Source organism: Streptomyces sp. NPDC046197, assembly GCF_040646295.1.
Taxonomy (GTDB): Bacteria; Actinomycetota; Actinomycetes; order Streptomycetales; family Streptomycetaceae; genus Streptomyces.
Genome location: NZ_JBEYZY010000007.1, coordinates 158,653 through 273,995, shown reverse-complemented (window position 1 = coordinate 273,995; position 115,343 = coordinate 158,653). Strand labels below are relative to the sequence as shown.

The window sequence follows — 115,343 nt, the reverse complement described above, 5'->3', positions numbered from 1 at the left end:
GCCACCGTGAGACCGCCGAGCGCCTGGCCGCCGCACTGCGCGCCGGCCAGAGCCCGGTCCTGCTCGGCGGCTCCGGTGTCTCCGGCGCCTACGCCCTCACCTTCGCCTGCGGCGAGGAGAACGTGTACATCCTGGCGGACCGGGTGATCGCCTCGCTGTAGCGGGCCGTCAGACGCCCGCGCGCTTCTGCGCCTCCTCCACCAGCCGCACCGCCTCCTCCACCTCGGCCTCGCTGTCCAGTACGAGCGCCAGATCGTGCGCGGCAACGGTGACCTGGTCCGCGACCGCGAACATCCCGGCGTCGGGCATCTCGCGGGGCACGGCCGCGGGGTCCTCCCTGAGCTGCGCCCGCCGGGCCATCTCCCGGGCCAGGCCCAGCGCCTCGCCCGCCGCGCTGCGTTGCAGCCGGCTCTGTGGAGCGGCCCGGAGACGGTCGGCGAAGTGATCCACTGCACGGGTCAGAGGTGTCGTGTCAACCACGCCCGCGAGATTACGCGTCGCAGCAGGACTGTTGCCAATACGCCAACACTCAGGCACGGTGACGTGAAGGACCGGCTTCATCGAATGCGTCCGGAGGCGCCGATGTCCCAAGTCTTCTCCGAAGAGACCCATCGCAATCTGCTCGCCCGTATCCCCCACTGCACCGGTCGTGAAGTCTCCGACTGGTTGCGCACCGTCGAAGAAGGCCCCGCTCTCCGCTTCGAGGAGAAGGTCAGCTGGCTCCGCGCCGAGCACAACCTCGCGTACGGCCACGCCAAGGCGATCATTCACGAGTACGACCTGAGGAGGGCCGCGCGCAAACTGCTCTAGGGCCTGTCCGGGGGATCAGGTCGGTGTGGAGCAGCGCTGACACGACGACGTGCTGATACGACGAAGGGCCCCGGGCCACGCGGCGGTAGCCGCATGAGCGCCCGGGGCCCTTTCGCGTGGGCGGGCCCTAGTCGTTCTGGTTGAGGATCGCGAGGATCCGCAGGAACTCCATGTAGATCCACACCAGCGTCAGCGTGAGGCCGAAGGCCGCGAGCCAGGCCTCCTCGCGCGGGGCACCGTAGGCGATGCCGTCCTCGACCTGCTTGAAGTCCAGGGCGAGGAAGCACGCGCCGAGGATGATGCCGACGACACCGAAGAAGATGCCGAGGCCACCGCTGCGGAAGCCGAGGCCGTCACCGCCGCCGAACACCGCGAACAGCAGGTTGACCGCCATCAGCAGCACGAAGCCGAGCGCGGCCGCCATCACGAAGCCGTAGAACCGGCGGTTGACGCGGATCCAGCCCGCCTTGTACGCCACCAGCACGGCGGCGCAGACCGCCATCGTGCCGATCACGGCCTGCATGGCCGCGCCACTGGCGATGCGGTTGTCGACGATGCTCGACAGGACGCCGAGGAAGACGCCCTCGAACGCGGCGTAGGTGAGGATCAGCGCGGGCGAGGCCTTGCGCTTGAAGGACTGCACGAAGCCCAGGACCATGGCGATCAGCGCGGCGCCGACCCCGAGGCCGTAGGACCGGCTGATGTGGGCGTTGTCGACCGGCAGCAGCGCCCAGGCGAGCGCCGCGGTGACGACCAGCACACCGAGTGTGGAGGCCGTGCGCACGACGACGTCGTCCATCGTCATCCGGCCGGTGGTGGCCGGGGCCTGCGGCGGCGCGCCGTACTGCAGGTCCTGCTGGGCGTAGGGGTTCTGAGCGTAAGGGTTCTGCGCGTAGGGGGTGCCGCTCGGCTGGGCATAGGGGTTGCCCTGCGCATACGGATTGCCCTGCGTGCCGACAGCGGGGCCCCCGGCCTGCGGCGCGGTGCCGAAGCCCGCGTAGCCGTTGTCGCGGCTGAACCCCCGTCGCGAGAAGACCGGGTTTCTGCTCCTCATCTCACTCCTCCGTGGCCGCACGGCGCAGCCTTGGCCTCAAGAGTAATGGAAAGGCAAAGGATCGATCCTAATACCTGCGGAGGATCTTTCCCTCGTCCTGCTGGCGAACACGCTACGCGGGCGGGTGATTCCCAGCCATGCGCGCCCCCATTCATGACCAACCTGCGACACGTCCGGAATCAGCCGGAGATCACCGGGCCCGGCACGCGGCCCGGACCGGGCCCGGCACACCGTCCGAGCCGGGTCCGTCACACCGCCCGGACCGGGTCCGTCACACGGTCCCGGCGCGAAAGCGGCCGGCCGCCGGGCCCGCGCGAGCAGAGGTCGCGGGCACGGCGGCCGACCAGGAGGGAGCGGCTTACGGCGCGGTCAGTGGCCCGGCCAGCCGTCCAGTTGGCGGTGCAGGGTCACCTCGGGCTGGGCGCCGCCCTTGGGGGCGTGCGCCGCCGCGTCGTGCAGGACGCCGGTTACCTCGGCGGCGAGACCGTCGACCTGCGACTTCAGGTCGGCGGCCGGGAGCGAGGACCGGGTCAGCTCGTCCAGCCGGCGATGGATGTCGGCGAGCTGCCGCCGGGCCGTGTCGTCGAGGGTGAACGGGGACGGCGTGGACACGACGAACTGGTAGGCCCCGGCGAGGGTCTGGCACCCGGTGCACTTCTTGTTCGCCGCGTCGCTGAGGTTCACCGCGTTCAGGTGCGTGTGCTCCCCGGCGATGGTGACGATCTGGAAGGACAGTGCCACCGAACGGCACGCGTCGTCGGCCGAGCATCCGGCGGAGACCGCGTTGGCCTGGTTGCGTACGGCGGCGGCGTTGACCGTGCCGAACTGGCGGACGGTGAACGAGTCCTCCGCCTGCGTGTGGTGCGCCCGGTCGGCATGAGTGAACACGTGGTCCGACGCTACGGCCGCGTGCGGCGCGGCGGTGGCGGCCTGGGCCGGCACCGCTGTGGCCACCCCGGCGACACCGGCGGCCAACAGGCCGATGCGTACGGCCCGTTGGGTGAACGGCCTGGTGGAGGAACGTGGTTTGCGATGGACGTTCATGGTTCTCCTGCGGTGGATAGAGAGGTACGTATGCGTGATCCGCGGGCAGTCGTGCGGCGGCGCGACCCGGCCCCGGCACCGGCCGGCGCTGACTCGCCGGCGCCTCTCAGGACGCCACCGGACTTGGTGACTCACTGACCGGCGGCGGCGTAGGACTCGCCGGCGGCGACACCGGCACGCTCTCCGACGGCGTGGGCGAGGGCTCCGGCGCGGGACCGCCCCCGCCAGGGGACGACGACGGCACGGGCGACCCGGCCGTGCCCTTGCTCGTCGGCCGCGAGGACACCGACGAACTCGGCTTCCCCGAGGCCGACGCCGACGCCCCGGCCGACGCCGACGCGCTGCTGGACGCGGCGCCCGAGGGACTGTGGCCCGGCCTCGCCGACCCGGCGGCGCCCGCCGGCCCGGACGGCGACACCGACGCCCCGCCCCGCGCACCGTCCGACGCCGGCCCGTCGGGCGTCGACGCGTGCCGTGGTCCCGGCTCCTGTGTCGACACCCCGGGCTGCAGGATCGGGGCGATCGGCGGCTTCTTCGGCAGCGGCTGCGGGGTCAGCCCGGACACCCACGCGTAGCTGAGCCCCGTCAGACCGGCCAGCGCGACCGCGCACAGCGCCACCCGCAGCACCGGCCGGCCCGCCGTGGACCGGTTCGCGGCCCGGAGGATGCGGCCGGCCAGTTTGACGGACAGATAGATCACGCCGGCCATCGGGCACAGCAACATGACGCAGCCGATCACCCCGACCAGGCCCTCGACGATGCGCCCGTCCACGAACGCCGCGCCGGTGCCGACCAGCTGCTCCGTGAGCGACCGGGTCATCGTGGCGATGATCCGCGGCAGGTTCCACAGCGCGTAGCCGAGCTCGCCGACGAGCAGGGGCACCATCGTCAGCACCCAGGTGGCGACGATGGCGCGCGCCGACTTCTTCAGCCCCGCGACCTCCCGGCGGGCCGTTTGTCCCTTGGCCCCCGGTACCAGGCTCAGCAGGATCGGCTTGATCTTGCCGTACAGGTCGGGCACCCCGGCGAGGTCGCCCAGGATGTAGTAGCCGTCCAGGCGGACGGCGGGCATCAGCTGCTCCAGGATCTCGAAGTGCCCGAGGTAGACCGTGGCCAGGAAGAACTGTGCCCCGGTGGCGAAGTACGCCCCGGCCATGGCCAGCATGAAGACGACGTTGAAGTACACGCCGCCCAGGTCGGTGCGCAGCCGCCCCGCGCGTCCGATCCGGTAGACGTCGGTGACGTCGGTGTACATCGACGGCCAGATGAGGAAGAGCCCGCAGCCGATGCATCCGGGGCGGGCGCCTCCGTACCGGCAGGCGGAGGCGTGGCCGAACTCGTGGAAGACGAGCGAGGCCACGGTGAGGACGAAGACGATGAGGATGAGGACCGGCTGGTCGAGCACCTCCAGTACGGGCTCGATCGCCCCGAAGAAGCCGAACAGCCAGACGTCCATGACGAGCGCCGAGACCAGCACGAGGACGACCACGGCCGGCCGGTGCAGCCAGGACAGGGCCCGGGCGATCTTCGCCGTACGGCGCTCGTTGAAGATCACCCGGTGGCCCTTGAGGGCCAGCAGCAGGTCGGAGCGCGGGGCGTCGACCTCCTCGCTCTCCTGGCCCTCCGGGACCGTCACGCCGAGCGGTTCGAGCTTGTTCTCGACGAGGTAGCGGACGTTGTCGCCGCTGACCTCCCGGCCGAACCGGGCGCTCACGCGGTGGGCGATGGTCTCGACGTCGCGGCTCCCGTCGATGGACGAGGCGACGAGGTACAGCAGCCGCGACAGCTGCACGACCTGCCCGTCCCCCCGACGGGCGATGTACTTGGGCTCGGTGAAACCGGAGCCCTGGTACTCGCCGTGCAGCTGCAACCCCGCGCTCAGCCGCGGCACCAGCGGCGACGGCGCCTCGATCACCGGCAGGCTGCCCGTCGCCACCTGCTCGTAGGTCACCGGCCAGCCGCCGGGTCCCGGGACCGGCCCCGTGTCGTACAGCGCCGCGGTCCCGTCTCCGAGCACCGTCATGTGGTCTCCCCCCACGTCCTTGCCAGTCCTCCCCCTCGCCCCACCCGCCCCGTTTCCCCCGGTGCTTCGGGGGCGGACCGCGTCGTGTCCCCCCGCGCGATCCGCCCCCGTGGCCGTCGTGGCGGCGGTGCCGCTACTGGTTGACGGTGATGCTCTGGACGGCCTGCGACTCGGCGGACGACCACGCGGAGTGGTCGTTCAGGGCCGCGGACTCGTTGTGCGCCGAGATGTTGGCGACGTGCTTGGTGACGTTGACCGTCTTGCCGAAGCTGAACTTCAGACGGCCGAGGGCCTCACGGCCCGGCAGCAGCTCCGCGGACTCGGTGTCCAGCTCGTGCATGTCCATGCTCATGACGGATGTCCTTTCGGGTGTTTCGGGTCTTCAGGGATGGGTTCGGCTGGAGGCGGGCGTTACTGCGAGACGCTGATGGTCTGGCCGGCACCGGAGTCGGCCACCGACCACGCGGAGTGGTCGTTCAGGGCCGCGGACTCGTTGTGCGCCGAGATGTTGGCGACGTGCTTGGTGACGTTGACCGTCTTGCCGAAGCTGAACTTCAGACGGCCGAGGGCCTCACGGCCCGGCAGCAGCTCCGCGGACTCGGCCTCAAGCTCGTGGGCGTCCATCATGATCGATTCCCCCTCAGGGATAGACATTTCCGGTCGGACCGAGTCAGGTTCCCCCCGGACTCTGTCCAACTTGGTCGGACGAGCTGTCCAACGAGATTGGACACTAGGGCCTCGCGCACCCCTCGCGCAACCCGTTCCGGGAATCCACCTCTCGGCCGTTCGGGCGGACGCCCGTAGAATCGGGCGCTACGTGCAGGGATTCCGTGGGTTCCGTCAGGCGGCGAGCAGGAAGTGACCATCAGTGGCCAACGCACTGCAGCAGTTGATCCGTGAGCGCCTCGACCACAAGGGCTGGTCCTACGGCGACGTGGCGCGCCGCGGCGACATCCCCCGCTCCACGGTCTATCACCTGGCCACCGCCGAGCGCGTGGTCCGCATGCCCCAGCCGGCCACCCTGGAGGGGCTGTCCAAGGGGCTGGAGCTGTCGTTGGACACGGTGCGCCGCGCCGCCGCCGAGGCCTGCGGCATCCACGTCTACGGTCCCGCTTCGGACCCGGCCGCCGACGGCGTGGTCCTCCGCTCCGCCGACCCCGAGGTCGACGTGCTCATCGCCAGTGTGCAGAAACTGTCGGCGGACGACCGCCGCCATGTGGCCGCGCTGGTGGAGTCGCTGCTGGACCGCTCCTCGCGGGAGAAGTGACCGGGCCGGCACCGCGGCGCGACCGTCCGGTGACACCGGATGGCCGAACTCCCGCCATCTCGGAAAAAGAATGCAGACGGCCCGAAAACCGTCGAGATCCGCCGCTAGTCTCTCGTCTGCCCGAGGCGCGAGAGCCGCACGACCCCGGGCTCCCAGGGGGAGATGTGTTGTTCGTGCATGGCGGACCGACCACGGCCGTGGTCCGAGGGCCCGCCGGAGAATCGGTCGTTCTGCTGTCCGGCGAGCTGCCCGAGGTACTCACCGACGAGGCGCTCGCCGAGCTCCTGGACCTGGCCGCCGCCATTTTGGACGCCGACGAACTGGTCCTGTTCCGCAAGTGCCTGGAGACGCTTCGCCGCAACGGCATGCGCGCGGGACGCCGGATCGAGGTCGACGGCGCCGTACTGACGCTCTACGAAGGCTGACCGCGCGAGGGAGGCAGAACGCAGGAATCCGACAGAACCGAACCGGCCGGGGCGCGGTGACCGAACGGTCCTCCGCGCCCCGGCCCGGCCGGACGCAACTCGCCGGACCGGCCCCCTGGGCCCAGGTCTCAGGTCTCAGGTCTGGCCGTTCTTGGCGATCAGCGCGTGGAATCCGTCGTGGAGGTAGTCGCCGTACGAGATGGGCGGGTTGAGCTCCCTGCCGCCGGTGCCCTCAGGGGCGAACGGCTCCAGCACGGTGTTCTGCCCGGCGTGGAGGAAGAACGGCAGGGACAGCCGCTCGGCGTTGACGAACTTCACGCGGTGGTTCGGCGCCGGGAAGTAGTCGTTCGTCAGGTACCCCATGTAGGTACCGCAGTTCACCAAGAAGTCGTCCCCGGACGTCGGCAGGTCCTGCCAGCCGTCCACCGTCTCGACCTGGAGGTTCTGCACCTCGGTCTGGAACAGCACGGTGATCGTCGACACGTCCAGGTGGTCCTCGAAGCTGAGCTTCGTGCCGTCCGGGCCCGTCTTGACCGGCGGGTAGTCCTCCAGGTACGGGTAGCGGATCAGCGACACGGCGGACAGGGTGTCGGCCTGCGAGTACCGGTCGTCGAAGAAGTCCTCGGGCTTGCCCAGGGCCAGTGCCATTCCCCGCATCAGCACCTTGGACAGCCCGAACACCTCCCAGTAGTACCGCTCGCAGAAGGACCGGAAGCCCGGGTGCCGCTCCTCGTCCGGCCAGATGTTCACCTCGTGCAGTGGTGTCCCGGACCGGATCATCGGGTGCTCCGCGCCGAACGACGGGTTCAGGTAGCACCAGGACTCGACGGCCTTCCTGCCCTTGACGGCCATGTAGTAGCCGTTGCGCACACGGGGGTTGTTGCTGTTGTACGCGTTGATCGCCAGGGCGTGCTTCTCCTCGTCGGTCATGGTCCGGTGGAACTCGTTGACCACGTCCTGCAGCAGCTGGACGTCGATGCCGTGACCTGCGGCGTAGAAGAAGCCGGACCCCCGGCACGCCTTGTTGATCTCCTGCGCGACACGCGTCTTGTCGTTCGCGTCGTCACCGAACAGCGGTGAGACGTCGATCGTCGGAACCTCTGCCGACGGCATCAGAATGGGCATGGCACCCTCCGTGGTTTTCGCGTGGACAGGCGGCCTGTTCATCGGGCATCCGGCAGCGACGCCGAGATGCGCTCGCACATGCCGGCGACCAGGCGCTCGTTGCGCACCCACGAGTGATGGGTCTCCCCGCGCAGCAGGTGGACCTCGATCGACTCGGCCGGCAGGAGCGTGTCCAGGCCGTTGTACGGCGACCGCTGATAGAACTCGAACAGGCGGCGCTGGTGGTCGTTGAGGACGATGTCGTTCGGCTCGCCCGCCTTGAACATCACCAGGTTCCCGATGCACGCGCCGAGCCGCTCCAGGTCCGTCCGGCCCGGCGTGTAGTGGTAGTTGATCGGATCGAGGATGTCCCGGACGCCGGGCAGCCCGATGGCGGCCGAGGCCTGCCGCACACCGAAGTACGAGTCGACGAGGAACAGGTTGTCGACCTTCTCGCCGGCCCGGGCCAGCTGCAACGACACCTCCAGGGCGAGCACCCCGCCGAAGCTCCAGCCGAGGAAGCTGTACGGCCCCGACGGCCGCAACTGCCGCACGTGCCGCAGGTAGTACTCGGCCAGTTCCTCGAAGCTTCCCATGGGCGAGTGCAGATGCACGTTGTTGAACAGCACGAGCCGGTGGCCGGGCAGCCGTTGGGCGATGTTGCTCAGATAGCTCTCCGCACCGCCCTCACCGGGCGGGAAGACGAAGAGGGTGCGCTCGGCGTTGTCCTCCTCGACGAGGATGTACGGCTCGAAGTCGTCCCCGGACGTCGTGCGCGGGGCCGCCTGCGCGGGACGCGCGCCGCCGCGCGACGCGGCCACGGTGTGCGCGGCCAACTGCTCCAGCCACGCCTTCAGTTCGCTCGTGAACCGCTGGGTTATGGACCGGTCCAGCCGGCTGTCGACCACCGTGACGAGACGGTCGCCGGTGCAGCGCATGGTGACGTCCACGGCGAACTGGTCCGCTCCGCGGTTGCGGCCGGAGACGTTGCTGCCCGCCGTGGCCGCCTCCAGCCGCCAGCCCGCGGCCCCGTCCGGTGCCTGCCGCTCCCCGTCGGAGAACCGCCCCAGATAGTTGAATGCGACCGGCGCGAGCGGCGCCCGCTCACCGCCGTACCGTCCGAAGAGCGCGCCGTAGCCCACGCCGTGGTGCGGGACCCGCCGGCAGGCCTGCCGGGTGCTGAGGACGCTGCTTCCCAGGTCCTGCGGGTCCACCGCGAGGGCCAGCGGGTACATCGTCGTGAACCATCCGACCGTGTCCCGTACGTCGGGCGCTCCCTCGAACCGTTCGCGGCCGTGTCCCTCGACCGTGACGTGGTTGGTCGCCCGGCCCGTGACGGACCGCAACGCCAGTCCGGTCGCCGTGAGCAGCAACTCGTTCATGGTGGTGTCGTACGCGAAGTGGGCCTCCGTGAGCAGGGTCCGGGTGTCCGACGGGCTCAGCGCGAACTCCTCACGGTGGGTCACCGTGCCGTCCCCGGCGGGTGCGAGCTCGCTCGGCGGCGCCGCCGCCAGGCCCCGGCCGATCTCCGCCCAGAGCCGCCGCTCGTCCTCGTCGGGGGCGTAGCGGCGCAGCGCCCGGGCCCACTGCCGGTAGCTGCCCGTCTTCTCCTCCAGCTCACCGCCGTGGTAGAGGATCTCCAGGTCCTGCGCGAGGATGTGCCAGCTGACGGTGTCCACGATCAGATGGTGCAGGGCGAACCAGACCCTCGCGCCGCCGTCGGCGAAACCGTGCAGGTAGGCCGCGCAGGCGGTCGGGCCGTGCGCCAGGTCGAAACCGCTCTGCCACTTCGCGAGGTGCCTGCCGACCTCCTCCTCCCCGAGGCCGCTCACGTCGAGTTCGTGCAGGACGACGCCCGGGTCGCCGTCCGCGTAGGTCTGGGTGACCTCTCCTGCACCGGCGTCGAACCCGGAGTACCGCAGCCGGAACGCGTCATGGTGGCCGGCCAGCCGTGCCAGGGCCCTACGCAGCCTCGCCACCTCCAGCGGCGGTGTCCTGACGGCGAAGTTGTGGTTCCACCAGGCGCGGTCCACCAGGGGCTTGGCGAAGAACCACTCCTGGACCGGCAGCAGCGGGCAGTCGCCGCGCAGCGAGCCCTGCTCGGGCTCCTCGTGCCGGTCCCCGTCCGAGCCGTGCTCGCCGGCCGGCCGGCTCAGCACGTTGTCGACCAGCTTCCGCACGGTGGGGAAGTCGAAGACGTCCTTGACGCCGACCTTGCGCCCGACCTCCCGCTGCACCCGGCTCGCCAGGTGCAGGGCCCCGATGCTGTCACCGCCGGAACGGAAGAAGTCGTCGTCGATGCCGACCGTGCCCCCGGGCAGCTGCGCGCTCCACAGCCGGCACAGCCGGGCCTCGGTACGGTTGCGCGGAGCCGCGTAGGGCGCCCGGCGCGCCGGGAGACCGGCCTGCGGCAGCGCCTTGGTGTCGAGTTTGCCGTTGACGGTCATCGGCAGCGGCCGGTCCATGCGCACCAGCAGCGACGGCACCATGCCGGGCATGAGCTTCGCCCTCAGGGTGGCGTGGATCTCCTCCTCGTCCGCCTCGCCGTCCGCCACGTAGTACCCGACCAGCCGCCTGCCGTCCGGCGAACGGTCGTCCGCCGCGGCGACGACGGCGCACTCGCGCACGCCCGGGCAGCCGGCCAGGACCGCCTCCACCTCACCGGGTTCGATCCGCAGGCCGTGGATCTTCACCTGAGCGTCGTTGCGCCCCAGGTACCGCAGCTCTCCGCCGGCGGTGCGCCGGACGAGGTCGCCGGTCCGGTAGAGCACCGGGTACCTGCCCTCACGGCGCTCGGCCTCGGTGCGGAACGGGTTCGGCAGGAACCGTTCGCTGGTGAGCTCCGGCCGGTTCAGGTATCCGTCCGTGACGCACTCGCCGGCCAGGTACAGCTCGCCGACCGCGCCGCGGGGCAGCGGCTTCATCGCGTCGCCGAGCACGTACAGCCGGGTGTTGCCGAGTGGCCGGCCGAGGTCGTTGCGGTGGCGCTCGCCGGGCCCGAAGCGCCGGACCGTGTTGTACACGGCGGTCTCCGTGGTGCCGTACGCGTTGACGATCGGGCCGGAGAACTCGCTGCGGATCTTCTCGAAGTGGCGCTCGTGGAACGCCTCGCCCGCGACGAGCACGCACCGCAGACGCGTCAGCCTGGACAGGTCGAACTGCTGGATCTGCGTGGGCGTGCCGCTCAGGTACGTCAGCTCGGCGTGGTTCGCGTAGTCGTAGAAGGCGTCGTCGTGGGCGGGTGAGTCCGGCGGCACGATGAGTGTGTGGCCGTTCAGTACCGACAGCGCCAACTGCTCGACGGAGAAGTCGAACACGTAGTTGGCCAGGAACAGGACGCCTTCGCGTGCGGTGCCGGGAGTCCCGAAGTGGCGTGCGCTCACCTCCTCCCGGAAGCTGTCCACGGCACGGTGCGGGACGAGTACCGCCTTGGGTGTACCGGTGGTGCCGGAGGTGTAGATGGCGTAGGCGAGGTCGGCGCTCGTGACCGCGGTGACGGGGTTCTCCGTGGACCGGTAGCCCATCGGCAGCCGGTCGACGGCCACCGTCGGCAGCTGGGCCGCGGCCTTCAGGGCGCGCAGGCGTTCACCGTGCGCCTCGTTGGTCACCACCAGGCGCGCCCCGGTGTCCTGGAGCATGAACGCGATCCGCTCGTCGGGACAGCCCGGGTCGATCGGCACATAGGCCGCGCCCGTCTTCCACACCGCCAGGATCGCGACGATCATCAGCTCGCTCTTGTCCACCACCAGAGCGACCAGGTCGTTGGGCCGCACCCGCACCACCGACCCGAGGTGGTGCGCCAGCTGGTTGGCCCGCTCGTTGAGCTGGCGGTACGTCAGCCGCGTGCCCCCGCACACCACCGCCACCTCCTCGGGCCGGGAGGCGGCCCGCTCCTCGAACACCTGGTGGAGCGTCCGGGACGGACGGGCCGACGTACCGGCCGCGGAGGGCGGCGGGGCGGCGGCGGTCTCGGCCTCTGCCTGGGCCTCGGCGTTCGCCGGCAGCTCCGCCCGGCCCGCCTCGTCGAGCCAGGTGACGTCCGCCACCCTCACCCGGTCCGCGGACGAGGAGAGCCGGGCGAACTCCGCCAGGACGTGCCGGAACGTGGCGATGAACCCGTCGGCGCTCGCGTCGTCGAAGAGGGACGCGGCATAGGTCAGGTTGCCGGTGAGTCCGCCGGAGGTCTCGGTCAGGGTGGCCGACAGGTCGAACTTGGTGGCCGTCCGGCCCCCGGCGTCCGGCCGGTGGTCGATCGGCGCCGGGCCCCGCTCCGGCGCCGTGGCGTCCCCGGCGCGGTCGGTGACGTTCTGCAGGGTGAAGTTGACCTGCAGGACCGGGTGACGGCTCGGGTCCTTCTCCAGGTCGAGCTCCTTGACGAGTTGCTCGAACGGCAGCTCCCCGTGCACCTGCGCCGCGACGACGTCCTCACCGACCGAGCGGACATGGTCCGTCAGTGTCGCCTCCCGGTCGACCCGGACGCGCAGCGCGAGCAGGTTCGCGAAGAACCCGATGGTCCGGTCGAACTCCGGACGCCCGCGGTTGGCGGTGGGGGTCCCCACGACGAAGTCGTCCTGACCGGTGTACACGTGCAGCACGAGGCACCACGCGCCCAGCAGCACGCTGTACAGGCTCACCCGTGCCGAGCGGGCCAGTGACCTGAGCGCCTCCGTGGTCGGCTCGTCCAGGCCGAACTCGATCTCCCGGCCGCGGTAGTCGAACCGCGCGGGGCGCGGGCGGTCCAGCGGCAGCCTGATCGTCTCGAACCCGGCCAGCGTCCGGGTCCAGAACTCCCTCAGCTCCGACAGCCGCCGGCCCGTCAGATACTGACGCTGCCACACCGCGAAGTCCGCGTACGTGCCGCGGCTGCCGCCGAGGTCCGCCTCGGGCACGCCGTGCAGCAGGGCCACCAGCTCCTGGCGGAACACGTTCCAGGACCAGCCGTCGAAGCAGGTGTGATGGAAGACGATGCCCAGGTGGAGGCCGTCGGTGTCCGTGGCGAGGTCGAACAGCTCGGCCCGGACGGGCAGTTCCTCGTGCAGGCGGAAGACGTGCTCGGCGCTCGCGACGAGCCGCTCGTCCAGCTCGGTGGTGCCGGCGACGACGTGCACCGCCGGGTCGAACATGGTCAGGGCCTCGTCCGGCGGCAGCGTGTACTGCCGCCGGACGCCGTCCTGGTCGGTCCGGAGCAGGGTGCGCAGCGCGGGATGGCGCCGTACCAGCGTGCGCAGGGCCTGGACGACCGTGTCCGGCGACACGGCGCCGGTCACCGGGAGCCGGAGGGCGAACGGGATGTTGTAGGCGGCGGTGCCGCCCTCGAACTCGTCGATGAACAGCAGGCGTTCCTGTGCCAGCGACACCGGGGGCCGTCCGGTCGCCGTACCGGCCCGTCCGGCCGCCTGCTCGGCGGGTTCGCCGTCCGCCCGTGCGGCCGTGTCCCGGATGTGCCGGGCCTGTGCCCCGAGGGTCGTGTGCTGGAGCACCGTGGAGACGCCGAGGCCGCGGCCGAAGCCGGTGGTGATGGCCTGCGCGAGCGCCATCGCGCGGATGCTGTCGCCGCCGAGGGCGAAGAAGTCGTCGTGCACGCCGATGCGGTCCGGCGGGACGCCGAGCACCGTGGACCAGATACCGCACAGCCTGACCTCGACGTCGTCGCAGGGGGCGGCGTACTCGGTGCTGTCGCCCGGCCCGAAGTCCGTCTCCGGGAGCCGCCGCACATCCAGCTTTCCGCTGGCGGTCACCGGGATGTCCGTGATGCGCAGGATGCGGGCGGGCACGATGGCCTCCGGCAGTCTGCCGCGCATCCACTGCTTCACGTCCTGCTCGTCGAGGTCCCGGTCGCTGATGCAGAACCCGGCCAGGTACTTCTGCGCCGACGCGAGACCCGTCCCCCGATGCTCGCGCGCGATCACCAGGGACCTGGTCACGCCGGGATACGACGACAGGACCGCCTCGACCTCGCCGAGTTCCACGCGCTGTCCGCGGATCTTGACCTGGAGGTCGGTGCGGCCCAGGCACTCCAGCTCTCCGTCGGGCAGCCACCGCACCAGGTCACCGGTCCTGTACAGGCGCGCGTTCTGCCCCGACGCCTTCTCCCGCCGGGTCTGGAACGGGTTGGCCACGAACCGCTCCGCCGTCAGCTCGTCCCGGCCCAGGTATCCGCGCGTGACGCCGACACCGCCGATGTAGAGCTCGCCCATGCCGCCGACCGGAACCCGCTTCATGGACTTGTTGAGCACATAGGCCGTGGTGTTCGCCACCGGGTGGCCGATGCTCTTGGTGGCCCGGCGCTCGTCCACCGCGTACAGCCGCTTGTGGCTGGTGATCGATATCTCGGTCGGGCCGTACCCGTTGATGATGGTGCCCTGGAAGGTGCCGCGGATCTTGTTGAACACCGGCTCGGTGAAGTCCTCGCCGATCGCGTCGATCCGGGTCAGGGAGGTCGTCGTCGAGTAGTCGTACAGAGACAGCACCGACGGCGTCCCGGACAGGTACGTGACCTGCTCGTCGTTGATGTACCGGTACAGGCGCTCGGCGTCCGTGCGCATGGTGTCGTCGAGCACCACCAGCTTCTGGCCGTTGAGCAGCGCGTCGGTCATCTGCTCGACGAAATGGTCGAAGACGTAGTTGGAGAACGACAGGAGCGCCTCCTCGCCCCGGCTCCTGTCCAGCGAGAACAGCTTCGCCAGGGACACCTGCAGGTTGACCACGCCCCGGTGCTCGACGAGTACGGCCTTGGGCCTGCCGGTGGTGCCGGAGGTGTAGATGGCGTAGGCGAGGTCGGTGCTGGTGACCGCGGTGACGGGGTTCCCGGTGGGCTGGTCGTCCAGGGGCAGCCGCTCGATGTTCAGCACCCGCGGCGCCGCCCCGGCCTTCAGGGCGCGCAGGCGTTCACCGTGCGCCTCGTTGGTCACCACCAGGCGCGCCCCGGTGTCCTGGAGCATGAACGCGATCCGCTCGTCGGGATAGCCCGGGTCGATCGGCACATAGGCCGCGCCCGTCTTCCACACCGCCAGGATCGCGACGATCATCAGCTCGCTCTTGTCCACCACCAGAGCGACCAGGTCGTTGGGCCGCACCCGCACCACCGACCCGAGGTGGTGCGCCAGCTGGTTGGCCCGCTCGTTGAGCTGGCGGTACGTCAGCCGCGTGCCGCGGTACACCACCGCGACCTCCTCCGGCCAGGCCGCGGCCCGCTCCTCGAACACCCCGTGCAGGGTCTTGTCGGCGGGGAACGCGGTTTCCGTAAGGTTCCAGGCGTCGAAGCGCTCGATCATCGCCGGCGACACGAACTCCAGGGCGTCGACGGGCCCTGCGACGTCCTTTGCCACCTGCGCGAACAGGCTCTGTGTCACGTCGAGCAGGGTGTCGATCGTCGTGTCGTCGAAGAGCTCCCCGGCGTACCACAGGGTGACTGTCAGCTCGTCGCCCTCCTCCCGTGCCACGACGGCCAGCGGGTAGTCGACCTTGTCGGCGTCGTACGCCTTCTCGAAGCTGAGCAGTTCGTCGTGGTCCTCGGCCTCCTCCAGGAGCCGCGGATAGTTCTCCAGCACCAGCAGGGTGTCGAACAACCGGCGCTTCATCCCGCCGGTCTCCAGCCGGCCCAGCTCCACCGTGCTCCTGCTGTTCATGGCGTTCACGGCGGACTGGATGTCGCCGATGGCCGCGCCGACGCTTCCGGCGGCCTGGGCGTCGTGGTCGACGACCAGGGGCAGGGTGTTGATGAACAGCCCCACCGAGTTCTCGATGTCGTCCACCTGAAGGTTGCGCCCGGACACGATCGTGCCCACCACCGTGGTGTTCCCGCCGCCCATGGCGTAGAGCACCTTGTGCCACACGAACTGCAGCACCGAGTGCAGGGTGACGGAGTGAGAGGCGCACATCGTCTTGAGGGCGGCGGTCAGCTCCGCGCCCAGGCGGAGCTTCTTCGTGCGGTGCTCGCGGACGTGGTCGTAGTCGCTCAGGTCGACCTGATAGCGGATCTCCTCCTTGAGCAGCCCGCCGAAGTCGCCGCGCTCGTCGATGTGTTCTATCTGCGCCAGCCAGTGGTCCACGTGGTCGTCGCGGTGTGCCTCCCAGTGCCGCTGGGCCGCCACGTACGCGGTGTCCACGGCCGGCTCGATCGCGGCGCCGCGGAGCAGGCACAGGTACATGCGGTGCACGTCGTCGTGCAGCACCGGCAGGCTCCAGCCGTCCAGGACGAGGTGGTGGCAGCTGAAGATCAGCGAGTACAGGTCGTCGCGCTGCCTGATCAGGTAGACCCGGAACAGCCGGCCCTCGGCCGGCTCGTACGGCTCGGTGCGGTCCCGCTCCTGCAGTTCCCTGATGCGGGCGTCCTGTGCCGTGGAGTCCGCCTCCTCGCTCAGGTCGACGTACCGCCAGTCGAAGGGCCCGTCGTCGGGCTCGATGATCTGCAGCGGCTCCTCGGCCCATTCGAAGCGCAGCCGCAGCGCCGGGTACTTGCGCCGGGCGTGCTGCCACGCCTCCTTCATCAGGTCGGGGCGGATGGGACATCGGTAGCGGTGCACCGACTGCATGACGTAGGCGTCGTCGCCGTTCCTGCGCTTCAGGGCGTGGTACAGCAGGCCCTGCTGCAGGCCGTTGGCGCGCAGCCGGAGAGGTCCGGCGGCCTCGTCCGGCGCGGGTTCGCCGGTGGCCTCTGCCTGCACCGGTTCGCCGGTGGCCGCGGCATCCGGCTGCGGCTGCTGCCCGCGCTGCCGGTCCAGGTGGTGCGCCAGCTCCCCCAGGGTGCGGTGGGTGAACACGTCCTCGACGCCGACGAAGACGCCCAGCCGCTGCCGCACTCGGGCGATGAGCAGGATGCAGGAGATGCTCTGGCCACCGAGGCGCAGGAAGTCGTCGCGGTCACCGATCCGGGCCGCGGGCACGCCGAGGACCTCGCTCCAGATCGCGCGGAGCTCCTCCAGGAGAGCGCCGGTGCCGCCGCCGGTGCCGCCTTCCGTCCCGTCTCCGGAGGGCGCGGAGGTCCGGCCCGGGCCGGCGAGGTCCACCTCGGGCAGTGCCCGCCAGTCCACCTTGCCGTTGACGTTGACCGGGATGGCGTCGAGCCGGACCATGCGGGCGGGGACCATGATGCGGATCAGCCGCTGTTCGAGGAAGGCCAGCAGGTCCTCCTCGGTCACCCGGGCCCCGGGCTCGGTCGTGTAGTACCCGACCAGATGGCGGTCGCCGGGGCCGCCGGCTCCTTCACGGGCCACCACCGTGCACTTGCGCACGCCCGGGAACTCGGTCGCCTGCGCCTCGATCTCGCCCGGTTCCACGCGGACGCCGTTCAGCTTGAGCTGGAAGTCGCTGCGGCCCAGGAACTCGACCTCGCCGGACGGCAGCACCCGGGCCAGGTCACCGGTCCGGTAGAGGCGGGCGTTGTGCCCCCGCGCCTTCTCCTGCTCCGTCTGGAACGGATTGGCGGTGAACCGCTCGGCGGTCAGGTCGTCGCGGTTGAGGTAGCCCGGAGCGACGCCGCATCCGCCGATGTACAGCTCGCCGATGGCGCCGATCGGCAGCTGCTTGAGGTTCTGGCTCAGCACGTACCACTTCACGTTCCGCAGCGGCCGGCCGATGCTCCTGTCCCTGCGCTCCGTCACGCCGGGCGGGAACTCCTTGACGGCGGTGACGAAGGCCGCCTCGGTGAAGGCGTACTCGTTGACGACCAGACCGGAGAAGCGCTCGCGGAGCCGGCGCAGCCCGGCCGCCGTCAGTTCCTCGCCGACCAGCAGCAGCCTCTTCAGACCGGCGCAGCGCCGCAGGTCGAAGTGGTGCAGCACCGATCCCGTGGCATTCAGGTATGTCACCCGGTGCCGCTCGAGGTGGGCGGGGAACCGGTCGGGGTCCAGCCTGATCTCCTCGGGGACGATGACCAGCGTCTGGGAGTTGATCAGCGCGATCAGGGTCTGCCTCAGGTGCGGTTCGAACACGTAGGAGGCGAAGAGCGCGACGCGCTCCGTGCCGGGCCGCCGCATGTCGTAGCGCTCGGACAGGTCGGTGATGCTGTTCACGACGCTGTCGTGGTACTTGGGAACGCCCTTGGGCACCCCGGTGGTGCCGGAGGTGTACGTGACGTAGGCGAGGTCCCTGCTGCCCAGGGACAGCCGCGGGGCCTGGCGCACCGCACGGCCGGCGGCGTCCTGCCGGGCGAGCACGGTTTCGATCTCGATGATGCGCACGCCGGCGTGCCGCGGGCCGAGGAGCTCGCGGAGCCGTGCCGCGTGGTGCCGGTTGGTGACGATGCGGGACAGGCCGGTGTCCCGGACCATGAAACGGACGCGCTCGGCCGGGTAGGCCGGATCGAAGGGGACGTAGGCCGCGCCGGCCTTCCAGATCCCGAGGGTGGCCACCACCCCCAGGTCGCTCTTGTCGAGGTACATCCCGACCAGTTCGCGCGGCCGGACACCCGGGTCGGTGCCGAGCAGCCCGTGAGCGAGCTGGTTGGCCCGTTCGTCGACCTCGCGATAGGTGAGCCGGGTGTCGCCGAAGACGACGGCCGTGCGGTCCGGCGAGCGCCGCACGGCGTCCTCGAACAGGTCGGTCAGCCGCTTGCCCTCCGGGAAGTCCCCGTCGGTGGCGTTCCACTTGTGCAGTTGCTCCCGCTGCTCCTCCGACACCAGCTCGATGCCGGCGACGCGTTGCGCGGGCCGGCCGACGAACTGGCCGAGCACTTCGCGTACGACGTCGAGCACGCCCGCGATCGTCCGGTCCTCGAACAGGTCTCCCGCATAGGCCAGGGTCCACCGCAGGCACCCCTCCGCCTCGACGTCCCGGACGACGACCAGGAGCGGGGACGACGGCAGGTCGGCCAGGGCCACGTCGTGGTCGGCGAGCACGAGCAGGGCGTCGAACAGACCGCGCTGGAGCACCTCGTCGGGACCCACGTACGCGTCCTTGCGGCGCATGGCCCGGTCGAGTTCCCGCACGGCCTCGCGGCAGGTGAGCCGGTCCTGCTCGACGTGGTCGACGACGACCGGAAGAACACCGGCCCGGCGCACACCGCCCGTTCCGGTGGCGTCGACCAGGGCGGCGACCGTACGGTTCCCGTGGCCGTAGGCCCGCATGACGCTGTGCAGCGCGGCCAGCGCGAAGGCGCCGACCGACACCTCGCCGTCGTCGCTCAGCGCGTTCTTCAGTGAGAGGTAGTCCGGCCCGTCGACGAGCATGTCCTGGCACCTGGTCGCCCGCACACCGGGGTCGTCGTCCCGCACGGCGATCTTGTTGCGCCACTCGTCCCTGAGGAGCATCTCCAGGTCGCAGCGCTCGCTCGACGCCTCGTCGATACGGGCGGACCAGTCGGCGGCAGTCGTGGGGTACTGAGCTGACTTCATACGTTGGCTCTCCGTCGTGCGGTATCTGTGCGACGCGGGGCGGTGGCGGGGCCGCCGCGGGGCCGCGAGGTCAGAGAACTTGTCGTTGGCCGGACCACCCGTCGTGCATCAGGTGGTGGGCGCCCGGACGCTGCGCGCCAGCGCCTCGAGAGCCTGGTCGATCTCGCTCTCGGTGATGGTCAGCGGCGGGCGGAAGCGCAGGCTGCGGTCGCCGCACGGCAGGGCGATGACGCGGTGCTCCCGGTACATCCGCCGCAGGACGGCGTCCCGGCTGCCTGCGTCCGGCAGGTCGATCGCGCACATCAGACCGCGGCCACGGGCGTTGCCCAGGACGGCGGGGTGCTCGGTGGCCAGCGCTTCGAGGCCGTCGCGGAGGTACTTGCCGCGCTGGACGACGGCGTCGAGGAGCTGCGTACGCTCCATCGTCTCCAGGATCCGGGTGGCGCGGACCATGTCGGCGAGGTTGCCGCCCCAGGTCGAGCTGATCCGGGAGGAGACGGCGAAGACGTGGTCCGGGACCTCGCCGATCCGGCCGCCGCCCATCACGCCGCAGACCTGGGTCTTCTTGCCGAACGCCACCAGGTCGGGCTGCAGGCCCAGTTGCTGGTACGCCCACGGGGTGCCGGTGATGCCGCCGCCGCTCTGGACCTCGTCGAGCACGAACAGGGCGTCGTTGTCGTGGCAGAGCCGCTGCATCGCCTGGAGGAAGCCGGCGCTCAGGTGGTTGTCCCCGCCCTCGCCCTGGATCGGCTCGGCGACGAAACAGGCGATCATCCCGTCCGCGGCGCGGAAGGCCGCCTCGGCGGCCCGTAGGGCGCGCTGCTCGGCCTCCCGGTTCGCCCGGGCGTGCTCGGCCAGCGGATGGCGCAGGGCGGGGGAAGGGATCCGGGGCCAGGTGAACTTGGGGAAGCGGGCGGTCTTCGCCGGCTCCGTGTTCGTCAGGGACATGGTGTAGCCGCTGCGCCCGTGGAAGGAACGTTCCAGGTGCAGCACCTGGAGTCCGTCGACGGCCCGCTCGCCGAGGCCCAGCTTCTGCGCCTTCCAGTCGAAGGCGGCCTTCAGCGCGTTCTCGACGGCCAGCGCTCCGCCGTCCACGAAGAACAGGTGCGGCAGCAGCGGGTCACCGAGCACGCGGGCGAAGGTACGGACGAATCTGGCGTACGGGACCGTGTACAGGTCCGGGTTCGACGGCTTGTTGACGGCTGCCGCGGCGAGCTCCCGCAAGAACTCGGGGTCATCGGCAATGCAGGGCGGATTGATCCCGAGCGGCGCCGAGGCAAAGAAGGAAAAGAGGTCCAGATACGCGTCCCCCGTGACGGCGTCGAGAAGCCGGGTGCCGGAACTTGCGGACAAATCGAGAACGATGTCGTAGCCGTCTGCAAGCAGGTGTCGCCGGAGCGTGCGATGCACGTCTCCGGGCTGAATTAATTCCGCTTCCGAACGGCCGGAGTCAGGGCAACGTCCCTGTTCACGCATGTGCGAATACTCCCGTAGCGCAGGATGAATTGCCATTGGTCAAAACGCTTCGAGCCATCGATACAGCGAACTGGAATTTTAGTCCCCCAACCCTAACCCGCACTCCTCTTAGGTGCCTCTTATAGCCCTCTTACAGTCCTCTCATAACCCTCTCAGGACTCTCTTCGAGGATTTTGCACAACGGCAGAAAATCGCCCCTTCGAGATCCCGCGACGGCTGCTATTGTGCTGTACATCGACCGAATTCCGGCGGGCCGACCAGTTTTTGAATTTGCGGGAGATCACGACATGGCCGTAGCCGACTGGGACGAGGCCCGCGGCCGCATGCTGCTCGACCCCACCGTCGTCAACCTCAACACCGGCTCCGCCGGACCGCTGCCGCGCGCCACCTTCGACCGCGTCACCGCACTGCGCGCCCATCTCGCCCGCGCGCCGATGGACTTCCTGCTGCGCGAGGTGCCCCCGCTGCTGTGGAAGGCGCGTGAGTCCCTGGCCGGCTTCCTGGGCGGGGACCCGCACCGCCTGGTACTCACCACCAATGTGACCGGGGCCGTCAACCTGGTGGCGTCCTCGCTGCACCTGGCCGCGCCGGGCGAGATCCTGCTGACCGACCACGAGTACCCGCCGATCCGCTGGTGCTGGGAACGGCTGGCCCGGCGGCAGGGCCTGACGATACGCACGTTCCGTCTGCCGGTCCTGCCCAGCGACCCCGCGGAGATCGTCGACGCCGCCGTAGCCGCCATGGGGCCACGGACCCGGCTGCTGTCCTTCAGTCACGTTCTGTCGACGACCGGACTGGTCCTGCCCGCCCGGGAGTTGTGCGCCGAGGCCCGTAGCCGCGGCATCGTCACGGTGATCGACGGCGCCCACGCGCCGGCGTTCATCGACCTGGACCTGGACGGCATCGGCTCGGACTTCTACGCGGGCAGCGGCCACAAGTGGCTCCTCGCTCCCACCGGCGTCGGGTTCCTGCACCTGGGACCACGGCACGCGCACACCCTGGAGCCGGCCCAGGTGAGCTGGGCGTACCAGCCCCCGCCCGGGAGCGGGCCGCCGGACGAGCGCGACCGGTTCGGCAGCACCCCCCGGCTGCGCAGGCTCGAATGCGAGGGGACGCGGGACATCTGTCCCTGGCTGGCGGTACCGGAGTCGATCGACTTCCAGGCACGCCTCGGACACCACAGGATCCGCGCCCGCCGACGCGAGCTGGCCGGCCACGCGCGCCGGCGTCTCACCGACGGGCTGGGACTGGATTCGGCCACGCCCGAGGCGGCGGACCTGTCCGGCGGCATGGTGGCGTTCCGCCTGCCCGGGACGACGAGCGGGGACGAGCTGCGCCGAGAGCTCTGGGAGCGCTTCCGCATCGAGACGTCGGTGGCCGGGCGGCCGGAACAGCCGCTGCTGCGGGTGTCGGCGAACTTCTACACCACCGAGGCCGAGATCGACCGGCTGGCGGGCGCGCTGGAGGAGCTGATGGCCGACCCGGCCCTCCTGAGCCCGTCGCCTTCCACCGCATCGCCGACCACCCGTTACGAGAGGAGCAGTGAGTGCTGATGGACACGACGGTCCCCACGTTCAGCCTGGCGGACCTTCAGGAGGGCCGCCGCCGGGAGGAGTTCGTGGTGTGCCTGGCGGAGAAGGGCGTCTTCCACCTGACCGACAGCGGCCTGACGGAAGCCGACCAGAAGTCGGCCAAGGACGTCGCCGTGGACTTCTTCCAGCACGGCACCGAGCAGCAGAAGCGGGCCGTGACCTCCACGGTTCCCACCGTGCGGCGCGGGTTCACCGGACTGGAGTCGGAGAGCACCGCGAAGATAACCAACACCGGCGCGTACACCGACTACTCGATGTGCTACTCGATGGGCACCTCGGACAACGTCTTCCCCACAGCGGGCTTCGAACGGATCTGGTCCCACTACTTCGACCGCATGTACCACGCCTCGCGGGAGGTGGCGCGCCAGGTCCTGAAGGCGACCGGGACCGAACCGGAGGGCGGGACCGAGGCGTTCGTCGACTGCGAACCCCTGCTCAGGTTCCGCTACTTCCCCGAGGTCCCCGAGCACCGCAGCGCCGAGGAGGAGCCGCTGCGGATGGCGCCGCACTACGACCTGTCGACGGTGACGCTGATCCAGCAGACCCCGTGCCCGAACGGCTTCGTGAGCCTGCAGTGCGAGGTCGGCGGCTCCTTCGTGGACCTCCCGGCCAGGCCGGACGCGGTGCTCGTCTTCTGCGGAGCCGTCGCGACCCTGGTGACCGGCGGCCGGGTGAAGGCCCCGCGGCACCACGTGGCGTCGCCGGGCCGGGACCGGATCGCGGGCAGCAGCCGCACCTCGAGCGTCTTCTTCCTGCGCCCCAACGCGGACTTCACCTTCTCGGTCCCGCTGGCCAGGCAGTGCGGGTTCGACATCGGCCTGGACGGCGACACCGCCACGTTCCAGGACTGGATCGGGGGCAACTACGTCAACATCCGCACGAAGACCGAGGCATAGGACGAGCGCACCATGGCGACAGCATCAGTCAGCAGCACCGACGACATCCGCGACAGGGCGCTTGCCGCTCTGGCGCACTGCGGAGCCGAACTCGCGGCGTTCAAGGGCGACGCCCTCGCCGCCCGGACACCGGTGACCGGGGACGACCTGTTCGGTCTGCGCGCCGACAGCCCGGCGGACGTCGACCGGGCCGTGGAGGCCGCCCGAACGGCGTTCCGCACCTGGCGGACCACCCCGGCACCGGTGCGCGGCGCGCTGGTCAAGCGGCTCGGCGAGCTCCTCGCCGAGCACCAGCACGACCTCGCCGACCTGGTCACCATCGAGGCCGGCAAGATCCGCTCCGAGGCGCTCGGCGAAGTACGGGAGATGATCGACATCTGCGACTTCGCGGTGGGCCTGTCCCGCCAGCTCTACGGGCGCACCATGCCCTCCGAGCGCCCAGGCCACCGGCTGATGGAGACCTGGCACCCGCTGGGCGTGGTCGGCGTGATCACCGCCTTCAACTTCCCCGTGGCCGTGTGGGCCTGGAACACCGCGGTGGCGCTGGTCTGCGGCGACACCGTGGTGTGGAAGCCGTCCGAGCTCACCCCGCTGACCGCGCTGGCCTGCTCCGCCCTCCTCGACCGCGCCGCCGCCGACACCGGCGCCCCGGCCCACCTGAACCAGGTCGTCCTCGGTGGGTACGGAACCGGAGAGCGGCTCGTCGACTCGCCGCACGTGCCACTGGTCAGCGCGACCGGCTCGACCCGGATGGGCCGCGCGGTGGGCCCCCGCCTGGCGGCCCGGTTCGCCCGCAGCATCCTCGAGCTGGGCGGCAACAACGCCGCCGTGGTGACCCCCTCGGCGGACCTCGATCTCACCGTCGGCGCGGCCGTGTTCGCCGCCGCGGGCACGGCGGGCCAGCGGTGCACCACACTGCGCCGGCTGATCGTGCACGAGGACGTCGCCGAAACCGTCGTCGAGCGGCTCACCAGGGCCTACCGCCGGCTCCCCGTCGGCGACCCCTTCCAGGACGGCACCCTGGTGGGGCCCCTGGTGAACGAGGCGTCGTACGCGAGGATGCGCGAGGGCCTGGACCGCGCGACGGCGGAGGGCGGCACCCTGGTCGTCGGTGGCGAGCGAGAGCTCACCACCGCCGCGCCGCGCGCCTCCTACGTCCGGCCCGCCCTCGTACGGATGCCCGCACAGACCGCCGTGGTACGCGAGGAGACCTTCGCGCCGGTTCTGTACGTCCTGACCTACCGGGACCTCGACGAGGCGATCCACCTGCACAACGACGTGCCCCAGGGGCTGTCGTCCGGGATCTTCACGAGCGACCAGAGCGAGGCGGAGCGGTTCCTGGCCGCCGACGGCGCGGACTGCGGCATCGTCAACGTCAACATCGGCACCTCGGGCGCGGAGATCGGCGGCGCGTTCGGCGGTGAGAAGGAGACCGGCGGCGGGCGCGAGTCCGGCTCGGACGCCTGGCGGGCCTACATGCGCCGCGCGACCAACACGGTGAACTACTCCGGACGGGTCGCACTGGCGCAGGGCGTGGACTTCTCCCAGTAGCCGGCCACCACAGGGGGTTCTCGGCCATGCACGGCAGATCCGCTGCCACAACGGCGCTCACCTTGGCCTGTACCGCGTATTTCCTGGTTCTGTTCGACGCCTCGGTGATGACCGTCGCGTTGCCGTCGATCCAGACCGGTCTCGGTTTCGCACCGGCGGGCCTGCAGTGGGTGGTCAGCAGCTACACACTGGCGTTCGCGGGACTGCTGATCCTGGGCGGGAGGCTGGCCGACCTCTACGGGCCCACGCGGGTCTTCCTCGGTGGTCTTGCCGTGTTCACCGCCTCCGGTCTGATCGGCGGGCTCGCGGCCGACCCGGCGATGCTGATCGCGGCGCGAGCGGCGCAGGGGGTCGGCGCGGCCGTGCTGGCCCCGCTCTCCCTCACCCTGCTGACCACCACGTTCGCCGAAGGTCCCCGGCGGACCCGGGCGTTGACGGCCTGGGCCGCGGTGGGCCTGACCGCTGGGGCGGCGGGCAATCTGTTCGGCGGTGTGCTGACGGAGTACCTGTCGTGGCGGTCGGTGCTGCTGGTCAACGTGCCGATCGGGGTTCCGGCGCTGCTGTTCGCCGCACGAATACGCATCCCCGGGGCCAACCCCGGGCGAAAGGCGCGGCTCGACCTGCCCGGCGCCGTCCTGGCCACGGCCGCGCTGACCCTGCTCACCCTCGGCGTCTGTGAGGCGCACATGCAGGGCTGGTCCGACCCGGACACGGCGCTGCCGCTCGCCGCCGGCGTGGGCGCCCTGGTCGCGTTCGTGGTCGTGGAGACCAGGGTCGCCGCACCGCTGATGCCACCGGGGCTGTTCCGGCTTCCCGGCATCGGCCGGGGCAACGTGGCGATGCTGCTGGCGGGGGCGAGCCAGGTCCCGACGTGGTACTTCCTGACCCTGACCATGCAGGACGTGCTCGGCTACAGCGCGGCGCAGGCGGGCGCGGGGTTCGTGCCCCACGCCGCGGTGATGCTTCTGGTCGGCCTGGGTCTGATCCCGCGGCTGATGCGGCGCGTGCAGGCCAGGGTTCTGATCGCCGCGGGCGCGCTCATCGCGGCGGTGGGCTACTGGTGGCAGAGCCACATCACGCCGGAGTCCGGCTATGTCACCGGCATCCTGGGCCCGGCCGTGGCCATCTCCTGCGGCGGCGGGCTGGTCAGCACCCCGCTGACCACCACCGTCACCTCGGGCGTCGGCGCCCAGGACGCCGGGGCGGCCTCCGGACTCCTGAACACCACCCGGCAGTTCGGCGGCGCGTTCGGCCTCGCCCTGGTGCTCACCCTCACCACGAGCGGCACCTCCGGCACGCCCGCCGCGCTCGCGGACGCCTACGGCAACGCGTTCCGGGCCATCGCCCTGATCATGGTCGCCCTCGCCGCGCTCACGCCCTTACTGCCCGCCCTGGGCGACGCGCGGGGCGCGGGTCCGGCGCTGCCGAACGAGCCACCGGCGGCCAGGACGGACCGGGCCTCCCTGTGACGCGCCGGGCCCGGGGCGGAACTTGGCCGATGGTCCGGACGAATGATTCCAACACGTGACCGACATGCGCCCGTGGCACTTTCGCCACGAGTACTTTTATGCGCGTCTGATCACCAGAATTCTCGGTTGTCAGTCCGGACGTGAAAAGAACAGCGTTGCGGCACAAGAAGGAGACACCAATGGCGGGCCGATCCCCCGAGGCACCAGTGCGGAACGACTCGCCGACGGAAGCCTGCGCAACGCTCACCGGACCGCCCGAGGGGGAGGCGACGGCGCCGGCCGGCACCGGGCAGAAGACCGCGGGCGGCACCGAGAAGACGCAGCCCACCGGCAAGGACGCCCCGCTCACCGCGAAGGAGAACCCGGGCACCACCGAGCCCGGGTCGGACCCCGTCGAGGACGACGGCGTCACCGCCGAGGAGGACTCGGACTCCGCCGAGGATTCGGACGAGGCCGACCGGGACGGCGAGGCCGACGAGGCCGACGAGGCCGACGAGGCCGACGAGGCCGACGAGGCCGACGGGAACTCGGTCGGCGCTGAGCAGGACTCGGGCGGGGACGAGGGGGCGGCTGCAGGGACCACCGCGGTTCAGGCCACCCCGCCTGCCACACCGGCCAAGCCGGATGGGGCGGCGAAGGCGACGGAGACCACAGAGCCCACCGAGTCGACCAAGCCCACCGAACCGGCCAAGCCCACCCAGCCGACCAAGCCCACCGAACCGGCCAAGCCCACCCAGCCGACCAAGCCCACCGAACCGGCCAAGTCGACTACGAAGCCCACCGAACCGGCCAAGTCGACTACGAAGCCCACCGAACCGGCCAAGGACTCCGAGTCGGCCGCACCGGCCCAGCCAGTCGAACTGACCAAGGCAGCCAAGCCGACCGAGAAAACCGAGCCGACCAAGCCGGCCGAGTCGGAGCCGACCACACCGCCCAAGCCCGCGGAGAAAACCGCGCCCACCGAGAAGACCGAGCCACCCAGGACGGAACCGCCCAGGACAGCCGGGCCCACCGAGACGGCCGAGCCCGGCGAGCTTGCCGAGGCCGTCCCGTCGGACGCGGTCGGTGAGGCCGCCCAGTCGGACACGGCCGGTGGGGCGGCGGTGGTGGCCGGGCTGGTCAGGGCGTGGGGGCGGCTCACCCCCGCGTTCAGGGTCGGCGTTTCGGCCGCGCTCGCGCTGTTCCTGGGGCTGGTCTTCGTGATCGTGCAGACACTGCGCCCGCTCCCCGAGCCGACGCTCGTCCGCGACCGGACCCCGGCCTCCTTCACCATCGAAGGCCGCAGGCTCTCCATCCCGTGGCCCAGGCAGGGACAGGCCGCCGTCAAGGTCGCCGGGTCGGACACGATCAGCACGTTCGGGCAGGAGACCCCTGTCCCCACGGCCAGCGTCGCCAAGATCATGACGGCGTACGTCATCCTCCACGAACACCCCCTCGGCAACGGCGAGCAGGGCCCGCTGATCAGGGTCGACGCCCGGGCCGTGCAGGACGGCAAGGCGGAGGACGAGTCGCGGATCGAGGGGCTCCAGGTGGGCCAGGCGTTCAGCGAGCTGGACATGCTGAAGATGCTGATGATCCCGTCCGGCAACAACATCGCCCGGCTGCTGGCCCGTTGGGACACCGGTTCCCAGGACCAGGCGGCCTTCGTCGGGAAGATGAACGACGCCGCCAGGTCCCTCGGCATGAAGAACACCACCTACACCGACCCCAGCGGCCTGGACAGAAACACCGTCAGCACCGCCGTCGACCAGCTCACGCTGGCCGAGGAGGTGATGAAGTCCGACGCCTTCCGCACGGTCGTCGCCCTGCCCGAGGCGGACATCCCCGGATACGGCCGCATCCAGAACAACAACGAGCCCCTGATCAACGCCGGGTTGAGCATCAGGGGCATCAAGACCGGCTCCAACACCCCGGCCGGCGGCACGCTGTCGTGGGCGGCCTACAAGACCGTGGACGGCAAGAACCGGCTGATCCTCGGCACGATGATGGACCAGCACGCCACCGGCGCGGACCCCAACGGGTCCAGCAGCCTCGTCCTGGTGCAGAGGAACAGCAAGCGGGTCATCGAGGCGGTACGCAACGCCCTGACCTCCGCCGTCGCGGTGCGCAGGGGCCAGGTCGTCGGCCACGTCACCGACGGCCTCGGCGACCGTACGCCGGTCGTGGCCACCGAGGACCTCACGGTGGTCGGCGTCCCCGGCCAGAAGCTGACCCTCACCTTCAGCGACGGCGGCAGGGGCATTCCCCGCGCGGCCAGGGGCGGGACCGTCGTCGGCGAGCTGTCCGTGGGCACGGGAGCAGAGGCGCGCAAGGTGCCGGTGGCCCTGCGGAGCGACCTCGCGGAGCCGTCGTTCGGATCGAGGCTGACCCGGTTCGGCTGAGAGCGGTCCGCGCCCGTGGCCGCCCTCGGCCGGGGCGGGGCGGTCAGCCGAGGTCGGCGACGGCCTGCCTGGTGGCCTCCGCGACCAGGGCCTCCTCGGGCGGCGTGCTGTACCCGGGCTTCTCGGACATGATGGCCAGCACGAGCGGGGCGCCGTGGGACGGCCACACGACGGCGATGTCGTTGGCCCTGCCGTAGTCGCCGGTCCCGGTCTTGTCCGCGACCGTCCACCCCTTGGGCACCCCGGCCCTGATGCGTTTGCCGCCGGTGGTGTTGTGCACGAGCCAGTCCTTGAGCAGGGCACGCTTGTCCGTGCCGAGCGCGTTGCCCAGCACGAGGGTGCGGTAGTCGGCGGCGATCGCCCGGGGGGTGGTGGTGTCGTTCGGGTCGTGCGGGGGGAACCGGTCCAGCTGGGGCCCGTAGTGGTCCATACGGCTGACGGTGTCGCCCAGCCGGCGCAGATAGGCCGTCAGCTGCGCCGGGCCGCCGATGTCCCGCATCAGCAGGTTGCCGGCCGTGCCGTCGCTGTAGCGGATGGCGGCGTCGCACAGTTCCCTGATGGTCAGGCCGGTGTCGATGTGGTCCTTGGCGATCGGCGAGATCGTGTTGACGTCGGCCTTGGTGTAGTGGACGCGCCGGTCCAGGTAGCCGAGGGGGTTGCGGCTGAGGACCGCCGCGACCGCGAGCGGCTTGAAGACGGAGCAGAACGCGAAGCGTTCGTTCGCACGGTAGGCCACGCTGGCGCCGGTGCCGGTCGCCAGCGCGTACACGCCCAGGCGGGCCCCGTGCCTGCGTTCGAGGGCCGCGTACGCCGAGGCGCCGGCGGAGCCGGTCGGGCTGCCGGCCGCCGCCCGGTCCGACACGGGTGCCGAGCGATCGCTTCGGCCGCATCCCGCCAGCGGCAGGAGGGCTGCTGCCGCCAGTAAGGAGCGGCGGGAAGGGCCGGGCTGCTCAAAGGACATGCGGTGGTGCCTGCTTTCGGGAGCCGTTTCATGCCGATCAAGGCGCTTGTCGTCGCATTTGTACGTGTCTGCGTCGCCCCAGTCCACCTGTGTCATCTCATCGTGTGACGCCGTCGGGCGCACATACGACGACGGCCCGTCCGTCCGTACCCGCGTTCGGCGGATACGGACGGACGGGCCGCTCGGTCCTTGGTTCCCTGCGCTCAGCCCTCTGTGCGCCGGTACCAGGTGTCGCCCACGACCATGTCGGCGATGCCCCGGGATTCGCAGTACAGCACGAGGTCGGACATACGGTTGATGAAGCCTTCGCCGTTGAAGTTCAGCGACGTGTTGCACAGCACGCCGACCCCTCGCCGGGCGGCGAAGGCCGTCAGCAACCGGTGCAGCTGGGGGTTGCCCGACTCCCGTACCGTCTGCACCCGGGCCGTGCCGTCCACATGGGTCACGGCGTGCAGTCCGCTGGACTTCCGGACATGCCGGAAGTACAGCATGTACGGGTCCTCGAAGTCCTCGTGGAACACCTTGCCGAGGTCCTCGATGCGGCAGCAGGGCGCGATGGGCCGGTAGTCCTCCCGCTGCTTGATGTCGTTGAGCCGGTCCCGCGTGCCCGCGCCGAACGCCTCGGCCAGCAGGGACCGGTTGCCCAGGGCCCGCGGGCCGATCTCCCACCTTCCCTGCACCCAGGCGACGACCCGGCCGTCGGACAGCGCCGTCACCAGGGCGTCGTGGTCGAGCCGCCGGGGCCGCCAGCGGGCGGGGTCGGGCCGGGTGTCGGTGACGAAGCCGAGCCCGCTGTAGACGCTCCAGTCGATGTGCGGATCCCCGGTGAACGTCGATACGGCGTCGATGGCGGTCCCGACCGCGGATCCGGAGTCGTTGGTGCACGGCGGGACGAAGACCGAGGAGAAGTGACCGAGTTCGTCCCACTGGCTGTTCCAGTCGCAGTTCAGCCCGCACCCTCCGGAGATGTACAGCGGGCTGCCGGCCGGCGTCTGTTCCCGGGCGACCTGGGCGAACGTCTGGAAGAGGCGCTCGGTCAGCAGTGCGGCCGCGGTCTTGCACTCGACGGACTCGACACCGGCGTTGTAGAGCACCGAGTCCCGGTACTCGTCCTTGGGCGCCGGGTACAGGGAGTCCTGTTTCAGGATCCGCTCCACGACGTGCCGGATGTCGGGACCCGCGTCCTCCGCGTTCCCGAAGGCCGCGAGCGCCATCAGCTTGCCGGCGTCGTTCAGGCGCGGCTTCGCCCCGGAGTCGGGGAAGGCCGGGTCGGCGAGTCCGAAGAGGAAGGAGTACCGCGCGCCCGGCGCCGTCATGACCGGTATCGTGCGGATGATCCGCTGGTCGGAACCGACGAGGTAGAAGGCGCCGACGTCCCCCTCCCAGACCAGTACCGTCCGCACGGGGCCTGCGTGCCTCGGCCCCATGCCCAGCGCCATGTAGATGTGCGACCGCTCGTGCGTCGAGGTGAAGAACCGGACCTCCTTGCCGAAGAAGCGGGAGGTGGTCACGGTGGGTTCGTGCGTGCCCTCGTACCCGGCTCCGGTGTACGCGATGCGGTGGGGGCGCAGGTCGCTCCAGCCGCCGAGCGCGACCACGTCCGGGACGGCGTCCAGCCGCTCGGCGATGTCCAGGATCGTCGTCGGCAGCAGCGGCGTGTACCGAGGGCGCGAGTCCTTCTCCGACTCCAGCGAGTAGAGCAGCCGCCGGTTGTCGATCGCGGCGACCGCGCCGTCGTGACCCGGCTTCAATGCAACGACGAGCATTCCTGTCCTTCCCACGCCTGGGACCGTCGTGGACGGTCGGGTTCGGTCCGATGCGCTGTTGGTCGGGGGTGGCGGCCGGCGGGGCGGCCAGGGCAACTCGGTCAGTGTGCCTAGGACTTGACCGCGTGCATCGTGACGTAGTTGGTCCCGATCCAGTCCCCGAAGGTCGCGGTGTCGGCGTCGAGGTCGACGTCGAGGCCGTACGTCCGGGCCTTGGGGACGGAGAACGTGAAGTCGGTGGAGGGGCGCAGGAAGAAGACGCTCGAGGTGCGGTCGCTGCCCTCCCGCTGCCCGGCGCCCGGCGACCTGACGTGGTGCCTGGGTGCGGGCACCGCCCCCTGGGTGACCACGGGCGCGATGGCGCCGCAGAGCACGACCACGGCATCGGGCACGGCCGGCAGGTCCACCAGCTCGCCGCCGACCTCCGCCTGCAGGCTCACGAAGCCGTTGGCACACGGGGTCTGGTGGATCAGGGTGATGACGGACAGGTCGTAGTGCGGCGCCATCCGCCGCGGCTCCCGTTCGGCGGCGCGGTGCTCGGGAACCTCCGGGAAGTACCGCAGCCGCAGCACGGGGTCGCAGTCCAGCAGCGTGTCCATGTCCTCGTCCCCTCCCTCGTACGTTCCGCTCGCGCGCAGAACGACCCGTGCGGTCTCCTGTGCGGCCGCGTAGAGGTGGCCGAAGTAGTCCGTCCAGACCTCCTCGAACCGCTGCGAGGGGAAGAGGTTGTCCGAGATCCCCATCGAGAAGGACATGGAGTAGTCCGTGTACGTGCCGGTCCGGGTCACCTGGGCGGTGCTCTCGGCCTCCAGCGCCGAGTAACCGCGGCGCATGGTCGGGATCTTCGTGGTGACGGCCTGCTTCTCCTGCGTGGTGCCGTGTGCGAAGAAGTCCATCGCCGTGTCGGTGGCCAGCCGGTGTTCCTCTTCCAGCACGCCGTAATCGGTGAGGTAGAAGACCCCCGTCTGCGTCACACACCTGCGGAACTCTTCTCGGTCGGCGCCCTTTTGCAGTTCGGCAAGGCTGAAAATCGGTACCGTCGTGTCCGCCATGTTCACCCTCTCGACTTCGGCGATCAGTGGTAGAAAAGCAGGGCCCGCAGTTCCAGGGAGGTTCGCAGATGTCCCGCGGCCGGCCCGGTCCGGTCGAAAAAGGCCGTGTGCGGGCAGAGGCCGGCCACGTCGCGCATTTCGCCTTCGGCTCCCGGCTCGCCGGCGAGCGCCAGGTCGCGGCTCGCACTGTCGTAACACTTGAAGAGTGTCGCTTCGTCGGGGGCGAGAGACCCCCAGTAGTACCAGCGGTGCCGGGGGTTGTGGCGCACCGAATAGTTCTCGCGGTCCCTGAGCCAGGTGGGGAAGTCCAGCCGCGTCGGGACCAGATCCGCCAAGGGATCCACCGACCGGTAGTCGCACAGGGCGAGGGGGAAGTTGCGAACGGGCTCGATCAGCGGTCGCCAGACGTTGACGATCTGGAACCTGCGGAAGGGGCGCCCTCGCCACCCGTGGTCCGCGGCTCGCGCCCGGGCGCTCGTCGGGCTCTGGTCGACGTGCACGCGCAGGTGCGGTGACTGGTGGGTGGGTTCCCGGGCCGCTTCGGTGTCCTCGCGCCGCACGGTGGCGTCGAAGAACTCGACCGTGTCGGCTCCGGTGAGGGACTCCAGCAACTCTGCCGTCTCCCGCCGGTACCGTTCGAGGGCCGGCAACGAGCCCTCGGCCAGGGCGCGTTGGTCCACGCAGGTGGGGACGGCGGCCTTCTCGAAGCCCATGTCGTCGAGTCTTGGCACCGTCGTGCTGTCGCGCAGGTCGGTGATGACCGTCTCGACGGGCACCTTGCGGAAGTTGAAGAGTATCTCGGGTGGCCGGGACACGGCGTCGATGCACCAGTCGTCGTCCGTGCCCGTGGGCGTGAACGGCGCGCTGTAGTACAGGAGACTCGACACGGTCGGCATGACACCCCTCTCCCTGGGCCGGGAACCCCTTACTGCTCCTTCTTCGGCGAGCGGCGGAAGACGCCGCGCTCGAGTTGCGGGCCGGCGTTGGCGTACACCATGTCCATGGTCAGCACGTCCCGGAACGCCGCGAGGTACTCGACCAGCAGCTTCGGGCTGTACCGGTGCCAGTACGGGATCATGTCCTCGATGACGAAGTAGTCGCCCTCTTCCAGGAGTTGGTCCACCGCCCATTTCATGATGTTGAACGTGTTGCTGTGGGCGTCGTCGATGAAGATCAGCGGATGGGCCGCGCCGCGAAGGGGTTCGAAGGTCTCCAGCGCGGCGCAGTCGGCCTCGTGCAGGGAGATGTTCGACCTCTCGGCGGGCGGGATCTGGCACCGGGACAGGTCCCTGTCGATCCCGATGACCTCACAGTCGATCCCCATGAGCCTGGTCAGGTCGCGGAACCAGACCAGCGAGCCGCCGCTGTACACACCCAGCTCGACGATCGTCCGGGGGCGCAGTTCCCACAGCAGGTCGTGGTAGGCCGCCTGGGTCTCCGGGTCCTTGAGCATGCGCAGACCCCGCCACTGGTAGCGGGCGAAATCCGGGAAACCGAGGTCGCGGGGCGCGTCCGCCCACTGGTCGAGCGGCCAGTCACGCGGTCGGCCGGTCAGCACCGGGGGGTGGTAGACCGGGTCTTCTCCCAGGCCCCGGAACATGTTCAGATCCAGGAAGTCCGCACGAGAGTAGTCGTCCACTCCACCCGCCTCCGCGTTAATTCCGAATTACCCGGCAGTCAAACTCAATTACCTGGCCTCAACGCTAACGCGAGTAACTCTTGATTTCCTCTTGAACCTCTCTCGTGGCCAATTCCGGGTGCGCCACCTGTTTTTCCGAGAATGAAAGGGCCGGAGCGCGCACGGGAAAAGCGCTCCGGCCCGGCCGTAAAAGATTGTTTCACGTCAGGTCATGCCGGGGTACCCACCCGGAGAAACTGTTCGTCCTGGCGCAGGATGGCCTGCATCACCTTGGTCATCCGCGCTCCCGGGTTGATTCCGATCTGCTCCCGCAGGATCTGCTTCGCCCGGTGGAACACCTGGATGGCGTCGGCCTGACGGCCCTCGGCGTAATACGCCTTCATGAGGCCGACGTACAGGTCCTCGCGGAAGGGATCGCGCGCCACGAGTTCCGACAGCCGGACGATCGCCTCGTTGTAGTTCCCGAGCCCGACGTCGATCAGGGCCCGCAGTTCGACCGCCGCGGTCCGCTCCGCGTCGAGGGCCTCCCCCTTGCGACGCAGCCGGCTGGAGGTGACACCGGCGAGGGCCGGACCCTTCCACAGGGCCAGCGCGGCATCGAGCCGGACGGAGGCTTCCCGGTGCTGTCCGCGCAGGTGCAGCTCCCGGACCCCACGCACCATGTCCCGGAACACGAACAGATCGATGGACTCCGGCGGCACCCTCAACTCGTAGCCGCAGTCGTGCGAACCGACGGCGTCGCGGGGAAGTCCCGCCTTCTGCAGGGCGGTACGGATCATCCAGGCCGAGGTCTGCAGCTGGCCCGAGACGGTCAGGGGCGGCTCGCCGTCCCATGACTCCTCGCTGATCGCTTCCTTGGAGATCGCCTGCCCGGGGCGCAGCGCCAGACAGGCGAGGAAACATCGCTGCCGGTGTCCGGATATGTGTATGGGTACGGAGTCCTTGACGAGAGTCACCGGGCCGAGAAGCCGGATCGTCACGTCGTTCCAGGTGTTCATCGGTTACCCCCTGTTGATGAACCACGCCCTCGCCCGAGAGGGATGGACATGGCATGGGTTGTTCTCGGTGCAGCTCCTTGTGCGTCGTCGCGCCTGTCAGTTCGCCGCCGGAGCCCTGACGGGAGCCCGGCGGTGTCGGTGGATGCGGTGCGAGCGGGGCGAATCCGGCGGCTCGGCCCAGCCGACCGGATGTCTCATCCCGTCAGGTTCTTCAGGAACTTGGCCGCGATGGGGCCCGCGTCGTGGCCTCCGGATCCGCCGTCCTCGAGCAGGACCGACCAGGCCAGATCGCGGTCGCCCTGGTAGCCGATCATCCAGGCGTGCGTCCGCGGCGGTTTCTCGGTGCCGAACTCCGCCGTGCCCGTCTTCGCGTGCGGCTCGCCGGGAAGGTCCTTCAGCGCCCAGCCGGCTCCGTAGGTGACCGTCGCGCGCATCATCTGCCGCAGATCGTCCACCACGCCCGTATCCAGCCGGGCCGGGGCCTGGTAGGGCTTCTTCACCGCGTCGGGCACCAGGACGGGCTGCTTGAAGACGCCCTCCTTGACCGTCGCCGCCATCGAGGCCATCACCAGCGGTGAGGCCTGCACCCTGGCCTGCCCGATGGTGGAGGCGGCCTTGTCGTTGTCACCGGTGGTCACCGGCACACTGCCGTCGTACGTCGAGGCGCCCACGTCCCAGGTGCCGCCGACACCGAACGCCTCGGCGGTGTCGTGCAGGGCCGAGGGCGGCAGCTTGGCACGGGAGTTGACGAAGAAGGTGTTGCACGAGTGGGCGAACGCGTCCCGGAAGGTCGACCCCGCCGGGAGCGTGAACTGGTTCTGGTTCTCGAAGCGCTGTCCGTTGACGTAGGCGAACTTCGGGCAGTCCGCCCGGTCCGCCGGCTTCATCCCCTGCTTCAGCAGGGCGGCCGCGGTCACCACCTTGAACGTCGAGCCCGGCGGATAGCGCCCCTCCAGGGCGCGGTTCATCCCCGACGGCACGTTCGCCGCCGCCAGGATGTGACCGTCGGAAGGGTCGATCGCGACGATCGCCGCGTTCTTCTTCAGCCCGGCCAGCGCCGCGGCGGCGGCCTCCTGCACCCGCGGATCGATCGTCGTCCGCACCGGCTTGCCCGCGCCGCCCGTGGCACCGGTGAGCTGCTTCACCACCCGGCCGTACTGGCGGTCCACGACCACCACCGACTTCGACGCGCCACCACCGCCGGCCAGCTGCTGGTCGTAGCGGGCCTGCAGACCCGACATCCCCTTTCCGGTCCGGGCGTCCACCATGCCCACCAGTGAGGCCGACTGCAGCTCATGGCCGTTCTTGTCGAGGATGGCGGCCCGGTCCCGCGACTTCAGGGCCAGCGTCTGTCCCGGAACCATCTGCGGGTGCACCGTCTCGGTGTGGAACTCGACTTTCCACCTGCCACCGGCGTCGACGACCTTCGCCTTCGAGTCCCACCCGTAGTCGCCCACCCCGGCGATGGCCATCCGCACGGTGAACGGGATGTCGACCTCGCCTTCCCCCTTCTTCTTCCCGTGCCCCGCGGTGAGCTCCGTCTTCGACGGCTTCAGGTTCGTCATCACGGACCCGATCAGCGACTGGGCCTTGTCCGGCGTGTCCGTCAGCAGGCCGGCCCCTTTCGCGTCACCCGACTGCCAGGCCGCCAGGAACCTGTCGAACTGCTTGGTCGCGTCGGCGACCTGCGGATCACCCGAGCCGCCGCCGAAAGACAGGCTGGAGTATCCCCAGTACCCGATCCCCACGGTCACGGCCAGTGCCACGACCGTCCCCACCATCACCCGGCCACGGGCACGGCGCCTGCGGCTCGGCGGGTATTGGCCCTGGCTGTCGGAATACGTCATGGGCCCCAGGTTATGCACCCCCGTCTTCCGCCGCTTGGTGGTGCGGGACGTTCAAGACACCCCGGAAGTGAAAGTGTGAGAGCCGGGGAGAAGGGCCGGGACCGGCGGGATCCATGGGCAAAGAGACACCAAAGGAACATTAAAGGTGCATCACACCATGCACTTGTCCAATGCTGCTGTGAATCGGTCACCCTCCCCGGAAAATTGGTCTAGACAACTGTAAGAAGTTCTCATGCCTCACCTTTCCCTGCGCGGTGAACTGGCCGAATCAAATCGATTCCGGTTGACCGGTCCGGAAATTCTTGGCAAATCAAGTCGGGCAACCGGTTTTTTCGGCGGGTAAATCCGAATGGCTCCCCCGGTACCGGAGGAGCCGATCCGGGGCCGGATTACTTGTGCAGGACCGCCTTCATCACGTTGCGCGCGATGGGAGCGGCCAGGCTGCCGCCGGAGATGTCCTCGCGCGAGATGTCCATGTTGGTGGGGTCGATGAACACGGCCACCGCCACCGCCTGGCCGTCGGGCTTCACGCCGTAGGAGACGAACCAGCCGTAGGGAACCAGTTTGCGCACGTCCACGCCCCGCTGCGCGGTGCCGGTCTTGCCACCCACGGTGACACCGTCGATGAGGGCCCTTTTGGCGCTGCCCTCCTTGGCGGTGAACTCCATCATCTCCCGGATCTTCTGGGCCGTGGTGCCGGAGACGGCCTGGCTCATGAGCCGGGGCTCGTTCTTCTTCAGGGTGGTCAGGTCGGGGGACCGCACCTCGTCGACGAGGTAGGGCTGCATCAGCTTGCCGCCGTTGACCATGGCCCCGGTCACCATGGCCATCTCCAGCGGAGTGCTGGTGAGGCTCCCCTGGCCCATGCCGGTCAGTGCGGTACCGGGCTTGTCCAGGTTGCCGGGGTACAGGCTGGCGGAGGCCCGCAGGTCGCCGAAGTCGGAGGAGTAGACGTCCTTGTTGAAGCCGAACTTCTCCGCCGTCTCGCGCATTCCGTCCGCACCCACCTTCACGGCGGCGTCGAGGAAGACGTTGTTGCAGGAGTACTGCATGGCCGTCTTCAGGGACGCCTTGTTGCACACGGCGTCCCCGGCCTCGCTGCTCACCTTGTTCGTCGACTGCGGCAGCTGGTACGGCGACACCGCGTCCGAGCGGGCGTCGACGTCCGTCACCACGCCGTGTTCCAGGGCGGCCGCCGCGGTGAGAATCTTGAACGTCGAGCCGGGCGGAAACGTTTCGCGCAGCGCGCGGTTGGCGAGCGGACGCCCCTTGTCGGTATCGAGGGCCTTGAACTTGTCGCCCTCCTTGAAGGAACTGCCGGCGAACGCCGAGGGGTCGTAGGACGGGGTCGAGACCAGGGCCAGGACCTTTCCGGTCCGGGGGTCGAGGGCGACGACCGAGCCGCGGGCGCCGAGCTTGGTGAGTCCGTCGTACCCGGCTTGCTGCGCCTTGGGGTCGATCGTCGTGATGACGTCGCCGCCCCGCCGTCCCTTTCCGGTGACGACATCCGAAAGGCGCTGGAACGCGAGCCGGTCGTCCTGGCCGCTGAGCACGCCGTCGTACGTCCTCTCCAGAAACGTCATGCCCATGGCCTGGGAGGCGTATCCGGTGACCGGCGCGTACATGGGGCCGTTCTTGTACGTGCGCTTGTACTTGAGGTCCGATCCGTCGGCCGCCACCGAGCCCGTGATCGCTGTGCCGCCCACGATGATGTCGCCGCGCGGCGTCGAGAACCGGTTGATCAGCACCCGGCGGTTCTTGTCGTTGGTGGCGAGGTCGTCGGCCTTCACGTACTGCAGCCAGTTGGCCCGTATCAACAGTGCGAGCGTCAGCAGCCCGCAGAAGATGGCTATGCGCCTCAGTGGCTTATTCACGCGGCGTCGCCTCCGGCATCCGGCGCCACGGCCGGCTGACGGTGTCTGGCGACCGGCTGCCTTTGCCGCAGAACTAATCGCGCGTGAACCGGAGAGGGAGTCGGAGTGTAAAGCACCATGGCGGCAACCCTAGTCGAGTACGCCACGGTGCCCGAGTTGGGCGCCTTCCCTGTCCGGAAATCTACGGTGACGCGATATCGGGCTACGCGGCGCCAACGGCGGTCGCCTAAGCTCCACTTCGCCGACGACTGCACACTCCAGTGAAAGACAACTCCCGAAGTCGCCGACGCATTTGCACTCGACCATGGCACCGCGGGGGGACAACGCGTGACCAACATTCCGGAGACGGGCCGGACGCGGCGCGTTCAGGTCCGGCTCGTCGTCATCCAGATACTCGTCCTCTCCCTGCTCGGCACCCTCGGCGGCCGGCTCTGGTACTTACAGATACGCCAGGGCTCCGAGTACGCCGAGGAAGCCTCCGGCAACCACGTCCAGCAGGTCGTGCAGCCCGCCGCCCGCGGCTCGATCCTGGACGCGCGCGGTGTGCCGCTCGCCGACAACGAGACCCGGCTCGTGGTCTCCGCCTCCCGCACCGACCTGCTGAAGATGAAGGACGACGGCAGGGCCGTCCTCACCAAGCTGGCCGGCGTCCTCGGCATGAGGCCCCGCGACGTGATGGACAAGGTCCGGTTGTGCGACGCCAGGACCCCGCAGCCGTGCTGGAACGGTTCTCCGTACCAGCCCATACCGATCACCGACAAGGTCACCCCGCGCCAGGCCCTGCAGATCCGCGAACGTGCCGAGGACTTCCCCGGGATCACCGCCGAGCCGGAGGCCGTGCGCCGCTACCCGGGCCCCGGCAAGGCCAACACCGCCCAGGTCCTCGGCTACCTCTCCCCCGTCACCGACAACGAGATCCAGCGGGCCAGGAACACCGCCTCCCCCTATCTGCGCTCCGACATGGTCGGCCGCTCCGGTCTGGAGCGCCAGTACGACAAGGTGCTGCGCGGCAAGGCCGGGGTGACCCGCTACGAGGTCGACAACCTCGGCCGCGTCATCGGCAAGGCGAAGAGCGAGGCGGGCGAGCCCGGTTCCAGCCTGGTCACCAGCATCGACGCCCGGGTGCAGCGGGTCGCCGAGTACCAGCTGAACGAGGCCATGAAGGCCGCCCGCACCCAGTGGGACCACAACACGAACGAGAACTACAAGGCGGACGCCGGTGCGGTCGTGGTGATGGAGGCCAGGACCGGCCGCATCGTCGCCATGGCGTCCAACCCGACGTACGACCCGAACGCGTGGGTCGGCGGCATCTCCGCCAAGGACTACAAGCAGCTCACCGGCAAGGACTCCGACTACCCGCTGCTGAACCGGGCGATACAGGGACTGGCCGCGCCCGGCTCGATCTTCAAGGTCGTCCCGACCACGGCCGCGGTCAACGCGGGTTACTCCTTCGACGGCAACTACGACTGCACCAGCTCGTACTCCATCGGCGGCCAGGTCTTCACGAACTTCGAGTCCAAGGGCTACGGCCCGATCTCACTGGGCCGCGCGCTGGAGGTCTCCTGCGACACCGTCTACTACCGTCTGGCCCACGAGGAGTGGCAGAAGGACGGTGGTCTGACGCCGGACAAGAAGGCCCAGGACTGGTTCTACCGGACCGCGCACCAGTTCGGCCTCGGCAAGGAGACCGGGATCGACCTGCCCAACGAGGTCTCCGGCCGGGTCCCCGACCGCCAGTGGAAGCAGAAGTACTGGGAGGCCAACAAGGACGCCTGGTGCCGGATGGGCAAGCAGGACGGCAGTTACGTGGAGAAGATCGCGTACGAGAACTGCCGCCAGGGCAACCGGATCCGCGCCGGTGACTCGGTCAACTACTCCATCGGCCAGGGCGACACCCTGGTGACCCCGGTCCAGATGGCCTCGATCTACGCGGCCATCTCCAACGGCGGCACCCTCTACACGCCGGCCGTCGGCAAGGCGGTCGTCAGCCCGGACGGCAAGCGGGTCACCGAGCTCAAGCCCAGGGCGCGCGGCAGGCTGCCCATGACGAAGAGGACCAGGGACGAGATCGACCAGGCCCTCGCGGGCGTCGTCACCCGCGGTTCGGCGGCCTGGCGGTTCGGCGGCTGGCCGCAGGACAGGATCCCGCTGCACGCCAAGACGGGCACCGCCGAGGTCTACGGCAAGCAGACCACGTCGTGGTTCGCCACGTACTCCAAGGACTACGCGGTCGTCATGACGATCTCGCAGGGCGGTACCGGCTCCGGTGCCTCCGCGCCCGCGGTCCGCGCCATCTACAACGCGCTGTACGGGGTCTCCGACAACGGCTCCATCGACCAGAAGAAGGCACTGCTGTACACCCCGCAGCAGAGCCTGCCGAAGATCAACCCGGACGGCACCGTCGCCGCCCCGAAGGTCGAGGCGTACCCGCCTGCCGAGCAGCAGTCGCCGGGCACGGAGCCGCCGGCCGGACAGACACCCGCCGGACAGACGCCCGCCCGACAGACACCCACCGGACAGACGCCCGCCGGGCAGGTGCCCGCCGCGGCGACGGGCAGACGCGACTGACACCGGTGCGGCGGGCGCTGCTCGTCGCACCGGCGCACCGCCGCCGTGACCGCGGCGCCTTCAGGACCGTGGGGAGAGCTCCGCGGTGACGTCCACCGCCCCCAGGTGCCGGGGGGCGAGGACGCGTGAGGCGGGGGCGGCCGCGGACAGCTCCTCGGCCGCCGTGCCGCGGACCGAGGCCGCGAGCAGGTGGGGCGCGCCGGTGAGGGAGGTGCGCATGTCGTCGTGGTGACAGGGCAGCAGCAGGGGCGGGTGCCCCGTGGTGTCGAGGAGACGTTCCACATAGCGGTGGACCGCGGAGTGCGAGCTCATCGGGACGGCGGCGACGTCCGGCCGGACACCGGCGAGTTCCCGTTCGACGAAGTTGCTCGCACCCATGAGGAGGATCCTCGGGCCGCCGTCGACGGACACCTGGTAGGCGAGGGTGTCGCCCTCGACCAGATCGCCGAGCACCGCGGGCCGCCGCCCGGGGCCGGCCCGGTGGCCGGGGGCGAAGGTGCCGTGGTCGGCCTGCCTGCTGTGCAGACTGCGGAAGACCTCCACCGTGTAGCCCTCGAACTGCAGGTACTCGCCGCCTCGGACCTCGATGACGTCCTCGACGCACCGAGGCGGCGCCCCCATCGCCGCGAGCAGGTGCCGTACCGTCTCGTCGCACACCGTGCGGACGCGGGCCTGCCGCCAGCCGTTCCGAGTCAACAGCTGCGGCACGTCGGTGACATGGTCGAAGTGGCCGTGGCTGACCAGGATCAGCTCCGGTGCCGGACCGGCGAGGTGCTGGGCCGCCACCCGCTCCACGGCGGCGCGGTCGGGCCGCAGCGGGAGCCGGGAGTCCAGGGCGCCGTTCGGGCCCGTGCAGGGCATACGGCTCAGGTACGGGTCGAAGAGGATGCTGCGGCGCCCGCCGATGACGATCTGCCAGCCGGCCACACCCAGCCAGCGCAGTTGCACGGAGGTGGTGTACGGGCCCGCCCGCCGGACCGTCGCCGCCGCGCCGCCGACTCCGGTGCCGGCCGCGGCCGTACCCGATGCCGCCAGGACTCCCTTGAGGACCGTTCGCCGCCCGGCCATGTTCCGCCCACACTCTCTTCGGCCACTTCAGGTGAGGCTGACGTTACGGCAGGTGACAGTGAGTGGGCTGTTTTTCGGTCGGCGTGGTGGGTCCTGGGTGTCCGGCGCGGTGCGCTCCGGCTGCCCGGACCGGTCCGGCAGGCCCCGTACGGCGAGACGGGCGGGGTACGGCCGCCGTCCACCCGCGGACATCGCGTCGGCGACGCGTCCGTGGGAGCGGCGGCCGCACCCCGCCCGGTCACCTCACCCGGCGAGCGGCGCGGAGAGGTTCAGGAGCTTCTCGTCCTGACGCAGTACGGCCTGCATCGCCTCGCGGAGTTTGACGCCGGGGTTGATCCCGATCTGCTCCCGCAGGATCTCCTTGGCCCGGTGGAAGACCTGGATGGCGTCGGCCTGGCGGCCCTCGGCGTAGTAGGCCTTCATCAGGCTGACGTACAGGTCCTCGCGCAGCGGGTCGTGGTCGACGAGTTCCGACAGCTGTGCGATGGCCTGGTTGTAGTGCCCGAGGCCGACGTCGATCAGGGCACGCAGTTCGACCGCCGCCGACCGCTCCTCCTCCAGGTTCTCCCCCTTGCGGCGCAGCCGGCTGGAGGTGACGTCGGCGAGCGCCGTCCCCGACCACAGGGCCAGTGCCGCGTCGAGCTGTTCCGACGCCTGCTCGTACAGTCCGCGCGCGTAGAGTTGACGGACGCCGCGCACCGCGTCCCGGAAGACGAACAGGTCGATGCGCTGCGGCGGCACCCTGAGCTCGTAGCCGCGGTCGTGCGAACCGAGTGCGTTGCGGGCCAGTCCCGCCTCCACCAGGGCCGTACGGATCATCCAGGCCGAGGTCTGCAGCTGCCCGGACACGGTCAGCGGTGGATCGCCGTCCCAGGAGTCCTCGATGATCTCGTCCTTGGAGATGACCTGGCCGGGTTTCAACGCCAGGGAGGCGAGGAACCGGCGCTGCCGCTGCCCGCGTACGAATATCGGATTGCCGTCTCTCAGCAGAGTCACCGGCCCGAGAAGCTGGATCGTCAAATCATTTCGACTGTTGATGACCGTTCCCCCTTTTGATGTGAATCAAGCCGTCGCCCGATGACCCGGCACGGTCGTGCCACGTGTGCCACTGCGACTGTCCAATTCATGACCGACCGGGCTGACGCCGGGACGGTGTGACGGAAGATCAGGAGGAATCGTCAGTCGAGGCGCCGCCCTGCGAGGGGGTGCGCGAGGCCGCCTGCATGGTTCGCACGCGACGGCTTCCCGGCCTTCCCCGTGGACGGCTATACGCCCTGAGGCACCTCTCCCTGTTCACGAATCCCCCGTTCTTGCTGACCAGTTGAGAATGTTGACGGCTTCAGCTGCTTGTCACGGGCCGAGATCCCCGAGGAACTCGGCCGGTTGTCCAGGCATGCTTGTGTGGCGGGATCTCGTTGTAGATCTCCGCCTCGTCGCCTTCACGCAGGAGCGGAATATCGAAATCCTCTTCCGCTCCCCTTTCGCCGCGCCCCGCCTCGCGCCGCGTCCGCGACGACCTCGCATTCGTCGCCGCCGTCCCGGTCGGCGACTCCCTGCCGTCCGGGGCGTGCATCGGCCGGCCGGCCCGTCCGGCGTCGCCGGCGGTCCGCCCGACGCGCATCCCGCCCAATCCCGGTGCGGCCGCGGCCACCTGGGGATTGTCCGAGGTGCCGCCGCCCGGGCCGGATCGTTCCCGGTCGCCCGTTCCCGCGGGCACGGCCGACGCAGCGGCCGCTCCGGCGATCGCCCGACCGGAGGGACGGCGTCTGCCGTACCTCGGGTGGCGACCGCGGCTCCCGGAGTGACTCATGCCGCCCAGATTAAGCACTTCCCCTCTCCTTCGGCTCCCCAGGCGAATCGTTCCGGTCAGAAAGAAGACGAATGGGACAGGCCGCGGAGAGAGCCGTGGGGCATCATTCGCCGCCGCCGACGCCGGATCTTCGGGCCCAGCTTTCCCCCGGAACCCAGCGACAACTGGCCGAAAGCGATCGAACCGACCCTCACAATGTGGTCTAGACCACAGAAGAAAACGGAGGCGAGGTATCCGCGGTTACGCAGCGAAGTGGCCGGAAGTCAGTCCTCCGTCGGCCGATATCACGGAATCACGCCGCTTCCGGACCACATTGTCCGGTGCTCCCGCAGCCACGGCTTCGTCGGCCGCACCCGCACCCGCGCCCTCGTGCTTTCCGGCCATCTCCGCTTCCTCTTTGCGCAGTCCCCGATATGCCCGGGAGAGGGGCGGGAGAGTGCGCCCGGCCAGGGTTGCTTGCCGAGAACCGTTCAATCGCCGACCGAGTCTGGAGACCACGCATGTCCCGTGTATCGACCGGCCCCAGCAGCAAGCCGACCGCCGCGCACGCCCTTCTGTCCCGGCTGCGTGACCACGGCGTGGAAAAGGTGTTCGGGGTAGTCGGCCGAGAGGCCGCGTCGATCCTCTTCGACGAGGTCGAGGGCATCGACTTCGTCCTCACCAGGCACGAGTTCACCGCCGGCGTCGCCGCCGATGTCCTCGCGCGCATCACCGGCCGACCGCAGGCGTGCTGGGCCACGCTCGGTCCGGGCATGACCAACCTCTCCACGGGCATCGCGACCTCGGTCCTGGACCGCTCGCCGGTCATCGCCCTGGCCGCCCAGTCGGAGTCCCACGACATCTTCCCCAACGACACCCACCAGTGCCTGGACCTGGTGAAGATCGCCGAGCCGATGACCAAGTACGCGGTCGAGCTGGAGCGGCCCAAGGAGATCACCGACCTCGTCGACTCGGCCGTCCTCAACGCGATGACCGAGCCCGTCGGCCCCTCCTTCATCTCCCTCCCGGTGGACCTGCTCGGCTCCTCCGAGGGCATCGACACCTCCGTGCCGAACCCGCCTGCGATCACCCCGGCCAAGCCGATCGGCGCGGTCGCGGACGGCTGGCAGGCGGCCGCCGACCAGGCCGCGACGCTCCTCGCCGAGGCCGAGCACCCGGTCCTGGTCGTCGGTGCCGCCGCGATCCGCTCCGGTGCCGTGGACGCCATCCGCGCCCTCGCCGAGCGCCTGAACATCCCCGTCATCACCACCTACATCGCCAAGGGCGTCCTCCCCCAGGACCACGAGCTCAACTACGGTGCCGTCACCGGCTACATGGACGGCATTCTCAACTTCCCCGCGCTGGAAACCCTGTTCGGCCCGGCCGACGTCATCCTCACCCTCGGCTACGACTACGCCGAGGACCTGCGGCCGTCGATGTGGCAGCGCGGGAGCGAGAAGAAGACCGTCCGGGTCTCCCCGACCTTCAACCCGGTCCCGCGCGTCTACCGGCCCACGGTCGACGTCGTCGCGGACGTGCTGGCGTTCGTCGAGCACCTGGACGCGGCGACGGCCTCCCTCGCGGCCAAGGAGCGGCACGACATCGCCCCGCTGCGCGCGCGCATCGCCGAGTTCCTCTCGGACCCGAAGTCCTACGAGGACGGCATGCGGGTGCACCAGGTCATCGACTCGATGAACACCGTCATGGCGGAGACCGCCGGCGACGGCAAAGGCACCATCGTCTCCGACATCGGCTTCTTCCGGCACTACGGCGTCCTGTTCGCCCGCGCCGACCAGCCGTTCGGCTTCCTCACCTCGGCCGGCTGCTCCAGCTTCGGCTACGGCATCCCCGCCGCCATGGGCGCCCAGATGGCCCGCCCGGACCAGCCGACCTTCCTGATCGCCGGAGACGGCGGCTTCCACTCCAACAGCGCCGACCTGGAGACCATCGCGCGACTGGGCCTGCCCATCGTGACGGTGGTCGTGAACAACGACACCAACGGCCTGATCGAGCTCTACCAGAACATCGGCCACCACCGCAGCCACGACCCCGCGGTGAAGTTCACCGGCGTCGACTTCGTCGCTCTCGCCGAGGCCAACGGCGTCGACGCGACCCGGGCGACCGACCGTCAGGAACTGCTGGCGGCCCTGCGCAAGGGTGCCGAGCTGGGCCGTCCCTTCCTGATCGAGGTCCCCATCGCGTACGACTTCCAGCCGGGCGGTTTCGGCGCCCTGAGCATCTGATCATGGCAGCTCAGGACCTTCCCGCCGCCTTCGGGTTCCTGGCCTCCGCCCGCACGGGCGGAGGCCGCCTCCCCGAGGCCGTCTTCGCCACCCGGGGCAGCCTCACCGGTGTCGACGCGCGGCTGCCCGGTCAGACGCTCACCGCGACCCTGGTGCACTCCCCGGAGTTCCCGCCCGACGCCGCGCAGGCGCGCGACACGGACATCGCCGTGCTGATCGCCGGTGAGCTCTACAACCGCGAGGAACTGCGCTCGGTCCTCGACTCGGAGCCCGACGGCGACGCCCGGCTGATCCTGGAACTGGTGCGCCGCTACGGCCCGCACGCCTTCCGGCTCCTCAACGGGCGCTTCGCGGCCGTCGTCAGCACCGGCGGCCACGCCCTCCTGGCCGCCGACCACGCGGGATCGGTGCCGCTGTACGTGTGCGTGGCACCGGGCGAGGTGCTGGCGGCCACCGAGGCCAAGGCGCTTGCCGGGCAGAGCGACCCGCGGGGTTTCCCGCTCGCGGGCGCCCGGCGCGTCCATGGGCTTCCGGGCGTGTACCAGGTTCCGGCGGGCGCCGTGATCGACGTCGACCTCGCCGCGGGCACGGCCGGGACCGAGCGCACCTGGGCGCCGCCCCTGGCCCGCCGGATCATGGAGGAGAGCGAGGCCGTCGCCGCGGTCCGGGCGGCCCTGGAGCGGGCCGTCACGGCCCGGATCACACCCGGCCGTACGCCACTGGTGGTGCTGTCCGGCGGCATCGACTCCTCCGGGGTCGCGGCCTGCGCGCACCGGGCGGCCGGAGCGCTGGAGTCGGTGTCCATGGGCACCGACACCTCCGACGAGTTCGCGCAGGCCCGTCTGGTGGCGGACCACCTCGGGGCGGGGCACCGGGAGATCACCGTTCCGACGGCCGATCTGCTGGCGCAGCTGCCGTACGCCGTGTGGGCCGCGGAGTCGCTGGACCCGCACATCATCGAGTACCTGCTCCCGCTCGTGGCGCTCTACCGCGCGCTCGGCGGCCCGGCCCGCCGGATCCTCACCGGGTACGGCGCGGACATCCCGCTCGCGGGCATGCACCGCGAGGACCGGCTGCCGAACCTGGACACCGCCGTGGCCTACGACATGGCGACCTTCGACGGGCTCAACGAGATGACCCCGGTGCTGTCCGCCCTGGGCGGCCACTGGACCACCCACCCGTACTGGGACCGCGAGGTGCTCGACCTGCTGGTGTCCTTGGAGGCCGGGCTCAAGCGCCGCTACGGGCGGGACAAGTGGGTCCTGCGCGCCGCGCTCGCCGACGTGCTGCCCGAAGCCACCGTCAAGCGGCCGAAGCTCGGCGTCCACGAGGGTTCGGGCACCACCTCGTCCTTCTCCCTCCTGCTCCAGGAGCAGGGCGTGGCCGAGCAGCACGTCGAGGCGGCGAAGACCCAGGTGGTGCGGGAGCTGTTCGACCTCACCGTGGTGGGCGGCCGCCGTCCCGCGGAGGTGAGCACCGACGAGGTGGTGCGGTCGGTGGCCGAGCGGGTCAGCAAGGACGCGGCATGAGCCCGCCGCCGGCGCGGCCCGCGGCCGGCCCGTCGGCCGCGCCGCCCGGCCGTCCTCGCCCGGGCCCGCCGGGCACGCCCCTGACCGCTGCCGACACCCAGGAGGGGGACAGAGACCGTGGAGCGCATTGACTCGCACGTTTCACCCCGCTATGCACAGATCCCCACCTTCATGCGCCTGCCGCACGACCGGGATCCCCGTGGCTACGACGTCGTGGTCATCGGTGCTCCCTACGACGGCGGCACGAGCTACCGGCCGGGGGCGCGGTTCGGCCCGCGGGCGATCCGCAACGAGTCCGGACTCATCCACGGGGTCGGCATCGACCGCGGTCCGGGCACCTTCGACCTGATCAACTGTGTCGACGCCGGGGACATCGATCTCACCCCGTTCGACATGAACATCGCCATCGACACCGCCCAGCGGCACCTGTCGGGTCTGCTGAAGGCCAACGCCGCCTTCCTGATGCTCGGCGGCGACCACTCGCTGACCGTGGCGGGACTGCGCGCGGTGGCCGAACAGCACGGCCCGCTCGCCGTGGTGCACCTCGATGCGCACTCCGACACCAACCCGGCGTTCTACGGCGGCCGTTACCACCACGGCACGCCCTTCCGGCACGGGATCGACGAGAAGCTGATCGACCCGGCCGCGATGGTCCAGATCGGCATCCGCGGGCACAACCCGAAGCCCGACTCGCTCGACTACGCGCGCGGTCACGGCGTCCGGGTGGTGACCGCCGACGAGTTCGGGGAGCTCGGGGTGCGCGGCACCGCCGACCTCATCCGGGAGCGGGTCGACCAGCGGCCCGTGTACGTCTCGGTCGACGTCGACGTGGTGGACCCGGCCTTCGCGCCCGGCACCGGCACGCCGGCGCCGGGCGGGCTCACCTCGCGCGAGGTGCTCTCCCTGCTGCGCTGCGTCGGAGACCTCAGGCCGGTCGGCTTCGACGTGATGGAGGTCTCTCCCCTCTACGACCACGCCGGGATCACCTCCGTCCTGGCCACCGAGATCGGCGCGGAGCTGCTCTACCAGTACGCCCGCGCTCATCGCACCCAGATGTGAAAAGGAGACATCGCCATGACTTCTCCGGTCCTCGACTGCACCCCGTACCGCGACCAGCTCCTCGCACTCGCGGCCGAGCTGCCCGACGTACCGCGCGCCGACCTGTACGGCTTCCTGGACAGGGCCAAGGGGCTGTCCGAGCGGCTGCCCGAGGAAGTGGCCGCCGCGCTGGACACCTTCAACTCCACCGGCAGCGACCACGGTTACCTGGTGCTGCGCGGCCTTCCGGTCGACGAGGACGAGCTGCCGGCCACCCCCACCTCGACGCCCGCCCCCGAGGACCGCCGGCGGCTGGTCATGGAGGCCATGCTCGCCCTGTTCGGCCGCCGGCTCGGACTGCACACGGGGTACCAGGAGCTGCGCTCGGGCACCGTCTACCACGACGTGTACCCGTCGCCCGGCGCCCACTACCTGTCGTCGGAGACCTCCGAGACCCTCCTCGAGTTCCACACGGAGATGGCGTACCACGTCCTGCAGCCGAACTACGTGATGCTCGCCTGCTCCCGCGCGGACCACGAGCACCGGGCCGAGACCCTGGTCGGGTCGGTCCGCAAGGCGCTGCCGCTGCTGGACGAGGAGACCCGCGCCCACCTGTTCGACCGCAAGATGCCGTGCTGCGTCGACGTGGCCTTCCGCGGCGGCGTCGACGACCCGGGCGCCATCGCCAACGTCAAGCCGCTGTACGGGGACGAGAAGGACCCGTACCTCGGCTACGACCGTGAGCTGCTGGCGCCCGAGGACCCGGCGGACAAGGAGGCCGTCGCCGCGCTGTCCAAGGCCCTGGACGACGTGACGGTGGGGGTCAAGCTGGTCCCGGGCGACGTGCTGATCATCGACAACTTCCGCACCACGCACGCCCGTACGCCGTTCACCCCGCGGTGGGACGGCAAGGACCGCTGGCTGCACCGCGTGTACATCCGCACCGACCGCAACGGCCAGCTCTCCGGCGGCGAGCGCGCGGGTGACGTGGTCTCGTTCTCTCCGCGCCGTTAGGACCTGTCCCGGCCGGCTCGCGCCAAGAGCCCCTCGTCCGCGCCCCCTCCCGGCTCCGGGAGGGGGCTGCGGGCCGTTCGGGGGACGTGGGGCGGTCGCCCTCCGCGTCCGGGGAGTGCGCCGAGCACAATGCATGAATATGCTGTCACATTGGAAATAATGCAGTCGTGCGGCGGCCGGGGCCGCCGCCTCCTCGTGCCCCCTTCCGTGAAGGAGACGATGACATGTCCGACTCCACTCCGCAGACACCGCAGGGGTTCGTCGTGCACACGGCGCCGGTCGGACTGGCCGACGACGGCCGAGACGACTTCACCGTGCTCGCCTCGACGGTTCCGGCCACGGTCAGCGCGGTGTTCACCCGCTCCCGGTTCATGGGGCCGAGCGTGCTGCTGAGCCGGGACGCCGCCGCCGACGGACGGGCCCGCGGCGTCGTGGTGCTGGCCCGCAACGCGAACGTGGCGACCGGGAAGGAGGGCGAGAGCAACGCCCGCGAGGTACGCGCGTCCGTCGCCCGCACCCTGGGTGTCGCCGAGGACGAACTGCTCATCGCCTCCACGGGGGTGATCGGCCGTCAGTACCCCATGCCGCAGATCCGTGAGCACCTCGGCACCCTGTCGTGGCCCTTCCCGGAGGGCGGCTTCGACCGTGCGGCCCGCGCCATCATGACCACCGACACCCGGCCCAAGGAGGTCCGGGTCCAGGTCGGCCGGGCGACGCTCGTGGGCATCGCCAAGGGCGTGGGCATGCTGGAGCCGGACATGGCGACGCTGCTGACGTTCTTCGCCACGGACGCCCGGCTCGACCCCGCGGAGCAGGACCGGATCTTCCGGCGGGTCATGGACCGCACCTTCAACGCGGTGAGCATCGACACGGACACCTCCACCAGCGACACCGCGGCGCTGTTCGCCAACGGACTGGCCGGGGACGTCGACGCGGCCGAGTTCGAGCGGGCGCTGCACGACGCGGCCCTGGCGCTGGTCAAGGACATCGCGAGCGACGGCGAGGGCGCGAGCAAGCTCATCGAGGTGCAGGTGACCGGCGCCCGCGACGACGCGCAGGCCAAACGGGTCGGCAAGACCGTCGTCAACTCACCGCTGGTGAAGACCGCGGTGCACGGCTGCGACCCCAACTGGGGCCGGGTGGCCATGGCGATCGGCAAGTGCTCGCAGGACACCGACATCGACCAGGACAAGGTCGCCATCCGCTTCGGGGACCTCGGGGTCTACCCGTCCCGGAGCGGGGACGCGCAGGACGAGGACGCGCTGCGCGAGGCCGTCGCCGAGCACCTCCGGGGCGACGAGGTGGTCATCGGCATCGACCTCGGCATCGCCGATGGGGCCTTCACCGTCTACGGCTGCGACCTCACCGAGGGCTACGTGCGGCTCAACTCGGAGTACACCACCTGACACCCGGCCCCCACGTACGCCGCCCGCGGGCCGGTCCCCGCTATACCGACCGGCCACGGGCTATGCGCGGCGGCCGCCGCGCGCCCTCCGGCGCGGCCCGCCGCCCGCAAGATGTCAGGGACGGCATCGTGAGAAGGGCGGGAGGGACATGGAGACCACTCGGTCGACGACCACGGACGAGGGCTTCGACGCCGGGGTGCGGGGTGTGGTCCATCCGACCGAGGTCACGGGCGGCACGCTCCGGCTCGTTCGCACCGACGACTTCGACTCGCTGGATCCCGGCAACACCTACTACGCGTACACCTGGAACTTCCTGCGGCTGGTGGGCCGCACCCTGGTCACGTTCGACACCGCGCCGGGCAGGGCCGGGCAGCGGCTCGTGCCCGACCTGGCCGAGTCGCTGGGCGTGTCCTCGGAGGGCGGCCGGGTGTGGACGTACCGGCTGCGCGAGGGCCTCCGCTTCGAGGACGGCACCCCGGTGACCTCCGGCGACGTCAAGTACGCCATCGCGCGGAGCAACTACGGCACCGATGTGCTGGGGGCCGGACCGACCTACTTCCGCCATCTGCTGGGCACCGACTACGGCGGCCCGTGGCGGGAGCCGGACGTGGACGGCCCGGTGACGCTGGAGACCCCCGACGAGCGCACCCTGGTCTTCCGGCTGGCCAAGCCGTTCGCCGGCCTGGACCTGCTGGCGACGATGCCGAGCACCACCCCGGTGCCGCGCAGGCTGGACACCGGCGCCGACTACCGGCTCCGGCCGGTGGCGACCGGACCGTACCGGGTCGCCTCCTACACCCGCGGCGAACTGGCGGTCCTGGAGCCCAACCCGCACTGGGACCCGGCCACCGACCCGGTGCGCCGGCAGCGGGCCGGGCGCATCGAGGTGCACCTGGGCAAGGACCCGCACGAGGTCGACCGCATGCTGCTGTCCGGCCAGGCCCACATCGACCTCGCCGGATTCGGTGTGCAGCCCTCCACGCAGGAGCAGATCCTCGCGGACCCGGCGCTGCGCGCCCACGCGGACAACCCGCTGAGCGGGTTCACCTGGATCTACTGCCTGTCGAGCCGGATCAAGCCCTTCGACAACGTCCACTGCCGGCGCGCGGTCCAGTTCGCCACCGACAAGGCCGCGATGCAGGAGGCGTACGGCGGCCCGGTGGGCGGGGACATCGCGACCACCATCCTGCCGCCGACGCTCGACGGCTACCGGCCCTTCGACCGCTACCCGGTCGGCCCCGACCACACCGGGGACCTGGACGCGGCACGTGCCGAGCTCAGGGCGGCGGGCCTGCCCGACGGCTTCCGGACGAAGATCGCCGCCCGCAAGGACCGGCTCAAGGAGTACCGGGCCGCCGAGGCGCTCTCGGCCGGGCTGGCCAGGGTCGGCATCGAGGCGGAGGTCCTGGACTTCCCCTCGGGCGACTACTTCGACCGCTACGGCGGCTGCCCGGAGTACCTGCGTGAGCACGGCATCGGGATCATCATGTTCGGCTGGGGCGCCGACTTCCCCGACGGCTACGGCTTCCTGCAGCAGATCGTCGACGGCCGGGCGATCAAGGAGCGCGGCAACCAGAACATGGGCGAACTCGACGACCCGGAGATCAACGCCCTGCTCGACGAGGGCGCCACGTGCACCGATCCCGAGCGGCGCGCGGAGATCTGGCACCGCATCGACCGGCTGACGATGGACCACGCGGTGATCGTGCCGTACCTGTACCCGCGCTCCCTGCTGTACCGGCACCCGGACGCCCGCAACGTCTACGTCACCGGCTCCTTCGGGATGTACGACTACGTGGCGCTCGGCGCGCGATGAGCACGAGGGCCGGGGCCCGTCCGGCGGACCCGCGGTGAGCGTTCCGCCGGACGGGCCCCGGCCCGAAGGCTGCCGGACGGGCCCCGGCCGAAGGCCCCCCAGGCCTCAGCCCGCCTCGTCGGCCTCCTGGGCGCCGGCGGCCGGGGCAGTGGAGTACGCGGCCCAGGCGACCCGCGGCAGCGGGCGCCCGACGCTCCGGCAGGCCGCCAGTGCCTCGCGGAACTCCGCTTCGAAGAGGCCGAGTTGGCGCAGGAACCGGCGGGTCGGGCCGGTCAGGTCGGTGCCCCGGGAACTGCGCAGCAGCAGCCGGGCGCCGAGGGCGTCCTCCAGCCGGTGGATGCGGCGGGTCAGCGCGGACTGACTGATGGACATGACGGTCGCCGCCCGGTTGATGCTGCCGTGCCGGGCCACGGCCCGCAGCAGATGGAGGTCCTCGACGTCGAACTTCCGGGACCCGTCCGGCAGCGGCGCGGCCTCCGTCTCCCGGGCGCCGTCCGCACGCCGGGCACTGTGTCCGGTCTGGTCCGCGTACCAGTGCCGCCACCAGGATTCCCGCAGCAGCTCCCCGTGGTGCTCGGCGAAGCGCCGCAGATAGCGGTCGGCGAGCAGATCGGCCAGCTGTCCGGCCAGCGTCCTGGGCACCACCGTGGGGTCGACGATCAGGCTGGTGGTGCGGCGCGGACGTTCCACGAGGGAGCGGCGGACGAGCGAGGGCGCGAGCGAGGCCGGGTGCGTCGGGGAGCCGAGCCCGATGGCGTCGCCGCGGCGCAGCATGCCACGGGCGACCGAGGCCCCGGTGACCTGCAGCCGGGCGGGCACGGGCAGACCGGCCGACTGGAAGACCCGGGCCACCAGGACCTCGGAGCCGGGGCCGGTCTCCGACACCCACGTCTCGTCCTGCAGTTCGGCGAGGGACACCGCCTCACGGCCGGTCAGCAGGTGGTCGCGCGGCAGGATCACCCACAGCGGGTCGTCCAGCACGCCGTAGGTGCACGTGGCCCGGTCGAGGAGGTGACGCGGCGAGTCCAGGCTCCAGGTGTGCGCGGCGTCGACGTGGTAGCCGGCCAGTTGCTGCACGACCTGCTGCGGAGCCTCGTGACGGACCGACAGCAGCACGCCCAGCGCGTCCGCGGCGTCCTCGACCACGTCCTCCAGCAGCGGTTCCGTGGAGGCGATGGACAGCACCTCCGGCGCGTGGGCGGCCTCCGAGCCGTACCCGAGGATGTGGGTGCGCACGGCGAGGTCGATCTGCCGGAAGAACCGGCGTCCGGCGACCAGCATGCGCGAGCCCGCCGAGGTCAGCCGTGCCGTGTGGCGGCTGCGCAGGGTCAGCGGAAGGCCCACCGCGCGGTCCAGCCGGTCCAGTTGGCGTTCCACGGTGCCATGGCGGCAGCCGACCTGCCGTGCCACTTCCGCGAGGTCCCCGCACTGTCCCACCGCGTCCAGCAGCGACAGTTCGTGACGGCTGAACGGCGGCAGTTCCGGTCCGCCGGACAATTCCCTTTTTTCATTACGGTCGAGGACCGTGCCGCCGAATTGTCCGCCGCTGTAGGTGACGTGGTCGGATGCCATGCGGCGATCGTAAGGAGGGCCTCTCTTCGCATTCTCCTCGCGCCGCGAAATGGAAGAGAGCGCGAAGAGGGCCCCGGGAGACGTGCGCCGCTCAGGCCTGGTCGGTCGGGCGGATGAAGATCTCGTTGACCGTCACGTGCGAGGGCGCCGTCACCGCGTAGCGCACGGCCTCGGCGATGTCCCCGCTCTGCAACTGGCGGATCTTGGCGACCCGTTCCTCGATGGCCGCCTTGGAGGCCGCGTGCGTGATGTGGCTGCGCAGTTCGGTCTCGACCGTGCCCGGCTCGATGACCACCACGCGCATCCCGCGCTCGGTGACCTCCTGGCGCAGCGCCTCGCTGAAGCCGTTCACGGCGAACTTGCTGGCGTTGTAGCCGGCCGCGCCGCGACCTGCCACGCGCCCGGCGATGGACGAGATCTGCACCACCGTGCCCTGGTTGCGCAGCAGGTGGGGCAGTGCCGCGTGGGTCATGTACATCAGGCCCAGCACATTGGTGTTGATCATGCGGGTCCAGTCCGTGGTGTCGGCGCCCTCCACCGGGCCCAGCAGCATCAGCCCGGCGTTGTTGACCAGGATGTCGAGGCGGCCCAGGGCCTCGACGGTGGAGCGCACGGCGTCGTGGACCGCCCGCTCGTCGGTGACGTCCAGTTCCAGCTCGTGCACCGTGGAGCCGGCGGCGCGCAGTTCGTCCCCGAGCGCCCGCAGCCGGTCCACGCGGCGGGCGGCGATCGCCACGGCGGCGCCCTCGGCGGCCAGGGTCCGTGCCGTCGCCTCGCCGATTCCGGAGCTCGCGCCCGTGACGAACGCGACCTTGCCCTGCAGTGCGGCAGCCATCAATCCCCCAAAACTGTGCCGTGGTTGTTGTGCCCGGTACTTATTGAATCGGTGGTCGCGCTGGTTATGGTGCGCGGATTTCCCGACAATTTCCCGGGCCGTCGGAGCGGATGTCCGCACAACTGATGCGTCGCCCCAGGGACGTTATCAGCGGTGGCACAGTCCGGTGAATGCCCTTCGGCGGACCCGGTTATGACTGTTTCCTGGGGGTTATGCACGCGGGTCACGCGGTCCGGACGTGCCCGTGTGCGGTGCGGCAGATTGGGCTGCGACATCACGTCGGCGCGATCCGTGTGCAGCGATGGGCGGTTGATGATGCAGAACGACGCAGCGCCTCAGAAGGAGCAGGCGGCACCGGCGTACCCGATGCCCCGGGTCTCACCCGTGGATCCTCCGCCGGGGCTGGCCGAGTTGCGCGCCGGCCGGGCGGCGAGCCGGGTGACCCTGTGGGACGGCAGCCAGGTGTGGCTGGTGACCTCGCACGCCGCCGTCCGGGCCGTCCTCGGCGACCGCCGCTTCACCGCGGTCACCAGTGCGCCCGGCTTCCCCATGCTGACCCGCACCTCACAACTGGTGCGCGCCCAGCCCCAGTCGGCGTCCTTCATCCGCATGGACGACCCGGACCACTCCCGGCTGCGCTCCATGCTCACCCGCGAGTTCCTGGCGAAGAGGGCCGAGGCGCTGCGCCCGGCGATCCGGGAGCTGCTGGACGAGCTGCTGGCGAAGCTGGTGGTCGGTGAACGGCCCGTCGATCTCGTGGCCGGCCTGACCATCCCGGTGCCGTCGCGGGTGATCACGCTGCTGTTCGGCGCCGGCGAGGAGCGCCGGGAGTTCATCGAGAGCCGCAGCGCCGTCCTCATCGACCGCGGCTACACCCCGGAGCAGGTCGCCGCCGCCCGTGACGAACTGGACGGCTATCTGCGCGAGCTGGTGGAGGAGCGGCTGGCCGACCCCGGCGCCGACCTCATCAGCCGCCTGGTCCTCGACCAGGTGCGGCCCGGCAGGCTGAGCGTCGACGAACTGGTCCCGATGTGCCGGCTGCTGCTGGTGGCCGGTCACGGGACGACCACCAGCCAGGCCAGCCTCAGCCTGCTCAGCCTGGTCACCGACCCGGCGCTGGCCGAGGCCCTGGCCGCCGACGCGAGCCTGCTGCCCAAGGCGGTCGAGGAGCTGCTGCGCTTCCACTCCATCGTGCAGAACGGTCTTGCCCGCGCCGCCGTCGAGGACGTACGGCTCGACGACGTGCTGATCAGGGCCGGCGAGGGCGTGGTGCTTTCGCTGTCGGCGGGCAACCGCGACGAGCAGGTCTTCCCGGACCCGGACACCGTGGACCCGCACCGGGACGCCCGCCGGCATCTCGCCTTCGGCCACGGCGTGCACCAGTGCCTCGGCCAGTGGCTCGCCCGGGTGGAACTGGAGGAGATCCTCGCCGCCGCCCTGCGGTGGATGCCCGGCGCGCGGCTGGCCGTGCCGTTCGAGGAACTGGACTTCCGCCACGAGGTGTCCAGTTACGGTCTCGGCGCCCTGCCGGTGACCTGGTGAGCGCCGTGAACCGGTTCACCGTCACGGTCGACCCGGCCGCGTGCTGTGCCATGGGCCGGTGCGCGGCCACCGAACCCGGACTCTTCGACCAGGACCCGGACACCGGAACCGTGATCCTGCTCGAACCCACTCCCCCGCCCGCGCTGCACGCATCGGCCCGGCTGTGCGCCGAGCTGTGCCCGTGCGGGGCCATCACGGTCAGCGAGGACTGAGAGCGGGCGTCGCCACGGCGCCCCTTTGCCGCACAGCGGCCGACAAGGAGCGATGATGATCGAAGCCCCTGGTTCCGTCCCGTCCGCCGCCGAGGCCGCCCTCGCCGCGGACGCCTCCCCGATGGGCGAGGCGGCCCGTTGGGCCGTGGGGCTGCTGCGGGGGTCCGGTGTCCCCTCGCAGGAGGCCCTGACCGCGCGCTTCGTGCCCACCTTCCCCGGCCGCAACGCGCAGGGTTTCTCCCAGACGCTGGCGAAGTGGCGCACGCAGGGCCCCTTCACCCTCGAGGCGTACGAGCCGGTCGCGCACAAGGGCTGGATCGTGCTGTCCGGACCGGGCGGCGAGCGCCACACCCTGTCGCTGACCATCGACTCCACCGGGCTGATCCGGATCCTCACGCTCCGCCCGGAGACCGTGATCCCCGAGGTGCGCGGCTGGGACGACCTGGAGAACGCGCTGCGCGCCCCCGGCGTCGACCACTCCGTCCTCGCCGCCCGCCTCACCCCCCGGGGAACCGTGGTGCTGCACGAGTCCGGCGCCGACCGGCCGATGCCCACCGGGTCGGCGTACAAGCTCTACACCATGCGGGCCCTGGTGCACGCGATCCGGAAGGGCGAGCTGAGCTGGGACGACGAGGTCACCGTGCGGCCCGAACTGCGCAGCCTGCCCACCGGTGACATGCAGGAGCTGCCGGACGGCACCAGGGTGTCGGTGCGCGAGACGGCGTACAAGATGATCGCGATGAGCGACAACACGGCCGCCGACCTGCTCGCCGACCGGCTGGGCCGGGACGCCGTGGAGCGCAGTCTGGCCGACTCCGGGCACCACGACCCGTCCCTGATGCGCCCGTTCCTGACCAGCCACGAGGTCTTCGAACTGGGCTGGGCCACGCCGGAGTTGCGCACGGCCTGGGTGGAGCGGGACGAGGCCGGACGCCGTGAGCTGCTGCGCGAGATCGCCCGGCCGCTGAGCGTCAGCGTCTCCGACCTCGGCGACACGGTGCACCACCTGGGCCTGGACTGGCGCATGACCGGCTACGACGTGCTGCGGGTCCTGAAGGGGCTGCTGCAGGACAGCGAGCGGGACACCACGGGCACCGTCGAGCACATCATGACCGCCTACCCGGGCGCCCTGATCGACGGCGCCCGGTGGCCCAGGGTCTACTTCAAGGCCGGTTCCTGCCCCGGCGTGATGATGTTCTGCTGGCTGCTGCAGGACCGGGCCGGCATCCCGCACGTCCTGGTGCTGCGGCAGACGGCCGACCGGCAGGAGCTCATCGGCGACGGCCTGTTCCTGCGCGGACTCGGCGCGCGGGTCATCGCCTCCGGCCTGCTGGACGGCGAAACGGCGGACGGCGCGCGGGCCGGGGCGGCGGCCGACGCGGAAGCCGTCCGGTGACCGTCAGGGACCGGCTGCTCGCCGTGCTCGTCGCCGTACTGTGGGGGCTGAACTTCCTCGCCGTGCGGATCGGGCTCGACCACTACCCGCCGTTCTTCCTCTCCGCCATGCGCTTCGTCGTCCTCGCCGTACCGGTGGTGCTCTTCGTGCCCCGGCCGAAGGCACCGGTGCGCTGGCTGGTGGTCTACGGACTGGGTTTCGGCGTACTGCAGTTCGGGCTGCTCTTCCTCGCCATCGACCGGGGCATGCCGTCCGGGCAGGCCTCGGTCGTGGTGCAGGCCTCGGCACCGTTCACCATGCTGCTGGGCGCGCTGCTGCTGGGTGAGCGGGTCTCCCGGCGGCAGCTGGGCGGGGTCGCCCTCGCCGTGCTCGGCATGGCCGTGATCGCGGTGGAGCGGGCGCGCAGCGCCGCGCTGCTCCCGCTGCTGCTGACCCTGCTCGCCGCGTTCGGCTGGGCGCTGGGCAACATCGCGAGCCGTCGGGCCCGCCCCGACCATCCGCTGCGTTTCGCGCTGTGGATGTCCGTCGTGCCGCCGCTGCCGCTGCTGGCCCTGTCGGCCGTCATGGAGGGCCCGGCCACGGGCTGGCGCGCGCTCGGCGCGTCGTTCGGCGCCAACGGCTGGCCCGGTCTGGTGGCCCTCGTGTACACCGCGCTCGCGGGCTCCGTGGTCGGCTCCGGGATCTGGACGACCCTGCTGAAGCGGTACGAGGCGGGGGCCGTGGCACCCTTCTCCATGCTCGTGCCGATCGTCGGCGTCGCGACCGCCTGGCTGGCGCTCGGCGAGCGCCTCACCGGCTGGTCGGCGGTGGGCAGCACGGTGGTCGTCGCCGGAGTGCTCGTCGGTTCGACCACCGCGCGACGGGGCCGGACGCCCGAAGGGGCTCCGGCCGGCGGTGCGGGCCGGGCGCTCGGCGCGCCACCTGAGCCCCGGGCGGAGGACGGGCACCGCCCGGACCCGGGCCCCGCACCGGATGCCACCCAGTCGCCCGCGGGGCCACCCGTCCAGGACCCTCAGCGCTCCTAGTGCCCCGGCAGGCAACACGCAGGGCTCTGCCCGGCCAGTGGCCCGCAACGCACAAGGCTCCGGCCGGCCGTGGCCCGCGCACGGGTGCGGGCCACGGCCGACCGGAGCCGGCAGCGGGGCCGGACGCGGGCACCGCCCGCGCCCGGAGCCGGCCAGGACGTGGACGACCGCGCCCGGCCGGAAGCCGCATCGCCCGTGGGCCGGACGCGCTCCACCGCGTCCGGCCCGCGGGCGAACCCCGTTCAGACCGCCGTCGGGCCGACCTCGGCGGTCCAGGTCACCCAGCGGTCGTAGGGCTCGAAGCCCATCGCCGCGTTGACCGCGATCATCGGGTGGTTGGCTTCGTCGTTCGCCGTCTCCAGCAGCCGTACGGACGGCTCGTGCCGCAGCACGTGGTCCAGGTTGGCCAGCTTCAGCAGCAGCCCCAGGCGGTGCCCGCGGTGCGCACGGTCCACCACGGTCATGCCCTGCAGCGCGTACTCGGGGTTGCCGGTGGTCTTCGACACGCTGGTGTAGCCGGCCAGGCGGCCGCTCTCCTCGTGCACGACGCCCGTGTGGTAGGCGCGTCGGCCCCGGCCCACGCGCATGGTCTCGAACTGGCGGGCGTAGCTGGTGCGCACCTCCTGCTCGTGGGCGTCCGCGGGCGCGTCGCCCAGCGACAGCTCCAGCGCGGACACCTGGAGCGCGTACTCGTCCGGGGTGATGGTGCCCCAGGTGACCAGGGAGTAGCCGGCCGGCGTCGCGGGGACGCCGTCGGCCAGCGGGTCGTGCCGGTTCAGGTCGAGCCACTGGTGCACGCCCGCCGAGCCGCCGGCGCGCACCGCGCCCGTCGCGGCGGCGAACGCGGCCGGACCGGCGTCCAGTGCCGGGCCGTCCGGCAGGCTCTCGACGACCGTCGTGGTGAGCGTCGACCGTCCGTGCTTGCGGGCCAGTTCGAGCGCGTGGCCGAACAGTGCGCGCCCGATGCCGCGGCGGCGCAGCCGGGGATGGACGAGCAGCTGGTCCACCCGGGCGGCCGGTCCGCCCTCGGGCAGGGCCAGGCGCAGGGAGCCGGCCACCGTGCCCCCGCTGCGCACCACCCAGTCGTCCAGGACCGTGGCGGGCGGGGCGAAGCGCAGTGAGCCGACCATGTCGACGTTGCACGGAGGAGCCGACCGGGAGCCGTCGCCGGACGGCTCGGCCAGCATCTCCAGCCACTGGCCGACCGTCTCGTCGTCGTCCGCGGTCAGCGGGACGAACTCCAGGTCGCGCAGGGTGTCGTGCCCGGCGGCACGCGGGGTGTCGGTCATGCGAAGTCCCTTACGAGTCGGTGCCGTCCGGCGCGTCCCGGACGAGGCCCATCGCCTGGACGTCGTACAGGCCGAAGGCCGGGTGGACATAGACGTTGGTGACCCAGGGGTTGCGGTAGTGCAGAGTCTTGTCGTGCACCAGGGGGAGCATGACAGCGTGCTCCATCACCCGGCGTTCCACGGCCCGCCACTGGTGGGCACGCTCGCCGGGGTCGGTGGTGTGCAGGCTCTGGTCGATCAGGTCGTTGACGACCGGGTCGTCGAGCTCGGAGATGTTCCAGTTGCCGCCGTTGCGCTTGATCTGGCGGCCGTCGACGAGCGGGGCGAGGAAGCCGTACTCGGTGGGGAAGTCGGCGCCCCAGTCGGTGACGATCAGGCCGAGCCCGTGCCTGCGGATCGTCTCCGGATGGCCGGCCCCTAGGCTGAAGTACGTCGCCACGTCGAGTTCCTTGACGGTCAGCCGGATGCCGACCCGGGCGACCGACTCCACGAGCGCGTCGGCGACCAGCCGGAACTTTCCGCGCTGGGTGCCGATCACCGCCTCGAAGCCGTCCGGGAGTCCCGCGGCCGCGAGTTCGGCCCGCGCCGCGTCCAGGTCGCCGCGCAGGTCCGGGCCGGTGGGGTACGGGTCCAGGTCCTGGTGCGCCGGCAGTCGCGGCGGGAACAGCGCGGTCGTCAGGTCGCCGCCGGTGACGGGGCCGCCGCGGGCCTGCTGGAGGAGGATCTTGTCGGCGGCGTAGTGCACGGCCCGGCGCGCGTGCACGTCCCCGAACGGCGGGATGTGCGGCTGGATGGAGACGAAGTGCAGGAAGCTCGTGCGGGGGTTGTCCGTGTGGGAGCGCAGCACACCGTCCGCGGCCACCCGGTGCTGGGCGGCGTGCTGCAGGCCCCGGCCCTCCAGGTTGATGTCGAACTCCCCGTCGATCAGCCGGGCGTCGAGGTCGTCGACGTCCACGCCGATCGTCAGCTCCACCCGGTCGGGCAGCGCGGGCCGGACCGGGTCGGTGGCCGGGTCCCAGTGCGGGTTGCGCTCCAGGTGCAGGAAGCTGCCGGGCCGGTGTTCGGCGACGCGGTACGGGCCGCTGGAGAGCGGGGCGTTGCCGTAGTCGGCGCCGGTGTCGGCGCGCCGCGGCACCGGCGCCGCGCACGGCTGGGCCATCAGGTGGTCGAAGTCGGAGAACGGCCGGTTCAGGTGGAAGACGATGGTGTGCTCGTCGGGAGTGCGCACCGACCGCAGCGGTTCGGCGCTCCGGTACGGGCCGGGGTACGGCCGCGCGGGGTCGTCCAGCAGCGGTATCAGGTAGGTGGGGCCGCCGGGCAGCACGTCCTGCGCGAACACCCGCCGCACCGCGTGCGCCACGTCGGCCGAGGTGATCGGGGTGCCGTCGTCGTAGCGCAGTCCGGGACGCAGCCGGTACGTCCAGGTCCGGCCGCCGTCACCGACCTGCCCGGGCCCCTCGGCCAGATCCGGGACCGGGACGAGCCCGGCGGGGCCCGGGTCGGTGGGGTAGGCCATGAGGGTGCGGTTGAGCATCCGCTGCAGCAGCCACACCCACACGTAGTAGGTGCGGGCCGGGTCGAGGGAGTCCACGTCCGCCGACGTGACCAGGCGCAGGGTCCCGCCGCGCCGGTCGGAGGGGTTGACCAGCGCGCCCACGGCGGCGTCCCAGCCGGCGCCCGCGGCCGCCGGGGTCAGTCGTCGTGCCGGTGCCGTCATCGTGTGGTCCTCTCCCGTTCGGTGGGTGCGCCGGGCAGCCGCAGCAGGAACGAGTGCTCCTCGCTGGCCAGGCAGCCGCGGGCGAGTTTGGCCTCCACGCTGCCGATGCCGGCGTGCAGGACGGACACGCCCTGCTCGGCGGCGGCCTCCAGCACGCGGTAGTACAGGACGTCGTAGTAGAGGGGCAGTTTGCCCTGGGCGTCGTAGTCGAATCCGGCGCGGTGGCCGAACCACTCCTCGCGTCCGCGGGCCCGGGAGCGCAGCACCATGCCGAAGCCGATGACGCTGCCGTCCTTGCGTGCCACGGAGACCATGACGTCGTCGCCCATGACCTCGGCGATCCAGCTCAGCAGCCCCGCCGAGTGCTCCGGGCTGGCCGGGTTGCCGTACTTGCGCAGCAGGTTGCAGTCGAGCTCGCCGAGCCGGGGCACCAGGTCCTGGGTGAGCGGCTCGATGCGGACGTCCACCTTCGCCTCGGTCAGCGCGCGGCGCTCCAGGCGTACCCGCCGGCGCCGGTGCTTGCTCATCTCGGCGAGGAACTGGTCCCACCCGCCGGGCGGGATGGGCAGCCAGGCGTAGTGCGCCGACAGGTGCGAGCGGTAGCCGCGGCCGCGGAGGAGTTCCACGAGGTCGGCGTCGCGCGTGTCGACGTGCGGGAAGCACACCGAGGCCGCGCCGCGCCCGGCGGCGAGCCGCTCGGCCTCGGCCACCAGTGCCTCCACGTCGCCGGGCCGGGCGTCGGGTGCGGCCAGTGGACGGGTGCGGCCCAGGTGGCGTCCGCCGCACACCAGCGACGGCAGCAGGGACGCCGGATCGCCCTGGGCGACGTCGGCGAGCCGGGCCTCGGCCTCGGGCGTCTCGTCCTCCAGTGCCCGGGTGAGCATCGCGTCGGGCCGGGCGAGCAGCCACGGTACGGAGTCGTCCGCCCAGGCGGTCACCAGGGCCGCGACCGGACGGCCCTCGCGGCGGCGGACCAGGAAGTCCATCGTGGTGCCGGAGTTGCGCTCCTGCACCGCCAGCCAGCGGGGCGTCTGGAAGAAGTCCTCGGGGCCGGCCAGGTCCGCCCAGCCCGCTCCCGGCAGCGCGGCGGCGTCCGCCACCCGCACCACGTCGGCCCCGGCCGGTGCCTCCCGCACGACGGGGTCGCCGCTCATGACCGCTCGTCCTGGTCCTCCTCGACGACGAAGTCGAGGTACGCGGCCGCCTTGTCGGCGAGCGCCTGGGCCTCCAGACGGTCCGGGCCGTTGCAGTAGGTGAACCCGACGCAGGAGGAGTTGTCCATGCGCTCCAGCAGCCGGTCGCCCTGCTCCACGTGCAGCAGCACCTGGACGCCGGGAACCGCGGAGGCGGCCTCGATGCCGTCGACGCGCTTGAGGGTGCCCCGCCGGGTGGGGTAGATCATCCGCACGGCGGCGCCGCCGTTGTGGACGACGGGTTCGATCGGCGGGACCTCCCCGATCGCCAGCAGCCAGGCGTCCAGGATCGGGCTGCGCCCGGTGACGTCGGTGACGAGCATGGTCATGCAGCTCGACGGGGTGCGCGGATTGGCCTCGATGATGCGCCACCCGGACTCGGTGCGCCGCACCTCGGTGTGGCACGGGCCGTGCCGGTAGCCGATCGCCTCCAGGGTCTTGCGGACCACGGAGTACAGCGCCTCCCGCTCGTCGTCGGAGAGCGGCACCGGGAAGGTGTGCCCGCACTCGATGTACGCCGGGTCCCCGAACAGGTCCTTGGAGGTGACGCCGAAGACGTGGGTGTACCCGTCCACGGTCATCGTCTCGACGCTGACCTCGACACCTTCGACGTACGTCTCCAGCAGCACGTCCCCGGACCGCGGCTGGCCGCGCAGGCTGTGCCGGATGCCGGACAGCTCCTGCCACGCCTCGACCAGCTGGTCCATGTCGTCGACCCGCCGGACGCCGTAACTGATGGCCTCCGCGGGCGGTTTGGCGATCATCGGGAAGCCTAGCTCGCGCGCCGCCCGGTCGAGCTGCTCGCGGCTGCTGACCAGCATGTGCGGAATGTTGAACGGTACGTCGCCGAGTGCCACCCGCAGCCGGTCCTTGACATTCGCGGTCTCCACGGCTTCCGGGTCGGGCCCCGGCAGCCCCAGCCTCTGGGCGGCCCGCGCCGCGAGCACCGTGTGGTAGTCGGAGAACGATGTCAGTCCGTCCACCAGGGGCCGGCCGTCGGCGTCGGTCACCGCCGACAGCACCGCGTCCAGGTCGGTGGTGTCGACGTCGATCACCCGGTCGACGGCCGCGGCGAGGGGGTGGGACTCCCAGGCGTGACCATGGGTGTACCAGGACCGGTCACCGGTGAGCAGCCACACCTCCAGTCCGTGGTCGCGCGCCTGGTGCAGGCCCAGGACGAAGGGGTGGTTCTGCATGTGCTCGACGATCGCGACTCGCTTTCCCGCGAACTTCGCATAGTCGGCCAGTGGTGTCGTCATCGAACCGCCTCCATGAGTCCGCCGTGCAGTCGACTGGAACCACCAGTTCAACCCGTCGATCAGCGCGGGACCACGGTTCGGGCGGTCGTGTGCATAGGCGGTGGGCGAGGCGCATAGGAACACCGGAAACAGAGCGGGGAGCGAGAGAAGGAAAAGAGAATCACCCCTTGGCGCACCGCTCCCGGGCGCTCATTCCTCCCGAGCCCCGGCCAGTGACAGCACACCGCCGAACACCGCGAACAGGGCCAGGAACAGGGCGGTGGCCGTGTCGCCGGCGGAATCCTCGACCACGTGACCGCCGATGAGCCACCACGCCACCACGCCACCGAGGACGAGCAGATGGTTGCCCCGCTCGCCCAGCAGCCGCATTCCCGCCCACAGCAGCAGCGGCATCGACAGCAGGCCGGCGAACCCCGCCAGCAGGCTCTCGAACCATCCTGCGCCCATCGCCCCCTGGCCCGAGGCGGACGCGTCCTGCGCCCACTGCCGCAGCCCGGTCCAGATCCAGTAGCAGACGCCCGCCGACACCGCCGAGACGAGCGTTCCCTTCGCCCCGCGGACGGTCCTGCTCTTCGTCATGTGCTCACCCTCCCACGGCACGGGAACGGGGGCCTGAGTACGCGTACTCAGGCCCCCGCCCCGGTCAGTCAGTCAGTCAGTCGTGCGGTTGTCCGGTTGTGGATGTGTCGCCCGCGTCAGTTGCCCGCGAGAGTGTGCTGCAGGGCGAGCGCGTACAGACCGGCGCCCGCGATCTTCGGGTGGAAGGACTTCATGGACGGCGCCACGTTGCCCGGCAGCCACTTCCAGTCGCGGTTGTCCGCCTTGGAGTGGCCGCTGAGGACGATGCCGTTCACGTCCTCCGGGTCACCGCAGATGGCCTTGCCGGCGAACTCGTCGCGCGGGTCGGAGAAGACCGCGTTCGCGTTGTACTGGGCGTTGGCGTCGTCGACCGCGCCCTTCATCTCGGTGGCCACCGTGTCGGCCATCGAGTTCAGCCAGGGGGCCTCGTCGGTGCCGATGCCGATGATGCACTGACCGTCGTTCTCCAGGAGCTTGGGGTAGCCCATGAGCACGATCCTGGCGTGCGGCGCCTTGGTGTGGATCGCGTTGAGCGTGGTGACCAGACGGGGCCGGACCGTGTCGTGGGCCCACTTCGGCGCCCACTCGTTGAGCGGCCCCGTCGACTGCCCGTCGATCTTCTTCCCGGTGTCCGGGTCCACGGCGTCGATGGAGTTGTCGTTGCACACGGTCAGGGCCGTGATGCACTCCTGGATGATGTCGGCGAACCGCATGTCGTTGCCGCCTATGGACAGGGTGACCAGCGTGGTGTTCTGGTCGAGGTAACCCTGGGCGATCTGCCCCAGCTCACCGTTCTGGCCGTCGCGCAGGATGTTGTAGTGGCGGGCGCCGGAGCAGGCGATGAAGTGGTAGTCCATGTCCGAGTCGCGGTTGTCCGCCATCGCCCCGATGGACTGCGACTGGCCGGGCAGTACGGCCTGGCGCGACCAGGCGAACTTCGAACGGTGGCACTTGTCCTCGGTGTCCGGCTGGCTCGCGTCGTAGAAGTCGGACTCCGGGTAGTAGTCGTCACCGCCGTTGGCCGAGGCGCCCTCCCCGGAGGAGTACGAGTCGCCCATGGCCACGACCTGGTGCGTGGGCTTCTTGGACAGCGGCTGGAAGCCGACCGAGTCCCACGCGACGTCCTCCGTGCCCTTGCCGTCCTCCGTCACGTTCGACAGGGACACGGTGGGCGTACCGGTGAAGTTGAACACGCCGATCGGCACCCACAGGTTGGACTGGACGCGCTGCGGCAGCGCGCGGTTGGGGCTCCACGAGTCGGTGCCGCCCACCTTGTACATGGCCTGACGGGTGTGGGCGCCGTGGTCGGGCAGGTGCACCCAGACCCGCATCCAGCCGCGGTCGGACTTGTTCAGCGTCCACGTACCGGTGGTCTGCAGCCGGGCGGCGTCGGAGGTGCCGCTCTTGTTGGTGTGCGAGAACCAGAAGTGGTTGCCGTAGCCCGCGCCGATCTGGTGCAGGTCGATCTTGGCCGAGGCGGAGCCGAAGGCGAGGTTGAACGATCCGGCCGACGAGACCGATCCGCACGAACGGCCGTCGGAACCGGCCGGGACCACCCCGTTGTCGAGGTCCTCCACGATGTACGTTCCGGAGGGCACGTTGGCCGAGCACTCCGGCGGGTAGGAGTTCGCGTCCGCCTGTTCGGGGTAGGTGTCGTCGAACCGGTGGATCGGGTTGCCGCACTGCGCTGAGCTCGTGCAGTTCTTCCACGTGGCCGGCTTGGTGTACCAGCACTTCAGGTACAGCGGGTCCGAGGTGTTCGGGTCACCGGGCAGCAGGCACGGGCCGCCGCCGGTGTTGTTGGTCGCGCCGGTGCTGATCTTCGACGGGTCGCAGTTGTCGCTGCTGTCGCAGAAGAGGCCGATCGGCGGCTTGGCCGCGGTGCGGTCCGCGGTGGTCGTCCACCAGGCGGGACGGTAGCCGGCCGCGTAGTTGCCGGGTGAGAACATCGCGGAGATGGGCCGCGCCGCCCAGCCGATGACCTTCTCCTCGTACGGCCAGTCCTGCGGGTGCGCCGCCTGGCTGTAGTCGTCTGCGCCGGCGGCGTCCTCCAGGAAGGGGGTGCGGTTCTCCTTCCACAGGGGGTTGGCCGGGTTGTTGGTCCAGCCCAGGCCCCACTTGCCGGAGTTCTTGCCCGCGTCCGACTTCAGGTGGTAGCCGGTGTTGTACGACCACAGGGCGGCGAACCAGTTCTCGATGTACTTCGGGTTGCCGTCGTTGATGACGATCCCGTCACCGCGGGTCTGGTTCCACTTCTCGACCAGGATGTTCACGCCCGCCGCGATGTTGGCCGCGTAGTCGAGGGCGACGGCCTCCTGCTGCGTGGGGGTCTTCGCGGTCTCGCCGTCCTTCAGGTGGCCCGGCAGCCGCATGCCGTCGGTGACCTGCGCGACTCCGTAACCGCAGTCCGCGTTGGACCAGTTGATGGCCCACGGGTCGGTCTGGGTGCCGTCGGAGGAGTACTTCACGCCGTAGAAGTTGGCGATCAGCGGGTTGGCGGTGACGCCCGGCACGGCGTACCGGGTCGCCTGCCACATGTTCGACTCCTGGGCGGTGACGCCGAGCATCACCTGGGCCGGGATGTGCCAGTCGGCGCCACTGCCGCCGCTGAGCGCCTGGAGCGGGAACAGGGACTGCGGCGCGTAGGCCGGCATCCCCATGTTCTTCCAGTTCGCCGGCCGGGTCGCGCCCTTGTTCAGCGCGCCGACGATCGCCTGGTCCACGGCCCACTCGATCTGCCGAGGGGTCGGCTGGAAGGCTTGCTTGACCGGGTCGTTGCGCGGAACCGAGCAGTACCGGTCCGAGTCGACGGGCGCCGCCATCTTCGTCGCGCCGCCCGAGGCCCTGGGGCCGGCCAGCGCCGGGCTGATCGCGGTCGCGGTGCGCTGGGCGGCCGCGCTGCCGAGGTGGTCACCCGGCTCGGCGTCCAGCACGGTCGCCCGGTGCGTGGCGAGGGAGGTGAGGGTGATCCGTGCGGTGCGCGCCGTGAAGGAGTCCTTCTGCGAGATCCGCGAGTCCTTGCCGTCCGCCCACGCGGTGGTCAGCGCGGCGGAGCCGTGGCTGGAGATCCGGGCGTCCTTGTCGATCCCGCCGGGGTTGCGGACCGCGGCCGGCAGCGTGCCGTTGTTCTTCGCCCGGCCCGTGACGTACACCGCTCCCTGGGGTGTGCGTGCGAGGTCGAAGCGGGTCAGCGCGCCCTGGGCGAGTTCCGCCGCCCGCGCCTTGCCGTTCGCCGTCCGCAGCGCCTGGGAGGTGACTCGGGAGACGGCGGCCTGGTCGGCGCCCTGGGCCTGCTTCTTCTTGTCGACCGGGAGGCGGTCGATGAAGGTCACACCGCCGTCGGCGTCCGGCTGGAGCTGGAAGGGCACGGCATGGGTGGGGGCGACGACCTTCACCGTCGAGCCGTCGACGCGCACGATCTGCTTGCCGCGCGCGGCGACGATGCCGGTGCCCACGGGGACCGCCGAGGTGACCTCACCGGCGACGGTCGCGTGGACGGACCTGCCGGTGCGGGCGTCGGTGGTGACCAGCCGCGTCTGGTTCTTCTTCGACGTGGCCTCGTCGGTGTACTGGGAGAACACCGCGTTGTCACCGGTGCCGCAGCCCGGGGAGAAGTAGCCGAGCGTGGCCTGGAAGGGCAGCTTGCGCACCTGGCCGTTGTCCAGGTTCACCAGGGCCGTGAACGCGCCACGGCTCATCAGCTCGGGCTTGTTGGTGAAGGTGCGCGGCGCGTACGCGACCGCGGCGTACTTGCCGGACGCGGTCACACAGGCGTTGCCGATCCAGGTGTCCGTGTCGAAACCCGGCTCGAACAGTGAGGCCGCGGTCTTCCACTGGTAGCCGTTCTTCTCGTCGGCGACCATCACATGGAAGCCCGTGCCGTCACCGGAGGTGGTGAACGCCCGGTCCGTGGAGGTCCGGTAGTTCCTGCCCAGCACCTCGGCGCGCTTGTTCACCGGGATCGAGGCCGGGTTGCCGCCGGGCTTCGCCGTCTTGCCCGAGGGCGAGGGCGACGGCTTGGCGGCCGGTGCCGCCCATCCGTTGGCCGCTCCCGGCGGTATCGCGTCCGCGTACGCTTGCGCCGTACCGACACCACACGCCACCGCGAACGCGACGGCCGTGGTCACCGGAATACGCGCATATCTGGGTATGCTGCGTCTCAACGTCCTGTCTCTCTACTGGGGTTCACGCCCGGGTCAGGGCGTGCACCGCCCCGGGGGCCGGCGCTCACGGCAGAGAAGGCAGGCCTCCCGGAGGCGGGGTTCAGGAGGGGGGAGACCGGTGCGGTCTCCCCGCCGTCAGAGGGTGCGGGCGATGCCCGCGGTCAGCTCAGGCCCGACTGGACCTTGTCGTCGATCACTCCGTCCTGGAAGTGGAACTGGGCGATCCCTCGGCCGGTGATCTCGGAGTAACCGGGCGCGAAACACCGGTACTCGATGTCCGACACGGAGGTCGACGGGTAGGAGGGGTACCGCTCCCAGAACACGACGCACGAGTCCGCGCCGACGACGTTCAGAACCTGGTTCACGGTCATGCGCTTGACGACCTTGTTGTACTTGGCGAGCGTCAGCGAGGGCGCCACCGGCTTCACCAGGAATTCCTGTGCCTTGCCGTTGACCTTGCCGTCAGCGCTGAAGTCGAAGGTCGCGTAGGGGTTGAAGTCCCCGTTCTGGTTCCCCCAGCACTGCAGGGAGGTCCCCCACTCCCCGCCGGTCTGGCACGCCCCCGACGGGACGATGTTCAGCACCTGCTGACGGGTCATCCCGAACTGGACCTGCTGGAACTTCTCCGCCGTCATGCCCGAGTACGCGGCGGACGTTCCGGCCGCCGAGACGACCAGGCCGGCCGCGGCCGACGCCAGCGCCAGCGCCTTGACCCCGGTGGACACGGCTGATTTCGCGCTTCCCCGTAACTTCACTTCAGATCCTCCCGACAGACCGGATGGCTCGACCATCCGAGTGGCGGGAGCCATCGTGGCACCGCGGCCTCTTCTGCTTATCTCCACCACATGAAGGGTCAGATGCCCCATGCGGCCCCTCGGCTCCCGCGGCCGCGCCCGGCTCCCCGCGGCCCTGCCGCACGTCGGAACCCAAAAAGAAGAACGGCACCTTCCAGCCGTTCTGGCAGGCAAGGCGCCGTTTGTCGAAAGTGCCCGGAGCCGGACTTGAACCGGCACGCCCGCGAAGGGGCAGCGAGGTTTAAGCTCGCCGTGTCTGCATTCCACCATCCGGGCAGGCCATGGGCTCCGCTTCGAGGTCCCGAGCCTATCGGGATGCATCCCCCGAACAGCGGACGTGCGGACCGATGTTGTCTTATTTTATTGACTTCTGAGGGTGCATCAGCACTCGGGACAGGCCGTCGGCACTTGCCAATAGCCTTGCGCGCGGCGGGCAGGGACGCATGCGGAATGACGGAATTTCACCGTCTGAACGAGGGGGCTCCACCTGTTCTCGACGTCCCCCGTTCCGGGGCCTGCCGTCACACTCTTGTCGTCGGCCCGGAGGACGGGGGCCGGGCGGCAGGGCCTAGGGGACAGCCGTCATCCCCAGGTATGACGTGAGCGGGTGTGGTCCGACCCGAGTCGCCCTCCGGAACCGGAACAGCGGCTGACTACACGGCCGGGATCGGCGGCGACGATGGACGAGATCCGTACGAACAGCCCTCGTCCCGTCAGGAGCACCCACCCGTGACCACCTCTTCCATCGCCGGCCGGACCACCACCGTGGCCGCGCGCGCCACGGATCTGTCGAAGATCTACGGACAGGGCGAGACCCAGGTGGTCGCCCTCGACCGGGTCTCCATCGACTTCCAGCAGGCCGAGTTCACCGCGATCATGGGCCCGTCCGGGTCCGGCAAGTCCACGCTGATGCACTGCGTGGCCGGCCTGGACACCTTCTCCTCGGGTTCGGTGCGCATCGGTGACACCGAGCTGGGCGCCCTGAAGGACAAGCAGCTCACCAGGCTGCGCCGGGACAAGATCGGCTTCATCTTCCAGGCCTTCAACCTGCTGCCGACACTGACCGCCATGGAGAACATCACCCTTCCGATGGACATCGCGGGCCGCAAGCCGGACAAGCAGTGGCTGGACTCGGTGATCCGGATGGTGGGACTCGCCGACCGGCTGAGCCACCGGCCCTCCCAGCTGTCCGGCGGCCAGCAGCAGCGTGTCGCCGTCGCCCGCGCCCTGGCCTCCAAGCCCGAGATCATCTTCGGCGACGAGCCCACCGGAAATCTCGACTCGCGCTCCGGCGCCGAGGTGCTCGGCTTCCTGCGCAACTCGGTGCGGGAGCTCGGCCAGACGGTGGTGATGGTGACCCACGACCCGGTGGCGGCGGCGTACGCGGACCGCGTGGTGTTCCTCGCCGACGGCCGGATCGTGGACGAGGTGTACGGGCCGACGGCCGAGTCGGTCCTGGACCGCATGAAGCAGTTCGACGCCAAGGGCCGCACCAGCTGACGTCCCGTCCACCTCCGTAACCCTGGACTGAGAAAACCCATGTTCCGCACTGCCTTGCGCAACGTACTCGCGCACAAGGCCCGGCTCCTCATGACCGTGCTCGCCGTGATGCTCGGCGTCGCCTTCGTGTCGGGGACCCTGGTCTTCACCAACACCATCTCCGACGCGTACCAGAAGAGCTCCGCCAAGGGCTTCGACCAGGTCGACGTCGCCGTGCAGTCCACGTACCAGGAGGGCAAGGGGGACCGGCCCGGCAGGACGCCGAGGCTGACCCAGGCACTGCTGGAGAGGAGCACCCGCGTGCCGGGGGCCGCGTCGGCCGTCGGCGTCGTGACCGGCTTCACCGCCATCGCCGACAAGGACGGCAAGCTCGTCGGCGACGGCTTCCGCTCGGAGGGCGGCAACTACTGGGGCACGCGGGATCCCCGCTACCCGCTGACGTCCGGCACGGCTCCGCACGGCGGGGACCAGGTGCTCATCGACTCCGAGACCGCCCGAAGGGCCGGGTACAAGGTCGGCGACACGGTGCACATCTCGGTCGACGGGCCCGTCCTGAAGCCCAGGATCACCGGCATCTTCACCACTGACGACGGCAACGTCGCGGCCGGTGGCAGCCTCGCCCTGTTCGACACGGCGACCGCCCAGAAGCTGTTCGGCAAGCCGGGCACGTACGACGAGATCGACGTGAAGGCGAAGCCGGGCACCAGCCAGGCCGCGCTGAAGACGCAGCTGGACCAGGCGCTGCCCAAGGACAGGACGGCGACCACCACCGGCCGGCAGCTCGCCGACGACCAGGCGCGGATGATCTCGGCGTCGATGAGCGGCCTGCGTCAGGGTCTGCTGGTCTTCGCCGGCATCGCGCTGTTCGTCGGCACGTTCATCATCGCCAACACCTTCACCATGCTGGTCACCCAGCGCACCAGGGAACTGGCGCTGCTGCGGGCGGTCGGCGCCTCCCGCAGGCAGGTCACCCGGTCGGTGCTGATCGAGGCGTTCGTGGTGGGCGCGGTGGCCGCCGTCACGGGTCTGGTCGCGGGCATCGGGATCGGTGCGGGGCTCAGGTCCCTCATGGGGTCGCTGGGTGCGACGGTCCCGGACGGGCCGCTGGTGATCACGCCCGGCACGGTCGCCACCGCGCTCGCGGTCGGCATCCTCGTCACCATGCTGGCGGCCTGGCTGCCGGGCCGCCGGGCGGCGAAGATCCCGCCCGTCGCCGCGATGAGCAGCGTGCACGCGAAGGCGACCACCAAGTCCCTGGTGCTGCGCAACACCTTCGGCGCCCTGTTCTCGGCCGCCGGCGTGGCGGTGGTCCTGGCGGCCACGACGATGAACGGCTCGGACGGCCAGGCCCCCATGGGCCTCGGCGCGGTGCTGCTGATCATCGGCGTGTTCATCCTGACCCCACTGCTGTCCCGCCCGCTCATCGCGGCCGCGGCCCCGGCCCTGCGGGCGTTCGGCGTCTCCGGCAAGCTGGCCCGGCAGAACTCGGTGCGCAACCCGCGCCGTACGGCGGCCACCGCCTCCGCGCTGATGATCGGCCTGACCCTGATCACCGGCATGACGGTGATGGCGGGCAGCCTGCAGAAGTCGATCGACAAGATGGCCTCGTCCGCGATCAGGGCGGACTACGTGGTGTCGATGGCGAACGGCAACCCCCTCTCGCCGGACGTCGACAGGAGGCTGAGGTCCGCCGAGGGAGTGACGGCCACCAGCCCGCTGCGCGACGCGCCCGCCCGCATCGGGGACCGGACCGAGTACCTCACCGGCGTCAACGGCGGCGCGATCGCCCGGCTCACCGACCTCAAGGTCGACGACGGTTCCTTCAAGGTCGGCGGGAGCCAGGTCGTCGTGGACGAGGACACCGCCAAGTCGCGCGGCTGGCAGGCCGGTTCGGCCTTCACCGTCGGCTACGAGGACGGCAGGAAGCAGCGGCTGACGGTCTCCGGGGTCTATGAGGGCAACGACATGATCCGCGGGATCCTGCTGGACAACGCCACCCTCGCCCCGCACCAGACGGACCCGACCGACATGCGGGTCATGGTGAAGACGGCGGACGGCGCCTCCAGCGCGACCAAGGACAGGCTGGTGCGGGCCCTCGGCTCCAACCCGGCGATCAAGGTTCAGGACAAGAAGGACATATCCAACCAGATCGCACAGATGTTCACCCTGATGCTGAACATGCTCTACGGCCTCCTGGCGATGGCCGTGATCGTGGCTGTCCTCGGGGTCATCAACACCCTGGCGATGTCGGTGTTCGAGCGCTCGCAGGAGATCGGCATGCTCCGCGCCATCGGCCTGGACCGCAAGGGCATCAAGCGGATGGTCCGTCTGGAGTCCCTGGTGATCTCCCTCTTCGGCGGGGTGCTCGGCATCGGCCTCGGCGTCTTCTTCGGCTGGGCCGCCGGCGAACTGCTCGGCACCAAGATGGCGACGTACGAACTGGTCCTGCCCTGGGCCCGGATGGCCGTCTTCCTTCTGCTGGCAGCCGCGGTAGGCGTCCTGGCAGCACTCTGGCCGGCCCGTCGCGCAGCCCGCCTGAACATGCTGCAGGCCATCAAGTCCGAGTAATAGCCTCCCAGTCCCCCAAACGAAGGGGGCCCCGTCCGCACGCCGGACGGGGCCCCCTTCGTCGTACGGCGCCACGGCCGTCGTACAACGCCACGGCCGTCGTCCGGACCCTACGGCCGGCTCACCCCCCAGGTGCGGGAGCGCAGGGGTAGGCCCGAGGTGCCCGAGTCGGGGGTTTTCAGGGCGAGGACCTGGTTGACGCCGATGCGGTTGCGTTCGAAGGCGAGGGCGGAGGCGGCCATGTACAGGCGCCAGACGCGAGCGCGGCCGGGGCTGGTGAGCTGGACCGCGCGGGGCCAGTGCGCCTCCAGGTTGGCGACCCAGCGGCGCAGGGTGAGCGCGTAGTGCTCGCGGATCGACTCCACGTCGCGCACCTCGAAGCCGGCGCGCTCCAGCTGGGTGACGGTGCTGCCGAGGGGGGCGAGCTCGCCGTCCGGGAAGACGTAGGCGTCGATGAACTCGTCCACGCGGTACGCCGACTCGTCGCGCTGCGGGCGGCGGGCGATCTGGTGGTTGAGGAGCCGTCCGCCGGGCCTGAGCAGTGCGTGCAGAGCGCTCGCGTACTCCAGATAGCGGGCGGCGCCGACGTGCTCGGCCATGCCGATGGAGGAGATGGCGTCGTAGGGGCCGTCGCGGACGTCGCGGTAGTCCTGCACACGGATCTCGACCCGGTCGGTGAGCCCCTCGTCGGCGACGCGTTTGCGGGCGTACGCCGCCTGTTCCTGGGAGAGGGTGACGCCGACGACGCCCACCCCGTGCTCGCGGGCCGCGTGGATCGCCATGGAGCCCCAGCCGCAGCCCACGTCGAGCAGCCGCTGACCGGGCCTCAGGTCCAGTTTGCGGCAGATCAGTTCCAGCTTGTCGCGCTGGGCCTCCTCCAGGGTGGCCGCGGGGTCCGGGGCCGGCCAGTAGGCGCAGGAGTACACCATGGACGGGCCGAGGACGAGCTCGTAGAAGTCGTTGCCGACGTCGTAGTGGTGGCTGATGGCCTGCCTGTCGCTGCGCCGGGTGTGCAGGTGGCGGCGGGGGCGGCGGACCTCCTCGCGGGGCGGGGCGGGCGGCAGCGGCGGGCCGGCGAGCCTCACCAGGCCGCGGACGGCGGCCCGGACCTGCGGGTCGCGCAGCGCCTGAGCGAGGGTCCTGGAGTCCTCGCCGCGCTCCCAGAACAGGCCGGAGAGCATGCCGAGCGCGGTGTACAGCTCGCCCTCGACGGTCAGGTCCCCGGCGACCCAGGCGCGCGCGAGGCCCAACTCGCCCGGCTTCCACAGCAACCGGCGCAGCGCGCGGCGATTGCGTACGACCAGCGTCGGTGCCCCGGGCGGCCCCGCCTGCGAACCGTCCCAGGCGCGGATGTGCAGCGGGAGCGGTGCCCCCAGCAGCTGTTCGAGCAGGCTCGTGAGCCGCAGCGCGGCGTCGGCCATGGCGCACACCTCCGTGAGTGACGTCTAACTCCGGAATGTCCTCCAACGTAAGCACCAGCGGGCCCGATGCGCAGTCCTGCAATGGGGTTACAACTGGGAAAACCCACGGAACGCCGAAGGACCCCCTGCACCACGGATGGCAGGGAGTCCTTCGGCTGGTTCAACGACCGGTGGTTCGGCGACCGGTTGGCCGGCGGCCGGAGAGTCAGGAGGCCTTGGCCTTCTCCCCGGGCTTGCTCGCGGCGGCAGCGACCGGCGCCGGCTTGGCGGCCTCGTAGAACTCCTCGCGGGGGTTCTCCATGGCGCCGAGCGAGACGACCTCGCGCTTGAGGAACATGCCGAGGGTCCAGTCGGCGAAGATGCGGATCTTGCGGTTCCAGGTCGGCATGGCCAGACCGTGGTAGCCACGGTGCATGTACCAGGCCAGGCGGCCGCGCAGCTTGATCTTCATCTTGCCCATGACGATCATCGCGACGCCCTTGTGCAGACCGAGTCCCGCGACCGCGCCCTTGTTGGCGTGGCTGTACTCCTTCTGCGGGAAGCCCCGCATGCCGGAGACCACGTTGTCGCCGAGGGCCCTGGCCTGACGCAGCGCGTGCTGGGCGTTCGGCGGGCACCAGGCGTTCTCGTTGCCCGCCCTGCGGCCGACGAGGTCGGGCACCTGGGCGTTGTCACCGGCGGCCCAGATGTAGTCCGTGCCCTTGACCTGGAGGGTGGGCTCGCAGTCGATGTGGCCGCGCGGGCCGAGCGGCAGACCGTAGCGGGACAGGGCCGGGTTCGGCTTGACGCCGGCCGTCCACACGATGGTGTTGGAGTCGACCTCGAGCCCGTTCTTCAGCACTACGTGGCCGTCGACGCAGGAGTCCATGGAGGTGGAGAGGTAGACCTCGACCCCGCGGCTCTCCAGGTGCTCCTTGCCGTACAGGCCGAGCTTGGGGCCGACCTCGGGCAGGATCTTGTCGGCGGCGTCCACCAGGACGAAGCGCATGTCCTCGCGGGACACGTTCTTGTAGTACTTGGCCGCGTCGCGGGCCATGTCCTCGACCTCGCCGATGGTCTCGGCGCCGGCGAAGCCGCCACCGACGAAGACGAAGGTGAGCGCCTTGCGGCGGATCTCCTCGTCGGTCGTGGAGTCGGCCTTGTCGAGCTGCTCGAGGACGTGGTTGCGCAGGCCGATGGCCTCCTCGATGCCCTTCATGCCGATGCCCTGCTCGGCGAGGCCGGGGATCGGGAAGGTGCGGGAGACCGCGCCGAGCGCGACCACCAGGTAGTCGAAGGGCAGCTCGTACGCCTCGCCGACCAGCGGGGCGACCGTGGCGACCTTGCGGTCCTGGTCGATGGTGGTGACCCGGCCGGTGAGCACCTCCGCCTTGGGCAGCACGCGTCGCAGCGGGACGACGACGTGGCGCGGGGAGATGCTGCCGGCGGCGGCTTCGGGGAGGAAGGGCTGGTAGGTCATGTACGACCGGGGGTCGACGACTGTGACGGTCGCCTCGCCGTAGCGCATCTTCTTGAGGATGCGCCGAGCTGCGTACAGGCCTACGTACCCACCGCCTACTACGAGGATCCTGGGACGCTCCGTGGTGCTCATGGCATCGAGTATCCACCCGCCACATGGGGGTCGCTCGTGCGCCCCTTCACAAGCTTCGACAGGGCCTGTGCTAAACTCCGCGACCCACGTGACGGAGGTCATGGCGACGGACAGGAACCGCTGTCCGGTTGGAACCGTTGTCAAGGCCGCGTGAGCTGCCCCTCCGGGTTCCCGAAGCACCGGAAGGCGCCCCGGATTTCACCCCTCCGCAAGCCCCTCCCGGCACCCCTCGAAGCAGCCTTCCATGTCCGCTGGGCCACCGGATGGGCCCTTGGGCCCCGTTTCCCGCCCCACCGGGACCGAATTCCTTGTGAAGAACTTCACGAACTTTTCCGAGGGGACGTCATCGAGGGGCCGGGCCAGGGCCAGGGACGCGCTCATACGTTATCCGACCTGCTCAGCCGAGGCTACCGATGAGTAGCAAAAAATCTGGGCCACCAGCCGCACCCTGACCGCGCTGACCGCGCTCGGCGACGACCCGTACCGCGAGGACGCCGACGTCAAGAAGCTCAGCGGCCCGTCCGGGCTCTACCGGCTCAGGGACGAAAGCTACAGGGTCGCCTACCAGATCAACGATGGTGAGCTCGTCATTCTCGTCGTCAAGGTGGGCGACCGGCGGGACGTGTACCGCAACCTGTAGGCGGTCAGGCCAAAGACCACGCGATCCCGTCGAGGATGTCGTGCTCGCTGACCACGACCTCCTCGGCGCCGATTCGCTCCATGATCGCCAGCAGGACCAGGGCGCCCGCGCCGATCACGTCGACCCGGCCCGGATGCATGGCCGGGATCGCCGCGCGTTCGGCGTGCGTCGAGTGCAGCAGCGACTCGGTGATCTCCCGGACGCGGTCGTGCGGGATCCGGGAGTGGTGGATACGGGCCGAGTCGTACTCGGGCAGTCCCTGGGCGATCGCCGACACGGTCGTCACCGACCCGGCGAGCCCCACCAGCGTGCGCGCCTCGCGCAGTGGGACGGTCTCCTCGGCGAGGTCCAGCGCGGCCTCGACATCGGCCCTTATCGCGGTGATCTGCTCCTCGGTCGGCGGGTCGCCCACCACCCCGTCGTGCACCAGGTGACGCTCCGTCATACGGACGCAGCCCACGTCGACCGAGCGCGCCGCGCGCACGTGGTCGTCGCCCACGACGAACTCCGTGGAGCCGCCGCCGATGTCCACGACCAGGAACGGCCGGGCCAGGTCCGTGCGTCCGCTCAGCTCCCTGGTCGCACCGATGAAGGAGAACTCCGCCTCCTGGTCGCCGGAGATCACCTCGGGCTCGACGCCGAGGATCTCCACCACCCCGCGCACGAACTCGTCGCGGTTCTCGGCGTCCCGGGAGGCCGAGGTGGCCACGAAACGCAGCCGCTCGGCACCGTGCTTCTCGATGATCCCGGCGTACTCGCGGCACGCCGCGAAGGTCCGCTCCAGCGCCTCGGGGGCGAGCCGCCCGGTGCGGTCGACGCCCTGCCCGAGCCGTACGATGATCATGCGCCGGTCCAGTTCGACGAGTTCGCCGGTCACGGGGTCGGCGTCGGCGACCAGCAGCCGGATGGAGTTCGTACCGCAGTCGATGGCGGCGACGCGCGTCACTGGCCGTCCTCCCCGGGCTCGCCGGGGACCGTCACGCAGGCACCCTTGCGCCACCACTCGGGGAGCATCGCGATCGCCTCGTCACCGAGCGGGTTGACGCCGGGCCCGGCGGCCAGTGAGTGGGCGACCAGGACGTGCAGGCACTTGACCCGGTCGGGCATGCCGCCGGCGCTCGGGAAGCCCTTCAGTTCCTCGATCTCGTCCCGGCGCCGGATGTAGTCCTCGTGCGCGGCCCGGTAGGCGGCGGCAAGCTCGGGGTCGGACTGCAGCCGCTCCGTCATCTCCTTCATCACGCCGTCGGCCTCCAGCGTGCCGATCGCGGAGGCCGCCTTGGGGCACGTCAGGTAGTACAGCGTCGGGAAGGGCGTGCCGTCGGGCAGCCGCGGGGCCGTCTCGACGACGTCCGGCTGCCCGCAGGGGCACCGGTGCGCGATCGCGCGCAGTCCGCGCGGCGGCCGCCCGAGCTGCTGCCTGAAGGCCTCGACGTCCGCGTCGGTGGGCTCGGTGCGCGGGGTGGGCGGCGGAGGGGTTTCCATGCCTGTCTTTCTGTTCGTTCACTGGTCGGCGGCGTCGGACCTGTCGACCCCGTCCCAGACGTTCACGTACCAGGGGCGGCGGGCGGTCGCCAGGTCGGCGCGCGACTGCTTGGCCGCGCCCGGGTCGGTCACGACGTAACCGGTCTCCCCGGGCATGACGTAGTGCAGCCGCTGCCGGATCTGCTGCTCCGCGTACGCGTCGTCCTGCCAGCGTGCCTTGATGTCGCGCAGTTGTTCCACCCGCTCCTGCGCCTGCTGCTTCTGCCGGCGCAGGTCGGCGATCTCGGCCCGCTGGGAGACGTACTGGCGCATCGGGTACGCCAGGGCGACCACCAGGGAGCACACGACGAGCGCGAGCAGGGCCGCGCGGCCGGTCAGCCGGGAGCGGCGGGCCTGGCGCCGGGTCTGGGAGCGGTAGACGCGGGCCGCGGTCTGCTCGCCGAGCAGCCTGAGCCTGGTCGCGGTGGAGAACCGGTCCCGGTCCTTCACAGCCATCGTCCCCGCCTCCCGTGGGTCACCCTCGTACGTGCTGCACACGTGCGTACGTCCCCGGACACGGTACGGGACCGAGTACGGGGACGTACGTACGACTGGCTGAGCCTTACCCTTTGTTGCTCAGCCCCGGCTGCACTTACTGGTTCGCGGAGCGGAACCGCGGGAAGGCGCTGCGGCCGGCGTACACCGCGGCGTCGTCGAGGATCTCCTCGATGCGCAGCAGCTGGTTGTACTTGGCGACGCGCTCGGAGCGGGCCGGGGCGCCGGTCTTGATCTGGCCGCAGTTGGTGGCGACGGCCAGGTCGGCGATGGTGACGTCCTCGGTCTCGCCGGAACGGTGGGACATCATGCACTTGAAGCCGTTGCGCTGGGCCAGCTCGACGGCGTCCAGGGTCTCGGTCAGCGAGCCGATCTGGTTGACCTTCACCAGCAGCGCGTTGGCGGTGCCCTCCTCGATGCCGCGGGCCAGGCGCTCGGGGTTGGTGACGAACAGGTCGTCGCCCACCAGCTGGACCTTGTCGCCGAGCCGGTCGGTGATGACCTTCCAGCCGGCCCAGTCGTCCTCGAACAGCGGGTCCTCGATGGAGACGAGCGGGTAGGCCTCCACGAGCTCCTCGTAGTACTCCGTCATCTCGGCGGCGGAGCGCTCCTTGCCCTCGAAGAGGTACGTGCCGTCCTTGTAGAACTCGGAGGCGGCGACGTCGAGGGCGAGGGCGATCTGCTCGCCGGGGACGTACCCGGCCTGCTTGACGGCCTCGAGGATGAGGTCGAGGGCCTCGCGGTTGGAGCCCAGGTTCGGGGCGAAGCCGCCCTCGTCGCCCAGGCCGGTGGACAGGCCCTTGCTCTTCAGGACCTTCTTCAGCGTGTGGTAGACCTCGGTGCCCCAGCGCAGCGCCTCGGAGAAGGACTCCGCGCCGATCGGGGCGATCATGAACTCCTGGATGTCCACGTTGGAGTCGGCGTGCGAGCCGCCGTTCAGGATGTTCATCATCGGCACCGGCAGCAGGTGCGCGTTCGGACCGCCCAGGTAGCGGAAGAGGGGGAGGTCGCTGGCCTCGGAGGCGGCGTGGGCCACGGCGAGGGAGACGCCCAGGATGGCGTTGGCGCCGAGGGAGGCCTTGTTGTCGGTGGCGTCCAGGTCGAACATGGCCTGGTCGATCAGGCGCTGCTCGGTGGCGTCGTAACCGACCAGCTCCGGGCCGATCTGCTCGATGACGGCGAGGACGGCCTTCTCGACGCCCTTGCCCTGGTAGCGGTTGGGGTCACCGTCGCGCAGCTCGATGGCCTCGAAGGCGCCGGTGGAGGCGCCGGACGGGACGGCGGCACGACCCGTGCTGCCGTCGTCGAGGCCGACCTCGACCTCGACCGTGGGGTTGCCTCGGGAGTCCAGGATTTCCCGGGCTACGACGACGTCGATGGACGGCACGAGCATCTCCTTCTTGGATGTGACGCTGAATGTGCGGGGCTGGTGTGCCTTGCGACTAGAGCCTAACCGCCCCGGGCCCGCCGGCGGCCGACCGACCGCCTTGTGGACAGGGTGACCGTACACATTGTTCATGCGCGGAACAAAGAGGGAGGGGGACGCGGGAACGGGGGCGGGAACGAGAAGAACCCGCCCCGGTGCGTACGGGGGAATACGCACCGGGGCGGGGAGCCCGTGGGGACGGGGGCAACCCGTACCGGCCTCCGCGGTGGAGGCCGGTACACGAGGAGCCTGCGGCTCGGTTACCGGCCGACTGTCACTTCAGGTGCAGCTGCTGGCCCGGGTAGATGAGGTTGGCGTCCTCGACGATGTCCTTGTTCAGCTGGAACAGCTTCTGCCAGCCGCCCTGGACGTGGTGCTTGGCCGCGATGGAGCTGAGCGTGTCGCCGGCGACCACCTTGTACTCGCCGTCACCCTTCTTGACCTTCTTGCCGGTCGGGGTGGTGACGGTCTTCTTGGCGGCCGGACGCTCGGCGGAGCGGTTGGCGGCCTGCTGCTCGGTCGAGCGGGTGGTGGTGGCGCTCTTGGTGGAGTTGCCGGAGCTGCCGGAGGCCGAGCCGCCGTTGTAGGCGGCGCCGGTGAGGCCCGTGCCGCAGACCGGCCAGGCGCCCTTGCCCTGGCCCGCGAGCACCTTCTCGGCGACGGTTATCTGCTGACCCTTGGTGGCCAGGTCGGCGCGCGAGGCGTAGGCGGTGCCGCCGTACGCGGCCCAGGTGGAGTTGGTGAACTGCAGGCCACCGTAGAAGCCGTTGCCGGTGTTGATGGACCAGTTGCCGCCGGACTCGCACTGGGCGACCGCGTCCCACTGGGAGGCGGTGGCGGCGGAGGCCTCGCCGGCCGCCATCAGCGGGGCGGCGACGGCGGCGGAGGCGACACCGGCGAGCGCGAGGGTGCGGGTGGACCGCTGAAGGACGGTCGGACGACGGTGCTTGCCCTTGCCGGAAAACAGCATGAAGGATCCCCTCACCGACGCCTGCGAGGTGAGCTGTCGGGTTCGGGCCGGTTGAGTTGCCCGGCCGTGCCCTCGTGAGGCACGGCTTCACCCCCAGCCGCTCCGGTCAACTGCCCGGCGCGGCACTTACCTTGGGTCCCCCGCTCCTGCCTACGGCGCTTGACGCGACGACTGTTCCCGGGCAACCGCTGGCAGGACTCGGCGTTGCGGCGGCCGGGGCTCGTGGTGACGAGCGATCACGACCGTAGCCACGCAATCCACCGAATTTCAAAGACGATCAGGGCTTCTGAGACTCATCCCACACTTTCACCGAACCGGACATTCTGCGCGAAGTGGGGCGTGAACTCCCGCTACTTCTGGGCCGTTTCGGCACCTATGGCAAGGGTCTGACCGGCAACGATGTGGTTGGGATCGGCACCGACGGCGTCCCGGTTCGCGGCGTAGAGGGCGCGCCATCCACCCTGGAGCCCAAGGGAGTCGGCGATGGAGGCGAGCGAGTCACCGGAGCGGACCGTGTACGAACCCTCCATCGCGGCGCGCGCGTCGTCGCGCGAGGCGTGCCGGCCGGAGGAGGTGTCGGTCCGGCTGCCGGCCAGGTCCTCTGCGGCAGTGCCGCCGCGGTGACGGCCGGAGCCGAGCGCGCCGGTGTCGACGAGGGCCGAAGAGCCGCCGTTCTGCCCGGGGTTGTCCGACTCGCCGGAGTTGGGGTCCGTGGTCGCCGAACCGCCGGACGACGAGGAACCCTCCGCGGTGGGGTCGGTGGACTTGCCGGGTTTGGCGGTGTTGTCCCCCTTGGTGGATGGAGAGGGGGATGAGGCGTGCTTTGTACCGGACTCATCCGACGATCCGGATGGATCGGGTGTTCCCGTCGGATAGCCGGACGGATCGGACGAGTTTGATGAGTTGGACGGGTCGGACGAGTTGGACGGTCCCGAAGATCCGGCGGATCCGGCGGATCCGCCGGAGCCCGCCGACGAGTTGGACAGACCGGAGTCCACCGATCCGGAGATACCGGACGAGCTGGACGAGTCAGACGAGTGGGACGAGCCGGACCCCGAGGAGGAGCCGTTGCCGACACCGGTGTCGACGTCCACCGAACCGGAGTTCCTGGTGAGGCCGGAGAGCAGTCCGCAGGTGGGCCAGGCGCCCGGCCCCCGGTCGGCGAGAATCTTCTCGGCGACGGCTATCTGCTGCGACCGGCTGGCCTGGTCGGCGCTCTGGGCGTAGGCGAGGCCGCCGTACTTCTCCCAGTCGTCCTGGGTCAACTGCAGGCCGCCGTAGTAGCCGTTGCCGTGGTCGGCGCTCCAGGAGCCGCCGCTCTCGCACTCCGCCACCTTGTCCCATGTGGTGCCGTCGGCCGCGCTCGCGCCGGTCGCGCCGAGCAGCGGAATGGCGATGGCGGATCCGGTCACCCCCGCGGCGACGAGGAGGGCGGGGGCCTGACGGGGGCGACGGTGACGACCGTTCCCGGAAAGCATGCGGAAACCTTTCACGCGACAGCAGTGACCGGCGCGGCGGGTACTGCCGGGCGCCGCGCTGATGCGTGAACGTATCGGCTGACGATCACTTGTCACAAGTTAATGCCGCGCAGATCACGTGAAGATCACATAGTTGAGCGCGTGTCACTTTTGCGCTCGCCGACGCGGAGGTGCGGGGCCGCTTTCACGGCGAACCGGATGTATCGGATGTACCGGGCGGGGTGAACCGGACGGGCAGCGTGCGCAGTCCACGCATGATGAGCCCGCCGCGCCAGCGCAGGTCCGCCGGGTCCGCGTCGAGCCGGAGGTCCGGCAGCCGGGTGAGGAGGGTGGCGAGCGCGGTCTGGCCCTCCAGGCGGGCGAGTGGGGCGCCCAGGCAGTAGTGGATGCCGTGGCCGTAGCCGAGGTGCTGGTTGTCGCGCCGGCCGAGGTCGAGGACGTCCGGGTCGGCGAACCGCTCCGGGTCCCGGTCGGCGGCGGCGAGCACCACGAGTACGGGGTCGCCCGGTGCGATGTCCTGGCCGCCGATGGTGAGCGGCCGGAGTGCGAACCGCCAGGTGGCCAGCTCCACGGGGCCGTCGTAGCGCAGGAGTTCCTCCACGCCGGTCTCCAGCAGGCTCCGGTCGCCGCCCGCCAGGCCCTTCTGGAGGCGGTCCCGCTGCTCGGGGTGGGTGAGCAGGGCGTAGGTGCCGTTGCCGATGAGGTTGACGGTCGTCTCGAAGCCGGCGAAGAGAAGGATGAAGGCCATGGCGGCCGCCTCGTTCTCGGTGAGGTGCTCGCCGTGGTCGGAGGCGCGGATCAGGCCGGAGATGAGGTCCTCGCCCGGGGCGGGCTCGGCCGGGAGCGCCTGGCGCTTGCGGTGGATGAGGTCGGCGAGGTAGCCGCGCATCTTCTTCACCGAGCGGGCGACCCCGCCTCGGGGCCCTCCGCCGTGCCGGATCATCATGCCCGCCCAGTCCCGGAAGTCGTCCTGGTCCTCGCGGGGGACGCCGAGCATGTCGCAGATGGCGTAGATGGGCAGTGGGAAGGCGAACTCGTGGATGAGGTCGGCGGTGCCGTGCGCCGCGAACCGGTCGATGAGGTCGTCGGTCAGCTCCTGGACGCGTGGCGCGAACTCGGCGACCCGGCGGGGTGTGAACGCCTTGCTGACCAGTCGGCGCAGGCGGGTGTGGTCCGGCGGGTCGATGTTGAGCAGATGCGTCATCAGCTCGGCCTTGCGCTCGCCCGGGATGCCGGTCTTGCCCTTGGCGTGCGCGGGCTCGTCGTGGTGCGCCGGGTTCTTGCTCAGCCGCTGGTCGGCCAGGGCCTGTTTGGCGTCGGCGTACCGCGTGACCAGCCAGGCCTCCACCCCGCTGGGCAGCCGGGTCCGGTGCACCGGGGCGTGCTCGCGCAGCCAGGCGTACGCGGGGTACGGGTCGCTGGCGAACTCCCAGGTGAACAGGTCGGGGGCGGGGCTGTCGGCCTCGGGCTGGTCGGTCACTCTCCGACGGTATCCGGCCGCACGACCACCGCCTCTTCGGGCCGCCCGGTCACGGCCCGGCGATGCACGGCCGCTGCCTCGGGCCTCCCCGCCACTCGCCGCCGGTGCCCGGCCGCACGACCACCACCTCCACGAACCGCCCCGTCACAGCCCGGCGACGCCCGGCCGCTGCCTCGGGCCTCCCTGTCACACCCCGACGGCGCCCGGCCGCACGACCACCGCCACCCCGAGCCGCCCCGTCACACCTCCGCCGGTGCCCAGCCGCACGACCACCACCTCCACGAACCGCCCCGTCACAGCCCGGCGATGCACGGCCGCTGCCTCGGGCCTCCCCGCCACTCGCCGCCGGTGCCCGGCCGCACGACCACCACCTCCACGAACCGCCCCGTCACAGCCCGGCGACGCCCGGCCGCTGCCTCGGGCCTCCCTGTCACACCCCGACGGCGCCCGGCCGCACGACCACCGCCACCCCGAGCCGCCCCGTCACACCTCCGCCGGTGCCCAGCCGCACGACCACCACCTCCACGAACCGCTCCGTCACTCCCCGCCGATGCCCGGTCGCGGCGCCGCTGCCTTCTCCGTCTCTCTGATGGCGTCCCGGTACGCCCGTGCGGCTGCTCGGAGTGCGGCTTCCGGGTCGACGCCCTCCGCCTCGGCGCGGACCGCCAGCGCCAGCAGCTCGTAGCCGAGGCCCTCCACCTCGGGCAGCGGGACGTCGAGGCCCGCGGTGCGCACCCGGGACGCCAGCTTCGCGGCGAGGGCCAGGCCGGGCTGGCCGAGGGGGATGCCCTCCGTCACGGAGCTGCGCCGCTTCTCCTCGGCCTTGGTGCGCAGCCAGTGCTCCTTGACCTCCTCGGGGGTGGCGGCCGTCTCGTCGCCGAAGACGTGCGGATGGCGGTGGATCAGCTTGGCGACGATGCCGCCGGCCACGTCGTCGACGGAGAAGGGCGCCTCGGGGTCCTCCTCGGCGATGCGGGCGTGGAAGACGACCTGGAGCAGGACGTCGCCCAGTTCCTCGCGCAGCTCCTCCCGGTCGCCGTCCTCGATCGCCTCGACCAGCTCGTACGCCTCCTCGATGCCGTACTTCGCCAGGCCCTTGTGGGTCTGGCGGGACGACCACGGGCACTCGGCGCGGATGCGGTCCATGACCTGGACGAGGTCGAGCAGGCGGGCGCCGGGCAGGTCGTAGGAGGCGGGGAGCAGCTCCAGCTCGGGCATGCTGACCCGGCCGGAACCGGCGAGGCGGGCGAGGCCGTCGGTCAGGGCCGGCTCGCCCTCGCCGGTGGCCACGACCACGACGGTGCGCCCGCCGGCACAGGCGTCGACCAGTTCCTCGGCGGTCGGCGACGCCTCGTCCACGGCTATGCCAGCCTCACGCAGATACGGCAGCTGCGGGTGCGCCCCGTCCGCGCACAGCACCCGGTCGGCCGAGCGCAGCGCCTGCCAGGCGGGCCAGGACAGCAGGCCGGGGGCGACCCGGTGGCTGGTGGTGAGCAGGACGACGCGGCCGGGCACGCTCTCGGAGGTGGTGGTGTTCACGCTCCGAACGTAACCCACGGGGCCGACAGCCCCGCGAGTTGTCCACAGGCCGCTCAGGCCGACTGCTCCGTCCCCGTCGAGTCCTCCTTCACCCACGGCGTCTTGGCGTCCATGCCCCGTCTCTGGACGTCCCAGGCGCCGTAGCGCGGGTTGAGGTCGACGTGGAGCCGGGCGGAGGCGTCGGACAGGGCCTTCCAGAAGTCGGGCCGGCTCGTGTCGGTGTGCAGCCGGTCCGCGAGCTTCTGGGCCTCGGCCTGGAGACGGAGGTTGTCGTCCAGGCGCTGCGGCGGCACCCCGTACTGCTGCAGCCAGGCCGTCTCCAGCGCCTCGGCGCCGCCCGCCTGCTGCTCCAGTCCGGTGCGCAGCTGCTGGACCTCCCGGCGGGTGACCGTGATGCCCGCGTCCCGCGCGGCGCGGTCCAGCACCCGGTCGAGCACCATCTGGTGCAGTGTGTCCCTGGCGAGCGTGCCGGTCCTGGCGACGACCTGCTGGTACTGCATCTCGTTCGGCAGCGCGGCCCGCTGCGCCCGGCGCACCTCGTCGACCCTGCTCTGCAGCTGCGCGACGGTGATCCGCTGCCCGCCGACCACGGCCGCTGCGCCGGGATGCGCATCGTTTCCGCATGCGGTGAGGAGAGGGGCCGCCGCGGCGATCGCGGCGGACAGGACGAGCGCGGTGCGACGGCGGCGGTGCAAGGGGACCTCCCGTTGGAGTTTGTGCGACAGTGCACAAGGTCTTGCGGTGATCGATGGTAGGCAGCGGCCGGGCTCCGGCCAACCCATTCGACCAACGATTCACCGCGACTTCGGGCACCGCCGCGCCCCTCCCGCGGGACCGGGCGTCAGCTCCGGCCGTCCACCGCCCGCTCCACGGCCCGGGCCACGTCGGCGCGCAGACCGTCACCGACGCCGAGCGCGGTCACGTTCGCGCCGCCTCGCTCACCGCCGACCAGGACGAAGCCGACCTTCCGGTACTGCGCTGCGGTCTGCGCCGCGGCCGTGACCTCGGGCCGGCCGACGGCGAGGACGACGTCGCAGGAGCGCTGGAGCATGCCGTTGAGGAACGGCCGCGCGTTGCCGGCGCTCTGCTCGCCGGTCACCTGTGCGTAGCTGACCCGGGCGTGGGTCTTCAGGGAGGCGTCCTGCATGCCCTGCCAGACGTCGGCGGCGGTGGTGCCGGAGGTGATGCCGTCCTTGCCGGTGAGCAGGCAGGCGTCGGCCTCGGTGTAGTGCCGGGCCCGGGTGTCCGGGATCGGCGGCCGGCCGTCGGGCCGGGAGAGCAGGACGCCGGCCACGACCAGCGCACCGACGACGACCAGCGCGCCCGCCGCGAGCGCGATCGTGCGGCCGCTCAGCGAGCGCAGCCATGTTCCGGCGGCCCGCCCGGCCACGGCGAGCCGCCCGGCCGCCGAGGTCCGCGCCTGCGTCTCTTTCGCCGAACGCGCCTGCGTCACCTGTCTGACCTGCTTGGCCACGTCCCACCTGCTTTCCTGTCTTCCCCGCCTTTCCTGCTCTTCGCGCCCCTCACGCCCTTTCGCCCGTCCCGCCGGTTCCCGCGGGGCCTCAGCGCCCCTGCCGGGGCGCTGACGTCGGACGGTCAGCCGGTGATGGCGACGGGCGCGTCCCAGGCGTCGCGGTCCACGGTGATGGTGTAACCGCCGCGCGTCTCCGTGCTGTTCACCATGTACTGGTGGGCGCGGCTGTGGTTGGTGAACTGGGTGGAGCCCCAGGGCCAGTCCGCGGTCGTGGTGTTGTTCTTGTCCCAGAGCGCGTACCAGAGGTTGCCCGGCAGGTCGGTCTTGTCGGTCGCGGTGGCGATGGCCTTGGCGCTGGAGCTGGTGAAGCCGTAGAAGCCGGCCCGGTACGTCTTGGCGTGCAGCCCCTTGTCGAAGGCGCGGACGTACGTCAGCACGGCGTCGTTGCACGACTTGTTCGTGACGTCGTACGGCTCCATGTCGAGGTAGATCGCGCTGCCCGCCTTCATGCCGAGCGCGGAGGCCTTGGCCGCCGCGTCGGCCGCGTCGCTCGCGCCGAGGGAGGCGGCGGTGGAGGCGGTGAGCTTCTCCGGGTTGGAGCTGGTCTGGCAGGGCGGCTGGGCGCCGACGTAGAGCGGGACGAGCTTCCAGCCGAGGGAGCTGACCGACTTCACCCAGGAGGCGGTGAGGTTGGGCTGGCCGCAGCCGCGGTTCTTGCCGCCGACGTAGACGGCGGCGGCACCGTAGAAGCCGTCGTGCCAGGCCTTCATGGCGTTCAGCGAGGGAGCGGCGCAGGTGTCGAAGGCGCGCCCGGTGAACGTCTTCTGCGCGGGCCAGGTGGTGGCGGCCATCGAGGTCTGGGCCGCGATCCCGGCGCCCGCGGCGACAGCGGTACCCGCCACCGCCCACGTCACGTACCTGCGCTTCTTCGACTGCCGGTGCTCGGCCATCGCCACCCCTGTTCCTGCGTACGCATGTCTGCTGGAGCGGCGCACGACGACGGTCGGGCGGCGTACGTCCGCTGGAAAACGTTTCTGAGCCCCCTGCAACGGCGCCCGGCGACAGGTCCGTTGACACGCCTCTGCGCGTCGTCTCCACCGCGGCTGCACCCCTGAAGCGGATCGCACGGTAACCGACCGCGTCTCCGCGATCGGGAAACGATGCCTTTTCGACGTCACAAGAACCACCCAAGCAACGGCAAAACCATCTGTGTCGGAGGTGGCGAACGACGGGCCGGACATCATCGTGCCGGCTTTGGCAAACACTTGATCAATTTCTGACCCGTGCGTGAACCGCGCGTCCGCGGGATCGCGTAACCTCCGCTGGCCACCCCCATGGCCTATACAAGGATTCAGATGCGCACCCCGTCCCGCCTCGCCCGCGCCCTCGCCGTGGCGACCCTGCCCCTGGCCCTGGCGGCCTGCGGCTCCCACGACTCCTCCTCCGCATCCGCGTCGGCCACGCCGTCGGCGTCCGCGACGAAGGACCCGAACGCCGGTCTGCTGACGGGCACGCAGCTGAAGAAGGCGCTGGCGCCCGCCTCTGCCTTCCCCGCGGGCCTCGTTCCCGTCCCGCAGGGCGCCTCGGACAGCGGCGGCAAGTTCCTCGCGCCCCAGCCGGGGAAGACGGGGAAGCCCGACTGCACCAAGCTGAACACCACCGCCTGGGTGAGCGTGGCCGGCCCGCGCGGAGGCGTGTCGTACGCGAACGACGACCGCATGGACAAGAGCCAGACCGCGGAGATCGCCCAGGAGATCGACGAGTTCCCGGGCACGGCCGCGGCGGCGGCGCTGAAGGACGTGCGGGCCATCACGGCCACGTGCCCGACGTTCACGGACACCGACCTGCACGCCAAGGTGAAGGTCTCGGGCCGCTCCGTCCCGGGGCTCGGCGACGAGGCGTACGCCATCACGCTCACCAGCGCCGGCTGGGAGAACGGCACCACGCTGATGGCCGCCCGACAGGGCAACGCCGTGGTCACGGTGATGTCCACGGCCGGCAGCGACAACGGTGCCGCCGGCGCGAAGAAGGTCGCGGAGCAGGTCGTCGGGTCGCTGCAGAAGCAGTCCTGACCGCAGACGTCCTGACGGAGACATCCGGACGGAGACCCCCCGACCGGGCCTCCGGACGCCGCCGGTGGCCTAATCTTGCCCCTGCTTCGTCTCCGCCGACGTACGGCGGAGCGGTGGGGGGTGGAGATGGAAAAGCGTCTGGAGGCCGGCTGGTTCCAGCGGGTCGCCTGGTCGTTGCTGGTGTGTTGCTCACTGGGTCTGCTGGTGTGGGTCCCGTTCCTGTACGTGGCGATCCGCCGCGGCCGGGGTTCGGACTGGGGTGCCTTCGCCTCGTTCGTCCTGTACGAGTGCGTGACCCTGCCGTGGGCGGTGATCACCTCCGGCGGCCAAGGCGACCCGGTCCTGGGCCTGGTCACCGTCCTGTGCCTGCTGACGGCGACGGGAATGCTGCTCTTCGCCCTGTTCGACCGGCGCACGCAGGCGCGGCCGACGCAGCCCGCGCGGCCGGCGTACGGGGCGGCGGTCATGGCACCGCCGCCGCAGGGTCAGGCGTACGGGAATCCGTACGGTCGCTGATCCCATACTCATCCAACCGACGCCGACAGCACGAGCGGTGGACGCGGCCGGTCTCAGGTCCGCCGTGTCCCGCGCAGGACGCATACGGCGGGCCGGGCCGGCAGGGCCGCGACACCCCACAGGAAGCCCGCGACGGCGGCCCGGCGGAGGCTTCCCCGGCGCCCGCCTCCGCCGGCCCGGTGCCGGAGGTGATCACGGCCTGAGGCACCTGCACGGACAGCTCATGGGGGTCCGTCGGCGAGTACAGATTGGTGGCCGAGTCGTACGCCTGGACGGTCCAGCTGTACGACTTGCCCCAGGCGAGCTTGCCGAGTCATGCCGCACCCAAGGAACCTTCACCTACCGGCGACCTGCGTGGACGGGGTGGACCACCCTGGGGTCGGGTGGCACCACCCCAGCCGGTGGTCCTTGGCGTGCTCAGCCCGCGCGGAAACGGGCGGGGGCCTTCGTGGGGTTGCCGCCGGTGGGGAGTTTCTGGTCCGGGCAGGTGGACAGGACGTTCTTCATCGCGTCCTTCTCCGCGGCGGTGACCCACAGGCCGTACTTCTTCTTCACGGCGACCTGCGCGGCGACGTAGGCACACCGGTAGCCCTTGTTGGGCGGCAGCCAGGTGGCCGTGTCGCCGTCGCCCTTGCCGCGGTTGGCAGCGGCGTCCACGGCGAGCAGGTTGAGGGGGTCGTTGGCCAGGGCTATGCGCTTGCTCGCGTCCCAGTACTTGGCGCCCTTCTGCCAGGCGTCGGAGAGGGCGACCAGATGGTCGATGTCCACCAGGCTGCGGCCCCGCCGGTAGGTGACGGCCCTGCCGGAGTACGGGTCCGGTTGCAGCACGCCGTAGGAGACCTTGCACTTGCCGCCGGTGAAGCGCACTTCCTTCAGGTCGCGCTTGAGGATGTCGTCCCGGGTGTCGCAGCTGTTGGCGTCCGTGTCTGCCCAGGCGGTGCCGAACTCCTCCCGGGTGTAACCGGTCTTGGGCGCCCGGCCCTTCACGGGCAGTGACTCGGCGGCGGCGAGGGCCGCTCCCCCGCCGCCGGTCGCCTGCGGTCCGCCCGGCCCTGTCGTCTGCTGTGTACATCCGGCCACGGCCAACGCCGTCACGGCAGCCGCAACCGCCCCGCCCCTCAGACGCGTCACGGTGCGCCCCTCCCCTTGCCTTCCCCGGTCCGCCCCCTGGCGTGGGGGTTTCTTCCCTGCTGCCCACGGTAGCGGGGAAGATGTCCGGCGCGGCACACCCCTTTCCCGGCGGCGGGGTCCGGCGCTCCGGCGCGGAGCCGGCGGTGCTACGACCCGAGGACCGAGGTGAGGAACTCCCCGACCCAGGCCAGCAGTTCACGGCCGACCAGGGGCTTGCCGCCGATCTTGGCGGTCTTGGGGCGCGGGACGAGGACCTGGTGGACGGCCGGCTTGACGACCGTGCCGGGGTACAGGCGCTTGAGCCTCAGCTCCTGCGACTCGCGCAGGTCGACCGGGGCGAACCGGATGTTGTTGCCCTGCAGGACGACCTCGCCGACGCCGCACGCGCGGGCGAGCATGCGCAGGCCCGCCACCAGCAGCAGGTTCTCCACCGGCTCCGGCAACTTGCCGTAGCGGTCGGTGAGTTCCTCGCGCACCGCCTTGATGTCCTCCTCCGAGTTGGCGGAGGCGATGGCCCGGTAGGCCTGCAGGCGCAGCCGCTCGCCGGGGGCGTAGTCGTGCGGGACGTGCGCGTCGACCGGCAGCTCGATCTTGACCTCCAGCGGCGGCTCCTCCTGGATCTCGCCGGTCTCCAGCTGCCGCCGGTAGTCGGCGACCGCCTCGCCGACCATGCGGACGTACAGGTCGAAGCCGACGCCCGCGATGTGCCCGGACTGCTCGCCGCCCAGCAGGTTGCCGGCGCCGCGGATCTCCAGGTCCTTCATCGCCACGTACATGCCCGCGCCCATCTCCGTGTGCTGGGCGATGGTGGCCAGACGCTCGTGGGCCGTCTCCGTCAGCGGCTTCTCCGGGGGGTACAGGAAGTACGCGTAGCCGCGCTCCCTTCCCCGTCCCACGCGGCCGCGCAGCTGGTGCAGCTGGGAGAGGCCGAAGGTGTCGCCGCGCTCCACGATCAGTGTGTTGGCGTTGGAGATGTCGATGCCCGACTCGACGATCGTCGTCGACACCAGCACGTCGAACCTCTTCTCCCAGAAGTCGACGACGACCTGCTCCAGGGCCGCCTCCGACATCTGGCCGTGGGCGGTGGCGATCCGCGCCTCGGGGACGATCTCCCTCAGTCTCGCCGCCGCCCGGTCGATCGACTCCACCCGGTTGTGGATGTAGAAGACCTGGCCCTCGCGCAGGAGTTCGCGGCGGATCGCCGCCCCGATCTGCTTCTCCTCGTAGGGACCGACGAAGGTCAGCACCGGATGGCGCTCCTCCGGCGGGGTGGTGATGGTGGACATCTCACGGATGCCCGTCACCGCCATCTCCAGCGTGCGCGGGATCGGGGTCGCCGACATCGTCAGTACGTCGACGTTCGCGCGCAGCTTCTTCAGCTGCTCCTTGTGCTCGACGCCGAAGCGCTGCTCCTCGTCGACGATGACCAGGCCCAGGTCCTTGAACTTGGTCTCGGAGGAGAACAGCCGGTGGGTGCCGATGACGACGTCCACCGCCCCCTCCTTCAGGCCCTCCACGACCGCCTTGGCCTCGGTGTCCGTCTGGAAGCGGGACAGCGCCCGGACGTTCACCGGGAACTGGGAGTACCGCTCGGAGAAGGTGCCGAAGTGCTGCTGCACCAGCAGGGTGGTGGGCACCAGGACCGCCACCTGCTTGCCGTCCTGCACCGCCTTGAAGGCGGCCCGGACCGCGATCTCCGTCTTGCCGTAGCCCACGTCGCCGCAGACCAGACGGTCCATCGGGACCGACTTCTCCATGTCCTCCTTGACCTCGGCGATCGTGGTCAGCTGGTCCGGGGTCTCCGCGTACGGGAAGGCGTCCTCCAGTTCCCGCTGCCAGGGGCTGTCGGCGCCGAAGGCGTGCCCGGGGGCCGCCATCCGCGCGGAGTACAGCTTGATCAGGTCCGCGGCGATCTCCTTGACCGCCTTCTTGGCCCGCGCCTTGGTCTTCGTCCAGTCGGCGCCGCCCAGCCGGTGCAGGGTGGGTGCCTCGCCGCCGACGTACTTGGTGATCTGCTCCAGCTGGTCGGTGGGGATGTACAGGCGGTCGCCGGGCTGGCCGCGCTTGGCGGGGGCGTACTCCACCACCAGGTACTCGCGGGTGGCGCCCTGCACCGTGCGCTGCACCATCTCGATGTAGCGGCCGACGCCGTGCTGCTCGTGCACGATGTAGTCGCCCGTCTCCAGGGTGAGCGGGTCGATCGTCTTGCGGCGCCGGGCCGGCATCCGGGCGCCGTCCCGGCCGGCCGCCTTCTGGCCGGTCAGGTCGGTCTCGGTGAGGACGGCCAGCTTGCGGGCCGGGTCGACGAAGCCGTGGTCGATGCAGCCGCACGCCACGTGCACCACCGACGGGGTCAGCTCCCCCAGGTCGACGTCCAGGCGGGCGGCGATGCCCTCGCCGCCGAGCACCTCGACGGTGCGGGTCGCCGGGCCGTGGCCCTCGGTGACGAAGACCGTGCGCCAGCCGTCGGCGAGCCAGCCCTTGGTGTCGGCGAGCGCCTTGGCGGTGTCGCCGCGGTACGTCTCCGGCGCGTGCATGCCGAGCTTGAGGGTGTCCGCGTCGCCGGCCGTCTCGTCCGCGGCGAACGGCGACACCGACCACCACAGCATGTCCAGCTCGCGTGCCCGGTCCCGCACGTCGGCGATGGACCACAGGGAGGCCGCGCCGAGGTCGATGGGCGCCTCGCCGCCTCCGGCGGTGGCCGCCCAGGAGGCCTGCAGGAACTCCTGCGAGGTCGCCACCAGGTCGGCGGCGCGCGTGCGCACCCGCTCCGGGTCGCACACCACGGCCATGGCGCCCTTGGGCAGGACGTCGATGAGCAGTTCCATGTCGTCGACCAGGACCGGCGCCAGGGACTCCATGCCCTCGACCGCGATGCCCTCGGCGATCTTGCCCAGCAGCTCGCCGAGCTCGGGGTGCTGCTCGGCCAGGGCACGCGCACGCGTGCGGACGTCCTCGGTCAGCAGCAGCTCACGGCAGGGCGGGGCCCACAGGCCGTGCTCGGCGACTTCGAGGGAGCGCTGGTCGGCGACCTTGAAGTAGCGGATCTCCTCGACGTCGTCGCCCCAGAACTCGATGCGCAGGGGGTGTTCCTCGGTGGGCGGGAAGACGTCCAGGATGCCGCCGCGCACGGCGAACTCACCGCGCTTTTCCACCAGCTCCACGCGGGAGTAGGCGGCGGCCGCCAAGGCGTCCACGACGTCGTTCAGATCGGCGGTCCGGCCGGTCTTCAGGGACACCGGCTCCAGGTCGCCCAGGCCCTTGACCTGCGGCTGGAGTACCGAGCGCACCGGCGCCACGACGACGGAGACCGGGCCGGTCTCGGGGTCGTCGGGGCTGGGGTGGGCCAGCCGGCGCAGCACGGCCAGCCGGCGGCCGACGGTGTCGCTGCGGGGGCTGAGCCGCTCGTGCGGGAGCGTCTCCCAGGACGGGTACTCCACGACGCCGTCCGGGGGCAGCAGCGAGCGCAGCGCCGCGGCCAGGTCCTCGGCCTCGCGGCCGGTGGCCGTCACCGCGAGCACGGGGCGGCCGGCGTCGCGGGCCAGGGCGGCGACCGCGAAGGGGCGGGCCGCCGGGGGACCGACCAGGTCGACGTGCATGCGGGCCCCGTCCGCGGCCGCGGTGATCGCTTCCGCGAGGGCGGGGTCCTTGACGACGGCGTCGAGCAGACCGTGCAGGCTCATGGAGGAGGCTTTCCGTCCGAGGGGTGGTGAGGGGGTGGAGATGGGAGTGGTGAGGGGGCTGGACAACGCGTGGACAACACGAAGAGCCCGACGCGCGCTGCGGGCCGGGGGTCTCTCCAGCGTACGACGCCGGAAAAGTGACCGTTGGGGCTGTGGAAAAACGCCGGGGCCGATGAGCCGGACATCCCGGGACCGGCACATGCACCGGCACGTGCCGGGGCCCGGTGCCGAGGAGCTCCCACTCCCCGGCACCGGGCCCTTCACCGCAACCCCCGTGTGCGGTGGCTCAGCCGTCCGCTTCGGCCTGCGCGGACAGGAAGGTGACCTCCCTGGTCCGTCCTAGTCCGTCGCGATGGCGTTCAGGACGTTCATCCGGCCCGCCCGGAACGCCGGGATCAGTGCGGCGAACAGGCCCACGAAGGCCGAGCCGACGAAGACGGCGATGATCGTCGGCCAGGGGATCTGCAGCACCTTCAGACCCTCCAGGGCGAGCAGTTTCTGGGCGGTCGCGCCCCAGCCCATGCCGAGGCCCAGGCCGAGCAGGGCACCGAAGAGGGCGATCACGACCGACTCCATGCGGATCATGCGGCGCAGCTGCCTGCGCGACAGACCGATCGCCCGCAGCAGGCCGATCTCCCGGGTCCGCTCGACCACCGACAGGGCCAGGGTGTTCACCACGCCGAGGACCGCCACGATGATCGCCAGGGCGAGCAGGCCGTAGACCATGTTGAGCAGCTGGCCGACCTGGTCCTTCAGCTCCTTCTTGTAGTCGGTCTGGTCGCGCACCTGGTACTGCGGGTAGTCGTGCATCGACTTCTTCAGGGCCGCGTACGCCTGCTTCTCCTGGCCGGGCCCGGCCTTGGCGAACATGATCGTGTTCGGCGGGACGCGGTCCTTGGGGAGGTACTTCTCCATGGTCGCGATGCTCGTGTACCGCGCGCCCTTGTCGATGGCCGTGTCGTCGTTGGTGACGGCCGCGACCTTGAGCTTCGCCGTACGGCCGCCCTTGAAGGCGACGGTGATGGTGTCGCCCGCGTGCACGCCGTGCTTCTTGGCGTAGTCGGAGCCGACCGACATGGCGTCCTCGCCGTAGGCGCCGGACAGCGTGCCCTCGGTCGTCGTACGGCGCAGGTCGTCGGCGTACGACGGGTCCGCGGCCGTGAGCCCGGAGTCGTCCGCCTTGCCGTCCGGCGAGGTCAGCGTGGCGTCCAGCACCTTGTAGCGGGTGACGTGGGCCAGGCCGGGCGTGTTGCGCATGGCCTTCTCGGCCTGCGGGACGATCCGCTGGTTGCCCTGGACGATGAAGTCCGCGCCGACCGACTTGTCGAGCTCGTCGGTCGCCGAGGCCACCATCGAGGAGCCGACCACCGACAGGCAGGCGACCAGCGCGAGACCGATCATCAGGGCCGCGCCCGTGGCGCCGGTGCGGCGCGGGTTGCGCAGGGCGTTGCGCTCGGCCATCCGGCCGACCGGGCCGAAGGCGCGCAGCAGCACCGCGCTGATCACCCGGACCACCCCGCCCGCCAGCAGCGGACCGATGACCACGAAGCCGATCAGGGTCAGGACCACGCCGACGCCGAGGACCAGCGAACCGTCGCTCGCCTTCTTCGCGGCCGCCGCCGCGAACAGGGACGCGGCACCGGCACCGGTGAGGACCAGGCCGATCAGGCCGCGCACCCAGCCGGCCTTGCCGTCGGCCGGCGTACCGGCGTCCCGCAGGGCGGCCATCGGGGAGACCTTGCCGGCCCGGCGGGCAGGCAGGTAGGCGGCCAGGACGGTCACCACGACCCCGAGGAGCACTCCGGCCACCGGGGTGGTCGCCTTGATCGTCAGATCCCGCGTCGACAGGTCCATGCCCATGGAGCCCATGATCTTCATCAGCCCGATCGCGATGCCGACGCCCGCGCCGACACCGAGGACGGAGCCGATCACGCCGAGCAGCAGGGCCTCCACCAGCACCGAGCGGTTGACCTGCCGGCGCGAGGAGCCGATCGCCCGCATCAGGCCGATCTCCCGCGTCCGCTGGGCGACCAGCATGGAGAAGGTGTTGATGATCAGGAAGATGCCGACCAGGAACGCGATGCCGGCGAAGCCGAGCATGGCGTACTTGATGACGTTCATGAACTGGCCGACGCTCTTGCGGTTCTCGTCCGCGTTCTCCTTGGCGGTCTGGATCTTGTAGGACCCGGACCCGGCGAGCGTGCGGGCGACGTTCTGCTTCAGCCGCTCGTCCGGCACGCCGGAGGCGGCGGTGACGTTGAGGTGGGTGAACCGGCCGGTGGCACCGAGCAGTTCACGCTGCGCGGTGGGCGTGTCGAACCAGACGATCGCGGCACCGGGGTTGGTCACCTTGAAGGTGGCGATGCCGACGATCCGTGCCTTGAAGTCACCGGTCTGCGCGATGGTGCGCAGCTCGTCGCCGAGCTTGAGGTGGTGCTTGTCGGCGGTGTCGGCGTCGACCATCGTCTCGGCCGGGCCGTGCGGCGCGTGCCCGGAGGTGATCTCCATCGACCGTAGGTCGTTGCTCGTCCAGTTGCCGGCGATGGTCGGAGCGCCGGTGGAGGAGCCCATGTTCTCGTTGTCGCCGTTGACGACGGTGACGTTCACCGAACTGACGCCGCCCTCGACGGACTTGACGCCGTCGGCGTGCCGGGCCTCGGCCAGTACGGACGCGGGCAGCGACTCGGGCACACCGTTCTGCGGCGTCCGGTCGTCCTTCGCGGCCTTCGGCGAGACGGTCACGTCGGACGCCGTCACCGCGAACAGCTTGTCGAAGGTGGTGTTCATGGTGTCCGTGAACACCAGGGTGCCGCACACGAACGCCACCGACAGCAGCACCGCTATCGCGGACAGCGCCATGCGTCCCTTGTGTGCGAAGAAGTTGCGCAGTGAGGTCTTCAGGACGGTCACGACGTACGCCCCCGGGCGTCGAAGTCCTTCATGCGGTCCAGGACCTGGTCCGCCGTCGGCTGGTACATCTCGTCGACGATCCGCCCGTCGGCCAGGTACAGCACCCGGTCCGCGTAGGAGGCGGCCACCGGGTCGTGCGTGACCATCACGATCGTCTGTCCCAGCTCGTCCACCGACCGGCGCAGGAAGCCCAGCACCTCCGCGCCCGCACGGGAGTCGAGGTTTCCGGTCGGCTCGTCACCGAAGATGATCTCGGGCCGGGCGGCCAGCGCCCGGGCCACCGCGACGCGCTGCTGCTGGCCGCCGGAGAGCTGGTTGGGCCGGTGCTTGAGCCGCCCGGCGAGCCCGACGGTCTCCACCACCCGGTCCAGCCAGGCCTTGTCGGGCTTGCGCCCGGCGATGTCCATGGGCAGCGTGATGTTCTCGAGCGCGTTCAGCGTCGGCAGCAGGTTGAACGCCTGGAAGATGAAGCCGATCCGGTCCCGGCGCAGCTGCGTGAGCTTCTTGTCCTTCAGCCCGGTGATCTCGGTCTCGTCCAGGTAGATCTGGCCGCCGGTGACGGTGTCGAGCCCGGCGAGGCAGTGCATCAGCGTGGACTTGCCGGACCCCGAGGGGCCCATGATCGCGGTGAACTGGCCGCGGGCGATGTCCACGTCGACGTGGTCGAGGGCGACGACACGGGTCTCCCCCGCCCCGTAGGCCTTCACGACCTGCCGCGCCCGCGCGGCAACGGCCGTAGGCCCTCCAGTACCCCCGTGCCTGGGAATGGTCACAGCCGATGTCACGGTAAGTCTCCTATGTCGGTCGGGTGATGCTTCGCTTGGGTGACGAGGTGGAGCGGGTTCGTGGAACCCGGCAGAACTCGCCCGGACGGGCACGCCGACGAGTCTGGTCGGCGCAGGGCCCCGGCGCGCTGGTGCCCGGCACCCTCTTTCACTGGGGAAAACCCCACCCCCGTCGGTTCGGTGCGCCGCCCCCCAGCGGCGTAAAGCCAGATTAAGGAAGACCTACGGGCCTCCTCGTCCTCCGCCGGGACGAACCCTCCCCGACCCCAAGTACGGAGCAACCCCTAGGGGCTGTCCACCGACAGGTGGAGGCCGTCTCGGGGTCGCCTCCACCCTCCGGCCCACTCATGCTCCACCCTCCCGCTGCGTCAGGCTCAAGTGGGAAGCTGTCGAACGGCCATGGGTGCAGGGGGAAAGGATCCGGGGTGGGCAGGACGAGAACCGCCGCACGCGGCGGCACCGCACAACCGGCCGGGACCCGGGGGCGGGGCGCGGTGGTCGCCGCGCTCATGCTCGCCATGGCGCTGGCGGCGCTGGACGCCACGATCGTCTCCACCGCCGTTCCGCAGATCGTCGGCGACCTCGGCGGGTTCTCCGTCTTCTCCTGGCTGTTCTCCGGCTACCTGCTCGCCGTGACGGTCACCCTGCCCGTCTACGGCAAGCTGTCCGACACCTTCGGCCGCAAGCCGGTGCTCGTGGTCGGCGCCGGCCTGTTCCTGCTCGGCTCCCTGCTGTGCGCGGCCGCCTGGAGCATGGGCGCGCTGATCGCCTTCCGCATCGTGCAGGGCCTGGGAGGCGGTGCACTGCAGGGCACCGTCCAGACACTCGCCGCCGACCTGTACCCGCTCAAGGAGCGCCCGAAGATCCAGTCCAAGCTGTCCACGGTGTGGGCGGTGTCGGCGATAGCGGGTCCGGCGGTGGGCGGCCTGCTGGCCGCGTACGCCCACTGGCGCTGGATCTTCCTCGTCAACCTGCCCATCGGGGCGGTGGCGCTGTGGCTGATCGTGCGCCATCTGCACGAGCCGCAGCGTGCGGTGCGGGGCGGCCGGCGGCGCATCGACTGGGCCGGTGCGCTGGCGGTGTTCGCCTGCGGCGGCGCCCTGCTCACCGCGCTGGTGCAGGGCGGGGTGGCCTGGCCCTGGCTGTCGGCCCCGTCGATCGCCCTGTTCGCCGCGGGACTTGCCCTGGCCGCCCTCGTGGTCGTCGTCGAGCGCCTGGCGGCCGAGCCCGTCATCCCCGGCTGGGTCTGGCGCCGCCGTACGATCGCCGCGGTCAATCTGGCTCTCGGCGCGCTGGGCCTGCTGATGGTCGCCCCCACGGTCTTCCTGCCCACGTACGCCCAGTCGGTGCTGGGCCTCGCGCCCGTGGCAGCGGGCTTCGTCCTGTCCGTCTGGACGCTCACCTGGCCGGTCTCGGCCGCGCTCAGCCAGCACGTCTACCGCCGGATCGGCTTCCGCAACACCGCGATGCTCGGCATCGGCGCGGCGACGCTCATCCTGTTCGCGTTCCCGTTCCTGCCGTATCCGGGGCAGGCGTGGCAGCCGACGGCGCTGATGCTGCTGCTGGGCGCGGCCCTGGGACTGTTCCAACTGCCGCTCATCGTCGGTGTGCAGTCGACGGTGGAGTGGTCGGAGCGGGGTACGGCCACCGCCTCGGTCCTCTTCTGCCGCCAGAGTGGCCAGACGATCGGCGCGGCGGTGTTCGGGGCGGTCGCCAACGGGGTGCTGTCCGCGCGGCTCGGCGGCGCGAGCGACCTCGACTCGGTGACCCGGGCGCTGGACGCGGGCACGAAGGCCCCGGAGGTGACCCGCCGGGCCATCGCCGACGCGGTCCACGCCGTGTACCTCGGGGCGTCGTGCGCGGCGGCGCTGGCGTTCCTGGTCCTGCTGGTGCTGGCCCCGCGGAAGTTCCCGGTGCTCGGGGACTGAGCCGTCCCCGAGCACCGTCGACGCGCGCACGGTGTCCGCTACGAACGGCGGCACCTCGGACACCGGCAGGGCGGGAACCGGCCCGCCGACTCCAGCGGCGCGGCCTCGCGCGACGGCCGGTACGTCGTCCTCGGGCCCCAGGTCCGCCCGCCGTCCCGCGAGACACGCAGTGTGATGTGGGCGCCGATGAACCCGTCTCCCTTGTCCGGCTCCATGTCCTCCACGTCTTCCGCGTCTTCCGCGTCTTCCACGAGCTCGCCTTTCACTTTCCGTGCTGATGCATGCACACAGTGGCGTCACGGCCGATAGCCTCGGAAGGTGGCTGAGCGTGACACCGCAGGGTGCACGAGGGGGGGTTCGCGGGTGGCGATCGAGGACAATCCGCGTTCGCGGGAGCAGTACGGGCAGGAGCTGAAGCGGCGGCGGGAGGCGGCGGGGCTCACCCAGGAGGAATTGAGCCAACGTGCGGTGATGTCCCGCACGCACATCGCCCACATCGAGGCGGGGCGCCGACGGCCGGACGTGGAGGATGCGCGGAGGCTGGATCAGGTGCTGGGGACTGATGGGTTCTTCGAGCGGTTTCTGCCTGTACTTGATGGGCGGAAGGTCGCGGAGCACTTCGCCGAGGCGCTTGAGTTCGAGAGCAAGGCCACCGAGATCCGTGAGTACGCCCCCAAGCTTGTGCCCGGCATCCTGCAGACCGCGGCGTATGCACGCGAGGTACTGAGTTCGGGGGCCACCCCCAAGAGCGCCGATGAACGCGACCTACTGCTCGCTACGCGACTCGAACGGGCCAGGATCCTCGACAAGTTCCACTCACCCAAGGTCTGGACGCTCTTCGACGAGGCTGTGCTGCGGCGCCCTGTCGGCGGACCGGCGGTAATGTGCGAGCAACTCCGGCACATCGCGGCCCTTGGCGAAAGCCACCGCATCCGCGTGCACGTGCTGCCGTTCTCGGTCGGCTACCACGCCTTGCTGGAAGGCTTCGTCTCGCTTATGTGGTTCGAGGAGTTGCCGCCTATCGCCTACGCAGAGGGCTTGAAGTCCGGCCGCATCTGGGAGCTTTCGTCCGTGGTTCGCGAATGCCAGGTGGCCTACGATCATGCGCTGGGAGACGCGTTGTCGCACCGTAGCTCCCTGGCGTTGATCAGGTCGGTCGCGGAGGATTACGAGCATGAAGCGCAGCGAGAGCACCATCCCTGACGCGTCAGCGTTGTCCGGCTGGCGCAAGTCGACGTACAGCGGCGGCAGCAGTGGCGACTGCCTCGAAATAACGGCTTGGCGCAAGTCCACTTACAGCGGTGGAAGCAGCGACAACTGCCTCGAAGTGAACGACACCGCCCAACCGCTCGTCCCCGTCCGCGACAGCAAGAACCCCGCCGGGGCCGCGATCGTCTTCTCGGGGGCCGCATGGGCCGCGTTCGTGGCCGGGTTGCGTTAGGAGTCCTCGTCCTCGAAGGCGTTGCGCAGGTCGTCGAGCAGGCCGGGGTCGCAGGGACTGAGGCGGGTGTTCTGGGCCACCTCCACGATGGCATCGGTGATGTGCCCCACCATGCGCCGGTACCCAACGGGATCGGATTGCAGGAAATCCACCACGCCCTTTTCGGTGCCCCCGGTCGCGGCGAACGCGGCCAGGTACGGCACGCTCCGGGCGACCGTCGGCCAGGTCTTGGAACTGGTGGGCGTCCACAGCACAGGCACGATCGCCGGACCACTCCCCTCCCGGGACTGCCGTCGGCTGAAGCCATCCCATTCCTTACCGCACCATTCAGTTCTGAAGTAGCGCGGGGAATAGAGCGGCACGAACACCTGAGCCCTGGCCAGGGCGTCTTTCATCGACTCACGCCACAGTGACGCCTGGGCCACTTTGCTGAGAGCGAAGCCCGGCTCCGGCAGCCCGGTGAGTTCCGCAGTGCGAGCGCGCAGATCGTCGAAGAAGGCGTGCACCCGGCGGAGGCTTTCACCGGGTGCCTGGGCGTAGCTCAGATAGAACAGCAGCTCTCGCTCACGGCGCCGTGCCCGGGTGGATCGCGCAGTGGCGGGGAGGAGTTGGAGGATGAGTTTCGAGGTGACGTCTACCGCCACCGCGCCGTCGGCGCCCGGTGCGACCACCGAGCACAGGTCTCCCTCCGTGTCGATCAGTACCGCGCCCGGCGGCGGAGACTGCGTGCCGGAGGCGGCGGGGCGCAGGCTGAGCAGCGGAGTCCGCGAACGCCGGTGCCGCAGGTAACAGGCTGCGACGGCCGGACTGCTGCCGGGACGAGAAGGCGGCACTGCCGGGAGTTCACCGTCCTCGACGCCCAGCGCCAGCAGCCCTGGGCCCCCGAGCTGCTGCCCCGAGTGGGTCACCCGGACCTCCGAACCGTCGGAACAGTGGACACGGAGCCCGGGCAGCCTTGGTTGGACGCCTGCTGTGAGCACCATGTCCGGCCTCACCGCGATCCCCGTACCCACGAACTCACCGTCCCTGCTGATCCACACCAGGGAGCGCAGGAACCCGTCTCCCACCTCGCTCGCCAGCAAGTCGTTGAGATAGTCGCGGACCGGCTGCCGAGTCTCCTTGAGCAACGTCACGACTTCGGCCAGGCGCACCGGGTTCTTCTCGGTGAGTTCGACGAGGTCGGCCAGCTCGGCAATGTCGTGCCACAACACTCCCTGCTCCTCGGCGAGCGCCGTTTGAAGGTAGGCAACAGCCTCCTCACGGGACAGCTCGGTCAGAGTCACCGACCCGTACAACTGCCTGTACGGCCAAAGCGTCCTGTCGGCCAGGGTCACCAGCAGGCAGCCGTATCCCTCCGGAGGCAGACACAGCTCCTTCGAGTCCGCCGGATCGCCGGGGTCGGGCGTGAAGGTCTGCTGGGTGACGCCGTCGTAGACGATTAGCCAGCCGGGCTGACTGACCAGACGATCACGGAGCTGGGCCAGGCGCCGGGCGGGGAAGGACCCTTGTCCACTCCGGGGAATGCCCAGATCGTCGGCAAGGCCGGTGAGATCCTCCAACAAGGCCTTGCGGCTGTGCGCGCGGACCCACCGGACCATGGTGAACTCGGTCGCCAACTCCTTAGCGAGATCGATGGCAAGCGGGGTCTTGCCCACGCCTGGGCGGCCCTCGATCAGCCACGTCGTCAGGAACGGGAGCGGATACCCTCCATTCTCGGTCGCGCCCCGAGGACTCAGCGCGCGCAGTCGCTCCACGATGGCTTCGACACCCTCTCGGCGTACGTAGGCAAACGGAAGCGGAGGCAGCCGGCTGCTCCGCAGCCCCAGCGCATGCACTTTGTCGACAACTGCCTGCACCTCGTCCGCCTTGAGACCCCGGATCTCAAACGTGGTCCCCGCTCCCTCCATGGTCACCATCCAGGCGCGCTTGCGCAGCCACGGCAACAGCCGACGCCTCCGGTCCCGCCGTACCTGCACCCTCTCCCCCGTCGGCTCCGGCTCCACCGGTTCGGCCGGCGCATCCGCCTGCCTCCGTCCCAGCCGCGCCGCCACCTCGGCGTAGTCCCCGCCCACCCCGCCGATGACCGCCAGTGCCACCTCCGCGAACGCCCTGCTGTCCTCGGGCAGTTCGAGTCCGTCCAGGCCGCCGCCCGCACCGATGGCGGCCACCAGCGCCCCGAAGTCCGTCACCGAGCCGAACGTCGCCGCGACCCGCTCGCTGACGCCGTCGATGACGTTGCGCAGCACACGCAGTGACTCGGTGCGGGTCAGCCGGTCCAGCAACGCGTCCCGGACCCCGGCCCGGAAGTCGTACAGCACGCTGTCGGGGTCCTCGCCCGGTTTGGCCGGGGTGCGGCGGACGAGCAGGCCGGAGAGGAAGAGTTCGGCCAGGTGCATGGGTGTGGAGGCGGGGAGCATGGTGCGCTGGACCAGCCGCATGACCGGCAGGCTGAGCGGGGCGGCGGCCAGCAGTCGCAGCAGGCGGAAGGCCTCCGGCGAGTAACCCTCCTCGAACTGCTCGATCCAGGCCGCCGGGGTGCCCGGCTCCTCGGCCGGGGTGGGCCGGGCGGGGCGTTCGGCGACCGTGAGCGGCGCGGCGTGCAGGGGGACCCAGTCGGTCGTGCGGCCCGAGACCAGGCGGGCCCAGGGGGTGAGCCAGTCCCCGGCGACCTCCAGCACCGGCAGCCAGCGGATCCGTGCCCGGTCGGCGGTGCCCGCACGGCCGCGGGCGATCCCGGGCAGCGGGCCCGAGGAGCGGACCTCGACCGTGGCGCGGGCCGCTTCCGTGCCGCGGGCCCGGACGGGTGCCGTACGCAGCGCTGTTCGGTGCCACAGGCGGCTGGGCAGAACCTGGAGGGCGGCGACCGGGCGGCGCCGGGACCAGTCGGCCAGGGCGGCGGGCAGTTCGCCGCCGTACCAGGCGGGGCCGACGCCGTCGGTCAGGATCAGGACCGCACGGCGGTCGGTCGGGTCCGCCAGGGCCGGGCGCCAGCGGCGCGTGGGTGCGGCCGCCTGTGGGCCGCGGCGGAACGGTGCCAGCGTCGGCTCCGGTCCGTCGGTGCACAGTGCCCAGGCGCGGACATCGGCGAAGGCTCCGTGCCGGGCGAGCAGGCTGCGCAGTTCGCCCGCCAGGCGGTGCCAGACGGTCATGGTGGTACCGGTGTCGATCAGCAGGTCGACCGAGAAACGCCGTTCGGTGGCAGCGCACAGGACCGGCAGGAGCAGGCCGGTGTCGCCAGAGGCCGACGCGGTGGCCTCGACGTCGAGGATGCGGGCGTGGGCCGAGGGCACCGTCTGGCGCAGGGGGCGCAGGGCACGGGTCAGGGACAGGGTGTCGGGCAGTGCCTGGGGCTGGGCGACACGGATGGCCTGCGCGCCGGCGGAACGGACCGGGGCGGCGGTGTCGGTGCCGCCGGGGAGGTGGAGCCCGGCCGACGGGGGATCGGGGCCGGGGTCGGCGGTGGGGTGGTCCTCCTGGGGTGCGGGAGGTGGCGGCTCGGCGGGCGGGGCGGGGGCGGTGGGGTCGCTGCCGTTGCCGAGGAGCGACCAGTCGACCGGGGCGAGCCCGCTGAGCCGGGCGATCCACAGCACGTCGAGCGCGTCGCCGGCGTCCGGCGCGCCCTCGGAGTCCAGCAGACGGGCGAGTTCCTCCCGCAGGAGCTCGTCGTGCGCGGCCCGCTCGCCGCCGGGCGCATCCCGTCCGGCGCTCGTCATGTCCCGCTCGGCCCCGGCCACGACCGTCCTCAGCCCCGGTCCAGGGGCCGCAGCAGATCGTCGCCGAGCAGGGCCCGCCCCGTCTCGTTGTCCCACAGTCCCCGTTCCGCCATGAGCAGCGCGTTGAGCAGCTGGTCGTTGGCCAGGGTGCCCATCTCCCGCTGCCGGGCCAGGAACTGGGCGATGATCTCGGCCCGGGCCTCGGCGGAGCCGTTCCCGCCGGCCCCCGGCTCGCCGAGATGCGCCGCGACCATGCCCTTGAGCCGCTCCTCGTCCGGCGCCCCGATCTCCAGGCGGATGCAGCGGCGCAGGAACGCCATCGGGAACTCGCGCTCCTCGTTGCTGGTCAGCACCACGAACGGGAACTCCGCGCAGGCCACCGCGCCCGCGCTGACCTCGACCTGCTCCCGGTCGGCGGTCATCACGTGCTGCTCCCCGCGCCCGAGCCGGGCCAGTTCGGGGATGACGAACTCGCCCTCCTCGAACACGTTCAGCAGGTCGTTGGGGAAGTCCATGTCGCTCTTGTCGATCTCGTCGATCAGCAGCACCCGGGGCCGCCGCCAGGGCAGCAGAGCCGTTCCGAGCGGGCCGAGCCACATGTACTTGCCGATGTCGGGCGGTTCGGGCGCCTCACCGGTGCGGCCGGTCAGGGTGCCCGCGTTGCGCAGTCCGGCGTCGTAGAGACGGCCCACCGCGTCGTACTCGTACAGCCCGTCCTTGAGGGTGGACCGGCTGGTGATCGCCCAGCGCAGGACCGGCCCGAGTCTCAGCTCGTGCGCGACGGCGTAGGCGAGCGTGGACTTGCCGGTGCCGGGCTTGCCGGTGAGCAGCAGCGGGCGGCGCAGGTGCAGGGCGAGGTTGACGAGGTGGATCTCGCGGTCGCCGGCCTGGTAGGCGGCGCCCTGGCCGGCCCGGCCGAGATGGCGCTGGACGGCGTCGTCGTCATCGGCCGCCGGCGGCCCGAGCAGCCTCTCGGGCCGGGCACCGCTGTGCCGGAAGGCCCGCCACGGGGGTGCCTCGGGCAGGCGGCGGATGCCGTCGTGCGGGACGCCGCTGCCCTCGTAGACCCACCAGTCCTGGCTCTGCGTCATGCTGCTCCTTCGCCGGCCCCGCGGGTGCCGGACATTCGGCTGTCCTGTGTGCGGAAGACGCATGTCGGGTCGTCCCACAGCAGGGTGATCTGCTTGCCCAGGCTCGTCTCGTCGCGGCGCCCCCGCTTGCGGGCCTCCAGGACACTGCGGGGCAGTTCCGCGAGGAGGGCGGGCGGGCTGACGTCGCGCAGCGCGTCCAGCAGGTGGGCGGGGTCGCCCGCGTCGCGCCGCCAGACCATGACGGGGATGCCGTCCTCCAGCAGGGCGTCGAGGACGGCATCCCGGATGAGGGGGTCGTGGTGGTCGTACGGCGTGCCCAGTCCCAGGCAGGCCAGGTCGGCGTTGTGCCGCAGCCAGTCCTCGACGTCGGCGGGATCGGTCAGGCGCAGCGGCGGGTACTTGCTGTCGGGGCAGAACCGGGCCCTGCGGCCGAAGTCCGCGCCGTCGCCGTTCTCCGGCTCCCCCCGGTCGGGGCTCATCCAGCCGATGCGGTGCAGCGCGTCACCGGGCACGCAGTCGCGGTCGAGGACCTGCCAGCGCCGGTCCCACTCGGGGTGCAGCGAGCTGTCCTTGTAGCGTCTCAGGGACCGTACGACGACCTGGCAGCTACGGCTCAGGGGCACGCCGGACGACCCGCCCGGCCACATCTCGGCCGCGTAGCCGAGGAGCGAGTCCGGCAGCAGGAACTCCACCCGCTTGCCCGGCCCCCAGTCGACCGCCTCCTGTGCGTGCCAGGCGGCCAGGAACTCGTGGCCGCAGCGCTCCAGTTCGTCCCCGGTGAACAGGCCGGGCCAGTCCCAGGAGCAGTGGAAGTCCAAACGGGCGTCCGCCGTGCCCTCGTAGTGCAGGCCGCGCAGTGAGTAGCGCCGCCGGGTGTAGGGCAGGTCGCTCGGGGCGTCCTCTTCCTCGACCCGTATCTGGATGATGACCTGGCGCTCGGCCCGTACCGCCACCGCGGCGGCCGCCGCCTGCGGACGGCCGCCGGGCTCGCAGCCCGGGAGGCGGGCGAGGAGGGTGGCGAGCCGGTTGCTGCGGCCGGGCTCCGTGGTCAGCTGCCGCAGGAACGCCCGCAGGTGCCGGCGCGGGGCGTCGGGGTCGGTGGCGGACATCCGGGCGTCGTAGAGCCGGAACAGCACCTGCGGCAGAGTGCGGCCGTCCAGCGGGTGGCCGGCGGCACGGCGTTCGGCCCGGTAGCGGGACACCGCGGCCCTTGCGAAGTCCGGTGGGTGGTTTCGCAGTTCGCCGATCAGCTCCATCATGAAGCCGGCGGGCAGGGGGCCGTCCGGCCGGGTCAGCACCGTGGCCGCGAGCTTGAACCACGCGGCGTCGATGTCGTCCGGCGCCATCTCCTCCAGCGCGTCCCGCAACGCCTCCAGCGCTGCGCCGCGGCGGGCGGCGCGGACGATGGCACGCAGATGCGCCGCGGGGTCGGGGTTCTCGGGCACCGCGAAGGCGCGGCCGAGCTCCAGTTGCTCGCCCATCAGCAACAGGAGCTCGTGGCGGGTGGCGAGCTGGTGCAGTTCGCCGACGCCGAGCAGGATCATCACGAGCTGCCGCCCGTGCTTTCCCGACCACGGCCCCCGCACGGCTGCCCGGCGGGCGCTCCGGTCACCGAACAGCAGGTGACCGAACACTCACGCCTCCCCGAGCGGAAGTCCGCAGGCGACGAGGAGTTCCCGTACCCGCTTGGTGCCGACGTCGTCCGGCGCGATCTCTTCGAGGGCGAGGTACATCGCCTTCAGCGCCGCGTCGGCCGTCAGGGTCGTCCGTCCGATCCGGCGGCACAGGGCGCGCAGATGGGTCCGGGCGTCCGCGGACTCGGGCACGTCGAAGACCTGCCCGAGTCCGAGTGACTCGCCCATCAGGAGCAGGAGTTCGTGCCGGGCGGCGAGCCGGTGCAGCGCGGGGCAGGCCAGGAGGGCGTCGAGCAGGTCCTTCTGGCCGGGCAGGACGAAGGCCGCGGGCGGTGGCTGGGGCGGCGGCGCCGGCGCGGCGACGGGGGCGGGGACGCGAGCGGGGGCGGGGACGCGAGCGGGGGCGGGGGCGGGGGCGGGCAGGGCCGGTGAGGTGCCCGCGCCCTGGTCACGCGATGGCAGGACGGGCACGGGCCCCAGCTGCGGCGCTGTCTCGTACGGCTGGCCGGTCAGCAGCCGCAGCAGCTTGTGCGCACCGTCGACGGTGAAGTCCTCGACGGTGTAGTGGGTGGTGGTGCCGCCACCCAGCCACACGGGCAGGTCCGCGCGGGAACCGCCGGGCAGGACGACGGGGACGATACGGTCCAGGGCTGCACCCGGATCTTCGTAGGCCAGGTTCCGCAGCAGCAGGGCCTCCCACTGCACTCCCGCGCCCTCACCGGCCGGGGCGTCGCCCTCCGCGCGCCGTCTGTACTCGGGCGAGGCCACGACGATCACCCGCCGGCTGTCCCGGATGCCGCGCAGCATCCACAGCGCCCAGTCCTGACGGCGTTCCCCCGCGGGCAGGTCCAGGACGGCGTCGATCCCGCACGCGCGCAGGAAGCGGTAGAGGTTCCGGACCCGTTCGACGTGCTCGTCGTCGTCATGGGCGTAGGAAATGAACACGCTTTCCCGCGACGGCACCTCACTCATGTGGCCTCCCCCTTGCACTCCGCGCGACCACGAGTGCGTACATGATGGCTCAACAGCAGTGGAGGGGCAGCCCGTTTGGCATCGAAGCGCTCGAACGGGCCGGGAAATGCCGGCGTCGACACGGGTGACACCCGAGTCGGTCCGGGCATCGGCCCGGGCAAGCGCATACCGACCGCTCAGTTTGGCCAAAACGCCCCGCATCCCCGGTGCTCCGAGTAGCGTGCGTCACTCGCACGCCCCCCACTCCCTGCCAGAGCCGCCACTCAAGGAGCCCCGGGATGTCGTACGAGCCGGAGCCGTTTCCGTCGTACCCGTATCCACGTCCGCGGCACGACGCCTCACCGTCGTACGCGACCTACCCCTGGCAGCCGCCACCGCCCGAGCCCGTGCAGCCGCGACTGCCGCGCCGTCAGGCGCTGGGGCACCACAGTGACCTGCGCGTCCTGCGCGGCGCCTACCGCTGGCAGCGGCGCGTGGCCTCGATCACCGCGCTCGGCTACTTCACCGTCTTCCTCGTCCTGTCGGCCTTCGCACCGTCGTTCATGACGAGCACCGTCACCGCCGGCCTGCCCACCGGCCTGCTGCTGGCGCTGGTCCAGCTCCCCGTCACCTGGCTGGCGATAGCCCTGTACGAGCACACCGCGCGCCGGTACGTCGACCCGATCGCCGACCGCATCCGCAAGCAGGCCGAGCTGGACGCGAGGCGGGAGGCGGCGCGATGACGACGCAGTTCAGCGGGTCGGCGCAGTCCATGTCCCTGGTGGCGTTCACATCCGTCGCCACCGTCACGCTGCTGCTGTGCGTGATGACGGGCCCGGACCGCGACGACCTCGACGAGTTCTACACCGGCTACGGATCCCTGTCCCCCATGCGCAACGGGCTGGCGATCGCGGGCGACTACATCTCCGCGGCGTCCGTGCTGGGCACCGGCGGGGTGATCGCCCTGTGCGGCTACGACGGGATCGTGCTGGCGCTGAGCACGACGCTGTCCCTGATGCTGATGATGTTCCTGCTGGCCGAACCGCTGCGCAACGCGGGCCGGTTCACCATGGGTGACGTGCTGGCGCGGCGGATGCCGGGCCGGTCCGTGCGGATCACCGCGTGCGCGGTGACCATCACCGCACTGGTACCGCTGATGCTGGTGCAGCTGGCCGGCACGGGTCAGCTGCTGGCCTTCATCCTCGGATTCTCCAACGACTCGCTGAAGACGGGCTGTGTGATCGGCCTCGGCGTGCTGATGATCAGCTACGCGGCGATCGGCGGGATGAAGGGCACGGCGCTCATCCAGATCCTGAAGATCGTGATGCTGCTGGGGTCGGGCACGGTGGTCGCCCTGCTGGTCCTGCGGAGGTTCGACTGGGACCCGGGGACGCTGTTCGACACGGCGGCCCGGCAGAGCGGCGTGGGGCCGGCCTTCCTGCACTCGGGACTGGAGTTCGCGGGCGGCGCCAACCCCCGCCTGGACATGATCACCTCGGAGCTGACGATCGTCCTGGGCGGTGCGTGCCTGCCGCACATCACCATGCGCATGTACACCGCGTCCAGCGCCCGGCAGGTACGGCGGTCGATGTCCTGGGCGGTGTCCAGTGTGGCGCTGTTCGTGCTGGTGGTGACGGTCGTCGGGTTCGGCGCGACGGCGCTGATCGGACGCGGGGCGATCGCGCAGGCCGATCCGCAGGGCAACACCGCCTACCTGCTGGGCTCGCGGGCGGTGTTCGGCTCGGACGTGTCGGCGGTGGAGAGCTTCCTGTTCACGACCGTGACCACCGCGATCTTCCTGACGCTGCTCGCCTCGGTGGCCGGGATGATCCTCGCCTGCGCCAACTCCCTCGCCCACGACGTCTTCGCGGCCCGCGTGCAGGAGATGCCGGCGCGCCGCGAGATGACGCTGGCCCGGGTCTCGGCACTCGCGGTCGGCATCCCGACGATCCTGCTGGCCACCCTGGTCCAGCACCGCAGCCTGCAGCCACTGGTGACCCTGAGCTTCTGCCTGGGCGCCTCCGCGATCGCCCCCGCCCTGGTCTACAGCCTCTTCTGGCGCCGTTACACCCGAACGGGCCTGCTGAGCACGCTGATCGGCGGCACGCTCACCGTCCTGCTGCTGATGCCGGGCACCAACCTGGTCTCCGGCTCCCCGGTCGCCGCCTTCCCGCACGCCGACTTCAACTTCTTCCCCTTCACCACCACCGGCCTGGTCTCCATCCCCCTGGGCTTCCTCTTCGGCTGGCTGGGCACGCTGGCCTCCGGCCGTACGAAGTCGGAAGAGCAGCGCCGGCAGTACGAGGCGGTGGAGGGCTGGATCCTGGCGGGGGCGGTACGCAGGGGAGGCTGACGGCCCGCCGCCACCGAGTCGCGGGCAACCGGCGCCGGGCGAGGCGGGCAACCGGCGCCGGGCGAGTCGCGCAACCGGCGCCGGGCGAGTCGCGCAACCGGTTCCGGGCGAGGCGTGCGCCCGGCGCAGGGCTTCGCGGGCAACCGGCATGCGCAGGGCAACACGGGCAACCGGCATGCGCGGGGCAACGCGGGCAACCGGCATGCGCCGGGCTACGCGGGCAAAAGGGCGCCGGGCGACGCGGTCACCGTTGCCCGGCCGCTTACCGCGCGCGAGGGCCGGTGCCGTCCGGCTGCTCGGTCCACGCCCGTCCCGTGAGCGTCGTGATGCTGTTCTGCACCGTGTCCATCTGGGCCCGCACGGCGTCCCACGCCTCCCCGTGCTCGCGCAGCACCTGCTCCGTCTCCTGGGCGATCCGCTCCGCCCGCAGGCGCGCCTCCGCCAGCACCTCCGCCGCCCGTTTGCGCGCCTCGTCCGGAGCCCGCCGGGCCGACTCCTGCGCATCGGCCAGCGCCTGCTCCGCCGCGGACAGCGCCGCCTCGGCTGCCGCCACCCGGGCGGAGTGCTCCGCCTCCAGCGCGGTCTCCCGCCCCGATGCCGCACGCTCGACGGCGGCCAGCCGCTCGGCCTGCTCCCGGGTCAGCTCGGCGAGCATCCCGGTGGTCCGCTGACGCACCTCGCGCAGCGCCGCCAGCGCCTCGCTGCGGGCCGCCTTCACCTCGCGCCGCACCGAGATCCGGATCTCGTCGGCCTCCGCCTGCGCCGCCAGCAGCCGCTGCCGGGCGCGTTCGTCGGCCTCGGTGCGCACCTCGTCGGCGTGCGCCTGCGCGGCGGCGAGCATGTCCTCCGCCTCCGCCCGCGCCTCCTCGACCAGGCGCTGCGCCTCCCGCCGCCCGCCCTCCCGGACGGCCTGGGCCTCCTGCTGTCCGAGCTCGTGGAGCCGCCGGGCGCCGTCACCGAGCGCCTCGTACGTCTGCGGGCCCAGCTGCGCCACGGCCTCCCGCAGCTGGGCGAGCTCCGCCTCCATGTTCTTGGCGAGGACGGTCAGCCGCGCGGCACGCTCCCAGGCGGCGTCCCGGCTGTCGGAGAGGGCGTTCACATACGCCTCGGCCTGCCCGGGACGGTAGCCCCGCCCTCGTACGAGCACGAAACCATGGGGCGACACCGCTGCGCTTCTCATCCTGGAACAACCCTCTCCGCCGAGATGATTTCGCGCATATCCTGAGGTATTGGGCGGAAATGTTCATAACGCGACACTCCGGACGCCCGCTCGATCAGTAGCCGAACACAAGCCGAACACAAAAGGACCGGCCCCGGTCGCACGACCGGGGCCGGTCCCTGACAGGACCTCCTAGGGCCTGATCCGCCGGACAGGACCAGGGGGTGTAGGGGGTGTCACAGCAGCCCGTCCCACATCTGTTCCAGCAGTACCGACCACCAGCTCTCGGGCGAGCCGAGTGCCGCCGGGTCGAGGGCGGCGAGCTGGGCCTGGAAGTCGACGGTCCAGCGACCCGCCTGCTCCTGGTTCAGGCCGTACCGCAGCCGCCACATCCGGCCCAGCAGGGCCAGGCAGCGCGCGAACTCGGGCAGGCCCGTGTTCACGAACTGCGGCGGCAGGGACGTACCGCCCGGCCCCGCCTCCACCGGCACCGCGACGATGTTCGCCGTGCCGTACTGCACACAGATGGCCCTGCCGAAGTCGCTGCCCATGACGAGGTACGACCCCGCGTCCGGCGCCGGCTGCACCCCGCGCTCGGCCGCCAGCTCCGCCAGCGTCGGCACCGGCCGCCCCGGCTGGGCCTGCGCCCAGAAGAACGGGCCCATGTCCATCGGCAGACCCGCCACCACCAGCGTGTGCGCCACGATCGGCGGCACGCCCTGGCGGGAGACCGCCGCCTGCTCGAACCGGAACACCCCCGGCCCGAAGGCCGCGGCGAGCTCCTGCGCGATCCCCTCCGGGGCAACCGGCGGCGCCGACTGCACCGGCGGCAGCGGCGCGCGGACCGGGGCCGGTCGGGCCGGCCCGTCGGCGACCTGGTGCAACTCGCCCTGATGGGCGAGCAGTTGCTGCATGCCCTGCTGCCTGCTCGCATGGTCCGTGCCGTACGGCGCGATGGACGTGATCCGCGCCTGCGGCCACTGCTCACGGATCATCCGCGCGCAGTACGCGCCCGGCAGCTCGCACGACTCCAGCTCCGTGTGCAGCTCCAGCACCTGGTCCGGCGGAACGTTCATGGCGCGCAGCTCGTGGAAGATCTGCCACTCCGGGTGCGGCGTGCCCGGCGCCGAACGCCGGATCAACTGCTGCTCCGACCCGTCCTGCGCGCGGTAGCGCAACACGGCCTGGTAGCCGGGTCCGACCGTCGGCTGCCCCTGCGGGGGGTAGCCGTAGGCCGGGGGCCGCTGGCCGGGCACCGGCTGAC

At 71.0% G+C, this 115,343-nt stretch carries 82 protein-coding genes, 1 tRNA gene, 1 pseudogene and 1 riboswitch (1 of these 85 running past the window's edge); of the genes and pseudogenes, 30 read left to right on the top strand and 54 right to left on the bottom strand.

From position 1 onward, the window contains the following. On the top strand, positions 1–161 hold the 3' portion of the coding sequence (locus tag AB0A61_RS13080; protein WP_361290633.1) for a hypothetical protein. It extends 631 nt beyond the left edge of the window; only the last 161 of its 792 coding nucleotides appear in the window; the start codon falls outside the window, past its left edge; its stop codon occupies positions 159–161. A 7-nt stretch (positions 162–168) separates the two neighbouring features. Here the strand turns inward: AB0A61_RS13080 and AB0A61_RS13075 are convergent, their stop codons facing one another. Continuing rightward, a complete protein-coding gene (locus tag AB0A61_RS13075) occupies positions 169–480 on the bottom strand; it encodes a hypothetical protein (protein WP_361290630.1) in 312 nt (103 codons plus the stop codon). Positions 481–582: 102 nt separating this feature from the next. Here AB0A61_RS13075 and AB0A61_RS13070 point away from each other — a divergent pair, with 102 nt between their 5' ends. Beyond that, complete coding sequence (locus AB0A61_RS13070; RefSeq protein ID WP_361290627.1) at positions 583–810, top strand: DUF4287 domain-containing protein; 228 nt, start codon at positions 583–585, stop codon at positions 808–810. Positions 811–937: 127 nt separating this feature from the next. Here AB0A61_RS13070 and AB0A61_RS13065 read toward each other — a convergent pair whose 3' ends face one another. From AB0A61_RS13065 to AB0A61_RS13045, 5 genes are all read right to left on the bottom strand, one after another. Next, positions 938–1,864, bottom strand: a complete 927-nt coding sequence (locus AB0A61_RS13065) for a Bax inhibitor-1/YccA family protein (protein ID WP_361290624.1) — start codon at positions 1,862–1,864, stop codon at positions 938–940. A 369-nt stretch (positions 1,865–2,233) separates the two neighbouring features. After that, positions 2,234–2,908: a hypothetical protein gene (locus AB0A61_RS13060; protein WP_361290621.1), complete on the bottom strand. Its 675-nt coding sequence runs from the start codon at positions 2,906–2,908 to the stop codon at positions 2,234–2,236. Positions 2,909–3,014: 106 nt separating this feature from the next. Further along, a complete protein-coding gene (locus AB0A61_RS13055) occupies positions 3,015–4,931 on the bottom strand; it encodes a hypothetical protein (protein ID WP_361290618.1) in 1,917 nt (638 codons plus the stop codon). A gap of 133 nt (positions 4,932–5,064) precedes the next feature. Then, a complete protein-coding gene (locus AB0A61_RS13050) occupies positions 5,065–5,283 on the bottom strand; it encodes a hypothetical protein (protein WP_361290615.1) in 219 nt (72 codons plus the stop codon). Positions 5,284–5,342: 59 nt separating this feature from the next. After that, positions 5,343–5,558: a hypothetical protein gene (locus AB0A61_RS13045; RefSeq protein WP_361290612.1), complete on the bottom strand. Its 216-nt coding sequence runs from the start codon at positions 5,556–5,558 to the stop codon at positions 5,343–5,345. A gap of 241 nt (positions 5,559–5,799) precedes the next feature. Between AB0A61_RS13045 and AB0A61_RS13040 the strand changes: the two genes are divergently transcribed. Both AB0A61_RS13040 and AB0A61_RS13035 read left to right on the top strand, forming a co-directional pair. Next, complete coding sequence (locus AB0A61_RS13040; protein ID WP_361290609.1) at positions 5,800–6,198, top strand: helix-turn-helix domain-containing protein; 399 nt, start codon at positions 5,800–5,802, stop codon at positions 6,196–6,198. A 173-nt stretch (positions 6,199–6,371) separates the two neighbouring features. Then, positions 6,372–6,623: a hypothetical protein gene (locus tag AB0A61_RS13035; RefSeq protein WP_361290606.1), complete on the top strand. Its 252-nt coding sequence runs from the start codon at positions 6,372–6,374 to the stop codon at positions 6,621–6,623. Positions 6,624–6,758: 135 nt separating this feature from the next. Here the strand turns inward: AB0A61_RS13035 and AB0A61_RS13030 are convergent, their stop codons facing one another. The 3 genes from AB0A61_RS13030 to lat all read right to left on the bottom strand — a co-directional run bounded on the left by AB0A61_RS13030 (position 6,759) and on the right by lat (position 20,536). Next, positions 6,759–7,748: a 2OG-Fe(II) oxygenase family protein gene (locus tag AB0A61_RS13030; RefSeq protein WP_361290603.1), complete on the bottom strand. Its 990-nt coding sequence runs from the start codon at positions 7,746–7,748 to the stop codon at positions 6,759–6,761. 38 nt (positions 7,749–7,786) lie between these two features. Continuing rightward, the gene (locus tag AB0A61_RS13025) at positions 7,787–19,060 is read right to left on the bottom strand and encodes an amino acid adenylation domain-containing protein (RefSeq protein WP_361290601.1); all 11,274 of its coding nucleotides are present in this window, start codon (positions 19,058–19,060) and stop codon (positions 7,787–7,789) included. A gap of 108 nt (positions 19,061–19,168) precedes the next feature. Further along, positions 19,169–20,536 carry an L-lysine 6-transaminase gene (gene lat, locus AB0A61_RS13020; RefSeq protein WP_361290598.1) on the bottom strand — a complete coding sequence of 456 codons (1,368 nt, stop codon included), beginning with the start codon at positions 20,534–20,536 and terminating at the stop codon, positions 19,169–19,171. A gap of 287 nt (positions 20,537–20,823) precedes the next feature. On the opposite strand from lat, the pseudogene AB0A61_RS13015 reads away from it, so the two are divergent. The 5 genes and pseudogenes from AB0A61_RS13015 to AB0A61_RS12995 all read left to right on the top strand — a co-directional run. Next, positions 20,824–22,017, top strand: a pseudogene (locus tag AB0A61_RS13015) (aminotransferase class V-fold PLP-dependent enzyme); the annotation flags it as partial. Between the two features lie 71 nt (positions 22,018–22,088). Then, positions 22,089–23,024, top strand: a complete 936-nt coding sequence (locus AB0A61_RS13010) for a 2OG-Fe(II) oxygenase family protein (protein ID WP_361290595.1) — start codon at positions 22,089–22,091, stop codon at positions 23,022–23,024. Between the two features lie 12 nt (positions 23,025–23,036). Then, positions 23,037–24,575, top strand: a complete 1,539-nt coding sequence (locus tag AB0A61_RS13005; RefSeq protein ID WP_361290592.1) for an aldehyde dehydrogenase family protein — start codon at positions 23,037–23,039, stop codon at positions 24,573–24,575. 62 nt (positions 24,576–24,637) lie between these two features. Then, on the top strand, positions 24,638–26,044 hold the full coding sequence (locus AB0A61_RS13000) for an MFS transporter (RefSeq protein WP_361290589.1): 1,407 nt from the start codon (positions 24,638–24,640) through the stop codon (positions 26,042–26,044). 179 nt (positions 26,045–26,223) lie between these two features. Next, entirely contained in the window at positions 26,224–28,425 is a 2,202-nt protein-coding gene (locus tag AB0A61_RS12995) for a D-alanyl-D-alanine carboxypeptidase (RefSeq protein WP_361290586.1), read from the top strand. 43 nt (positions 28,426–28,468) lie between these two features. On the opposite strand, the gene bla is transcribed toward AB0A61_RS12995, so the two are convergent. The 8 genes from bla to AB0A61_RS12955 all read right to left on the bottom strand — a co-directional run bounded on the left by bla (position 28,469) and on the right by AB0A61_RS12955 (position 38,562). After that, positions 28,469–29,386 (bottom strand): class A beta-lactamase, encoded by a 918-nt coding sequence (bla, locus tag AB0A61_RS12990; protein ID WP_361290583.1) that lies wholly within the window; start codon positions 29,384–29,386, stop codon positions 28,469–28,471. 203 nt (positions 29,387–29,589) lie between these two features. Continuing rightward, positions 29,590–31,152 (bottom strand): 3'-hydroxymethylcephem-O-carbamoyltransferase, encoded by a 1,563-nt coding sequence (gene cmcH, locus AB0A61_RS12985; protein ID WP_361290824.1) that lies wholly within the window; start codon positions 31,150–31,152, stop codon positions 29,590–29,592. A gap of 110 nt (positions 31,153–31,262) precedes the next feature. Beyond that, a complete protein-coding gene (locus AB0A61_RS12980) occupies positions 31,263–32,204 on the bottom strand; it encodes a 2OG-Fe(II) oxygenase family protein (protein WP_361290580.1) in 942 nt (313 codons plus the stop codon). A gap of 23 nt (positions 32,205–32,227) precedes the next feature. Beyond that, positions 32,228–33,100, bottom strand: a complete 873-nt coding sequence (locus AB0A61_RS12975; RefSeq protein WP_361290577.1) for a CmcJ/NvfI family oxidoreductase — start codon at positions 33,098–33,100, stop codon at positions 32,228–32,230. Between the two features lie 29 nt (positions 33,101–33,129). Next, positions 33,130–33,843, bottom strand: coding sequence for a CmcI family methyltransferase (locus AB0A61_RS12970; RefSeq protein ID WP_361290574.1), 714 nt, complete (start codon positions 33,841–33,843; stop codon positions 33,130–33,132). Between the two features lie 209 nt (positions 33,844–34,052). Beyond that, the gene (locus AB0A61_RS12965) at positions 34,053–34,841 is read right to left on the bottom strand and encodes a BTAD domain-containing putative transcriptional regulator (RefSeq protein WP_361290571.1); all 789 of its coding nucleotides are present in this window, start codon (positions 34,839–34,841) and stop codon (positions 34,053–34,055) included. Positions 34,842–35,035: 194 nt separating this feature from the next. Further along, positions 35,036–36,688, bottom strand: a complete 1,653-nt coding sequence (locus tag AB0A61_RS12960; RefSeq protein ID WP_361290568.1) for a penicillin-binding transpeptidase domain-containing protein — start codon at positions 36,686–36,688, stop codon at positions 35,036–35,038. Between the two features lie 389 nt (positions 36,689–37,077). Beyond that, positions 37,078–38,562 (bottom strand): penicillin-binding protein 2, encoded by a 1,485-nt coding sequence (locus AB0A61_RS12955; protein WP_361290565.1) that lies wholly within the window; start codon positions 38,560–38,562, stop codon positions 37,078–37,080. 327 nt (positions 38,563–38,889) lie between these two features. On the opposite strand from AB0A61_RS12955, the gene mrdA reads away from it, so the two are divergent. Next, positions 38,890–41,130, top strand: coding sequence for a penicillin-binding protein 2 (gene mrdA, locus AB0A61_RS12950; protein ID WP_361290562.1), 2,241 nt, complete (start codon positions 38,890–38,892; stop codon positions 41,128–41,130). Between the two features lie 60 nt (positions 41,131–41,190). On the opposite strand, the gene AB0A61_RS12945 is transcribed toward mrdA, so the two are convergent. Next, complete coding sequence (locus tag AB0A61_RS12945) at positions 41,191–42,198, bottom strand: MBL fold metallo-hydrolase (RefSeq protein ID WP_361290559.1); 1,008 nt, start codon at positions 42,196–42,198, stop codon at positions 41,191–41,193. 243 nt (positions 42,199–42,441) lie between these two features. Then, on the bottom strand, positions 42,442–43,194 hold the full coding sequence (locus tag AB0A61_RS12940) for a BTAD domain-containing putative transcriptional regulator (RefSeq protein ID WP_361290556.1): 753 nt from the start codon (positions 43,192–43,194) through the stop codon (positions 42,442–42,444). Between the two features lie 1,314 nt (positions 43,195–44,508). On the opposite strand from AB0A61_RS12940, the gene AB0A61_RS12935 reads away from it, so the two are divergent. The 6 genes from AB0A61_RS12935 (at position 44,509) to AB0A61_RS12910 (ending at position 53,033) form a co-directional block, all read left to right on the top strand. Further along, positions 44,509–46,230, top strand: a complete 1,722-nt coding sequence (locus tag AB0A61_RS12935) for a thiamine pyrophosphate-binding protein (protein WP_361290553.1) — start codon at positions 44,509–44,511, stop codon at positions 46,228–46,230. 2 nt (positions 46,231–46,232) lie between these two features. Continuing rightward, entirely contained in the window at positions 46,233–47,759 is a 1,527-nt protein-coding gene (locus AB0A61_RS12930; protein WP_361290550.1) for an asparagine synthase-related protein, read from the top strand. Positions 47,760–47,876: 117 nt separating this feature from the next. Next, positions 47,877–48,818 (top strand): agmatinase, encoded by a 942-nt coding sequence (gene speB, locus AB0A61_RS12925; RefSeq protein ID WP_361290547.1) that lies wholly within the window; start codon positions 47,877–47,879, stop codon positions 48,816–48,818. Positions 48,819–48,833: 15 nt separating this feature from the next. Beyond that, complete coding sequence (cs1, locus tag AB0A61_RS12920; RefSeq protein WP_361290544.1) at positions 48,834–49,811, top strand: clavaminate synthase Cs1; 978 nt, start codon at positions 48,834–48,836, stop codon at positions 49,809–49,811. 224 nt (positions 49,812–50,035) lie between these two features. After that, positions 50,036–51,217, top strand: a complete 1,182-nt coding sequence (gene argJ / locus AB0A61_RS12915; protein WP_361290541.1) for a bifunctional glutamate N-acetyltransferase/amino-acid acetyltransferase ArgJ — start codon at positions 50,036–50,038, stop codon at positions 51,215–51,217. 148 nt (positions 51,218–51,365) lie between these two features. Further along, the gene (locus AB0A61_RS12910; protein WP_361290538.1) at positions 51,366–53,033 is read left to right on the top strand and encodes an ABC transporter substrate-binding protein; all 1,668 of its coding nucleotides are present in this window, start codon (positions 51,366–51,368) and stop codon (positions 53,031–53,033) included. A gap of 105 nt (positions 53,034–53,138) precedes the next feature. On the opposite strand, the gene AB0A61_RS12905 is transcribed toward AB0A61_RS12910, so the two are convergent. Then, positions 53,139–54,605, bottom strand: a complete 1,467-nt coding sequence (locus tag AB0A61_RS12905) for a LysR family transcriptional regulator (protein WP_361290535.1) — start codon at positions 54,603–54,605, stop codon at positions 53,139–53,141. Positions 54,606–54,696: 91 nt separating this feature from the next. After that, entirely contained in the window at positions 54,697–55,440 is a 744-nt protein-coding gene (locus tag AB0A61_RS12900) for an SDR family oxidoreductase (RefSeq protein ID WP_361290532.1), read from the bottom strand. Between the two features lie 384 nt (positions 55,441–55,824). Between AB0A61_RS12900 and AB0A61_RS12895 the strand changes: the two genes are divergently transcribed. Genes AB0A61_RS12895 through AB0A61_RS12880 form a run of 4 tightly spaced genes read left to right on the top strand, consistent with a single transcriptional unit; the run spans position 55,825 to position 59,615 of the window. Next, a complete protein-coding gene (locus tag AB0A61_RS12895) occupies positions 55,825–56,982 on the top strand; it encodes a cytochrome P450 (RefSeq protein ID WP_361290529.1) in 1,158 nt (385 codons plus the stop codon). A 5-nt stretch (positions 56,983–56,987) separates the two neighbouring features. After that, positions 56,988–57,194, top strand: coding sequence for a ferredoxin (locus tag AB0A61_RS12890; protein ID WP_361290821.1), 207 nt, complete (start codon positions 56,988–56,990; stop codon positions 57,192–57,194). Between the two features lie 55 nt (positions 57,195–57,249). Next, positions 57,250–58,590 carry a serine hydrolase gene (locus tag AB0A61_RS12885; RefSeq protein ID WP_361290526.1) on the top strand — a complete coding sequence of 447 codons (1,341 nt, stop codon included), beginning with the start codon at positions 57,250–57,252 and terminating at the stop codon, positions 58,588–58,590. Continuing rightward, positions 58,587–59,615, top strand: coding sequence for an EamA family transporter (locus AB0A61_RS12880; RefSeq protein WP_361290523.1), 1,029 nt, complete (start codon positions 58,587–58,589; stop codon positions 59,613–59,615). The genes AB0A61_RS12885 and AB0A61_RS12880 overlap by 4 nt, the downstream gene beginning before the upstream one ends. Before the next feature lie 242 nt (positions 59,616–59,857). On the opposite strand, the gene AB0A61_RS12875 is transcribed toward AB0A61_RS12880, so the two are convergent. From AB0A61_RS12875 to AB0A61_RS12840, 8 genes are all read right to left on the bottom strand, one after another. After that, positions 59,858–60,904 (bottom strand): GNAT family N-acetyltransferase, encoded by a 1,047-nt coding sequence (locus tag AB0A61_RS12875; protein WP_361290520.1) that lies wholly within the window; start codon positions 60,902–60,904, stop codon positions 59,858–59,860. Between the two features lie 10 nt (positions 60,905–60,914). Then, positions 60,915–62,621 carry an ABC transporter substrate-binding protein gene (locus AB0A61_RS12870; protein ID WP_361290517.1) on the bottom strand — a complete coding sequence of 569 codons (1,707 nt, stop codon included), beginning with the start codon at positions 62,619–62,621 and terminating at the stop codon, positions 60,915–60,917. Next, positions 62,618–63,775, bottom strand: a complete 1,158-nt coding sequence (locus AB0A61_RS12865; protein ID WP_361290514.1) for a GNAT family N-acetyltransferase — start codon at positions 63,773–63,775, stop codon at positions 62,618–62,620. Before AB0A61_RS12865 ends, AB0A61_RS12870 begins: the two co-directional genes overlap by 4 nt. Further along, positions 63,772–65,073: an ATP-grasp domain-containing protein gene (locus AB0A61_RS12860; RefSeq protein ID WP_361290511.1), complete on the bottom strand. Its 1,302-nt coding sequence runs from the start codon at positions 65,071–65,073 to the stop codon at positions 63,772–63,774. The genes AB0A61_RS12865 and AB0A61_RS12860 overlap by 4 nt, the downstream gene beginning before the upstream one ends. 189 nt (positions 65,074–65,262) lie before the next feature. Then, positions 65,263–65,652, bottom strand: a complete 390-nt coding sequence (locus AB0A61_RS12855; protein ID WP_361290509.1) for a hypothetical protein — start codon at positions 65,650–65,652, stop codon at positions 65,263–65,265. A gap of 116 nt (positions 65,653–65,768) precedes the next feature. Beyond that, on the bottom strand, positions 65,769–69,779 hold the full coding sequence (locus AB0A61_RS12850; protein WP_361290506.1) for an SGNH/GDSL hydrolase family protein: 4,011 nt from the start codon (positions 69,777–69,779) through the stop codon (positions 65,769–65,771). 197 nt (positions 69,780–69,976) lie between these two features. Then, positions 69,977–70,540, bottom strand: coding sequence for a BLIP family protein (locus AB0A61_RS12845; RefSeq protein WP_361290503.1), 564 nt, complete (start codon positions 70,538–70,540; stop codon positions 69,977–69,979). Positions 70,541–70,801: 261 nt separating this feature from the next. Then, positions 70,802–70,885 (bottom strand) — tRNA-Leu (locus tag AB0A61_RS12840). A 453-nt stretch (positions 70,886–71,338) separates the two neighbouring features. Here AB0A61_RS12840 and AB0A61_RS12835 point away from each other — a divergent pair. Further along, a complete protein-coding gene (locus AB0A61_RS12835) occupies positions 71,339–72,109 on the top strand; it encodes an ABC transporter ATP-binding protein (protein WP_361290500.1) in 771 nt (256 codons plus the stop codon). Positions 72,110–72,148: 39 nt separating this feature from the next. Then, entirely contained in the window at positions 72,149–74,677 is a 2,529-nt protein-coding gene (locus tag AB0A61_RS12830; protein WP_361290497.1) for an FtsX-like permease family protein, read from the top strand. A 110-nt stretch (positions 74,678–74,787) separates the two neighbouring features. Here AB0A61_RS12830 and AB0A61_RS12825 read toward each other — a convergent pair whose 3' ends face one another. Beyond that, positions 74,788–76,098, bottom strand: a complete 1,311-nt coding sequence (locus AB0A61_RS12825; protein ID WP_361290494.1) for a cyclopropane-fatty-acyl-phospholipid synthase family protein — start codon at positions 76,096–76,098, stop codon at positions 74,788–74,790. Between the two features lie 205 nt (positions 76,099–76,303). Further along, positions 76,304–77,689 (bottom strand): NAD(P)/FAD-dependent oxidoreductase, encoded by a 1,386-nt coding sequence (locus AB0A61_RS12820; protein ID WP_361290491.1) that lies wholly within the window; start codon positions 77,687–77,689, stop codon positions 76,304–76,306. 427 nt (positions 77,690–78,116) lie between these two features. On the opposite strand from AB0A61_RS12820, the gene AB0A61_RS12815 reads away from it, so the two are divergent. Beyond that, positions 78,117–78,329: a type II toxin-antitoxin system RelE/ParE family toxin gene (locus tag AB0A61_RS12815; protein ID WP_361290818.1), complete on the top strand. Its 213-nt coding sequence runs from the start codon at positions 78,117–78,119 to the stop codon at positions 78,327–78,329. A gap of 4 nt (positions 78,330–78,333) precedes the next feature. Here the strand turns inward: AB0A61_RS12815 and AB0A61_RS12810 are convergent, their stop codons facing one another. The 12 genes from AB0A61_RS12810 to AB0A61_RS12755 all read right to left on the bottom strand — a co-directional run bounded on the left by AB0A61_RS12810 (position 78,334) and on the right by AB0A61_RS12755 (position 89,662). After that, entirely contained in the window at positions 78,334–79,275 is a 942-nt protein-coding gene (locus AB0A61_RS12810; protein WP_361290488.1) for a Ppx/GppA phosphatase family protein, read from the bottom strand. After that, positions 79,272–79,811, bottom strand: a complete 540-nt coding sequence (locus AB0A61_RS12805; protein WP_361290485.1) for a DUF501 domain-containing protein — start codon at positions 79,809–79,811, stop codon at positions 79,272–79,274. The genes AB0A61_RS12810 and AB0A61_RS12805 overlap by 4 nt, the downstream gene beginning before the upstream one ends. Before the next feature lie 18 nt (positions 79,812–79,829). Then, positions 79,830–80,306 (bottom strand): septum formation initiator family protein, encoded by a 477-nt coding sequence (locus AB0A61_RS12800; RefSeq protein WP_361290482.1) that lies wholly within the window; start codon positions 80,304–80,306, stop codon positions 79,830–79,832. Between the two features lie 136 nt (positions 80,307–80,442). Further along, the gene (gene eno, locus AB0A61_RS12795) at positions 80,443–81,732 is read right to left on the bottom strand and encodes a phosphopyruvate hydratase (RefSeq protein ID WP_361290479.1); all 1,290 of its coding nucleotides are present in this window, start codon (positions 81,730–81,732) and stop codon (positions 80,443–80,445) included. 313 nt (positions 81,733–82,045) lie between these two features. Further along, the gene (locus AB0A61_RS12790) at positions 82,046–82,741 is read right to left on the bottom strand and encodes a transglycosylase family protein (RefSeq protein ID WP_361290476.1); all 696 of its coding nucleotides are present in this window, start codon (positions 82,739–82,741) and stop codon (positions 82,046–82,048) included. A gap of 3 nt (positions 82,742–82,744) precedes the next feature. Then, positions 82,745–82,909, bottom strand: a riboswitch (cyclic di-AMP (ydaO/yuaA leader). 182 nt (positions 82,910–83,091) lie between these two features. Next, complete coding sequence (locus tag AB0A61_RS12785) at positions 83,092–84,219, bottom strand: transglycosylase family protein (protein WP_361290473.1); 1,128 nt, start codon at positions 84,217–84,219, stop codon at positions 83,092–83,094. 184 nt (positions 84,220–84,403) lie between these two features. Beyond that, positions 84,404–85,699 carry a cytochrome P450 gene (locus tag AB0A61_RS12780; RefSeq protein ID WP_361290471.1) on the bottom strand — a complete coding sequence of 432 codons (1,296 nt, stop codon included), beginning with the start codon at positions 85,697–85,699 and terminating at the stop codon, positions 84,404–84,406. A gap of 186 nt (positions 85,700–85,885) precedes the next feature. After that, positions 85,886–86,011 carry a hypothetical protein gene (locus AB0A61_RS12775; RefSeq protein ID WP_361290469.1) on the bottom strand — a complete coding sequence of 42 codons (126 nt, stop codon included), beginning with the start codon at positions 86,009–86,011 and terminating at the stop codon, positions 85,886–85,888. A gap of 225 nt (positions 86,012–86,236) precedes the next feature. Continuing rightward, complete coding sequence (locus AB0A61_RS12770; RefSeq protein WP_361290467.1) at positions 86,237–87,238, bottom strand: nucleoside triphosphate pyrophosphohydrolase; 1,002 nt, start codon at positions 87,236–87,238, stop codon at positions 86,237–86,239. 53 nt (positions 87,239–87,291) lie between these two features. Beyond that, complete coding sequence (locus AB0A61_RS12765; RefSeq protein ID WP_361290464.1) at positions 87,292–87,933, bottom strand: SurA N-terminal domain-containing protein; 642 nt, start codon at positions 87,931–87,933, stop codon at positions 87,292–87,294. Between the two features lie 146 nt (positions 87,934–88,079). After that, complete coding sequence (locus AB0A61_RS12760) at positions 88,080–88,712, bottom strand: hypothetical protein (protein WP_361290461.1); 633 nt, start codon at positions 88,710–88,712, stop codon at positions 88,080–88,082. A 122-nt stretch (positions 88,713–88,834) separates the two neighbouring features. Beyond that, positions 88,835–89,662 (bottom strand): glycoside hydrolase domain-containing protein, encoded by an 828-nt coding sequence (locus AB0A61_RS12755; protein WP_361290458.1) that lies wholly within the window; start codon positions 89,660–89,662, stop codon positions 88,835–88,837. A 405-nt stretch (positions 89,663–90,067) separates the two neighbouring features. On the opposite strand from AB0A61_RS12755, the gene AB0A61_RS12750 reads away from it, so the two are divergent. Both AB0A61_RS12750 and AB0A61_RS12745 read left to right on the top strand, forming a co-directional pair. Continuing rightward, the gene (locus AB0A61_RS12750; protein ID WP_361290455.1) at positions 90,068–90,784 is read left to right on the top strand and encodes a hypothetical protein; all 717 of its coding nucleotides are present in this window, start codon (positions 90,068–90,070) and stop codon (positions 90,782–90,784) included. Between the two features lie 126 nt (positions 90,785–90,910). Next, positions 90,911–91,300 (top strand): hypothetical protein, encoded by a 390-nt coding sequence (locus tag AB0A61_RS12745; protein WP_361290452.1) that lies wholly within the window; start codon positions 90,911–90,913, stop codon positions 91,298–91,300. A 417-nt stretch (positions 91,301–91,717) separates the two neighbouring features. On the opposite strand, the gene AB0A61_RS12740 is transcribed toward AB0A61_RS12745, so the two are convergent. The 4 genes from AB0A61_RS12740 to AB0A61_RS12725 all read right to left on the bottom strand — a co-directional run bounded on the left by AB0A61_RS12740 (position 91,718) and on the right by AB0A61_RS12725 (position 99,809). Further along, positions 91,718–92,431 carry an HNH endonuclease family protein gene (locus AB0A61_RS12740; RefSeq protein ID WP_361290449.1) on the bottom strand — a complete coding sequence of 238 codons (714 nt, stop codon included), beginning with the start codon at positions 92,429–92,431 and terminating at the stop codon, positions 91,718–91,720. 146 nt (positions 92,432–92,577) lie between these two features. Then, entirely contained in the window at positions 92,578–96,114 is a 3,537-nt protein-coding gene (gene mfd, locus AB0A61_RS12735) for a transcription-repair coupling factor (protein WP_361290446.1), read from the bottom strand. Between the two features lie 339 nt (positions 96,115–96,453). After that, complete coding sequence (locus AB0A61_RS12730) at positions 96,454–99,024, bottom strand: FtsX-like permease family protein (protein WP_361290443.1); 2,571 nt, start codon at positions 99,022–99,024, stop codon at positions 96,454–96,456. Beyond that, positions 99,021–99,809, bottom strand: coding sequence for an ABC transporter ATP-binding protein (locus AB0A61_RS12725; RefSeq protein ID WP_361290440.1), 789 nt, complete (start codon positions 99,807–99,809; stop codon positions 99,021–99,023). The genes AB0A61_RS12730 and AB0A61_RS12725 overlap by 4 nt, the downstream gene beginning before the upstream one ends. A gap of 425 nt (positions 99,810–100,234) precedes the next feature. On the opposite strand from AB0A61_RS12725, the gene AB0A61_RS12720 reads away from it, so the two are divergent. Beyond that, positions 100,235–101,737, top strand: coding sequence for an MFS transporter (locus AB0A61_RS12720; protein WP_361290437.1), 1,503 nt, complete (start codon positions 100,235–100,237; stop codon positions 101,735–101,737). Between the two features lie 38 nt (positions 101,738–101,775). Here the strand turns inward: AB0A61_RS12720 and AB0A61_RS12715 are convergent, their stop codons facing one another. Then, positions 101,776–101,988: a hypothetical protein gene (locus AB0A61_RS12715; protein ID WP_361290434.1), complete on the bottom strand. Its 213-nt coding sequence runs from the start codon at positions 101,986–101,988 to the stop codon at positions 101,776–101,778. Positions 101,989–102,100: 112 nt separating this feature from the next. On the opposite strand from AB0A61_RS12715, the gene AB0A61_RS12710 reads away from it, so the two are divergent. Further along, positions 102,101–102,940, top strand: coding sequence for a helix-turn-helix transcriptional regulator (locus AB0A61_RS12710; protein ID WP_361290431.1), 840 nt, complete (start codon positions 102,101–102,103; stop codon positions 102,938–102,940). Further along, entirely contained in the window at positions 102,912–103,178 is a 267-nt protein-coding gene (locus tag AB0A61_RS12705; RefSeq protein WP_361290428.1) for a DUF397 domain-containing protein, read from the top strand. The genes AB0A61_RS12710 and AB0A61_RS12705 overlap by 29 nt, the downstream gene beginning before the upstream one ends. Here AB0A61_RS12705 and AB0A61_RS12700 read toward each other — a convergent pair. Genes AB0A61_RS12700 through AB0A61_RS12685 form a run of 4 tightly spaced genes read right to left on the bottom strand, consistent with a single transcriptional unit; the run spans position 103,175 to position 110,588 of the window. Continuing rightward, entirely contained in the window at positions 103,175–106,912 is a 3,738-nt protein-coding gene (locus AB0A61_RS12700) for an SAV_2336 N-terminal domain-related protein (protein WP_361290425.1), read from the bottom strand. The two genes, AB0A61_RS12705 and AB0A61_RS12700, sit on opposite strands and share 4 nt — an antisense overlap. A gap of 8 nt (positions 106,913–106,920) precedes the next feature. After that, positions 106,921–107,982 (bottom strand): MoxR family ATPase, encoded by a 1,062-nt coding sequence (locus AB0A61_RS12695; RefSeq protein WP_361290422.1) that lies wholly within the window; start codon positions 107,980–107,982, stop codon positions 106,921–106,923. Continuing rightward, positions 107,979–109,616: a hypothetical protein gene (locus tag AB0A61_RS12690; RefSeq protein ID WP_361290420.1), complete on the bottom strand. Its 1,638-nt coding sequence runs from the start codon at positions 109,614–109,616 to the stop codon at positions 107,979–107,981. The genes AB0A61_RS12695 and AB0A61_RS12690 overlap by 4 nt, the downstream gene beginning before the upstream one ends. Beyond that, complete coding sequence (locus tag AB0A61_RS12685; RefSeq protein WP_361290417.1) at positions 109,617–110,588, bottom strand: TIR domain-containing protein; 972 nt, start codon at positions 110,586–110,588, stop codon at positions 109,617–109,619. A gap of 278 nt (positions 110,589–110,866) precedes the next feature. Between AB0A61_RS12685 and AB0A61_RS12680 the strand changes: the two genes are divergently transcribed. Continuing rightward, positions 110,867–111,310 carry a DUF485 domain-containing protein gene (locus AB0A61_RS12680; protein WP_361290414.1) on the top strand — a complete coding sequence of 148 codons (444 nt, stop codon included), beginning with the start codon at positions 110,867–110,869 and terminating at the stop codon, positions 111,308–111,310. Beyond that, positions 111,307–112,920, top strand: coding sequence for a cation acetate symporter (locus AB0A61_RS12675; protein ID WP_361290411.1), 1,614 nt, complete (start codon positions 111,307–111,309; stop codon positions 112,918–112,920). Before AB0A61_RS12680 ends, AB0A61_RS12675 begins: the two co-directional genes overlap by 4 nt. 262 nt (positions 112,921–113,182) lie before the next feature. On the opposite strand, the gene AB0A61_RS12670 is transcribed toward AB0A61_RS12675, so the two are convergent. Together AB0A61_RS12670 and AB0A61_RS12665 are read right to left on the bottom strand one after the other, a co-directional pair. After that, complete coding sequence (locus AB0A61_RS12670) at positions 113,183–114,100, bottom strand: cellulose-binding protein (RefSeq protein WP_361290408.1); 918 nt, start codon at positions 114,098–114,100, stop codon at positions 113,183–113,185. A gap of 215 nt (positions 114,101–114,315) precedes the next feature. Continuing rightward, positions 114,316–115,343 (bottom strand): SUKH-4 family immunity protein (locus AB0A61_RS12665; RefSeq protein WP_361290405.1); only part of this gene is annotated, 1,028 nt, incomplete at its 5' end.

What these genes read in the sequence shown, in the direction of transcription:
- AB0A61_RS13070 (WP_361290627.1), top strand. Translation starts at nt 583, where the DNA reads ATGTCCCAAGTCTTCTCCGAAGAGACCCATCGCAATCTGCTCGCCCGT.
- AB0A61_RS13065 (WP_361290624.1), bottom strand. Translation starts at nt 1,864, where the DNA reads ATGAGGAGCAGAAACCCGGTCTTCTCGCGACGGGGGTTCAGCCGCGAC.
- AB0A61_RS13060 (WP_361290621.1), bottom strand. Translation starts at nt 2,908, where the DNA reads ATGAACGTCCATCGCAAACCACGTTCCTCCACCAGGCCGTTCACCCAA.
- AB0A61_RS13055 (WP_361290618.1), bottom strand. Translation starts at nt 4,931, where the DNA reads ATGACGGTGCTCGGAGACGGGACCGCGGCGCTGTACGACACGGGGCCG.
- AB0A61_RS13050 (WP_361290615.1), bottom strand. Translation starts at nt 5,283, where the DNA reads ATGAGCATGGACATGCACGAGCTGGACACCGAGTCCGCGGAGCTGCTG.
- AB0A61_RS13045 (WP_361290612.1), bottom strand. Translation starts at nt 5,558, where the DNA reads ATGATGGACGCCCACGAGCTTGAGGCCGAGTCCGCGGAGCTGCTGCCG.
- AB0A61_RS13030 (WP_361290603.1), bottom strand. Translation starts at nt 7,748, where the DNA reads ATGCCCATTCTGATGCCGTCGGCAGAGGTTCCGACGATCGACGTCTCA.
- AB0A61_RS13025 (WP_361290601.1), bottom strand. Translation starts at nt 19,060, where the DNA reads ATGAAGTCAGCTCAGTACCCCACGACTGCCGCCGACTGGTCCGCCCGT.
- lat (WP_361290598.1), bottom strand. Translation starts at nt 20,536, where the DNA reads ATGCGTGAACAGGGACGTTGCCCTGACTCCGGCCGTTCGGAAGCGGAA.
- AB0A61_RS13010 (WP_361290595.1), top strand. Translation starts at nt 22,089, where the DNA reads ATGGACACGACGGTCCCCACGTTCAGCCTGGCGGACCTTCAGGAGGGC.
- AB0A61_RS13005 (WP_361290592.1), top strand. Translation starts at nt 23,037, where the DNA reads ATGGCGACAGCATCAGTCAGCAGCACCGACGACATCCGCGACAGGGCG.
- AB0A61_RS12995 (WP_361290586.1), top strand. Translation starts at nt 26,224, where the DNA reads ATGGCGGGCCGATCCCCCGAGGCACCAGTGCGGAACGACTCGCCGACG.
- bla (WP_361290583.1), bottom strand. Translation starts at nt 29,386, where the DNA reads ATGTCCTTTGAGCAGCCCGGCCCTTCCCGCCGCTCCTTACTGGCGGCA.
- cmcH (WP_361290824.1), bottom strand. Translation starts at nt 31,152, where the DNA reads ATGCTCGTCGTTGCATTGAAGCCGGGTCACGACGGCGCGGTCGCCGCG.
- AB0A61_RS12980 (WP_361290580.1), bottom strand. Translation starts at nt 32,204, where the DNA reads ATGGCGGACACGACGGTACCGATTTTCAGCCTTGCCGAACTGCAAAAG.
- AB0A61_RS12975 (WP_361290577.1), bottom strand. Translation starts at nt 33,100, where the DNA reads ATGCCGACCGTGTCGAGTCTCCTGTACTACAGCGCGCCGTTCACGCCC.
- AB0A61_RS12965 (WP_361290571.1), bottom strand. Translation starts at nt 34,841, where the DNA reads ATGAACACCTGGAACGACGTGACGATCCGGCTTCTCGGCCCGGTGACT.
- AB0A61_RS12960 (WP_361290568.1), bottom strand. Translation starts at nt 36,688, where the DNA reads ATGACGTATTCCGACAGCCAGGGCCAATACCCGCCGAGCCGCAGGCGC.
- AB0A61_RS12945 (WP_361290559.1), bottom strand. Translation starts at nt 42,198, where the DNA reads ATGGCCGGGCGGCGAACGGTCCTCAAGGGAGTCCTGGCGGCATCGGGT.
- AB0A61_RS12935 (WP_361290553.1), top strand. Translation starts at nt 44,509, where the DNA reads ATGTCCCGTGTATCGACCGGCCCCAGCAGCAAGCCGACCGCCGCGCAC.
- AB0A61_RS12930 (WP_361290550.1), top strand. Translation starts at nt 46,233, where the DNA reads ATGGCAGCTCAGGACCTTCCCGCCGCCTTCGGGTTCCTGGCCTCCGCC.
- cs1 (WP_361290544.1), top strand. Translation starts at nt 48,834, where the DNA reads ATGACTTCTCCGGTCCTCGACTGCACCCCGTACCGCGACCAGCTCCTC.
- argJ (WP_361290541.1), top strand. Translation starts at nt 50,036, where the DNA reads ATGTCCGACTCCACTCCGCAGACACCGCAGGGGTTCGTCGTGCACACG.
- AB0A61_RS12910 (WP_361290538.1), top strand. Translation starts at nt 51,366, where the DNA reads ATGGAGACCACTCGGTCGACGACCACGGACGAGGGCTTCGACGCCGGG.
- AB0A61_RS12905 (WP_361290535.1), bottom strand. Translation starts at nt 54,605, where the DNA reads ATGGCATCCGACCACGTCACCTACAGCGGCGGACAATTCGGCGGCACG.
- AB0A61_RS12900 (WP_361290532.1), bottom strand. Translation starts at nt 55,440, where the DNA reads ATGGCTGCCGCACTGCAGGGCAAGGTCGCGTTCGTCACGGGCGCGAGC.
- AB0A61_RS12885 (WP_361290526.1), top strand. Translation starts at nt 57,250, where the DNA reads ATGATCGAAGCCCCTGGTTCCGTCCCGTCCGCCGCCGAGGCCGCCCTC.
- AB0A61_RS12875 (WP_361290520.1), bottom strand. Translation starts at nt 60,904, where the DNA reads ATGACCGACACCCCGCGTGCCGCCGGGCACGACACCCTGCGCGACCTG.
- AB0A61_RS12870 (WP_361290517.1), bottom strand. Translation starts at nt 62,621, where the DNA reads ATGACGGCACCGGCACGACGACTGACCCCGGCGGCCGCGGGCGCCGGC.
- AB0A61_RS12865 (WP_361290514.1), bottom strand. Translation starts at nt 63,775, where the DNA reads ATGAGCGGCGACCCCGTCGTGCGGGAGGCACCGGCCGGGGCCGACGTG.
- AB0A61_RS12860 (WP_361290511.1), bottom strand. Translation starts at nt 65,073, where the DNA reads ATGACGACACCACTGGCCGACTATGCGAAGTTCGCGGGAAAGCGAGTC.
- AB0A61_RS12855 (WP_361290509.1), bottom strand. Translation starts at nt 65,652, where the DNA reads ATGACGAAGAGCAGGACCGTCCGCGGGGCGAAGGGAACGCTCGTCTCG.
- AB0A61_RS12830 (WP_361290497.1), top strand. Translation starts at nt 72,149, where the DNA reads ATGTTCCGCACTGCCTTGCGCAACGTACTCGCGCACAAGGCCCGGCTC.
- AB0A61_RS12825 (WP_361290494.1), bottom strand. Translation starts at nt 76,098, where the DNA reads ATGGCCGACGCCGCGCTGCGGCTCACGAGCCTGCTCGAACAGCTGCTG.
- AB0A61_RS12820 (WP_361290491.1), bottom strand. Translation starts at nt 77,689, where the DNA reads ATGAGCACCACGGAGCGTCCCAGGATCCTCGTAGTAGGCGGTGGGTAC.
- AB0A61_RS12805 (WP_361290485.1), bottom strand. Translation starts at nt 79,811, where the DNA reads ATGGAAACCCCTCCGCCGCCCACCCCGCGCACCGAGCCCACCGACGCG.
- AB0A61_RS12800 (WP_361290482.1), bottom strand. Translation starts at nt 80,306, where the DNA reads ATGGCTGTGAAGGACCGGGACCGGTTCTCCACCGCGACCAGGCTCAGG.
- AB0A61_RS12790 (WP_361290476.1), bottom strand. Translation starts at nt 82,741, where the DNA reads ATGCTGTTTTCCGGCAAGGGCAAGCACCGTCGTCCGACCGTCCTTCAG.
- AB0A61_RS12785 (WP_361290473.1), bottom strand. Translation starts at nt 84,219, where the DNA reads ATGCTTTCCGGGAACGGTCGTCACCGTCGCCCCCGTCAGGCCCCCGCC.
- AB0A61_RS12755 (WP_361290458.1), bottom strand. Translation starts at nt 89,662, where the DNA reads ATGGCCGAGCACCGGCAGTCGAAGAAGCGCAGGTACGTGACGTGGGCG.
- AB0A61_RS12750 (WP_361290455.1), top strand. Translation starts at nt 90,068, where the DNA reads ATGCGCACCCCGTCCCGCCTCGCCCGCGCCCTCGCCGTGGCGACCCTG.
- AB0A61_RS12745 (WP_361290452.1), top strand. Translation starts at nt 90,911, where the DNA reads ATGGAAAAGCGTCTGGAGGCCGGCTGGTTCCAGCGGGTCGCCTGGTCG.
- mfd (WP_361290446.1), bottom strand. Translation starts at nt 96,114, where the DNA reads ATGAGCCTGCACGGTCTGCTCGACGCCGTCGTCAAGGACCCCGCCCTC.
- AB0A61_RS12705 (WP_361290428.1), top strand. Translation starts at nt 102,912, where the DNA reads ATGAAGCGCAGCGAGAGCACCATCCCTGACGCGTCAGCGTTGTCCGGC.
- AB0A61_RS12695 (WP_361290422.1), bottom strand. Translation starts at nt 107,982, where the DNA reads ATGACGCAGAGCCAGGACTGGTGGGTCTACGAGGGCAGCGGCGTCCCG.
- AB0A61_RS12685 (WP_361290417.1), bottom strand. Translation starts at nt 110,588, where the DNA reads ATGAGTGAGGTGCCGTCGCGGGAAAGCGTGTTCATTTCCTACGCCCAT.
- AB0A61_RS12680 (WP_361290414.1), top strand. Translation starts at nt 110,867, where the DNA reads ATGTCGTACGAGCCGGAGCCGTTTCCGTCGTACCCGTATCCACGTCCG.
- AB0A61_RS12675 (WP_361290411.1), top strand. Translation starts at nt 111,307, where the DNA reads ATGACGACGCAGTTCAGCGGGTCGGCGCAGTCCATGTCCCTGGTGGCG.
- AB0A61_RS12670 (WP_361290408.1), bottom strand. Translation starts at nt 114,100, where the DNA reads ATGAGAAGCGCAGCGGTGTCGCCCCATGGTTTCGTGCTCGTACGAGGG.